Here is a 92,793-nt window from a genome sequence, read left to right as displayed (position 1 = left end):
CAAAAAAGGAGGACCCCATGAATAATCTACAGTGTAGAAGAGAAAGGATGAAAAGGATTAGTATCATATTAACAGTACCGCTTTTGTTGTTTTGCTACACTGCGGTTTTGGGTGAAACAAGAGGGGTAACAAAAGATACGATAACCGTTGGGTATTTAACAGCCAACACAGGCCCCATTGCAAAAGATTCACAAGCTGTTTCCAGTGGAGTCCGAAATTACATTCGCTACGTAAATGAACAGGGAGGTATCAACGGTCGAAAAATAAAGGTAATTTATGAAGATACTGGCTACTCTATACCGAGGGCATTGGCATCTTTCAAAAAGCTTCTCTATAGGGACCAGGTTCTGACGTTTTTTGGCCCCACCTCTACAGGCGAAACGACGGTTTTGTTCTCACAGATTGGAAAGGAAAAGATTGCCATATTGACGATCAGCCCATCTCAACAAATGTTTAAACCTTTCCACCGATATGTTTTTCATATTTTCTTGTCTTATGAAAATTGTGTTGAAATATTATTTGATTATATAATCAACGATATGAAAGCTAGGAATCCTAAGATAAGTATTGTCTATCCTAATATAGATGTTGGTAAAGGGCCAGCAAGAGTGGCAAATGAAAGGGCAAAGATGATGGGAGTTGAACTCCAGGATGTTATATTGGAGATGAATGAATTGGATGCAACCTCCCAGGTTCTCTCCATGAAGAGGTTCAACCCAGATATCGTGATAATTCAAGGCCTTGTCCAGCAGGCTTCTCTCCTTCTCAGGGATGCAAGAAAACTCGGTCTTAAGACGAACTTCTTAGGGACACTGTTATCTACGAACGAGGACATTATTTCTCTCGCCAAAGAAGCATACAGGGGGTTTATCGGGGTACATAGCGCCAGGTCAATTTATGAAGATGCACCAGGGGCTAAGAAGATGAAGGAGATAACACTAAGATTCTACCCTGGTGAAGAAAAATCCTATAGCAGCAAACTGTACACGTATGGGTGGGCATACGCAATCCTTTTTATGGAGGCTATGAAGAGGGCGGGAAAAGAACTGGACAATGAGAATTTGGTGAAGGCAATGGAGGGCATGAAGGGCTTTAGCCCGTGGGGCCTCGTTGGTCCGGTTAACTGGAGCCCCAATAATAGGGAAGGGTCGAGAAGTGGGATACTTTACAAACCTGATATCGAAAAAGGTATCCTCATACCGATTAGTGACTGGAGGGAGCCCATTTCCCGTTAGAGTTTTGTGACTAGGAAGATGTTGAATGTAAGGGAATGGTCGCCCACTCTCAGGATATATTTTTACTGTCCAAAAGAAAGGTTACAGGCCCATCATTTAATATATATACATCCATCTTGGCTTGAAACTCACCAGTGGCTACTATTGCGTTGTTTTTTATCTGTGAGACGAAGTATTGATATAATGTTTTGGCTTTTTCAGGTTCGGCTGCATTTGCAAATGATGGCCTTCTCCCTTTCCGACAGTCACCCAGAAGGGTGAACTGGGAAATAACCAGTATCTCTCCGTTTATATCTTTTAATGATAGATTCATTTTCCCATGAGAGTCCTCAAAAATCCGCAGGTTTATTATCTTGGATACAAGGTAATCCGCATCGTTTTGGGTATCTTCTTTTTCAATCCCCAGGAACACGAGCATGCCTTTCCCGATTTTACCTATCAGTTTATCACCAATTGATACCCTGGAATCTTTGACCCTCTGGATTACAACCTGCATTTATGTCCTAAAGCCTTCATTGTACTAGGCACTTCTCTTTGAGGCTTTTAATGGGTTTATCATCTTCTGGGTTACCGTGCTTTCTTTTTTAATATGTGTGGCAAAATTGCAGTCGCCAACTCTCCATTTGCTTGCAGGATCAGCACATGATATGCAGAATTTCCCCGAAGAGTAATCTTGAATCCTGTCACATCCCTCGCAGGAGTCGACAATTGGATAACATTTTCCTCCATTAAAAGAGCAGCCTTTCTTCTTCATGAATATGCAGTTTACACCTACCTTAACAGTTTGACAAACCAATTTTAATCCCTCCAATCTTATTTTATTAGATAACCTAGATTTTGACAAAAAAAAGCCGAATTACCTTTGACTCCTAAGCCGTAAATTTTTAGATCGGCAACTCGGCAGTCTCAATTATTAAAATTAATTTGTCTTTTTACCAAGCCTAATTTTTTTTGTCAAGTAAAATGTAAAAAAGGGGAGGAAAGTGTGTAGGCATCTATGAATCTATCAATAATGGACTGTATGATTGCCTCTGCCTCGTGCAATTCATCGACTGAATTAAACTCGGAACCCAGACTTACCAGAATCTTGTCAAAGGACGATCCTCTGATTCCAAGTTTTTTTTCATATTCTATCTTGGCTATGTGATATTCTGCATATGAGAAAAAGTATTTGCCAAAACGTTTCTCCTCACTTTTGAATTCCCATTCTTCCTTTAATCTAAAATAATCTGAGATAATTCCTTTTAACTCAGGTCGTTTTATCCTTTCAGGATCTATGGTTTCGCCAAGGGCATTATTTACAATTCTGAAATATTCCTTTACAAAGTCGATGTCGGTAATGACCAGACCATAGACGTACCAGTCATCTGATCCATAGATAACGGCTTTTTTTTCTGCTTCTGTGAGGTAGGTATAACTGGGGCATTCGTGAGAGGCACATAGTTCCCTGCCATAGAAGGAATTGTCCCTCAGGTCTTCCCCTCTGTTCACCATGGGATGGAGAAGACAACCTATTCTTTTCCGCTTTTCATCTACAAAACCCAGAAATTCACAATTATAGATGGTCTCAAAAAGCTTTGAGCAAAAAAACAGTTCCGAAATCTTTTCCCGGTATCTATCAAATGAGTTGGAACTGCGTACCAAAGACTGGAAAAAGTCGGTCTTTTTATGGAGTAAAGGCTCCAGTGTATCCCTTGAATGATCATTCCAGTTATATAGCCCACAGCAGGCACCGCATGACTTTACGGAATCAGGTTGGCAGAGGTAAGACGAATTCATAGACAAAAAATATAAGTCCTTCAGTCGTATGTCTCCATCGGATCCAGTCGTATATGGACACTAACCTCTTTGACACCTGGAATGGTCTTAGCAACACCCTCTATATCCTGAACCAATTTTTCTTCATGGGATAGTCGGGCACTGGTTGCTACGGATACCTTTCCGCTATCAGCAGAGACTTCGATATCGGGTTTTAAGTCTATCAGGGCGACCTTAACCTCAGAAGCAAGGAATATATCATCCATTGCCTTTTGGGATTCAGGGGTTGTCTTAAAATCCTTCAACCCCGCGGTATGGCATATGATGTCCACTGCATCATCTACAGTGATTTTTCTTATATGGAGAACCATATCATAGAGGCTTGGGTCCAATGTGTCAATCCCATAGAGTGATATGCTCCATTTTCTTCGTTGTTCGTCAATCTTTTTTAGAAACTGCAATGCCTTTTTTCTAGAAACCTTATCCCGCTCCATCACCAGTCTGATACGATCCTCCAGATCGGCAATGATCCTAACTTTGAGCACATGTGATACCCCTTTGACGAAGAAGTGACCAGCAAGACCATGATAGACTATGTTGTCTTTCTGCAAATGTCTTAACAATGCCGATTGTATATAGGCAACATACTTTTCCTTTCCATAAGTTAAACGATCCAGAAAGGAAGGAGCGTCCTGGATAGCATGAACGAGTTTTGTCTCAGGAACGTTAAATTCTTCCGATGCCTCTAGAAGGACGTCTCGGGCGATACACTCGTAGCCAAGTTTTTGAGCCACCTTCTCTGCCACTTCTTTCCCTCTACTGTATGATCCCCTTGAAACTGTAATAATAGACATAATTTCTCTCCTTACCCTTTAGGGGTTGACTGATAAAAGAGGTTCTTCTCCCCTTTAGTTCTTAAAAAAGGTAACAAAAGTATACTAGAGAAAGGCTTTGGAGTCAAGGAAGATTTGTAAATAGGCTATACTGTATCTTTAATAAAAGGGTTGAAATCCTTCTCCTGTTTCACCGTAGAGGTTGATGCATATCCATAGTTGTGGCCTGGCATTATTATGGTTTCATCTGGAAATGTCAAAAGTTTTGTTTTAATGGACATCAAAAGGACTGGCCACGAACCTCCAGGGACATCCGTTCTTCCCACACCTCCCACAAAAAGGGTGTCTCCTGTGAAGAGATAGCCGTTTAAATGGAGGGTAATCCCTCCTGGTGAGTGACCTGGTGTGAGTATTACATTGAGGCTGAGCTTACCAATATTAATGGTATCCCCTTCTTTAACAGTAATGTCTGCTGGCGGAGATGGTTTTGATGCAAACATAGAAAGAAGAAAATTCGGCTGCTTCGTAAGAAGGTGCTTTTCATTTTCATGTATTACTATCTTGGCACCTGTTTTTGCGACCATATCGGCATTGCCCATAGTGTGGTCTATGTGTGAATGGGTATTGACAATGTACTTTATATCGATCCCATTTTCGCTGCTGATAGAGAGTATTCTATCGGTCTCGGAGGCAGGATCAATTACTAACCCCTCTCCAGTTTCCTTGCATCCCACTATATATGCAAAGACAGCCAAATTACCAACCTCCAATTGTTTTACAAACATAATTACCCCCTTTTGATTTCAACAAAACCCTTCTTATATATCTCTTTAAGCCCTTCAACCAGGACAAATCTTCCCAACGGTACTACCTCGCAAGGAAGGGATTCAATAAAGAGCCTGTTTTCACATAATCCTCCACTGAGATACATCTTTTCTGGTTTACCTGTAAAGTGATAAACATTCATGGCAATCCCCTTGACAAACCTGGCCAAGGCATTCTCTTCTTCCCCTGTTTTTATTATTTCGTCGAATATTCTGGATATACCAATAAGCCCGCATGTTACAGGGTAGCCGTTCTCTGGCAGTTCAAGTTTGTTACAGTCGATTTTATAGTACATTTCTAGAAGTTCTATGGCAAAACCCTGGGATGCTCCGCATTCCTGATTCCATCCGGTCTCTACAAACCGTCCGTCTCTATAGAGTACATACTTGATATCTCTGCTCCCTACATCTACAAGAAGGAAATCCCTTTCATTTATAAATCTGAGACCACCTTCGGAGAGGGCTATCAGTTCATTTATATACCTCTTTGACCTCTTTTCAGCATTATGCCCACAGGCAAAGTCCGCTATTATCTCTTTGGGTACTTCCTTTGTCTTTACAATCTTCACGGAACTGTCTAAAATCTTCGACCAGGTACTGCCAAAATCGGCGAAGACCGTCATACCAAAGCCCCCCTGAGATATATAAATGCCTCTATCTGGGCCTTCACTGAAGCGGTAAGACTCCCACCACAATCCACATACAGTCCTCGGTAAACCCTGGCAAGGTTTTTTGCCAGAAGGTTCTTGGAACAGAATGTCTGGGCATAGAAAACCGTCGGGATACCCTTCTCTACATAGCATTCTATCTCCAAATCATCTGGAGTACCATTTTCAAAGCATCGTGTCCACCCAAATATCCTTGTTCCTTCTGGAAAAAGATCAAATATCTTCGTGTCCCAGCAAGGGACAGACCAGAATCCTACCCTGGGATTGGGTTCCCTCTCCAGTTCATAATCCTTGTTGTCAATAATATTATTAAGGATTAAGTCGAATTTTTCCCGTAAGGGCAGCATGGAATCACATATCACGGTCCCACGGCCTTTCCTGTTCTGGTTTCTGGTTTCTATGATATCCATACTGAAGTGCTCCCTCAATATCCAGCTTAGAAACCTTCCGGAGTCGCACTTTCCCTCCCCCACATCAAAGATGATCCTTCGAGGGCGAAAGGCTAATGCGTTATTGAAAACCCTTTTTATAACAGAACAGGAAATCTTTGGAAGGTAGAGGTCACTCTTTTCTTCTACCTGACCAAGATCATTATCAAGGTCTATCAATTCCTCAGATCTGTATTTCTCAATTACATCATTGGGAGGATGCCCTACAAAACCCACCTTCAAAATCTAAAACTCCTTTTATTATGGATTTTTCAAAACCTCATCATGCTTTCCGACAACACGCAATACTATCGCTTCACTGTCGTACTTCCAGGTCATCCGAATTGACATACTCACGCTGCATTCAAAAATATCGTTTGTTCCTTGAACCTTCTTAGTTCTTAGTGAGGAATGATGTGTGTTCCTACTCATCGAGCTGAGTTTTTTATGCAGTGCCTTTTGTTCATCTTTGGAGAGCTTTTTGTAGGATTTCTTAAACCTCTCGGTAAAAATAAACTCCATTGCTTATGAATCCAGCTTTTCTATCAATTCTTTCACGCTTCTGGCCTTCTGCACCCTGCCATGTTTAATATCCTCATCCGCTTCCTTCTCCATTGCCTGCCATTCCTTTGACCAGAACCAAGTCTGAGATCTATCAATTACAAGAACAGGTTTGATAATAATCTTGTCGTCGTCCACAATGACGTCCAGATTATCGCCTTTCTGTAATTTCATCTTTTTTACGATCTCCCTTGGTAAGGTTATCTGAGACCTGCTCCTTAATTGGGTAATCATACATTATCTCCTAATTTGATTTTCTTACATTCGCATTATATCACTTTTCTGATGTTTGGCAAATGTTTTTTACGCCTAGTATAGCATTTCGAAAATAACATCCCAATCCTGTCATTTCGAGTAAAACGAGAAATCTTATTTATAACGTGTAGTTAAAAAGATTTCTCCTTCGGTCGAGATGACATGTTAATAAAGAAACGCCCTACTGCTGTTATGTGGAGTGGGGTGTGCGATTATTTTTTAAGCAAAATTGACAACCTGAACTGAGCGATTAACTGCAAAACTTTTTTTGTGCAACTTAATGCGCTCAATTTCATGAAGTGTTTCTGCCTCAAGGTAACTTTCTCCGCAGTGTGGGCATGTAATAACAGGGACATTTTCTATAACCAATATGTCCTTGCCCTTACCGTAAGTCCTGGCAACCTTGCGGATGCGCGCACCTTGTTTCCCGCAATTATCACAAATCATTTCTCTTCCTGCTTTCATTGAATGTTATGGTACATATACTGTAATAATAACCAACTTGCCTGTTGGGCTCAATTTGGCTACAACTTCAAGTTCACCGCCGGAAAGAGATTGTCCATTTATTCGATATTTCTACTCGGCAGTAACTTTGTCTTTCTGTCTTTCCAAAATCTTTCCGGTAAGAATACAACCTTCGACATCAAAGATGGAAAGATTGTCATCGTTCATCTCTTCTTCAGAGTGGATTGACATTATGTATTTCCGCTTGCGTATTTTGTCTTGTATCTCCTTCAAAATGCGGTCAAACATCTATATCCTCATATTTATTGTCTTTCCTCACGCGCCCCATCATCAATGTACTACCCCATAACCGCTACCTGTAAGATGAAGATTATATAACCAAATTATTGCTTAACCTACTTGTATTGTCAAAGGATTTTTGCGAATTGGAGATGACTTCAATACTGTTTCTTCCCCTGATTTTCCTTGTTTTGATTATATCAAAGTTCTATCTTCATCAGGTCTTCGGCAACAATTATCTCTCCCTGGTAGGTCCGTTGCGCTTGACTTTGAATATCATATTTATCGCAGATAGGATAGAGATGGGTGAGCACGAGTCTTTTTGCCCCTGACTCTTTGGCGATCCGGCCTGCGAATGACGGCGTCAGATGACCATCTACCTTAAATTCATCGGGAAATGAACACTCAACAACCAGAAGATCGCTTTCTCTTGCAAGCTCTACTAAATTATCGCAGTAGTCTGTATCGCCAGAATATACAATACTCTTTCCCCGGAATTCCAGCCTATACCCGACACATTCCACACCCTGGTGACAAAGGGGCTTTGATTCAATCAGCACACCATTAATCTTAATCTGATCAATCTCGACCTCCTGGATATTCACAGAAAAAGGCGGGGCTTTAAGGGTAGGAAAAAGGACTTCAAGGTTTTCGTAAAATCTCCTTATACCTTTTGGTCCTGTTATATTGAGATCATTCTCCCTTCTGGGGTAATCATATTTATTGGCAAATATAATCTCTGATAGATCGTTGATGTGATCCGGGTGGGCTACATGGGTATAAAAAACATAATCTATTTGGTGATAGTCAATACCAGCCTTGGGAAGCTGGTAGGCAGTACCGCTGCCGCTGTCAAAAAGAATCGGCTTGTTATTCACCCTTACACATAAACCAGGGGCAGACCTTTTCGATGTGGGCACTCCAACCCCAGAACCTAGTATTACGAGTTCCATTAAACTATCTCACAATGTATAAAAAAGCGAACCAATACGAGATTAACTCATCGGAGATCGCCTTATTTAACCTCATTTTAGGCTACTATCTTAAGTTCCCTCTTTTCTTTTTTTTTCTTCTTTCCTTTCTCTGCCAACAGGTTTTGATTGAAAAGAGCGTTCTTTGTAATAATGGAATTTATAATAAAATAGACTATAACCGACTTTTCCCATTCTTTACTTGTATCGAAATTGCCTATTCTGGTTTGATATTTTGCCCTAAGGCTTCTAAGGGAGGCTTCATCGAAAGCAAGTATCTGCTCAGCTATTTTATTCAAGGCTTTTTCAATCATCTCTCCTTTCCTCCCTCAGCTATTATACCCGAAAATAATTCCCCCAGATCAGTCTGATTCCTCTTTGCTCTCAGTACCCTTGCTCTCAGCGGGTTTTCTCCTTTTAGTAGTCTTCTTCTTACTAACAGGTATCTCCTCTATCTGTTCATGGGGTTCTTTAGCTCTTAGTTTTTTCGCCTTTTTCCTTCGACGTCTTCTTCTTGCCAGTTCCCTATCTTTCTCCCGCATAAGAAAAACCTCCTCCTTCCTGCCTTCTTCAGTTATCTTCAAAACAACACTTTTAAATCTCTTCTGAATCTCCTTCATATTTTTCTTTATTCAACCGATTAATAGACCACCGTCGGGTTATTCTGTCTCCTTTATAAATCAGGATAGTATCGGCATTTCCTTCGCTTATATCTTTGTATATTTGATCCAGTTCGTCTTTATTAACTATATTGTTTCCAAGAACCTTTTCCCTGTACACCCTTACCAGATCCAGACCCTCAGATTCAGCATAGACCTTGATCTTTTCTTCCTGCACTTCCGGGCTTGGATTTTCCTCCTTAATCCTACCGGTATAGGCTTTGATGTAGCCGACAGCCTTTATCTTCCTATATTTCATATCACTGTCATCTCCTCTTTTACTTACCTGAGTGCCTGCAGCCAGACTGAGCCCTCTTTTTTTAAAGGCAACTCAACTATGATGAAGTCGTAAAAAGTCTATATTAATCTTTATTATAAGTCAAAGAATTTTGCCGATACCCATGTTTGTTATCCCCTTGGCATAAGGTTCTTGCCTCCCCCTAAGCCATTTTCTCCTTAACAAATTCTACAATCATATCTGTCTTGCTACCTGGAGGGAAAACCCCATGAACCCCCATTTCCTTGAGAATAGGGATATCCTCCTGAGGAATAGTTCCTCCTACCATTACAACAATATCTTCAACATTTTCCCCTTGAAGTGCATTAAGTACTCTTTGAATTATTCTCATATGTCCAGCCGCCAAAATGCTGAGACCAACTACATTCACATCTTCTTGAACAGCTATCTTGGCTATTGCCTCAGGACTCATATTCCCGGTAAAAATTACCTCCATCCCTGCATTTCGGAGGGCTGTAGTCACTATCTTGGCACCTCTCCAATGCCCATCAATTCCTGGTTTAGCCATCAATACCCTAATTCTTTTTTCCATTCTTCTTGCCTCCGTGCCTTAGTATTCAATAGGAGCCTTCCATTTGGGCCAAATACCACGCCAGACATCCTGGATTTCACCAAGAGTAGCATAGCTCTTTACAGTTTCCATTAATACAGGCATTACGTTTTCACCAGTTAAGCTGACCTGGCGCAAATTCTCCAGGCATTTTTTGACCTTCCGATTTTCTCTGTCCTGCCTCAGCTTCCTTATCTTTTCTGTTTCAATTTCCGTGGATTGAGGATTAGGACGGAAAACGGGAACCTGATAAGGCTCCTCGGGCATCTCAAAGCAATTGAGGCCGACTATTTTTGTTTCACCACTGTTTATTTCCCTTTGTCTTGCCTCCATTGCATCTGCTGCTTCTCTATGCATCCATCCTGATTGCCAAACTTCAAGCAATCCTCCTCTATCCTGTATTTCTTGAAAATACTCCCAGGCTTTCTTCTCCACCTCGTTAGTTAGCCATTCCACGTAATAAGACCCTGCCAAAGGATCAGCGACATTAGTAATGTTAGTTTCATATTGAGCAATTTGTTGGGTTCTTATAGAAAGCAATATACTCTGATCTGTTGGTAAGCAGAGAGGTTCGTCGTAGGAAGTAGCATGAATTGATTGAGCCCCCCCAAGAGCGGCAGCCATTACCTGATAAGCAATTCGCACAGAATTGTTCAGAATTTGCTGATAAACATTAGTAGAACCGGACGTCTGGACGTGAAAGCGAAAAGCCAAGCTGCGCGGATTTTTAGCCCCGTAATGCTCCTTCATCAGTTTACACCATATTCTACGTGCCGCTCTGAATTTGGCTATTTCTTCGAAAAAATCATTATGTGCCGCAAGATGAAAGCTTAAAACGGGAGCGAAATCATCAATCTTGAGCCTGTTCCTCTTTAGCTCCTCTTCGATATATCCTACTGCATTCGCAAATACCGTACCTAGTTCTTGATAGGCATTACACCCATTCTCCCTGTAATTGTAGGAAGCAAAGCTCACCGGGTGCCAGTGGGGAACATTTTCCGCACACCATTCAATCAAATCTACACTTAACCTTAATAAATAAGGCGGGGTAACGCAGTCAATAAGGTTGCAGCAGAGACTAAATACATATGGATCATTTTGACTGGTGCCATCTATCTCTTTCAGGCTGACACCTCGTTTCTCAGCCATAGCGAAATACATAGCTGCAAGGGCAGGGGATGTCCATTGGCTGGTAATCACTGCCGTACTTACTTTATCTATCGGCAAACCATCAAATAGGATCTCCATGTCTGCTAATGAGCTTATTGAGACACCACTTTGTCCTACCTCATCTACGGCACGAGGGTCATCAGGATCAAGACCATTTTCTGTCACTGAGTCAACAGAAATGCTGAAGCCTGTTTCTCCATGTTCATATTTGTATTTATATCTCTTGTTTGTTTCCTCCGGAGTAGCAAAACCGGAGAACTGCCTTATAGTCCATAACCTCCCCCGATACATACTCTCATATATGCCTCTGGTATAAGGCTCTCCTCCAGGCAGTCCCAGGTCTTTTCCTTCATTTAAATCTACTATGTCCTGCGAAGTATAGTATGTTTTTACAGGAATACCTGATCCAGTATGCGCCTCTCGTGTTTTTAATTGACTCATTTTAACCTCCTGGCTAACTTTTAACCACTTCAACCTCTTATACCCGGAAAGATGAAGATTGGTTATATTGTTGGTTACTGATGCTTTTTTCTCCTTTTTCGTTGAAATCAGTATCTTTTTATCAAAAGAAGTCCCAAAAAGTCAAGAAAAATGCCAATGCTTTTCAATAGTCAGAGATCAAAGAGGTAAGTCATAAGGTTTAATGGGGTCAGGTTATTACTGCCTTTTCACTTTAAATTCCATCTTTAAAATTGACATAGGGTATGTATAGAACTATAATTAACCACCTAATATAATCTTTTTGTTGCTTTCCGATGCTTATCCACTGGTTAATGCAGCAAAAGAGAGATAGCGGGCAATAAAATTTTGAAAGAAGGGATAGGAGGTTGGCATGGAGGAACGATTTTACCAGGAAGAGCATAATATTTTTCGTAAGGCATTCAGGGACTTTGTAAACAAAGAGATTAAACCTCACGCCGAAAAGTGGGAGGATGAAAAAAGGATTCCAAGAAGCCTGTGGTACAAAATGGGAGAACAGGGTTATCTATGTCCCTGGGTAGATGAAGAATATGGGGGATCAGGGGCTGGATTTGAATACTCTGTTATTCTTCATGAAGAGACAGCACGTTCTGAGGTGCCTGGCGCTGAGGGGATGGGTTTTCATAGCGATATCTTTGTCCCGTATATTCATCATCATGGGACACAAAAACAGAAAGAAAAGTATCTCCCTGGCTGTGTCAGTGGAAAAATTATAACCTCATTGCCTATGACAGAACCAGAAGCAGGTTCTGATCTTGCCAGCATCCAAACCAAGGCCATCAGGGATGGTAATGACTATGTTGTCAACGGTCAGAAAGTATTCATAAGTAATGGTATAGGCTGTGATTTAGCGATTGTGGCTGTAAAGACTGACCCAAAGGCAAAACCTCCCCATAAGGGGATCAGTATACTTCTCATTGAGGAAGGGACTCCAGGATTTTCGAAGGGACGCCTTCTCGAAAAGACCGGCGGACACAGCCAGGACACCGGAGAATTATTCTTCGAGGATTGCCGTGTTCCTCAGGAAAACCTGTTGGGTGAAGAGGGTGAAGGGTATAAATATTTGATGCATAACCTTCAACAGGAACGACTGATCGTAGCAGTCGATGCACAGGCAGTTGCTGAATATACATTGGAAAAAACCATTGAATATTGTAAAACCCGCAATGTATTTGGGCGTCCTGTAAGCCAATTCCAGCACAACACGTTTAAGATTGTTGAGATGGCCACTGAGGTTGAAATAGGGAGGGCATTCCTTAATTCTCTCATTGAAGACTTTATTCAGGGGGTTAACATCACTGTCAAGGTATCCATGGCTAAGTGGTGGATACCGGAGATGGTAAATCGGATTGCTTATCACTGTACCCAGTTGCATGGAGGATATGGATGCATGAAAGAATATTATGTTGCTCGTGTGCCTGGTAATGTTCGTTATATGACTATTGCCGGCGGAACTACTGAAATCATGAAACTGATCATAGGAAACAGTATGGGATTGTAGTTCTTGAGCATACGTTTTTATACCAGAGGGCCAGGTGCTTTAGTGGCTAAAAGACTGAGTGCATGACACAGCATCTTCCTTGTTTCCTCGGGGGCTATTATATCATCTAATAAGAATTCATGTGCCGGACCCCAGACAGAGGCATTGCGTTCAAGATCAGCAGCGGTTTTTTTCATGGCATCTTCTTTCTTTTCAGGCTCCACATGCTTGGTTAATATTCCTGCCCCCATCTCAGGGGCCATAAAACTTATTTCCGCATTGGGCCATGCCGCTACATATTGCGCACCGGAAGCAACACACCCCAAAAAATAATAAGCCGCCCCATAAGACTTTCTTATTATTAAAACAATCATGGGAACGTCTACCTTATCTAGTGCTTTTGTGTGATTTGCAATCTCATTCACCATTCCGTCCTTTTCATTATCAGAGCCTATTAAAAAACCCGGGATGTCTTGAACTACAATAAGCGGAATCCTTCTCCTGGTTGTAAATTCCAAAAATGCTGCCGATTTTTGGAGAGCCCTGGCGTCTACAGAGCCACCTGCAGATAACGGTTGACTGGCAATAATACCAACGACCTGCCCTCCCACCCGTGCTAGGCCTACCAATAGCCCCTTGCCGAATCGTGGTTTTAATTCTAACCATTCTCCATTATCACATAGTTCGTCTATGACTTTCCTCATATCATAGACATATCTATTACTATGAGGGATAATTGCCTCTAATGAGGGGACAAGTCTGTCGACAGGATCTTTCGGAATCTCAGGCGGCCGAAGAATGTGCAGTATGTTTTTTACTGCCTCAATGCAATCATCTTCTGTTTTTACAACAATATCAACAAGTCCTGTTTTAGTCTGATGAATCTCCGGCCCACCCAACTCTATATCAGTTATTTTTTCTGAAATAGCTACTTCTAACAACGGAGGTCCCGAAACTGCTACTGCCGAATCCTCAACCATTATTGTAATATCAGCCATACCTGACCTAAAAGCTGGATCGCCATAGCAATATCCAAAGACACAACATATGAAAAGTGGCCTATCTTCCCAGTTTGCTAAGCTATTCAGGGCTTCAAGACGATGGAAACCCAGAATACGGGAAAACCCAACCCCAATAATGTCCGGGACACGCCCCCCTCCTCCTTCACTGAAAGAGATTATGGGAAATTGATTTCTACAGGCTATGTCTATTATTCTATCTGATTTTCTTATAGTTACAAATGACTGGGTGGCGCCCATTGACGTAATATCGTCTCCAAGAATAGCAATCGTTCGTCCGTTAATCTTGCCTAAACCTGTCATTACTGCATCTCTTCGTGACCGTTCCTTATGAGCAGGCTCAAGTGAGCGAGCAAATTGGCCGTATTCCAGCCAGCTTCCCGGGTCTACGAGCTTCTCTATTCTTTCCGAGACATGGTATTTCCTTTTCTTTCGATGTCGTTCCAATTGCTTCTGGCTACTTTTTTCCTGAACCCATAAACGCTCTTGTTCAAGCTTTTTACGCCCCTCTTCATAATCCATAAAGCCACCTCTTCTTGTTCAGATTATCTGCCTTCCAAAAGGTTCTCCTTCTACCCTCTTAAAACGCTAATTATCTCGTCCCGAAAAAGAATAAAATTTCTTATTAGGCAAAAATTATCATGATTTCTTAGGTGTCTATCTTGATTAGATGGAAGAGAAAAATCGAACTAAGTATTGCACAACATTCTTAAAGAAAAGCTTGGGTTTTTTCCCTAACGGTGGAGAATTCTTAGGCTTTCTTCGGCTTTGTTCTATAGTTACCACCTTCTATAATTTCCGTTCCGATGAAGCTGCCTCACGGGACATCACTTTTGGAATGATATACAGAAAAATTAGACAACTAATTACGCTCAGTAATTAGGTAATTTTTTGGGTGCAGACTCTTTGTCTGAAACCGTGTTGGGAAACCAAGTAAGAATCTGTGGCAATCTTTAATATATTTAGTAGAGACTGTTCCGAAAAAAAGTATTATGAAAACTGTAACTATTTCCTTCAGATGCCCCTAACGGCAGGGCTAATAGGTGTGTAGCGATTTTTCCGCGCATCCAGTTCGGCCCGTGGTTATGGTCTGTTTTATATGCATACACCATGTTACTTAACTAATCAATCCAGCCAAAGCGTCTACTATCCCCTTATTATCCTGGTCTTGCATAAACTCTCTCTCTAATTCTCTTACTGCCATATCTCTATCCCAAGAATCACGATACGGTCTAACAGAGATAAGGGCATTAAAAGAATCTGCTATTCCCACAATCCTTGCTCCAGTGGAAATCTCATCACCCTTTTTCCCATTAGGGTAGCCATTTCCATCATAACGTTCATGATGATCTCTAATATAACTCAGCATTTTTTCATCCTTATAGCCCATAGTCTGCAGTGTTACCACACCCTCCAACGTATGCTTCCTGATTTCTTTAAGCTCCAAATCAGTCAGTGTACCTTCTCGATTTAGCAGATAGGCAGGAACCATCTCTTTGCCGATATCCCGAAAAAAAGCAGCAGTCATTATTCTTTCTTTTTCTGAATCCGGTAAATTCAATTTACTGGCAATGGCATAGGCAATAATGGCTCCTACCTTTGATGACCCTATATTGCCATCAATAACCTCTGTTGGTAAAATCACATCATAGGGAACCTTAATAATATCCAGAACATATTTGTACTGATTATAAAAAGATTCAGGGATTTTACTACGGTCCTGTAATGGGTCTTTCAATCCTAAAATTTTGTAAACGGCAACCCTTTCCTTCCTACCTTTAATCTCTATTTTCTCAAATGTATCTCTGTTCAACGTAGCATCAGCATATGCAATTTTCACCTCATTATTGTCTGGATCTAACTCTAAAGCCTTTTTAAAAAAACCTATGGCAGTACTAATATCGTAAGTTTCAAAATAGAGTTTTCCTATTCTATACAGAAGGCTTACATCTTTTGGGTTTCTTTCTAACTCCTGCAAACAGGATTCGATCTCATTTTTTACTCTAGAGTATTCTTCCTCATGTTCGTCCCTGATATCCATAACTCTTACCCTCTCAAAATTAACATATTGCTTAACACGGATTAAAGTCTCTTCATCCACAAATATACCACTTGGAGGACATATTTCTTCCAGTCTTTTAGCTAAGTTGACAACATCTCCAATCGCTGTGTAACTCTTTTTCTGCTGACCTATTAATCCAGTAATAGCATAGCCAGTAGATACTCCAATCCTCATTCGCAAGGGCAACTTAATGTCCCTCAAACGGTCTTGCATATTAATACCAGCTACCACAGCATGTAGAGCATGTAACCTATAATCAGCAACAGGGGCACCAAACTCACACATCATTCCGTCACCAAGGTATTTATCAATATGCCCTTTATATTTAACTACAATGCTCTCCATTTCCCCAAAGTATTTATTTAGCTCTTCGACAACTATTTCCGGACGCTTTTTGTCTGAAAATGTAGAAAATCCAACCAGGTCGCTGAAAAGGACACTTATGTTAGTCTTTTCATTACGTACTCGTCTCTCAATAATTAACTTGGCCAAAGTACTATCCATAGTAGAATATAAGGCATTTTCAATTCTCTCTTTAAGATGGAGTATAACCTCATTTTTTTCCCTCAATTCTGCCGCCTTTTTATCTAAATCCTCGGTATAACTTTTCAAACTCTCATTAGCCACTTCCAATTCTTTATTGGTTTCCTTTAAGGTTTCATTTAAAGCCAAAGTATTTCTATTTTCCTCTGCCAATTTTTCATGCAATAAGCCTGTAAGGTAAGCCGCCACCAAAAGGAAACTACCCCAGAGGATTATTTTGAACAGTGTATCAAACCTGCTCTCGCCAGTAATGAAAGATTCCGGGAAATAATAGAAAAAAATTGCAACTAAAAGTATAGAAAGGAAAGCTCCCAGGGTAGCGTACCGTCTCCCTGAAAAATAACCTGAAAGAAGAACAGGCAGGTAAAATACATTCAGAAAGGCAAGTTTATAAGGTACAAAGTAATAGATCACCAAAACGCTGATTAAGATAACCAATATAAATACACGCTCAAAGTTATTTATAACATAATCTTTTAACCCTCGCATCTATTGCTCCTTTTCATTTGATATAAGAAGTGAATGGAATTATAAAAATAATGAGAAAAATAGTATTTTATTTGTCCATAATATAAAGTAAAGTCGATTTCAAGTCAATATAAGAAAGGGCAGAAGTTCCATAAAAACCTTGCGGCTGAGAAAATCAGACACCCGCCATCCCTTTCTTGACAAAAGAACGTAAAACTAGTATCTTTCAATGAGGACTCATAAAAAGGAGTAGGGGCACGGTGCGCTGCGCCCCTACATATCCTACTTATCGAAAGGGAGATTAATATGGAAAGGGAGAGATTGGAAAGAGGGATGATCCAGGTTTATACTGGCAATGGGAAGGGGAAGACTACTGCTTCTTTGGGTCTGGCTCTCAGGGCAATAGGACATGGGTATAGGGTTTATATGATACAATTCATGAAAGGTAACATTGAATATGGTGAGTTGATATCAGCAAAAAAACTACTTGCCCCTTATTTGACTATTAAACAGATGGGAAGGGCTGACTTTGTCAATAGAGAAAACCCTGAGAAGGTCGATGTTGACTGGGCTAAAAAGGCATTCAAGCTAGCCCAGGAAGTAGTCTTGAGTGGAGAATATGATGTGGTCATACTGGACGAGGTCAATGTAGCTGTTGACTTTGGATTGGTTGTGCTGGAAGACCTGTTGGCGTTGATGCAAGATAAACCAGAAAATGTGGAACTGGTCTTAACCGGGAGGTATGCAAAACCTGAAGTGGTGCAAAAGGCTGACCTGGTCACGGAGATGCTGGATATAAAACACTATTATGCAGGGGGTATAGAGTCTAGAAAGGGTATAGAGAAATAGAGTTAGGGATTAAATCTAAAGTGGATTATGTCTCCATCCTGGACAAGATACTCCCTGCCTTCTAAATGGATAAGCCCTCTTTCTTTTGCTACAGTCATTGATCCTGCCTCCAAAAAATCGTTATATGGTATCACCTCTGCCTTAATGAACCCTTTTTCCATGTCTGAATGGATCTTTCCTGCAGCCTTTTGTGCCTTTGTCCCCTCTGGTACAGTCCATGCCCTCAGCTCTGATCCAACAGTAGTATAAAAGGTTATTAATTTCAAAAGGTTATACCCAATTTTTACCAGTTTATCCAATCCAGATTGCTCAAGTCCAAGCTCCTTCAGGAAAACATCTCTTTCATCCTCTTCCAGTTCTGCTATCTCTGCCTCTATATCACCACATATAACAATTACACTAGTACGCTCTTTTTCGGAAATCTCTTTAATGGATTGGGTATACTTGCCCTTTTTGAGTTCCTCTTCATCAACATTAGCCACATAAAAAATGGGCTTAAAGGTAAGGAGGTTTAACTCCTCAATAACCTCCTTTTCATCCTCCTCAAACTCCAGGTTTTTAGCAGGGTTCCCAATATTCAATCCCTCTCTGGTCTTTTTATATACCTTTAAAGCATTAGCCATCTTTTTATCACCTGTCTTCAAGAGTTTTTCTGTTTTAGCCAGCCTTCTATCAACGGTATCAATGTCGGCCAGTATCAATTCGGTATTTAAAATATCTATATCTCGTTTTGGATTTACGATACTATTGACATGAGGCACATCAGGGTTATCAAAGCAACGAACAACATGAGTAATCACGTCAACGTTACGTATATGCCCCAGAAACTGATTGCCCAACCCCTCACCCTGGCTTGCTCCCTTTACCAAACCAGCAATGTCCAGAAATTCAAGGGTGGTAGGAGTTACTTTTGGTGGGTTGATTATTTTAGAAATCTTATACAGACGCTCATCAGGCACCCTGACAATACCTAAATTTGGATTAATAGTGCAGAATGGATAGTTAGAGGCTTCGGCTTTACCAGAGGTTAAGGCATTGAATATGGTAGTCTTCCCCACATTGGGCAGACCAACTATTCCACAGGTAAAACCCAATTGGAGTACCTCCAAAGTTATCAATTACCCAAAAATCCCGAAATTAGCCAATTGGGTACTTATAGTCTTGCAGCGTTGCCGGTTAAACTTATTAATTGCTACCTGCGCACCCTGCGTGATAATAGAAACCAGCGCTTTTTCTCCTAAATGGACCAGTTCAGGAAGAAAATCCAACTGTCCTCCCTCGAAAGAACTGAGGACATAGTCTTTCGCTGTTTTATTGGTGGCTGGACGGCCAATCCCTAATTTTAACCTTAAAAAACAATTTGTTCCCAAGATACTGATGATTGACCTAACACCATTGTGACCACCATGCCCTCCTTTTTCTTTTATCTTAATTTTCCCAAATTCCATATCCAAATCATCATGTACAACAATAAAATCTTCTGGGTCTACCCTAAAATAGCTTAACAGCTTTTTTATTGCCTCACCACACAGATTCATATAAGTCAAAGGCTTAGCCAAAATTACCCTCTGATCAATTATATGCCCCTCCCCGATTACGGAATGGAACTTTTTTTGCGAAAATTCAATATTATTCTCTTGAGCCAATCTTTCAACTGTTAAAAAACCAATATTATGTCTGGTTAGCCTATAATACTCACCAGGGTTCCCAAGGCCAACTACCAATTTCACCGAGAATACCTTAATCTATTTTTTAGTAACTACCCAGCTTATCCTGCAAAAAAAATAGAAAATTCCCCTTTCCCTCTTTTACGCTATTAAGGATTTTTCAAGAAGTTTTAACTGATCCCTTATTTACTCTCCTTTTCTTCTTTATCCCCTTCCTCTCCTCTGTCTTCTTCAATACCTATTTCTCTTTCCTCTTCTTTCATAACAGTAGGTGTTAAAACAGCCGCCACAACAAGACTTAAATCTTCTAAAATCTCAACCCCTTCATCCAGGCTAATTTCACTCAGATGAACTGAACCACCGACTTCTAAATTGCTGACATCGATATCAAAGCGTTCTGGGATTTCGGAAGGCAGACATTTAACTTCAACTTCCCTTTTAATCTGCTGGAGGATTCCTCCAGTCTCCACACCTTTTGCCTTACCAATAAGGTGAATAGAAATAGGCACCACGATTTTTTCACTCATGTCAACTTCATAAAAATCCACATGGAGGTAATCCCTCTTTACAGGGCTGACTTGTATATCCTTTAACACAACAGTCTTTTTTTCTTCCTTTTCACCAGCCTTAATAGTAAGGTCAATTAAAGTGCTTTCTATGGCTTCATCAGTCATTATCCTATTTAAAAGAAGGGAACTTAAACTAAGAGGGATAGATTCTTTTTTATGCCCGTAAAGAATGGCGGGGATTAGTCCTTCTCTTCGTAGTTTTCTAACAGCACTTTTGCCACATTCGGTACGTAGCTCTGCATTTAAACTGACTTGTTTCACTTTTTCCTCCCAGAATCGCTCCTAATAATACTTCAGGGGCTCCTAGACAAATAACCTGCTTACAGAACCCTCTTCATGGATACTTTTTACAGCTTCACCCAGAAGCTCTGCAACTGACAGTACCTTTATTTTTTTGCAAAGCCTTCCTTCTTCCACCAAGGGAATAGTATCAGTCACAACCAGTTCCTCTATGGCGGAATCCTTAATCCTACTTATAGCTTGACCAGAAAGAACAGGGTGGGTACAACAGGCATAGACCTTTACTGCCCCTTTTTGGGACAAAGCATCAGCCGCTTGAGTAAGAGTACCTGCGGTATCAACCATATCATCTAAGATAACAACCTTTTTGCCATCAACTTCACCAATAATATTCATCACCTCTGCTACATTAAAATCTACCCTTCGTTTGTCAATAATGGCTAACGAAGAATTGAGTCTTTTTGCAAAGGCTCTGGCCCTTTCCACTCCACCAGCATCTGGAGAAACAACAGTAAGATCATTTTGGAATCTTTCCTTCATATACTTCAAAATTACAGGTGTGGCATATAGATGATCAACGGGGATATTGAAGAAACCTTGAATTTGACCTGCATGGAGATCTACAGTAAGAACCCTGTCTGCTCCAGCTGCTGCGATAAGGTCGGCCACTAACTTTGCTGTTATAGGTGCCCTTGGAGATACCTTCCTATCCTGTCTAGCATACCCATAGTATGGGAGGGCAGCGGTTATCCTTCGGGCAGAAGCTCTCTTAAGGGCATCTATCATTATCAGAAGTTCCATAAGGTTTGTATTGCCTGGTGTACATGTGGATTGGACTGCAAAAACATCCATTCCTCGTACACTTTCATCTATTTCTACTGCTGTTTCTCCATCACTGAAGCTTTTAACTCTAACTTTGCCCAGTGGAATTTCTAAGTATTGGCATATCTTTTCAGCCAAAGCGATATTTGAATTTCCAGAGAAAAGTCTTAACTTACTTAGCATAAAAAAATTCCCTTCTCTTTGTTTATTAATCAAATGACCAATACTGGGAACTCACAAAATTGAAAGAGAAATAATTCTATGGATTATTTTGTATCAAAAAAGACCAGCTGGGGCGGGAGGATTCGAACCTCCGAATACAGGAACCAAAATCCTGTGACTTACCGCTTGTCGACGCCCCAAACAACAGACTCAGTATTACACCGTTTCTCACGTAGGCAAGCTTTCATTCAACCTTATGTTCGGCTTTTAAGCTTGGGGGTGATTTTATTCAAACTGTGAAGGATGTATCTTTTTCGATTTCCTTTTTATACTCCTCCAAAACCTTGGACTCAATAATCTCTCTTGTCCTGTTATTCAATGGATGGGCAGTGTCTCTGAAAGTCCCATCTTTCCTTTTCTTGCTGGGCATTGCAACGAACAAGCCATCGTTTCCATTAATCACCTTTAGATCACGAACCACGAAGCAATCATCAAAGGTAATCGTCACATAGGCCTTTAATTTTTCTTCATTAACAGGGAATACCCTAACTTCAGTTACTTCCATTTACGCCTCCTTGGTTTTTATTGTCGAAGCTAGAAGATAAAAATAAAGTATAGTCATGGTTAGTAAATCTTAGTTGATCAAAGGCTTTCTCGGCTCGTTCTCTATTTGAAAAAATCCCAAATACAGAGGGTCCGCTCCCTGACATCAATGCTCCTTCTGCCCCTTTGCCAATCAGTTCTTCCTTTATCATTTGTATCTCAGGGTATCTTTTTACGGTCACATCTTCCAGATCATTATGTAAAAAATTTACAACATCGGAAAGCTGTGCAACAGGCGGCAGTATACTAATATTATTTTTTTTCTTTGTCAACCCTATATTTAAATTTAAATTTTTGTATGCCCAGGAAGTCGAAACCTGAATTTTTGGGTTAACCAGCACCATCCATATAGGGGAAGGCAGTTTAATCCTCTGTAACCTATCGCCAATCCCAGTAGCCAAGGCAGGCTTTTCAAAGATAAAAAAGGGGACATCTGCTCCTAGCAACGTCCCCATTTTAATGAGTTCTTTCCTTGTTAGCCCAAGTTTTAAGAGTCTATTCAATCCAATTAACGTCGTTGCGGCATTACTGCTTCCCCCACCTAACCCGGCTGCTATAGGAATTTTCTTCTTTATAAAGACCCTGACTCCAACATCAATCTTAAATCTATCCAGTATGCTCTTTGCTGCACGGTAGGCTATATTCTCAATATTCTGGGGCACATCTCTACTGTCAGATAGGATATCAATGTCTCTCCTCCTCAAAGAAATCTCCAGTTCATCGCAAATACCTATTCGCTGCATTACAGTTCTTATCTCATGGTATCCGTCATTTCTTTTGCTTAAAACATCAAGCCTGAGATTTACTTTTGCCGGGGACAGTAACTTTAAGGAGTTCAAGTGAGTCTATCCTGCTATCGTAAAAACCGGAAATCGAACATCTTATTTCTTCTTCATTTGTTCGACGTACCTCATCCTTAAATCATAAAGGATGTGGTCTATTAACATTTCTTCATCATTTGTCAGGTTACCTTTTGTCTTCTCTTTTAACATGCCAATAATATCTATGGTTTGTTTTGCCACAGGCAAATTTTTATTTCTCTCGTTGGTTGCAGGATCCGGTATCTCACCAAAATGGAACAGCGCAGATGAATTGAGAGAAAAGATAAAGGTAGAAAAGTTCATCTCCGGCAATGGGATTTGCTCTTGCTTTTTCTCTTTTTTACCCTCTTCTTTCTTTTTGCTCTCTTCTTTTATCTCCTCTTCTTTCCCTTCTGCCACAACTTTTTCGTCTTTTTTTTCTTTATCTTCGGGTTCTTTCGCAGCAAAATGCCTTTTGTCAGTAATCTTAAATCCTTTATCTTTGGGTTCTTTGTCCATTATAAACCCTCCTTTTAATTCCAACTGATCAATAGATCCCCATTCTCGACATCTACCGTGAAATATGATCCCTCTTTCCAATGAAGGGTAATAGGTATCTTAATCTTTTCATCGATGGTTCTCTTCAAAAAGCGGGCACCGTATTTAGGACTATAACCATCCTCTACCAGACAATTTAAAGCCTCATCGGTTATCTTTATCCCCTTATTTTGATCTTCTAAAGACGTTTCTATCTTCTTTATGTACATTGTTGCTATCTTCTTTACATCTCCCCTGGTAAGGGGAGAGAACACAACAATATCATCTATACGGTTAATAAATTCAGGGGAGAAGGTATTCTCTACCTCTTTCAATATTGCTTTTTTTATAGAATCATGCTTGTGTCCTTCGTCGAGGAAACCCATTGGTTTGGTAAAACGTTTGAATTCGTCTGAACCAAGGTTTGAAGTCATTATAACCACTGCATCACTAAAATACACCCTTTTGCCCCTTCCATCTGTTAGCCACCCTTCATCAAAAACCTGTAAGAAGAGGTTAATGACATAATGATTTGCTTTTTCTATCTCATCCAGCAGAACAACTGTATAAGGATTATCCCTAATCTGATTGGATAGAATCCCTCCTCTCTCTGAACCTACAATTCCACGGGGCATACCTATAAGTTTGTCAACCGCAGCTGTAGAGTCCTTGTATTCTGACATATCGAGACGAACCATCTTCTTATCATCTCCAAAGAGAAATTCAGTCAATGCCTTTGCTAATTCAGTTTTACCAACACCAGTGGGGCCAAGAAAAAGAAGGACTCCATCCGGTCTGTCAAAGTTTTCTTTTAAAGGCCCTTTATTCAGTCTTAGGTGCCGGGCTACCGATGAAACGGCCTCTTCTTGACCTACAACCCTTTTAGCTAAAGCAGTCTGTATATCTTTAAATCTCTCTATAGTATCCCTTGAGACCATGTCTAAAGGAATTCTGGCTTCTTGAGAAATCACATTAATAATATCCTCCGGCAAAACTTTCTTTTTCTTTCCAATCTCTGCTTTTACTGATGCAGTGTTGATCCAGGAAATAGGCTTATCTGGCATTCTGACAGACCGCATATACCTTTGGGACATTGTCAGAGAAGTTTCAACAGCTTCATCAGTTATTTGAACTCCGTAATTTCTCTCTACCCTTGGGCGGATTCCATTTAGAATCATTCTTGTTTCCTCCAGAGAGGGTTCTGTAAGATGAATAACACGAAAACGTCGGGCTAAAGCTTCATCTTCCTGTATATAGGTTTTATATTCCGCGCCTGTTGTTGCTCCTATAATCTGTATCTCCCCTCTGGCTAGGCTTGACTTGAATATATTAGCAGCATCAGCTGGTACCCCCATTGCCGAGCCAGCTCCAATTAAACTATGGGCTTCATCAACAAATAGTATCAAATTCTTCCGGTCCTTAAGCTCTCTGATAACTTTATCCATCCTATCTTCAAACATGCCCCTAAAGATTGTCCCAGCCACCAGTGAATTCATCTGTAAATTTACTATTTGATGGTTACTTAAACGTAATGCTACAGATTCAGGTTCGAATTCCAGCTTCATTGCCAGTCCTTCTACAATTGCTGTCTTGCCTACGCCCGGCTCTCCAATAATCATAACTGAGTTTGCCCTCTCTCGATGGCAAAGTATTTCTATCATTTGATTGATTTCATTATCTCTACCAATGATAAACGGCAACTTTCCTAACCGTGCTAATTTATTCAGGTTTACTCCAAAATATTTAAGATGGGGAGGAAGTTCAAATTTCCTCTTGAATTCTTCCCCCTTCTTCTCAAGGTTTCCTACTTTAATGACAATTAACTGCAAAACAATATCAGGCTCTATCCCGAAATTCTTAAATATTTTGACCGGAATTCCCTGGTCTTCTTGTAAAAGGGCTGCAAATATATCTACAGGTTCTATCATGTCTCTTCCAAAGCGATTAGCCTCTCCCCATGCAAGTTTCAAAACAGCCTTCGTAGCAGGAAGAACCTTTAACCCAACACCCAGATACTGTTTAGAAACACTTAAGTGTTCATTCAGAAAATGAGTTATATTTTGGGGATCAATGTTTAATTCAGACATGATATCACGGAAAAAGGCATCCTCTATCTTAATAAACGCTAAAAATATATGCTCAATACCTAAATAGCAATGCTTCCTTTTTCTTGACTCCTCAACTGCCAAAGTCAAAATCTGAAATGTTCTATCAGAGAGATGATCTCTATACTCAGTTAAGTCTAGCATTAAGAGATACCTTTCTTTTTATCTCAAGAATGATGATTTCTCACTTCGTTCGAAATAGGGTTTAAAAGTTTATTCACCCTCTCTTCGATGCGTGGGTACTTACAATGAACGACCTCGAAAAGTAGTCATTGCGAGGAGCGAAGCAACGTGGCAATCCCCATAGATTGCTTCACCCGCCTCTGGCGGGTTCGCAATGACAAATGGTGGATGTCAACTTATTTAAGTCGTTCACTATAATCAAAAAAATTTTACCATGGGGTTTGGTAATTTGCAATATTTTAAAAATCTTTTGCAAATGGAGCTAAGTTTTCGAAGGTAGCAAATTTGTCTATAAATGCTAATTTTGTGATACCAATAGGCCCGTTTCTCTGCTTGCCAATGATGATTTCTGCAGTCCCTTTATTCTCATTATCTTCTGATTTGTTGTATATCTCATCACGATAAATAAAGATGATTACATCTGCATCCTGTTCTATTGCCCCTGATTCCCGCAAATCAGCAAGCTGAGGTCTTCTGTCATGCCTGTCTTCAACCCTGCGGTTAAGTTGGGAAAGGGCAACTACTGGAAGGTTTAGCTCTTTAGCAAGTGCCTTTAAAGATCGGGAAATCTCAGATATTTCCTGTTCCCTTCTTTCAACATTAACTCTCCCCCGCATCAATTGAAGATAGTCAACTATAATCAATCCCAATTCTTTTTCGCTTTTTAATCTCCTTGCTTTTGCTCTCATTTCCAAAACAGACAAAGCCGGGGTGTCATCCACAAATATGGGGGCTTCGGAGAGACTCCCCGCTGCTCTGGTAAGTTTAGGCCAATCGCTTTCACTCAGGAATCCGCTTCGTAATTTCTGGGCATCAACTTTTGCCTCTGAACATAGCATTCGTAAAGAGAGCTGTTCTTTAGACATTTCTAGTGAAAATATTCCAACCGGTACATTGGCCTCAATAGCAGCATATTGGGCAATATTAAGGGCAAAACTGGTTTTCCCCATACTGGGACGACCAGCAATAATAATAAGATCAGAAAGTTGAAAACCAGAAGTAAACCTGTCTATCCCTTCAAAGCCGGTAGGCACTCCAGTTATAAGCTCTTTTTTCTCATAGAGTCTTTCAATAGCTTTGAAGCTGTGTTTGATCATTTCTTTTATCGGGTAAAATGAGGGTTTAATTTTATTTTCTGAGATTTCAAAAATCGCCCTTTCTGCCTGATCCAATACCTCATCCACATCACCAGTATTCTCATAACTCATGGAGGCAATCTCAGCAGTTTTACTGATTAATCTTCTAAGGGTCGATTTTTCTTTTACGATCTTTGCATAGTAGGATATATTAGCGGTGGTGGGAATGCTATCAACTAAGGATGTTAAATATGAGACCCCTCCGATTTCGTTTAGCTGGTTTTTATTCTTCAAAGTATTAGTTAGAGTTATAAGATCTACTGGCTCATTGTTTTCATAAAGTTCAATCATAGAGAGAAAGACTTTGCGATGAGCAGCATGGTAAAAATCGTCTTCATCCAAGACTTCTAATACGCGATGAAATGCTTCATTATCCAGTAATATGCCACCTAGTATGGACTGTTCAGCTTCTATATTCTGAGGTGGAAGTTTGAATTGTGGTAGCTCTTTATCGACCATTTTAAAATCCCAGTATCTAGTCAAATCACGCCTCTGGTGTGTCAGGCATTAACAACCCATACCTTCAGATTGGCAATGACTTCTGGATAGAGTTTTATGGAAATTGTATATACACCCAGTTTTTTAATCGGTTCATCCAGGAGGATCTTCTTCCTGTCAACCTCAATACCTTCCCCTTTTAAGCTTTCTTCAATATCCATGGATGTTACTGAACCAAAAAGTTTATTTCCTTCCCCGGTTTGTTTAGAAATCGTACAGGAGAGCCCTTCTATTTTTTCGGCAAGTTTTTCAGCCTCTTTTTTGGCCTTACCGATTTTATCTTTCAGCAAGTTTTTTTGATATTCCCATACTTTCATGTTCTTAGAAGTTGCTTCTATAGCCTTCTTTTGGGGAATTAAATAGTTTCTTCCATATCCATCAGCAACCTTAATCACATCCCCTGCCTTACCAAGGGATGGCATTTCTTCTAACAAGATAACATTCACAGTTAGCCTCCATTTATCCCGTTTAAAGATAAATCTCTGACGGGATTTATCATGATAGTTTTTGTTTTTTTAATCTTCTGAAATCTGCCCAAACATCGAACAACCCTAACCCGATTACAATGAGCAAAAAAACCTGTTGAAAAAATATCAACATATAGCCCAAACTCCTCAAAATAACAGGTACATTCTTCTTGTAAAAAAAGTGAGAGACAATGGCCATGCCTTGAAAAAAGAAAACGCAGAGAAACATTATCAACATATTCAAACCGATAGTTTTCAGTATTAACACCCTGGAAAGTAAAAGTAGCCCGCTAACAATTATACCCCATACTAAAACATCTGGAGCTTTCCAATTAGACAAGTCACCAAAGTCAGGAAATTCCAGTTTTAGAATTTTATAGACCTCTTTTGCCATCACAAGATTTATCCATATGATAAAAATCATTCCGACAACTGCAAAGGACGGAAAAGACCTGATCAAAAAGTTCGCCAGGTTTTGTGAAGAAGCCTTCAATAACTCAAAATTCTCAGCAGACATTCCTAATCCATTAGATAAGTTAACAGCTTGATTCACTTTTTCATTTATTTGCTGTACGATAAATGCCCAGGGGCTAACAAGATTAATAGCACTGTATAGAGAGAAAAGTATAGTCCCTGTCCCCAAAATGATAAAGACAGAATACAAGACTGTTTTTTCAATGGATAGGTTTTTCCGTAATATCTCAGAAAGGGTAAGACCTATAATCCCAAATTCCACGATAAAAAACACTCCCAGTTGAGTTTTAAAAAGCTTCAAAAGAGATATCGCTACTATTGATGCTACAAAAGAAATGAATATACCTGGTAATCTTCCCAACTTTTGGTAATAAAATAAAATTGGCAACGGTGTAATAAGACTTATAAAGATGCCCAGGAATGGAATAAATACATGTGCAAGAAGAAAGAGGGTTGTTAAAAAAATACCAGAGATAAGACTTCTATTAAAATCTCCTTTAACGTCTTTAAACAACAAAGATGATCCTCATAATAGAAATGTTATCTAAAACCCCATCTCGTACACTCCCAAAAACGTAGGTTTTAACGGGTACCGGTTGTGGTAAAAGGCAAAAGGGCAATATTCCTTGCAATCTTGATTGCCTTTGTAACCTTTCTTTGGTGCTTAGCACAAGCCCCAGAAATCCTGCGGGGGATTATTTTGCCTCTCTCTGTGGTAAAAATACGCAGAGTTTGATAGTCTTTATAATCTATTTTTAAATTTCTATCAGCGCAAAAACGGCAAATTTTTCGCCTGGTAAAAGTTCGTTTTCTTACGTTTTGCTGTCGTACCATCGACCCCTCCATATAATAGTTGGTTACTATTCACCTTTAATATCCTCGTTCTGAGTATCCGTATCTTCAGTTTTCTCTTCCTGTTCTGGCCCTTTTTCGTCCCCTGAATCGAGTTCAGCATCTTCATCAGCCTTAAGTGTTAAATACTTTAGAATCCTGTCATCCAGTTTAAGGACCCTTTCCAGTTCAGTGGTTAAATCGCGATTACCCAAAAAATTTAAGATAAAATAGCACCCTTTGCTCCTCTTTTTAATTCTATAGGCGAGTTTTTTCTTGCCCCACTTCTTTACCCTGATAATCTTCCCATTGAAGTTATCCACTATCCCCGTAAGCCTCTCTATAATCTTATCCAGGTCCTCTTCGGGGACATCAGGATCCGTTATAAAAACGGTTTCATAAGCCTTCATATATACCCTCCTTCCGGTCTTAATGGCCCTAAAACGAGTTTAGAGCAAGGAGTCTCCTCCTATAATGTAAAAACCAAAGACATTTTTTTACTACATTGATAAAGATAAATCAAGTTATTTTAGGTTATTTCTTTTCCTCCATTTCACCTCTTCAATTATCTTCTCTATCTCAACATCCTCTTGTTTTTGCCTTTCCATATCTCTGAAGATCACCCTGCCAGAGGCTAGTTCCTTATCGCCAATGATTATAACAAATTTAGTATTTAATTTATCAGCCCATCTCATCTGACTTTTTAAGCTTTTCCCTTCATACCCTATTTCGGTTCTAATCCCCATAATTCGGAATTTATTGGCTAACTGTAAAGCTCTATCTTTAGCTGCGTTCCCAATGGGAGCAATGAATAAATAACAGGGGGTAGAAAAACACTTCTCTTTGGGAATCAGGGAAATTAACCTCTCCAGTCCAATAGCAAACCCCAAACCAGGCATATCAGGACCACCAAGTTCTTGAATTAGACCATCATATCTACCTCCTGCGGCCACAGCATTTTGGGCTCCCAATTTATCCGTTATAACTTCAAATGTAGTTCTGGTGTAGTAGTCAAGTCCTCTCACCAATTGAGGGTTGATTCTATAAGATATTCCCAGTTGTTTTAAATTCCTTTTAACATCTTCAAAGTTCTCAGCACAATTGGAGCATATGTACTCCAGAACCTTTGGAGCTAGGGAAGTAATCTCCTGGCAGGCTTTGTTTTTACAATCAAAGGTTCTCAAGGGATTGGTCCAAATCCTTCGATGGCAATCAACACATAAATCTGCTGATTTATCTTTTAGAAATTCCCTTAATTTTTCTCTATAATGAGCCCTGCAGTCCCTGCAGCCCAGAGAGTTAATCTGAAGTTCAACCCCATTTATACCTGTCTCAACCAAAAAATGGTTCAACATAGCAATTATTTCAGCATCAATAATTGGATCAACTGTCCCTAAGACTTCTGCATTTATTTGGTGAAATTGTCTGTATCTACCCTTTTGAGGCCTTTCGTACCTAAACATAGGGCCAATACAATATAACTTTGCTACCCGGTTATTCTCATAAAGTCTGTGTTCAATATATGCTCTGCCAACAGAGGCAGTAGCTTCAGGACGAAGAGTAATCAATTCTCCCTTTCGATCAGAAAAGGTATACATCTCTTTTTCGACTATATCGGTAGCTTCTCCAATACTTCGGGTAAATAATTCTGTCTTTTCGGCAATAGGGATCTTTATTTCAGAAAATCCAAAATCTTCAAAGATTTTTCTGGCATTAGCTTCAGCAAATTGCCATTTTTCAACCTCCCCTGGCAATATATCATGGAATCCTTTAATGGCATTAAGCATTAATATAAGAACACCTCCAATAATTAATTCTTACAGACTATGATTTCTGTCTTCCCTGAGTGAATATTATTATACCGTAAAAGCATTAAAAGTCAATTCCCAAACACAGTCCTCTTGCTTTATCATTCATATCAACGTTAATATTTGGCTGACCGTTATTCAAAAATGGATTGACCTTAACAAGCCGCTCTGGTATCATATATTTATGGATACAGAAACAAAAATTATACAGAAAAAGGAAAATATGAGAGCTAAGGATATCAAGAGACAGGAGTCTTATTTAGAACTCCTCGTTAGCAGCTCTGTAGATGCCTTTATAGCCACTGACATGAAAGGAATAATAACTCTTTTCAGCAAGGGCTCTGAAAATATCTTCGGGTGCAAAGCGCAAGAAGTATTAGGGACCCCGATATCCAATTATTATGTAATGGGAAGAGACGAAGCAAAAAAGATAATGAAAATACTGTATGAAGAAGGAAGATTACAGAACTATGAAACTGAAATGATCATAAGGGATGGCAAAAAGGTCAATATGAATCTCTCTGTATCTTTACTGAAGAATAGTAATGGAGAGCCAATTGGAACACTGGGAATAGGTAAAGACTTTACAGAATATAAACGAATAGAACGGCAACTTCAACAATCCGAGAAATTGGCTACTGTTGGAGAATTGGCAGCAGGAATAGCCCATGAAGTAGGGACTCCGCTTAATGTGATATTGGGTACTGCAGAGTATCTAATGATGGAAATGGAAGAAGATGACCCCAAGATTGAGGAGTTAAAGGTCATAGTTTCTCAGGCAGAGCATATAACCAAATTAATACATCAATTGCTGAATTTTTCACGATACAATAAACCCGAATTCAAATCTGTAGACATAAACAGTCTTATTAGAGATGTATTGAAGTTAACGGACCTTCAGATAGTAAAAGAGAAGGTTAAAGTACTTACCGATCTTCAGTCGGATATACCATCAATAATAGGAGATGATAACCAACTTCAACAGGTCTTTATAAATATAATCGTAAATGCAGTACACGCTATGCCTCAAGGAGGGACACTAACCATAGCTAACAGGTTGAATATGTCTGCATCTTCGGTTCCCCATGACAGTGGATTCGTAGAGATCAGTATCTCTGATACGGGCTGTGGAATCCCTCCCAAAAACATTCCAAAAATATTCGATCCCTTTTTTACAACCAAGGACATAGACAAAGGGACTGGTTTAGGATTGACTGTAAGTCATCGAATAGTTGAAGATCATGGTGGTAATATTGATGTAGAGAGTAAGGTCAATGAAGGAACGCGCTTCAAAGTGAAATTACCTATTCAAATTCGTGAGGATACCAATGTCCAATAATGCAGATACCCAAATCCTTGTAGTCGATGATGAGGAGAGGATGCTAAACCTCTTGAAGAAGGTGTTGACGAAACAGGGGCTTTCTGTTCAAACATCACCTAATGGGATAGATGCCCTGAGAAAAGTTGAAGACACCCCCTTTGACATTATTATAGCAGACATACGCATGCCTGAGATAAATGGAATGGAAGTTTTGAAAGCCGTCAAAGAAACTAGGCCAGACATCTATGTAATCTTGATGACTGCCTTTGGTTCTATTGACTCTGCTGTTGAAGCTATGAAAAAAGGAGCCTACGACTATATAACCAAGCCTTTTAAGATGGACGAAATAATACTTGCTATTAAAAAAGCTTTAGAAGAAAAGAGGCTTCGTAAGGAAGTTGCATCCCTTCGTAATGAGGTTAGGGGTAAATACAGGTTTGACAATCTCGTTGGAAAAAGCAAAGTAATGCATGATGTCTTCGATTTGATAAGACGTGTTTCTAACAGCAAAAGTACCGTCTTAATATATGGTAAGAGTGGAACAGGAAAGGAACTTGTAGCCAAAGCAGTACACTACAATAGTCCAAGAAAAGACAACCCCTTTGTGGCTGTTAATTGTAGTGCTATACCAGAAACCCTTTTAGAGAGCGAACTGTTTGGTCATGTAAAGGGGGCGTTTACAGGGGCAATAGCAACAAGAAAGGGGTTGTTTGAGGAAGCCAATGGAGGGACTATATTTCTGGATGAGATTGGGAATGTCAGCCTTGCCATGCAGATAAAACTCTTAAGGGTTTTACAGGAAAGGGAAATAAGACGAGTAGGTGGAACAGAGAATATTAAGGTTGACATCAGGCTTATAGCAGCCAGCAATCAGAATCTGGAAGAGGCTGTTAAGAGAGGCGAATTTAGAGATGACCTTTATTACCGTTTAAATGTTATTACCATAAATTTGCCTGAGCTTAAAGAACGCCAAGATGATGTATCTCTGTTAGCAAATTATTTCCTGAAGAAATACACTAAGGAGGAGAATGAAAAGATCAAGTCTATCTCCAAAGAGGCAATGAATCTGCTTTTGAACTATAACTGGCCAGGAAATGTAAGAGAACTTGAGAACGTAATCGAGCGAGCCATAGCTCTTGGTCGTTACGAAGAGATATTACCAGAGGATCTCCCATTAAATATTAGAAATAGCCAAATGATATCTGTATTGAAAGAAACTTTGCCTGAAAATGCTACCATTGAGGAGCTTGAGAGGGATTACATTACCAAAATATTAAAAAAGACAAAAGGACACAAAATAAATACAGCCAGGATATTAGGGATCGATCGAAGAACACTCTATAGAAAATTAAAGAAGTACAGCATGGAGTATTAAAGACTGAATTTTGACTTCTTGCAAGTCCATCAAATGCGGACAAAATGCCCCAATTATACTAACCTGCCCCATATAAGTCTGTCCCTTTACCTGCAATGGCCAATCTAGTTATATATTACTAAAACCCCTAAAACACCAACTGAAAAGGTCATCCCATGATTTTATCATAAGTGGAAAATACTGGCACGGTAATTGCTTGTTCTTTTTTATAGGTGAATAATCAGGCGTCCCTCTCATAATATGCGAATTGGATTTGATTCCGTATGTTGTAGTTGATCATCCCCCTTGGAGCTGAGAGAGATAAAGTTATTAATCAAGCTTTCTGTTAGAGTAGTAACAAGTTAATTAAGATAGAGAGGGGCGCTTTACATTTATACGAGGTTCGTCACCACAAAAAAAGGCGGGGTGGTGACTCTTACAGAAGCTTTATTCTTTTCACTTCTGTAAGACTCCTTTCGATAGCGAGGGTGCCCGCCACCCCTCGCAGAAAAAATATCTCTTATATCTTGTTAACAAGTAGCAAATCAGCATTCTACTTTGTTCAGAAAAACTTCTCTACTCTTAATAGCACTCCATCTGTTACCACTGTAATTGCACCGTCTTTGTCCGTCCGATATGTTCTGCTGCCTAAATCTCTATATCTCTCAAGAATCCTCTTATGGGGAAAACCAAATCTGTTTTTATATCCAACGCTAAATACAGCATAAGTGGGATGAACCTTGCCTAAAAACTCCTCTGTACTGGATCTCAAGATATGTCAACAACTCCTCTAAAAGAAGCCTTTTTACCCGTTCTAAAGCATTGACTCTGCATGAAACCTTGTTTTCTATCTCTCTAGCATGGTAGGTGTAATCTCTTTCAAAGGTGTCACCTGTTTAGCTATTGATAAGTCGGTGGAAAGTAAGACCGTCAAGATGCTGATGGAATATAACAGAAACTTTTTAGTCTGTGGTTGCTATTGGAATTCATTCTAAATCCTCTTTATCTCTGCAATGTCAAGAATTGTTAGCTTTTGTCGTCTGCCTCATTTTTTACTACTCTTTCCTTTACAGCCTTTATTTCCTCAAGTACTTCTGCTTTAGTAATAAGCCCTTTTCTATCTAAGACGTTTATAAGTGCTTCGGTTGTTATGATTTCCGACATTAGAAGTTCCTCAGAATCAACCATTTCTCTAGTGTCTAATTTTTTGGCCATAGGTTACTCCTTTTTTGATTGTCTACCCCCCTCTAAAATGTAAAAATTCCTTGACAAAAAGTATCAATATTTGGCAGTATAGTTTAAACATAAATATAATGGGAGAAATGATAAAATTTCTGCGCATGCTTACGAGAAAACTAATGACATTGAAACACTTCTGGGTAGAAGTCCTGTTAAGCTGGCAAGGAGGGCTAAAATAAATTCATTGGAATAAAGTTTATTAAGAGATTTTGTAGATTCCTGCCTCAAAGAAACAAATCTTTATAGGGCAATTCAATGAAGAAATTATATGAAACCATTCTTGGTGTCATTTCAGTATTGCTTATCTTTTCTTCTTCTGCTGAGTCTAAGAAACTAACTAAAGTATCTAACGAATATCATATTCCCGATATTCTTAAAATTACCAGTTTAGACAAAATTGAGCTAATTAAAAAACCGCCTCCTCTTGTATTAAAACAAGCTGATTTCAATACTGATGGTATGTTTGCAGGACATCGCTCTCACTCTTCTCATCGTTCTCATGCTTCTCATCGTTCTCATGCTTCTCATTATTCTGGATCAACTTATAAACCGAGCACACATTCGGATGTCATACTTCCTCCTAAGCCTTCTGATTCACACATAAGGAAATGGAAAACAACTACTGAATGGATCAAAGTCCCATACAAACTATATCAACACGAAGTTTTAATTGTTTTAAAGAATGGCGATGGATTTAATGGTTTAGTAACCGAGTGTAGAGATGATGCTATTGAAGTTACTGAAAATATTAATAAAACAAAAGAATGGATTAAATTGGAAGACATTAAAACGTTGATGTGGAAATAGCCCTCTAATAGATCGGTTTTAGATATTTCCTATATATGTCAACCCCCGAATCAAATAACCCCGAACACTCCTCCTTTACTGAACATTCAAAACATTTTAAATCAAACGAATTCTTCCAACCCGTTATAGATTTCCTCGCATAAATCCAAAATTTTTCTGGTAATAAACACAATGGAATATTATAAATAGATACATTCATTCCTCTTTGGATCAAATAATGAATAGCTTCTTCTAAATGGGGAATCAATTCCTCTGGCTCAATCCAAAGGATTTTTAAGTTTTCCCTTGCACGCCAAATAGTTTCTAACCCCATAAACACAATGTGTTTTACAAATGTCATATTCCTATAGATAAAATCAGAGATTCTTAGCAACCTATTGTACGTAAATTTATGGGTCACTATCCGAATCTCAATTGGATTACTAAATGAAGCCAAATTAATTATGCCTCTAACAGTGTCATTAAAAGCGCCTTTTGAACCAACAATAAAATCATGTTCAATATCATTATCACCATAAAGAGCTATCCCAATAGTAATATCGGGATGACCAATACTGCTGAAAATGTGTGTATATTCAAAATTACTAAATTTTCTTCCGTTAGTTAACAAAAGTAAAGAAGTGTCGGGGAGTAGATTTTTACATGCAAGAATTAAACGAAATAAATCATTGCCTACTATAGTTGGCTCACCACCAGTCAAAGCTAACTCCTTTGTTGATGTGCTTATTGAAGAAATAAGTTTTAGATTTAATTCCGTTAAATCCCCTTCATCATAATCAATCGGCTGAGGACACATTATGCATTTACAATCACACTTCGACGTAACAAAGATTAAGTTATCATCTGAGTTTATTCGATATAGGACATTAATTAAACCATTAGGTAATATTTCAATAACATCCCCATCCGATAACAAATCTATATTTTTAACGTTGTAAACCAGAGGAAGATTATGTTGTCTTAATGCATCTTCAATTTCATTATTTCTCACCACTAATCCAATACAACCCTTTAATTCATGTTGAATTGACTCAGAAATTACATATATTGTTTGCCATATCTCTTCTTTTTCTACAGGCGAAAAAGAAAGTTTTCCGATTATCGGCTCTTTTATGTTTTTCGAAATACCCTGAAGAGTTAGCATTTAAACATTAAATCCTTATTTCAGAAAGGCTGCGATCAGTTATCCAAGACCAGAAAACATCCATTTGAGTTGAGTCATTTTTTAAAACAATTTCAAAAAGATATTTTATTATTTGTTTATGAATTAGGCATAAATCGCTTGTAGGTCTGTGGCCTATAATATCTTTCTGTGTCGCAAAATTACGTATAGGGTCGTTCCCGCAATACATTTGGAATGCACAATCAGAACAGCCAGGTAACGATTCAGCCATTGAATTGTTTATAATATCCAAAATAATATCATTGTAAAAGATGTCCTTATATGAATCTTCGTTAACATTACCTATGCAAAACTTTTCATCTCCCATATGTGCTAGCATTCTTGATTCATCCGAAAGATAGACATTTCCATTATAGCCATACATCACACCAGAAATACCTGTTCCGGCAGGAAATTGGAGATCGACAAAACCGGTGGAAAATGGGTTAATATTCTTGTAAGTAAAAGAGAGGTGAATGACTCTTCTAAGAAATATCCTTCCAGATTAATCTTGATAATATATTCGAGTATCCTCTTATAAAATGTAACAAATTTATTGGGATCATATCCAATTGCACTAATTTTCTGCAGAGCATACCCAAAAGGATTTAGCGGGCGGATGAAGATTGAATTAAATCCATTTCTAATGTATTCGTCCACAATCTCTTCTACGTAATTAAGACTATATTCTGTGGGAGTCATCAATGCTGATATTCTTGATGGGTCAATAAATTTTTTAGCTTTTTCCAAGTTTCTAATGACATCTTCATAAGTAGCTGCTCCATTACGATAGCGTCTATTGAAATTATGAACATGTTCTGGACCATCTAGAGAAGTGGAAATACAGATATTCTTGTCAGCAAAATATTCTAACATTTCATTAGTTACTAATGTTAAATTAGTGCATACCACAAATTCTATTTCTTTCTTTTTAAGTAACGCCAACTTGTTTGCGTATTCTATTATGTACTTGATGGTTTCATAATTTAGAAGAGGTTCACCACCTTGGAACTCTATTTTTATAGAATTTGAGGGACTCATAAAGATAACTTCGACTACCTTTTCGGAAGTATCTATGCTCATATCATATTTGGTTTTGTCTAAATCCTTTGAAGATGCATGACAATAGATACATTTTTGGTTACATCTTATGGTTAATTCAATCATATGCAAGGATGTAAAAAAAGAGAGAAATTCTTTTTTTGTTCTGTATTTAACCGAAAGAAGCTCAATTGCAGGGTCGGATATTGTCTCAGCAATAATATGCTTTCCTTTTAAGTATGGATAAAGTGCCGATGTTTCCCCAATACTGTAGGTAATTAATTTTTCAAAGTCACTTTCTGATAAGGATAAATATTCTCCTACTAAATTAACTAAAAGGATGTGATTTTTATTATGTCTTAAAAAATTAAAAGGCAGAATGATATAGTGGGTTGAATTATTTTGATTAATCATTTTGAAATGGGGAAAAGGCTTTTTTTATGATTAGTTCTTTTATTGAACTGTTTGAATTATTGAGATCGTATCGGATTTGCTGGTCAATAAGTTCATTACAAAACTCGTTTACCTCGGAAATTAAATCTATATCCGATTTCTTTACCTGAAAAAAAACACCATAATAATCGGGATCTATTGAGTCAATTTGGATATAGCAGTTGTCTGTAAATTTATATGCTGCAGAAAAAATGACTTCTTTTGATTTATAAAGGTTCTTATTAACTTTTAATAATAATTTGCCGCTCTCTAATTCTTTCATCATTTCCATTTACATTATCTCCTATTTATCTTCTTTCCATAGTCCTCTATTATTTTCTCTTGCCTCCCTCTCATATCTTCTAAACTCCTCCAAATACTTGAAAGGGAATCTCGTATATGCATGCCCGTAACCCTGTTTAACAATCTCAGCATTTATAAAAGTGCCGTCTGTCAGGAATACATAGGCTAAAAGCCTTCCATATTTATCCCTTTTTTGCCAGTCATATTCAAGACGGACTTGCTTACCTTCAACCATACTTTTTGTAAACTCAGATGCTTCTTTGCCATAGTATTCAACTGGCTTAAAGGGATGAACGGTTTCAGGGGTATCAACTCCAATAAGACGGACATTCTCATGTTTTCCTTCTATATTAACGACAATGGTATCACCATCAACGGCACGGGTGCATAAGTAAAGGTTTTGTGCGACAGCTACCCCAACAAGAAGTAAGGAGATTATTGACACCAAGAGGTAAGGCTTAATGCTCCATCGCAATATTTTACTCATACTTCTTTCTAGTCTTGAAATGATTTTAAAATTCCATTTTCCAAATACAGATATACGCTATTGCCATAAACCCATTGTTCATAAATACCCCAACTGCCTACATTCCTGTTTATACTCTTAGGATACCCCCAAGATGCGACGATTTGTTCCTTAGTCATTCCCAATTTGATTTTTTCATTTAGAATAATCTTTATCATTTCGTTTGACCAAGTTGGATTAGCTCTTATCGTTGCTATTCGTAATTTTAAATTGTCATCATGGGATTCACGTCCAATTTTGCCTATGCTACAATGGAGGTATTTTGTATAAACTATATCCTTCTGTTTAGTTTTATAAAGAACTGCTTGATAAGTATAGTTTCCAAATAATTTTTTTGTCTCAGGTAATATTTTCAATAAGAACCCTCTTTCTCTTACCCAGTCGAAATTAATTTTGGCAAAGAAAGTTAACTCCTTACCTTCCTGAAGATTTTCAGTCGATAAAGTCTCCCTATCAAGGTCATCGGAATACCAACCTTGTCTTTCACCTTCGGTATATTTAATTTTTGTTTCAATAGGTATCCACTCTGCATTATAGTCAGTAAAATCTTCGGGTAATTCCAGAAGTTCCAATGCATTTACTTTACCCACAATTTTATAGTTAATCCCCGGCCCTGATCTAATGTCCCCCTTTTTTATCGTTGCAAAAAACAAGTTTCCGCCAACAGCGTTACCAGTTAAGACCGCAATAAAAATGATGCATGTTATTATTGTTCGGCTTTTCATATTAACTCCTATACAGATTGGATATCATGTTAACAACCTTGCCAATTGTACGGAAATCAATAGGTTTGTTTTTTGTGCATAAATAAAAATCCTGTGCAACTAGAATCCATGTTAGAAGGAAAAGGAATGCAATAATTCCTAGCGGAGACGCAATTAGCCGTAATAACTTCTTTGTATGTTTGTGTCCCATAAAATATGTATCCAATAATGGGGTAGAAGTTTTTCAATCAATCTGTAGTCGGTGGTTTACAGACTTTACAAGGAACATACCCGGTCGCTAAAGCCTCTTTTGCTGATTTAAAGGTTACTAGATTCTCTGATTTGATTTTTTGCGCCCATCTACAATTAGGATAGTGATACTTATTAGACTTGGCAGAGCCTACATATTTATAGTCGGCTGCAATGGCTAAACAGATAACAGAGAAAACTACCAAAACAATTATAGACAATGAAATTCTAATTTTCTTCATAATAAGACCTCCTTCGTTATTAATCAATCTCATCAATTAATCATTGGAATCCTGGTCAATACTATAAAAGTTGTAAGGTCGTTGAGGCGTATATAAATTATTATTAAACGAATTATTCTTGTATGACCTGTCCCCAAAAGAGTTATTTAAGTTATATGGATCAACAGTGCCCTCTTTCCCCGTATAAGGATTGATATTCCCCTTTGTGCTGTAATTATCCCAAACGCTCTTGTTAGGGGCTGTGCGATAGTGAGGTTGTACGTAGGTGCCATCTTTTCGATAATACCCCTTAACATGGACATCTTTTGCTAAAACAACTCCAATGAATGAAAACAGTAAAATCAATGTTGTTAAACCTGCCATTACTTTTTTCATAAATCCTCCTCTTTTAATAGATTTTTTAGAAACTTATTACAGTTTAAGTATCATATCAACAACCTTACCATTTTATATGAAAATCTACAGGTTTGTTTTTTGAGCATAAATAATTTTAATTGAATTATAATAGATATGGAAGCAAGTGTCAACAAAATGCTCTCACTCTAGTTCCTGAAGGTTTTTAACCTTGTCATCAAAGTCCTATTATGCTACAAGGGAAGGGAAAACAAGCCATAATGTTGTTTTCTTAAGGTAGACACCAGGCAATTATATTTTATCTTCAATTAAATGGAGGGGTTATGATTCGATTTAGCGATGAGCAGATAATGGTTCGGGACATGGTGTCCAGGTTAGCAAGGGAGAAAATACAAGCCATTGCCATAGAAGCAGAAAGGAGGCATAGTTTTGATCCAAAGTTGTTGAAGATTCTGGGCGAAAATGGTCTATTAAGCCTTTTGCTCCCTGTGGAATTGGGTGGAGCCAATGCTGACTTAACCACATGTTGCCTGACTGTTGAAGAACTATCCAGGGTAGATGGATCAGTAGGCATAAGCTATGCAACCCATACTACCGGGGTTTTTTTTATAGTTGATTGGGCATCTCAAGAGCAGAAAGAGAGATATTATCGAAAGATTGCCCAGGAGGGGGCATATTTTGGCGTAGCCCTTACGGAACCCAACGCAGGTTCTGATGCTGCTTCGATTAAGACCAGAGCAGAACGTTCAGGTCAAAATTACATAATAAACGGAAACAAGATATTAATTACCAATGCCGGGGTTGCCCATGTCTTTTTGGTCTTTGCTGTTACTGGACCTGGGATGAGGGATAAGGGTATAAGTGCGTTTATTGTTGACAGAGATACCCCCGGTATTAAATTCGGCAAAGAAGAAGAAAAAATGTCTGTCGTGGGTTCTTCCACCAGAGAACTCATCTTTGATAATGCTCAAATCCAGGCGCAAAACCTCCTGAGCGATGAAGGTACAGGCTTCAAGATTGTTATGACCGAGTTCATGAAAAGTCGATTGCTTGTTGCAGCTATGGCGCTGGGTATTGCCAGAGGAGGGCTTGATGAAGCGGTGAGATATGCTAAAGAAAGGACACAATTCGGAAAAACCATCTCTGAGTTTCAAGGGATTCAGTTTATGATTGCCGATATGGTGATGAATATCGAAGTTGCAAAAAGAATGATCTATACAACAAGTGAATCTATAGGTCATGGAAAAGCAGGCAAGGAGTTGGCACCCTTTGCTGCCATCTCAAAGTGTTTTGCCTCTGACGTAGCAATGAAGGTTACCACAGATGCCGTACAGATCCTGGGTGGATACGGGATAATAAAGGAGTATCCGGTGGAAAGGATGATGAGAGACGCTAAAGTGACCCAGATAATCGAGGGAACAAACCAGATTCAACGTATTATAATTGCGAGAGATATATTAAAGTCGTAAGGGCAATTTTACCCCTTCCTTTAGAAAGGGCAAAGACTTACCAAAAAATATTTTATATAGCCTACAGTCCAAACTGTTAAGTAGAGACTCAATATTTATATTAAAACACATAAGGAGGGTTTTGGGTTTTGCTGTGGTTAAAAAAAGACACCACAAATAAGGACAAGGGAGGAAAGGGCGTCCTTAACAGGTTAAAAGAGCGATTATCAAAGACCAGAGAAGGCTTTGTAAGCAGGGTGGATCGGGTTGTACTTGGTAAAAAGAAGATAGATGATGACCTGTTAGAAGAGCTTGAAGAAATACTGATTACTTCTGATTTGGGGGTTCAGGTCAGCTACAGATTAATCGAAAACATGAAGGAAAAGATTAAAAGAAAGGAGCTTGATGACCCAAACCTTCTGAAAGAGTATATTCAGAGAGAAATTTTAGATATACTAAAGGCTGAGGAAAAACCTCTTGAGATTTCAAATTCCTGTCCATTTGTCATAATGGTTGTTGGAGTCAACGGGGTTGGGAAGACAACTACTATTGCAAAGATGGCAAACAGGCTTAAGGAGGAAGGAAAGAGCGTTCTTCTTGCTGCAGCAGATACATTCCGGGCTGCTGCTATAGAGCAGCTTGAGATATGGGGAGAAAGGGCAGGTTGCAAAGTTATTAAACATCAGAACGGGTCTGATCCTTCGGCAGTTGTTTTTGATTCCATAAAGGCGGCACAGGCAAGAGATATTGATGTCCTCATAATTGATACTGCGGGCAGACTGCATACCAAAGTAAATCTGATGGAAGAGCTAAAGAAGATTCAAAGGATTATTGGAAGGGAGCTGCCAGGCGCCCCCCATGAAGTTCTCCTGGTCCTGGATGCTACTACCGGTCAGAATGCTATTTCTCAGGCTAAACTATTCAAAGATGCCACAAATATTACAGGGATAGCTCTGACAAAACTCGACGGCACAGCTAAAGGTGGGATTATTGTAGGTATTTCCGATGAGCTAAAGATCCCTTTAAGATACGTGGGGATTGGCGAGGGGATGGATGATCTGAAAGTGTTTAATGCTAAAGAGTTTGTAGAGGCACTTTTTTAAGGTGAGGGGCGCTTTTGCTTTTTCTTTACTTTCCAGGCTAAGGGTAGTAGTATTAGTATTACTGATAAGCGTAGCGTTTCCTAATTAGCACAGGAAAGGGAGAAACAGGAAAGGGGGTGAAACAATTGACTGCATCATATAGTGAAAGAGAGGAGATAAGGGAACCTGCTGTAGCCGGTGCCTTTTATCCGAATGATCCAGTAATTTTGAAGAAACAGATAAAGGATTTTTTAAACAATGTCCCGGAGGAGAAAATTGAGGGAAAGATAATAGCTCTCATCTCTCCCCATGCTGGGTATATGTACTCAGGACAGGTAGCAGCCTTTGGGTATAAATTGCTTGAAGGATCAGATTTCAACAGGGTTATAGTAATTGCCCCCAGTCACAGAGCCCATTTTCATGGGGCTTCGGTGTATAATAAGACTGGCTATAAAACCCCCCTTGGAATAGTTCCTGTTGATCGCGATCTTTGCAATAGGATTATTGCCCAGAATGAGATGATAAGTTACTACCCCCAGGCTCATATCCAGGAGCATTCATTAGAGGTACAGGTTCCTTTTTTGCAGACAGTTTTAAAAGAATTTAAATTAGTCCCCATAGTAATGGGCAGTCAGGATTTCAATACATGTAGGATTTTGAGCGAAGCTATTGTGCAGGCGATAAAGGATAAAACGGCACTTATCGTTGCCAGTTCAGACCTTTCTCATTTCCATCGTTATGATAAGGCAGTAAGTCTTGACAAAATAGTTCTGCATCACATTGATAAATTTGATTCTAGTGGACTTGCACAGGACCTGAAAGACGGTAGGTGTGAGGCTTGTGGAGGAGGACCAATAGTCACTGCTATGTTGATTTCAGGGAAGTTAGGAGCTAATAAAGCCGGAGTATTGAACTATGCCAATTCAGGCGATGTAGCCGGTGATAAAAGTGGGGTTGTTGGATATGCATCTGCTGTTCTGTATGAAAACAAGGGAGAGACTGAATACAAACAGATGGAAAGAGCAGGTGTAAACCTCGGGCTTACCGTAGAGGAAAAGAGGACTATCCTCAGCATCGCCAAAACCGCTATCGAATGTAGGCTAAAAAATCAAAACTTACCCAAGTTTGATATAAGCTCAGATACTTTAAAAGAAAAGAGAGGCGCTTTTGTAACCCTTCATAAACATGGCAGCTTAAGGGGGTGTATTGGAAATATCCATGGTAACAAGCCTCTCTATATAACCATTGAAGAGATGGCAATAGCTTCTGCCTTCAATGACCCGAGATTTAAGCCTGTTACAGAGGGAGAGTTCAGGGATCTGGATATCGAGATTTCTGTACTGACACCTTTAAGAAAGATAGATGACGTTGAAGATATTCAAGTGGGGAAGCATGGAATATATATAGAAAAAGGTTACTATTCAGGGTTGCTCCTTCCTCAGGTGGCTACTGAGTATGGATGGGACAGAAACACCTTTCTGGAACAGACCTGTAATAAGGCAGGGTTGCCAAAGAGCGCATGGAAGGATAAAGACACACGCATATATATCTTCTCGGCAGATATCTTCTCTGAGGGAGAACTGTAAGACAGTAGCTTGCATTCTTTCTGTATATCACTACGGATGTGGGGATGTACAGAACTATAGAATAACTTGTGCAAAGGAGGATAAAATGCCAACACATGAAATCTATATGAATATGCCCACAAAAATTGTGCTCAACAAGGATACAGATTTTGAAATATATTCAGATGGCAATAAATTGGGTACATTAAAAATTAGCAAAGGAACGATTGAGTGGGCACCAGCAAACTATACTTATGGATTCCATTTGTCATGGAAAGAATTTGATGAAATTATGCAAAAACATGGTTATCAACGATAAGAGGCAGATATGAAGAATACAACAACTTGTAGGCATTGTGAGAAAGAGGTTGCAGTTTCTGCGGAAAAATGCCCTCATTGCGGAGGGGAAACGCCTGGTTTTACAAAACAACAAGCAGAAACAGCAAAATCTATAACAACTATACTAACAATAGCTCTCTTGGTGCTAATTATTATGTGGGCAAGAAGTTGCTGGAAAGCCGGCGATGAACTAGAGAATGCCGGCAGAGATATGATGAAGGCTGCTGAGGAAATGAAAAAAACAATTGGAAAAATAGGGGGGTATAGGGATCAGGTCTTGATTCTTGACATTGCAAACTATTCAACATTGATGATTTAAAGAATATTGAGGTAAAATAAGAGCAGGCAGGTTTCGGAGGTAGTCATGGCTACTAAGACAAGGATAGAAATACCCGGAGAAAGAGTTGCAGAATTTTGCAGAAAGCATCATATCCGCAGGCTTTCTTTCTTCGGATCGGTCATAAGCGATCATTTTACACAGGACAGCGATGTTGACGTGCTTGTTGAATTTGAGCAGGGCCAAGTTGTAGGTTTGTTGCGCCTTGCTTCCATTGAAATTGAACTTTCAGATATTTTAGGTCGTAAAGTAGATTTGAGAACGCCCGCTGATTTAAGCCGTTACTTCAGAGCTGAGGTGCTTTCAGTCGCAGAGGTTCAGTATGCGGAAGGATAATATTATACGATTAAGGCATATGCTTGAAGCTGCAAAAGAAGCTATATCCTTCTCTGAAAATAAGACAAAGAATGATCTTCATTCAGACCGTATGCTTGCTCTTTCTATAATAAAGTCTATTGAGATAATCGGTGAAGCAGCTTCTACCGTAACAAAAGATTTTCGTGACAGTCATAATGAAATCCCATGGGCAAGCATTGTAAGCATGCATCAAACATGATGATGGGAGAAGGAGAAGGTATGAGCATTAAAACAGCAGATATTCTTGAACTGAGCGTTGCTGAGCGGATTCAAATGGTTGAAGACATATGGGACAGCATTGCAGCCGTCCCGGAGGCAGTACTGCTCAGCGAAGATCAAAAACTGGAACTTGATCGCAGACTGGAAGCATATCATCTGAATCCTGACGTTGGGGCTCCTTGGATCGAGGTTAGAGAACGAATCCGCAACTGGTTCACATCATGAAAAAGCCCCTGATAGTCAGACCAGAAGCAGAAGTCGATCTGGCCCAGGCATACCAGTGGTATGAACAACAAGTTCATGGTTTGGGTGCGCAGTTTCTCTTGTGTGTGGATGCTGTGATGGCGTCAATCGAAAGGAATCCTCAGCTTTTTCCAGTTTTATTCACAAAGGTGTCATTCGGCGCGCTCTGATGCGGCGGTTTCCCTATGGAGTGTTTTTTATCGAAGGGGAGCAAAGTATCTCCGTTATTGGGGTGGTCCACGCGAAGCGTAACCCGCGAGTTTGGCAAGACCGGGGTTGACAGCAAGCAAACTTGGAAATCTGCCAACAAGCAGTTCAGCCGATAAGGAGGGCTGAACTGCGTTAAGTCTCTTTACAATGGAAGCTAATTATTTATTGCCTTAATCCAGCATGAACCACTTGACTACACTAAGTGACAAAGAGATTTGTGGGATAACCAAAGCGTTGAAAAAATAAGCAGTAAAGCAATGAAAGTCAGGAAAGCATTAGCCGAACAAAATGATGGAACAGATACCTAACACCATGGCACTATGGATAGATTTTGTTTTCACGGAAATTTTTGTTAATACCGCCCAGTCAAAATAAAGGGAGCCCAGTAATACGGCTCGTACTTTCTTTTAATCATATCCACCTGAGCCTGTTTCAGAGAATGGGCTATCCCTTTACCGCCTTCAATCTGCTTATAAAAATCATCCATGAAATCGGCTGTTACCTTATCATCGATACTCCACAGAGTAGAAACGACCGAGGGGCTGCCTGCGTATAAGAAAGACCTGTTCAGCCCTATTATCTCACTCCCGGTAGAGGACTTGCCCAAAGCAGTCTTACATGCACTTAAAACAACCGCCCTGCCTTTAAAATGGAGTTTGAATATCTCTAAAGCTGAAAGCCTGCCATCATCTCCATTACCAGGGGCTAACAAAAGACTGGAATTAACAGGGTCTTGTTCTGCAAAATGGCCATGGGTTGCAAAGTGGACAATATCATAGGAATTCAACAATTCCTTTGCCTTTGTCTCTGTGGCATCTGCTTTTAGAAAGACACTGGCTTTGTCTATCCGTTTTTGTATCCTTTCCACTTCTATTTCAGCATAAGGCAGGCTTAAACTCTCGTCTCCCAGAAAGGGATTTCCAAAGGCAAGGAGGGGCTTTAGCCCTTTTTCCCCTTTTTTCTCCATTGTGTACTTAAAAACCGTTGCGCTGGGGACATAGAATATGGAGTAGTCCTCTACAAGGTATTTTCCATTATTGCTCAGTGCTGCAATTGGCAGATAATACAGAAAGTCATGTGGTATAAATCCTATCCTTCCTTTAGACACAAAAGGTATAACGGGTTTTAAAATTATATCATATATCCTCTGGGAAAGGTTTTCTGTCTTTTCTCTGTTTTTTGAAGAGATGGAAGACAGGAAGGAAGATACGAGGTCTCTAAGTTCACCACCGGGGATCTTTACCCGTTCTAAATGAACCCTGCCTTTATCTATTGACCAGATGTAAAGCAGATCGTCTGTTACAAAATAATCGACAAGCGTAGTGTCTTCATCCAGCATATTCTGTATATCTGACGACCCCAAAGATTGAACAGATATCATAGAAAATAGTTCTTCGTTTTTGTTTTTTACCTTAATAACCAGATCCCTATAGCCACGTTCCGCATTTATGAGCTTTGATGAAATCTCCTTTATCTCTTCTTCGTCGTATGTCTTAACCAGTTGTTTCTTAATCTTAAGGATATCCTTGCTGTATTCTCCTTCCTTCTTCAAAAGTTCTTCCTCGTCTTTGTCTCTGCTAACATCCTTTCCGGCCAGAAGGTCTACCATAACCCTTGATTTGGCCCTTTCCGCCATCTCCATGGCTCCTTTGAAATCTCCTTCTCGGGATAGTACATAAATCAAAGACTCATAGATTACCTGTCGGTTGAACAGATAGGTCTCCTTTAATTTGTCAATAATTAAGGTTGACCGCTGTTGTTCGATGATTGCTGCTGCCTCTTTCAGCACATCAATTGCCTTCTGTGAATCGCCAAATCCCAGAAAATATCTGGAAAGGATGTACTTTGCCCATATCTGATAAAAGGGAAGGTGGTATTTATCCCCCATCTCGTTCAATTTCTCAGCGGCCTTTTTCCCATCATTGATGTTCTTCTCCAGAATATACACCTGATTAAAAAATAGCAGGGCATCCATTTCTCCAATGCGGAAGCTTGCCTTTCCTGCAAGTTCTGTTGCCTTTTCTAAATAACTATGAGAATCCTTCCAGTTTCCTTTTATACCATTTGCCAACCCCAGAAAGTTAAAAACATTCGTTTCCATCATCTGAAACACATTCTCAGGGGTATAACCTCCTATTTTAGTTTTTCTTATCTCTTTATTCATCACTAAGACTTGATTTAAATGAGATATTCCGTTGTCTATGTTTTTTGTTCTAACGGCATCATAGAACGCCTGATCGAATTCCATTAATCTGTATTTCTTAAGCATCTTGCTTACATAATCTGTCAGTATAAGCGATATACCATACTCGAGTTCTGAGTCTCTCCTTATAACCTGTAGATTAAACTCATCTTTGTAATCACTGTTCTCATCTATGGCCTGTTTAAAATAAGTTGCTGCCATAGCATAATCACCATTCATCAGGAAGTAATGTCCGTAGTTGTGATTTACAAAAACCTTCATCGGCAGGGTCTTCCACTCTTTCTCTTTTTCCTTGATAAGGTTAAAGGCGTCCTGTATCCTGCCAAATTCATATAACGTGAATATCTTTCTGGAGGTTGCCGTCCCTTCACCATAAAGATTATTTCTCTTTCGAAACTCTTCTATTGCCCTGTCAAAATAATGTATAGACCTCACTTCATCGCCAATTGACTCGTAGTGAAGCCCAACGCTCATAAATATATAAGGGATACCCCAGTCAGAGGTTAAGCTGGCTCCTCTTAACTGAGCTATATATTTTTGGGGCAGCTCGTTATCGTATGGACCGTTCAACTCTATTTTGGCAAGCCATTTTGGTGGTCCCGGCATATGAGTACATGCCGATAATACAACAATAACCAGGCAGAGAATGGCATATGAACATTTCTCAAGTAAACATTTTCCCATAATTCCCCCAGAATATGTGGGTTCTTCCGCGGTTTATTCTTCGGCTATTCACCTCGAACAACCAAAGAGTTTTTGACCCAGTTTCTTTCTGTCCTGGTCCCAGCGCTTTATCAAATAGTACTTTTCACCCTCAAATACACGAACAATACTCTCAAAATACTCTTCACATTCCTTTATTCCCATATGACCTGTTTTGTTAACAAATGATAAAATTCGGGAATGATAAAAAGGAACCATTGCTTCAAGAATCTGCTCCTGAGGAATCTCATTGTTTCGATAAGCAATAGCAAAGTTAAACAGGATCCTGGCCCAAAGATCACTGTGATAATAAAATACCTCCTGGGGCATTTTTTTAGTCTTACTAACCTCAATCAACTCTGGTTGTGGAATAATCTTTTCCCACTCCTTACCGTATTTTTCAAAACCGGAGATAAAACTGTCATATAGGGCATCTTTGTTGACATTTACTACAGGGGGCTTCTCGTCGCTCCCAAGACCAAATCCAAAGATACTGCTTGGCAAACTCGCTGAAGTATCCTTCCAGAGATATTCAAAATCAATCATCAAATCAAAAAAGGTCATAACCACCTGTTTAAACATGGGACCCAGATCCTTAGCAGGGTCCTTAGCCCTATGACTCTTAGGAGACCCCAAAAAGGTCTGACATACTTTAAAACGGCGGGCAATAGCAATGGTGGTCATCCAGATGTCGATCCCAAAATTGGCAACCTTTTCATTCCAGAGTTTCTCCGACAAAAATGCCCTGGCCATTCTTCCGCAAAACCCAAAATCTCCCCCGATAGGCTGCCTGACCCTCAGCCCGAAAAGAGTTCTCAGCAACGGATAGGCAATATGATTGGTAATAGAACCATCATACTTATGGCGAACGTAAATCGGGGTAACGTAATTAAAACCTGTAAAAAGGGGTTCGCCCAAGTATTGGATCCACTGGGGGGTAATACTTTTTAAATCAGCATCAACTACCACCACTGCCTTGGCCTGGAGTTCAACAGCTGCCTCAAATATATTCTTGAGATTATTCCCCTTCCCTTTTACCCCTTTTGGAGTAGAGATATAGATTTTAGGAACTTTTGTCGGGGTATTCATAAAGGCATCTATCGTCCCATCCGGTGAATTATTGTCCACATTGATAATTACTGACTTTTTATCGGGGAAGTACTCTATCAGTCCCCGACTGGCAACATCAGTGGGATATGCAATAGAATCAGCCTCATTGTAGGAAGGGATACCTACAATAATGTCCACGCTCTCAACATGATCCGGGTTCTCAACTATGATATCCATTTTTATCTCCCCCCCGCAACCCTATTTTGTCTTTTTACTGTCATGCCGGACCCCGTATCAAGTAAAGGGCAAGCTTGATCCGGCATCCAGTTCTTTTAAATAGTTGAGTTCTGTCTGGATTCCGGCTTCCGCCGGAATGACGATCTATTTTCGTAGTAAGTCTATCTATTTTAGGTTTCTTTTAATTGCTTCCAATATTCTATTAGACATAGCTTCATCCCCCAGAATACCCACTCGTATATTTACCTTCGTCGCCGACTCGGCAAGTGAATTGAGTTTTATCCATATCCTTGTGCCATCAGATATCTCCGAATCAATTATTACAACAAGGTTATCCTTCTTTTCCGACGCAACAGGTAACTTGAAATCTTTTAAGGCGTCCAGCGTAGCACTCCGTGTTTGATGTATTGATGCCTGTAATGTTGTTTCCAGTTCTCCCTTATACCATATCACTCCTCCTGCACCGAGACCGGCACCACCCGCTATAAGAAGGGGACCACAACTGGTAATTAAAGTAAATAACCCCAAAAATACCAACAAAGCCAATTGTCTTCTTACCATAAATCTCTCCTTTATTTTTTATTCATCCCAGAACATACTGTGGGCAGCTTTTTGACAGGTTAGAAATTGAAATCACCAGACTGTATGTCAAGGCTGAATTTTTACCGCTGCACTTGACTCTTTTTACCTAAAGGTAGTAATTGGTTATGTGTTATTTTGTTATTGTTTCTACTATGGATATGTCTTTTTTTATCCATTCATTTACTATTGTCGCAACTTCAACGCCTTTTTTCTTTGAGAATCTTCTCAGTACTTCCATCATTTCCGGCTCGATGTAAATAGGTAGGTACAATTCTGCATCTGGACGATAAAACTTACCTCTCTCACCTTTGGAAAAATCGTATTCTTTTTTCATTTATTTTCCTCCCGATACTGTTTTGCCTCTTTTCTGGTTGCCTTGCGGGCAGAAATAATTCTAATCCTGCAACAGTCGGCATCCAACTGCTGGAAAGTATGTACTACAACCAACAAAATACCGTTCCTGTCAATTCCAATTGTAGCCCATCGGTCTTCCTGTTCGCCATGCTCACTGTCGAAGACGGCTATCATTCTTGGATCAAGAAAAATAGTGGATGCCTGCTCAAAACCAATTCCATGTTTTTTTCGGTTTGCTTTTGCCTTATTGGGATGCCAATCAAAATAGTATCGCACTTGCCACTCCCATTTATATTATACACATAACGAGTCCGCAGAAAAAGCCATGAATCAGCAATTGGAGACTTTGTAACCCACTGTTTTTATTGAATATTATTTTTTAAAAAATCTTTAAAATGGTCTTTTTCTACAGACTCAACGACCAAAATCAGCCAACGCTGGAAGCGGTCGGCTGGATTATCTCTTTATGCCAGTTCCTTTATTATGTGCCTTGCAAGGTTTTCATCTATCTCCTCATGCCTTGGGACGGGTTGCTTTTTGCCAGTTTTTGGATTTCTGTAAAGATCATGACGGCCGCCATGCCTTACAAGCACACACCCAGTCGAAGTGATTTTCTTGATAAGTTCTTTTCTCTTCATACCGTCAAAGCAAGCTCTTTTACTTCATGCTCGTCAGGAACATCATCCATCGCCATAAGCATATACGCATCCCTCATGTTTTCCTCAAGTTCCTCCAAGGTTTCTCCCTGTGTCATGATTTCAGGATGTTCCAGTAGCTTACCTACCCAAAACCTTTCACCTTTCCAGTAAATCATTTTTAATTTTGCTTCCATTTTCTCACCTCTAACAAACCATGATCTTTTTCCATAATAATATCATAAAGACGAGGAGCTAAAAATGCCACATCGGGGTAGAAAGGGGATGCTGGTGCCTCTCTCAATGCCGCGGTAGCCGCAAGGGAACTAAGAGAATAGTGTTCATATCCTTTACACGCACCTCACCTGCACCGTATTCGGTGACTTTCCCGTCCTTCAGAATTATGTGGTAGTCAGCGCGGTCCCATGCCCATCCAGTTACAAGGCGGTGAGTATAGGTAAAAACTTCATAATCACCGACTTTCTTAAATCCGTCCGGGTTTCCCAAGGTATTGATTACCTCTGCCTTTGCCATGCCTGGCGACATCCGCGACATCTTCTAGCCGGTCGTGGCACATGAAAACAGTAGACAACAAAGAAAACATACGAGGACGTTTCTCATGTCATGCCTCTTTCTCGATTTAATGTATAATGCGGCAGTTAAGCCGTGCCCCGAAGGGGCATTGGTCTTGAACTCCTTGTTCTCCCTGAGCGGAGCGAAAGGGAACAGGAGTTCCGGCTTAACTGCCGCATTCTCCCCGAGCGGATCGAGGGGAGAATGTAGAAGTTACCTGACGGTGGGAAGCGCAGCGAAACACCGGTCAAGTGGACTTACAGGTTCGACGTTCCTCTTTTTGAGCCAATTCGCCTCTAAGAGAGTTTAAGGTTTCTTCTAGATTTTCATAAAAGGGCAGTAAATCCTTTTCCTCAATTTTCACTTCCTCTAGTGCTCGTGGAGGTATAGCATCGTCATAAAATCTGTGCCATAATTCGACATACGTGCAAAATGGTTTGTAAAATTCTTTTGTGCTATTTTCCGCAAGCCAGTATTTTTTAGCGAAGTTATCAACCATTTGATCATATAATGGCAAAAGGTACTTCGGGAATCTCTGGTTTTCATCTTCGATCTGTTTTTTAAAAGGTTCAAAATGTTTTTCATGTTCAAGAAATGGCGTAGGTTGCTCTTCACATATTTTTCCCCATGCAGTTCCGCAGGCACTTGACAACTCAACCCTCAGTTCACTGCTTGCTCTAATACGCATTCTGAACCCCACCATGGGGGAATAGAATTCCGTCACCTGTTGACTAATAAAATCGAGTCTTTTTTCAAGGTTAAAACGCTTTAATGAAAAACGATACCCTACACGAGCGCCTAAAAACACAGCCAACAGTGTAATGAGAGAAGGAACTGCAATTTTCCCAAATTCAATGAGATTATTTAATAATTCCAATTGTTCTTTATTCAATTGTGTAAGGTCCCCTTGCATGGCAATTTATATATTTCTGACGTCCAACAAGTTAGTATCTAGTTTTCTGCACTTTACCACATAAGTACAAAAAATTACAAGTGCAAGCTGACATTTTGCTTAGATCGGACATTAAGGGGACAGGACAGATTTATTTATCGAACTACGTGAAATGAAAAGAACAGAAGGTTGCCTAAGCATTCAATCAAACCGACCTCTGGCCAGCAGTATCAAACTGAATTGAATAGGTACAGATGACCTCTCACTTTTTACTTCAGAACATTTAATCTTAAAGACAATTCTGCAAGCTGCTTGCTGTCCACCTTTGAAGGGGCTTCTGTCATTAAACAGGTAGCCTTCTGGGTCTTTGGAAAGGCTATTACATCCCTGATAGACTCGGCTCCGGCAAGTATCATAATCAGGCGGTCAAAACCAATTGCCATACCGCCATGAGGGGGCGCTCCATACATTAATGCATCCAGCAAGAAGCCAAATTTTGCCCTTGCCTCTTCTTTGCCAATCTTCAGAATTTCAAACATCGCTGACTGTAATTCCCTTTGATAGATTCTGAGGCTTCCGCCCCCTATCTCAGAGCCATTTAAAACAAGGTCATACGCCTTGGCCCTCACTCTGTCCGGTTCTGTCCTTAGTTTCGGTATGTCCTCATCAACAGGTGCCGTAAAAGGGTGATGCACTGCCGTATACCTCATTTCATCCTGATCGTATTCCAGTAAGGGGAAGTCTACAATCCATGTAAAGTCAAAAGTGTTCTGCTTAATAATGCCTAATCTCTCAGCTATATTGAGCCTTAACCGTCCCAATGCCCCGTTCGCTATCTTCGTCTGATCTGCTACCAGAAGTAGCATATCACCTTCAGATAAATTCATCCTTTCACAAAGGGCAGTTTTATCTGAGTCGTTCAGGAACTTGGCGACAGGGGATTGCCAGGTTCCGGATTCGTATTTCAACCATGCCAATCCCTTAGCACCATAGACCCTGGCAAGGTCCACCAGGTTATCCAGGTCCTTTCTGGAAAAGCCGGAACAACCCTTCGCATTCACTGCCTTAACAACCCCACCCTGCTTAACCGCATCTGCAAAGACCTTAAACTCGGATTTTTCGAATATATCAGAGACGTCCTCCAACTCTAACCCGAATCTGGTGTCCGGATTGTCCACGCCATACCTTTCCAGAGCATCATCGTAGGTTAGCCTCTTAAAGGGGGCTTTTATATCTACATTCAAGACCTCTCTGAAAACCAAGGACATCATGCCTTCTACGATTCTAAATATATCTTCACGGGCAATAAAGGACAGCTCCATATCTATCTGTGTGAATTCAGGCTGTCTGTCTGCTCTCAGGTCTTCGTCCCTGAAACACTTCACGATCTGAAAATACCTGTCGTAACCTGCTATCATCAACAACTGCTTAAATAATTGAGGGGACTGGGGTAACGCGTAGAAGTTGCCAGGATTTACCCGGCTGGGAACCAGATAATCTCTGGCTCCCTCAGGTGTGCTTTTAGTTAAAAAAGGGGTTTCGATCTCCAGGAAGCCCTTATTATAAAGATAATCCCTTATGGTCTTTGCGGCTTTGTTTCTCAAGATCAGATTCCCCTGGAGCCTTCTCCTCCTCAGGTCCATGTATCTGTATTTTAGACGGGTATCTTCTCCCACATCTGTATCTTCTTCAATGGGAAAGGGAGGGGTTTTTGCCTCGTTTAACACTTTCAGTTCTTTGACCAGCACCTCTATCTCCCCTGTAGCCAGATTGGGGTTTTTGGTCCCTTCGGGCCTTTTAGAGATGCTGCCTTTAATCGCTATAACGTATTCACTACGAAGCAGAGCCGCCTTCTCGTGGGAATCCCTGTCCACATCCGGGTTAAAGACTACCTGGGTAATACCGTACCTGTCCCGCAGGTCGACAAATATAAGACCTCCGTGGTCCCTCCTTCGTTGTACCCATCCCATTAGAGTAACTTCACTGTTTATATCATCCACCCTTAACTGACCGCAGTGGTGGGTTCTATTGAAACCTTCCATCGAATCACCCAATTACGACCTCCCGTTTTCCAATTCCCGTATTCTCTTCTTAAGCTCTACCATCTTCATCTCCCTGTCAACCGTTAGTTTGTGCCACCTCTCCAGCTCTTCCAGCCTTATCTTAATCTCATCTTCTAACCTTTTTCTCTCTGTAATATCTCTAATAGAGACTTGAATTGCAGGTTTTCCCCTATAATTAATGACTGTAGAATTTTTATCACGTATGCAAAAATAAAGGTCGTCAAGAACCAGACAACCAGCAAAAAGAAAACTGCATTTGAAAGAGGGGCTTTTACCCCAAACTTCAGGACATTAACCAGAACCAAGAAGAATATTAGTGTAACCCTTCTTAATACGATACTATCCCTGACTCTGTGTATCAATTCGTTGAAATAGGGTTCTATTCCGGACATGACACATCTCCTTCTGACCCCTGACTCCTGATTTCTGACCTCTGAATTTAACTCACCACTTTCTTCTAATAACATAATCAGCCGTTGCTAAAAGGGCTTGTCTCTCTGTAGAGGCATCAAACTCTTGCAGAAATCCCTTTGCTATTTCAATATAGCCCCCTGCTCGTTTAAAGGCATGGTCCACTCCTTTATATCGCCTGATCAGATCAATTATTGTTGATAACCCCCTGTCCCCATGGTTACTGGATTCAATAATATTTACAATCTTTTCTCTATCGGAGTGGTTGCAGACACTTAAGGTATATATTAATGGCAGAGTAATCTTCCCTTCATATAGATCTTTTCCAATAGTCTTGCCAAATTCTTCCTCAGTGGAGATATAGTCAAGGATATCATCCACCAACTGAAAAGCAATGCCGAGATTTAGACCGAAACCTTTTAATGCCTTTTCTTTCTCACCAGGGGCATTGCCCAGGATAGCCCCAACCTGACATGCTGCTGAGATCAAAACCGCTGTCTTCTCAGTTACAATAGAGATATACTCCTCTTCAGTAGTATGGGGGTCTCCATGTTTTAGCAACTCCATGATTTCTCCTTCAGCCAAACGGGTCGTTGCATCAGACAATACCCTCAATATCTTTAAATCACCAATAGACGTTAATAAAGAAAAAGATTTAGAGAAAAGATAGTCTCCAATTAAAACACTGGCTTCATTTCCCCACACAGAGTTAACTGAAGAATTGCCCCTTCTTACTTCAGCATTGTCCACAACATCGTCATGAAGGAGTGAAGCTGTATGGATGAACTCAAATATGCTGGCAAGGGGGATATGGCAGCTGCCTGTGTAACCACAGAATTTTGCAGAAAGGATCAATACCAAAGGTCTGAAACGCTTTCCACCACTTAGCAGGACGTATTTCCCCACGTCCGGTATCAATGAAACATATGATAACACATTTTTTGAAAGCTCGATCTCAACCTTTTGAAGGTCATCCCTGACTAAATCAAAAACCTCTTCAAGTTCCATCTAAACCCCGTATCAACTCAAATTATATAGAACGGCATAAAAATGAACCTCCCGGCAGCAAGCTGCGGGGTATCCAAAAATATTATAAATTTTCGCTATTCTGTATTCTGTCATTCCGTGCTTGACACGGAATCCAGTCTTTTAGTTTTCTGGATTCCTGCTTTCGCAGGAATGACTATTGAAATCCTGTAGCAAGTACAGGGAATTATCAAGTTAAATGCGCATATACCGCATCAAAAATCCGAATCACATGTTATACTGCCCTGGCTAAGGTTAACACATCTACCCTGCCTGTCCCCGCCTTTGTTAACACCCTTGCACATTCATTAACGGTTGCGCCACTTGTATAAACATCATCAATTAATAAAATACTCTTGTCCTTAAATCTACTCTTATTATAAAGGAAAAAGACCCCTTTTACATTCTTTTCTCTTTCTTCTTTGCTGAGATTAATCTGGGGAGACTCCCATTTAATCCTTTTAAGGTTCATGTAATCAATGGGAATCCTGTGTTTCTTTCCTATATACTTAGCCAGGGAAAGAGCCTGGTTAAACCCCCTTTCTCTTAATCTTTTAAAATGAAGAGGGACGGGGATTAAAAAGTCATAGGATTTGAAATCAATAGAACCAGGACGAGAACCCATCATAAGAGCACCTAAAGGCTTAGCCAGGATGGTCCTCCTGTTGTACTTAAACTCATGGATAGCCTCTTGCAACACCCCTTCATAAAATCCAACTGCTCTGGCTTTAGCAAAGTATACCCTGAAGGTTAAACAAGTCCCGCAAAGATGGTCTCTTCCTATATCAGAGTTAAAAGGTATGCCACATTTAAGGCAAATCGGAGATGAAATGTACCTTATACTAGAAAGGCATGATTCACAAATTCCCTGGGACCGGGTATTGACAATGTCTTTCTCACAGATAAGGCATCTTGCAGGAAAGAAGAAATCCAGGAAAGCATTAAAAAACTGCACCATAATTATACTTAGTTACTTAGCCGTTAACCTCGATTCTCGGAACATCAACCCAGAGGCCCTCTAAATCATAGAACTCTCTAATAGGCTCATAAAATACATGCACGACAACATCATCGTAATCTAACAGTATCCATTTCGCCGCAGAAAATCCCTCAACACCCAAGGGGTAGATTCCTTTTTTTTTCAAACTCTCCTCTATCGAATAGGCAATTCCCCGAACCTGACGATCTGATTTTCCACTGCATATTATAAAGTAATCAGCTATTGAAGACATCTCTTTTATTTCTAATACGACTAAATTTAAAGCCTTCTTGTCTAAAGCGGCATTGGCACAAAGAAGGGATTTCTCCTTCGAGTCTAAAACCATTTACCCTCCTTATTCTTATAATTATATAAAACTCTTATTTTATCCTCCTTTGATAGTCCTATATAGATGTTTAAATCAGCCACCATCAGCTAAAGCCGATGGTTTGAGGGTTCGAGTCCGCCAGAGGCGGAAAGGGGTCAAGAGATCAAGGGGAAATCTTTTCTTTACTATTCTCGAATCCTGGAATCCTCGACCTCTAGAACCCTTACGGTGCAAAATATCAAACTGAAGTCTTTCCGCCTCAGGTGGAAGGATTTTTCTCCCATTCTCCGAAGAAGATAATAAAAATATCAATATCATAGATTAATGTCAATCGTTTCTTTAATTACTTTTATTCAAATATCCAGCCAATCTGGCTTTTGATATCTTGTATTGTTTATTAATGTATCGATTATTCGGATCAAGAGCTATAGCAGCTTCAAAGTGTTTCCTGGCCAGATCCATACAATTACGTTGTTCCAAAACCGACGTGGCCTGAGGCTGAGAACTCGAAATCCAGTTTTCAAGAATATTGGTGATAACCAGGGCATAATAGATATGATAGTAGCCATCAGTCGGCTTCATACGGAGTGCCCGTTCAAATTGCTGTCTCGCATTCATCAGTGCTTCAATTCGGGATTCTTTTGTGTTGACATCTTCACTATAATAAGCCCTGTAATAGTACAGCTTTCCTAATTCATATAATATATCTGCATTACCCGGATCAGAGCGCAGCGCCTCTTTAAGGTAAAACTCAGCCAATTTTGCCAGGTTGCTATTGTACATTTTATCAGAAATTACTATCTTCAGATACCCTTTACCCATTTGATAAACATAATGAGAGTTGCATCCTCTTACCAGATGAAAACAAAGTAGTAATACTATAACAAATACTGAAGTCAATGACAGATATTTCTTAAATCTAACCAGGGGGAATCGGCTACATTTCATATATATGAACCTCATAAGGCCCAAAGTAATCTGCAAGTTTTCTTTCTTTTATAGAGAGTACCCTATTTTCAAATACAACATTTACCTTATCCTTTAAAAAAGAGCCGTACATCTTGACCTTTGCCGGCTTATCACTAACATTTACGGCTATGATGTACATCCCTTTCTTAATGACAAAAGGATGCTTTTTAGAAGGCATATTATCCACAAATTTCACTGTATAGTGAATATCTGAAGGCTTATTTTGAAGCTTTACACCTTCCAGATTTTCTGATTCAATCTCTATATCTAGTTCCTGATTTGCAGAAGGGGCAAGGAGTAACGGATAGATTTGATTTAATTCCCAAACGATCCTTTTAATCCCCTTCCAGTGCTCAGGGTAATCCCTTATGTTGTATTTCCCTCCTTTATAGGTATAGTAGAATATCCCCTTTGCTCCATGAACTATAGCAAGATAGGTAAGGCATCTCTCTTCCTCATAAGTAGGATTCCTGCCCCACTCCCTTTTATATTCCCCTACAGGGAAAGCCGACCAATCAAATGCCTGGATTACAGCAAGGATCGGCTTCTCATCGAATGTGGCTACCCTTGCTTCATCTATGGATTCAGAAAGCCAGGTTATGGGCATCTTAGGGATGGGATATGGGTCAACCATGAGTATATCCACTCCATCCCCATAGTCATATGCCTTTTTTGATCTTACAAGCACCAGGCTGGTTGGATGGGTAGAATCCATTTTATGGACATAGTCGTTTAATCTCCATATATAGCTTGGAGGAATCCCTCTTCCCTCTGGTTCATCAGCCAGATACCAGGAAAGTATACCCGGAGAGTTCCTGACCCTAGAAAAGAATGGGGTTATATCCCGTTCCCACACCTCGTCTGGAACCCTTATCATTAACTTCAGATGATGCCTTTCAGCTTCCAGTATAAGAAAACTTAAAAGACCCACATTTGAAGAGTATGCCTGTACACTGTTAAAACCAGCTTCTTTAAGTTCAGACAAGTCCTTAACATCAGCTCCGTAAATACCTATGGGGAAAAAATTCGCCAGCATTTCATTTGCCAGCCCCTTATAACTATGCTTTAAATTGCAGGTTGATGGACTTATGTCTGTTGACTGTTGACTTTCAACAATGAAATATCGAACATCTGAGGAGGCTATCTCATTTCTATTCTTGTAGACCTTTGTTTTCCAGTACCATTTCCCGCTTTTCAAATTCTCTGCTATCTGATGGGAATTTCCCTGGGGACTAAACCTTTCAAGGATTATAACATTCCTGAAATTCTCATCCTGAGAGAGATGTAACTCATTAGAAAGAATCATATCATCTTCAGGAAGCAACCATTCAAACCTTGGCATATCTCCTTTAAAGGTCTCCCCCTGTATAGGAAGGACAGGTTGTATAGTGAATTCTGTCAGATAGAGGTCATCGAACCATACCCTGTGACTCATTCCAGGACTTTTCAGGGAAAGGGTGGTATACTTATAGTCTCCAGATTTAATAAGCCAGCTTAACTTAATCCATCCTCCCCATGAAAAGAGTTCATTCAGATACAATTCTTTATCAAATATCGCAATCTCAGGATATTCTCCGTCTCTCCATCCATCCCGTTTGATTCTGAGGGAAAAGAGATAGTACCTGTTTGGTTTAATATCCTTGATCCTGCATCGCCAAACCCCTTCCCCGTATATAAATACCGCCTTTCCACCTTTGAGCACATGATTACCTTCATGCAAAAAACCTTCCCCCCCAGCTGTCTTATACCAGCAGTCAGGAATCCCATTTCTGTCAAAGTCTTCCTCAAAGCCGGGGTTAGGGATAAGGTTGGGAAACATCTCCCATGAAGTAGATGGCAGTAACACAAATATCATGGTTATTACTATTAGCAATAAACTTTTCACATCTCCCACCATATTTTAAAATCCCCTCAGTGCCTGAGAGTCTCTCTATGATGACTCCTCATGTGAACGGCAGCATAACTCAGCGCAAGTATGATGAAAAACAGCATTGCATTTGCCGGAATATGCATATTGAAGTCCACTGTGCTGTGAAACAGGATGGATAGAATCCCTGTTGTCCCACCTAGTGCCATGCCTACCACAAAAGGGTTCCTTCTCTTTGCCCATCTCTTCATAATTACAATAAGGAAAAGCAGAACCCCTCCAACAAGAAAGAGTGTCCCTGAAATGCCTGTATCTGAAAGCAGCTCTAAATAATCATTATGAGTATGCTCGAAAAAGAGATTGGTTTTTACTGTTTTATACCGAGGATAGATATATTCAAAAGTACCCAAGCCTGTCCCAACTAATGGGAAATCACTAACTATATTGATAGTATCCTTATAGACTACCGGTCTCAGAGGGCTGACTTTATCAGGCTCCCTCAGACTAGCCAGCCTGTCTAATAGCGGGCTAATACCCACCCAAACCAAAAATAAGGCAGAAACAATAAAAATGGAAATGAGAAAAACTGCGGTGCTCCTCTTTCTTCGCCTGTGATAAAACAAAAGGAAATTTACCAAAAAGAGTATGGATAACAAAAAACATATAATTCCACCACGAGAAAGAGACAAGAATAAGGCAGCAATCATGAGAACTATAACAAATATAAAAAGAATGTTCTTCGAGATTCGGGATTCAAGGGAAGCAATCCTAGCCCTCCAACTACCACCCTGGAAACTGGAAACCGGAAGATAGGAAATCAGAAAGCCGATGGCTAAAGGGATTACCATCTCCATATATCCAGCGAAGTGATTTCTATTGACATATGTCCCAAAAAAACCAGGAGGTTTTCCTTTCCAATATACAGATTGCCAGAACCAATATATTTTGTCTGTCCCGCTTGCCATCTGAATGATTCCCAAAAAGGCTATAATGGATCCCATTATTATTATAGCAACAACAAGTCGTTTTATCTGTTCCTCTGTTACCAGATTATTGATTATCAAGAAAAAGACCCCAATGTATGCCAATATCTTAAATAGTTCTGCCTTAGTAGTGTGTTTATAGATAGAGATTGGCATCCAATTTTGAATCGCGACTTGCGACTTGCAACTTGCAACTTCACGGTTTGTTGAGTTATCTGAGTTTATAAAGTTTGAGTTAATTGAGGAATGCCAGCTGGGAAGGGTCTGTTCGTATAGCTTATAGGTGTTCGGCGACAGGTATTTAATTACTGACGGTGGTAAGGGAAGCATCTGAAACAGGATTAAAACAATAAAAAGAAAGAATGGCAAAAGCAATGAGTAGCGAATCTCGATTTTCCTCTCCGCTACTTTCTGATTTACAAGGAATAATTTCAGAACCCACAATACAATCAGGAAGATAACAGTAAGTTCCATTACAGTGTAAGTAGCGACATGCACTGCTCCAAAGGCAAGAGGGGTAAATACAATTATGAAAATCAAGCCGCCTTCTATAATCCTGTCAAATACCTTAAGATTTGGAGCCATTTATTTAACCTCTTTTGATTTAGACCTTTACACAACCTAGCAATAGCTTTGAAGAAGTCACCTGAGAGCGAATTCATAGATTTTTTGGGGAACCCTTCTTAGCGAGCGGAATGTAGAAAATTCACATGTTTGACTCGCCAGAGGCGGGGAGTTTGTGAATTTTCAAAGGAGTGAGCTTAGATGGGTCAAAAAATGTATGCTGAAGCGAAAGGGTACTTCTTTAAAGCTCTCTGATCAATTTCCGTATTTTTGGATCTGTACAATCGCCCATTCTACCCTCTTTCTTACCTCCCTTTCTTCCTCCCCTTTATTCAACATCAATTCTAATTTCTTTATAGCCTTTCTGTCCCTTAATCTGCCGAGAGATTCAGCGGTAAAGGCTCTAACCCAGACTCTTGGGTCATTCAAAGCTTTAATAAGTGGTTTTAATGCCTTCTTGCTACCCAGAAAACCCAGTGCCAGGGCGGCAAAAGCCTTCACATCTTCATCATCTTCCCTCTGTACTATTTTAATTAACGGTTTTAGAGCACTTTCGTCTCCTAAGAATCCCAGGGCAAACGCAGAGGCTTTACGAACATCCTTATCTCTATCTCTTAAACTGTCGATCAAGGGAATAACAGCCCTCTTATCCCCTAAATAAGCAAGGGCATTTGCAGAAAATCTTCTAATTTCTTCATTTTTATCTCTAAGGAAGCTTATCAAAGGCTCTACAACCCTGTTATCTCTAATCAGACTACAGGCGAGGACAGACAATTTTCTAACCTTAATATCTCTGTTATTCAATGAATGAATCAGGAATTCATTCAGGTTCTTTTCCCCTTTCAGGGTATTAGAAAAGGCTAACGCATCTTCAGCTAAAATCTTTTCTGTCTCACCCTTACTATCTTTTATATCATGTATTGCTTTGATTGCCTTCTTGTTTCCGGGGTATCGTATTGCTAAAGCAGCATAATCAATCACCCCTCCCTTATCCCTTTTAAATGCCTTCAACAAAGGCTTTATCGTACTCTCATCATTCACTGTCCCCAGCGAGTTCGCTGCAAACATCCTGACCCATTCATCTTCGTCTTCTAATGCCTTAATTAAAGGGCTTAAAATCCTTCCGTCTTTAAAATTACCCAACCCCTTTGCCGCAAAGATCCTGACCATTTCATCTTCGTCGCCCAATGCCTCCACCATTGGCTCAATCACTTTCCTGTCTTTTCGGGTGCTCAATAACTTTATAGCTCTAACCCTTTTGCTGGTACTTTTACTTTTGAGCTCGGATATCAGGGTATCTGTATCTGGTGGCTTCTGGCTACAACCTGAAAAGAACAACAATATACACGAGAGGAAAATAATCAATAAACTTTTCATTGTATCTTATAAAGGATTCAAGGGGTGAAGGATTCGAGGATTCAAGTAAGTAATTAGTTACCTAAAAGGCAACTGGTTTTTTTCAAAATGTGCACGTCCTAATAAAACAATGTTGTCGATGGCAGTAGCTATAAGCTCTGAGCCCGGAAAGTAGCTGGAAACCGGGGTAACCTTAAAGTCAGATAACCCTGTCGCATTGTAACTCACGATAACCAGGGCATCTTTAAGAATACGGGGCAGGGTATTATCCTTTCTTTTTAAGACATCTATATAAGAGTGGTGGCTAAATCTGGTATAAGGGGTAGAAAATCTGAGTTTAAAGTCTCCTTTACTATCAATCGGTATCCGCAAGTTATTTATCTGAAGGTAACTATCAGGCTTTATCCTTATTGCATTCAGCTTAAGGTTGAGATAATCCAATGCTACCAAAAGAGGCAGAGAAGGATATGCTTTTCCTCTGTACATCATCAGAAGTGGAAATTGCGTTACCATCCCCCTTTGGGGTATGCTTATCATCCCCTTGCCATGGACAGACTTCACCTCTTCATCAGGAAACACATTTACAAATCCCACTCCTTTTGCATGGACAGACAGTCCTTCAATGGGGAGAAGGGCACCTCTGATATATCGTATATCTTCTGATATTGTCTTTTGATAAGATATTTTGAATCTGTCAAGCAGATTCATCCTTTCAATGACTCGAGGTTTCCCTTCAGTTAGAGGATAAAAGACCGATGCAAAAAAGATATTCTGGCTTTTCTTCACTGCATCTATTAAAACCTGATCCTTTTCAGGATACCTGGAATCAGGCTCAGAAAATATGATGTCAAAGATTATAGCTTTCGTACCATACTGGTTCAAGACATCTATTAACCTGCCATGTATATCCCTTGTCCAGGGCCACATCCCCAGCTCTTCTATACTCTTATCATCCACATCTACGATAACTATCCTACCCCATCCTTTATTACACAGGATGAGAAATACAAGTGCAAAAACTATTAATGTTGCCTTTTTAATACAAGGACTCGACACCATTATCACTTCAATGCCTTAGCAAAATTTCGTTTCTGTCAACTTAACTTACTAAGACGATTAGGCGTATATGTGGGAATAATTTCCTTTAAGGTGGTGATTATGGAAGGTGTGTCCTGAAGTCGCGCAAAGTTTTCCAGCTCTTCGATTTTCCTGAATAAAAATTCCTGTGAAAAGGGTTCTTTAATTCTGGCCTTGAAGATCTTTGGATGTTCAGTAGGCTCAACCCCCTCCTCTGCGGTCAAAAGCTCCTCAAAAAGCTTCTCTCCGGGCCTAATCCCGCTAAAGACAATAGGGATATCCTTCTCAGGCTCCAGACCAGAAAGCCTTATCAGTTCACAGGCTATATCATATATCTTTACCGGTTCACCCATATCCAGCACAAAGACCTCCCCACCCTTTCCCATGGTACCGGCCTGTAAGACTAAAATAACCGCCTCAGCTATCGTCATAAAATAGCGCTTCATCTCGGGGTGGGTGATGGTCAATGGGCCACCCTGCCGAATCTGTTCCTGAAACAGAGGGATAACGCTACCCCGGCTTCCCAATACATTTCCAAACCTTACAGCCATAAAGTGAGTTGTCTGTTGCTGGTCAATGTATGTTATCATCATCTCGGCCACCCTCTTACTGGCACCCATAACGCTTGTCGGATTAACAACCTTATCCGTAGAGATGAATACGAATTTCTCTACCCCATATTGATAGGAGAGCTTAGCCAGAATCTCCGTGCCCAGGATGTTCACCCTGACAGCCTCTTCAGGAAAATCCTCTACAATAGGCACATGCTTATAAGCAGCGGCATGAAACACTATCTGAGGGGCAAAATTCCTGAAAACAACACCCATCTTTTCTTTATCCAGAATGTCTCCCAGCACAGGATAAACAGAAAGATGCTGATAATGTTCTTTTATCTCCCGGCTGATATGAAAAAGGGCCGTCTCGTTACAGTCTAAAATAACCAGCAGTTTGGGGTCAAACAGGGAAATCTGTCTCACAAGTTCCGAGCCAATGGAGCCTCCTGCCCCCGTTACTAAAATCCGCTTGCCCTTTAAATTCCTTTCAACTTCAGCGTATTCAATCTCTACAGGCTCCCGACCCAGTAAATCTTCCACCTCAATCTTTTTTATATCCAGAATGCTGATATCCCTGGATATAATTTCTTTAGTACCTGGTATAACACGAATCTCATTTATTCCTGCTTTATAAAGGTAAGATACAATATCCCTGATCTCCATAGGGGAGGCTGAAGGCATAGCAATTACAGCCAATTCTATGTCCAACTTTTTTGAAATTCGTGTAATATCCATCCTCATCCCCGCTACCTCTACGCCTTGTATAGAGACCCTTTTTTTTGACGGATCGTCATCTATAAAGGCCACCGGCAAATACGGAGAATCTTTTGCTGTCTTCATCTCCCTTACAATCTGTACCCCTGCATCTCCCGCCCCAATTATCAGGGTCCTGCTCCGCCCGGCTACAGAGCCTCTCCTGACATAAATATAAGCCCTCTTTGAGGCCCTCAAGACCTCAACCATGATCAGTGAAAAGGCATAATCTATTAAAAATATCGAGCGTGGGAAGCCCAGTAAAGGCTCTCCATAAGCAAAAAACAAGATGGAGGCTGAGATAAGTAATAAGCTCAGAGTTTGAGCCATAAACACCTTTATGAGTTCGTAGAGACCTATATATGACCACGTAAATCGGTAGATCTGAAAAAAGTAGAAGACCAGCATCTTGATGCTTATAAACAGGGGGAGGGAGATATAAAAATGAACCAGATAACGATCGGGTATAATACCCTCAAAGCGAAGGTAAAAGGAAAGATAAAGAGCCATACTAAAAAGAATGGCGTCTGAAATCAAAAAGAATAAAAACCTTTTCAGGACTGTCTTCTTGAAAAGGGTTTTAAATAAGGGAGTTAGATTATACATGAAATATATTATCCCTAGCTAGTGACGAGTTACTCGTCACTCGTTACTTGTGACTCGTTACCCTCATCACCTTATCTATCGCCTTGAGCACATCTTCCATATCCTCTTCCGCCAAAGTAGGATGCACCAGAAATATAAGGGATGTCTCCCCCAGCTCCTTCGCATTGGGCAACCTCTTTTGACTTTTGACTTTTAACTTTTGACTGTTATTAAATGCCTTTTCCAGATATACCTCGGAGCAGTTCCAGGAAAAAGACGGAATCCCCTCGGCATTGATAGCCGCTACGATTCGGTCCCTGTCCCAACCGGGATTTAACCTCTCAGGGCGGATATACGAAGAATATCTGTAATATGAATTATAAACGTCTTCAGATGGTATGGCAACCCTTAAGGCAAAATATTCTTTGACTCCCTCTTCTAATATTTCGGCATTCCTTCGTCGGAGCTTTACCCAGTGGGGCAATTTCTTCAAGACCACCCTTCCGATAGCCGATTGCATCTCGGTAAGCCTTAAGTTTGTCCCGATGCTTTCGTGAAGCCAGCAAGCTTTGGATGAATCCGCCAGAGGCGGATATACCGCATCAAAACTCTTTCCATGGTCCTTATAGCTCCATGCCTTCTTAAATACGGCTTCATCGTTGGTAAGGAGCATCCCGCCCTCACCACCTGTAGTCAGTATCTTGTCCTGGCAGAAGGAAAAACAAGCAATATGTCCAAAGCTTCCGACAGGTCTTCCTCTATATTTAGCACCGTGCGCCTGGGCACAATCCTCGATGACGAAAAGCCCCTTTTTTTTTGCCAGATCCATAATCGGGCCCATATCGCAGGGCCAGCCAGCTAGATGCACACAGATAATGGCTTTTGTCTTAGGTGTTAAAACTGCATTTATAGTCTCTGCATTTATATTTCCGCTATTCAAATCAACATCGGCAAAGACCGGCCTCGCCCCTCTGATTACAATACAGCTTGCCGAGGCGATAAAGGTTCTGGGGGTAACAACTACTTCATCTCCATGACCAATACCCAATGCCATAAGGGCAAGCTCCAGGGCTACCGATCCATTGGCAACTGTCACCCCATAGTTACAACCAACAGATTCAGCAAACTCCTTTTCAAAAAGATGTCCTTCCTCCCCGGTCCAGTAATTGACCTTCCCGGATTTAAGCACCCTGGTTACTGCCCCGATTTCATCTTCAGAAAAATAAGGCCAGGGGGGGAAGGGCTTGCTTCTTACAGGAACTCCCCCATCAATGGCAAGCTTACTCATAATAAAAGTTCCCTCTTTAAACTCCCTCCTTTGTTATAACACATCTATTCTTCTAAAAACCCCAGTCTGAAAGTTCCAATGGTGCATATTATCCCTACAGAGAGGAGAATAAACAGACCGATCCTTAGGGTTGAAATATAGGAAAAAATCCCCAAAAGACCAAATACAGAACTTATAATCCAGCATACTCCTACTGCCTTTCTGTGGGAAAGGTGGTATCCTGTCATCAACCGGTTATAAAAATGACCCAGATCAGGTACGGAAATTGACTTCTTGTTAAGATAACGGCGGAGGATGCTTAGGGCGGTATCATAGACAGGCAACCCCAGAATCAGGACAGCAGCCAGTAAGGAGGACAGTCTATTTTGAGAGCTATTTATGCACAAAATTGCAAGTATTGCAAGGATATAACCCAGAAACAGGCTCCCTGAATCTCCCATGTAGGTTTTAGCCTTATGGAAGTTGTATCTCAAAAATCCCATGTTACTCCCCATCACCATTAAAGATAAAAGCGCACCAAAAGGGTTACCCTGTATCAAAAAGAGGGTGAGAAAGGAGGTTGATACCAGGATAGTCACCCCAGAAGCTAACCCGTCCAAACCGTCTATCAGATTTAAAGCGTTACAAGCTCCCAGGACAAAAAACAGGGTCAGGGGGACAGATATCCATAGCGACACAGCAATTTCCATCCTTAAACCAAAAAGTATTGGTATCAAAGCCGCCAAAAGCTGACCAGAAAACTTGAGTAAGGGTTTAAGCTCAAATATATCATCGAGTAAGCCTACCAGAAAGATTGCCATAGCACCAAGCATGACACCCAATACTTGAAGACCAATCTCCCCCTCTTTCAGGATAAGATAAAACAAGAGCGAAAGAAAAACCCCTGAAAATATTGCAAGCCCGCCCAGGCGGGGTGTAGGCTCTTTTTGAATCTTGACCTGACCAGGATTATCCACTACCTGCCAGATGTTAGCCAACCTTATGGTCAAAGGGGTAAAAAGGAATGATATTAAGAGTGAAATAAAAAATAGATACAAATTGCGCATTTTGCAAACGTCTCATTTTGATTAAATGATAGAATTAAAGCCTATCATTCTTAACCTTTAAACAGCTTTCCCCACTCCGTCTTCATAAATTCCCTGATTCTCTTCTTCCCAATTAGGGGATACCAGAGATAATCATGGTAAAGATTAGAGGCAAACGGTGCCCAGAAAACTAAGGGTGAATTAAGCAAGGGTTTCTCCAAAAATCTCAAAAACCCTTTTCGAAGCAGCTGGTCTCCCCATATAACTAAACTTCTTTTTGTATTAAAACCAAAGCTTATATCAGAAATATCTTCTCCTGTTACCTCTATATCATCAGGGTTTCCAACCCCCAGTCCCATCTCATGACACATACGAATATAAGGGATCTCCATGGGATTAAATCCCATCATTCTGGCAGCGATGGAATCTATGGCTACTGAATCACTGCTGGCTAAGATGTAATTCTTAATCTCAGGGATCATTGTCCTTGGTCCTGCACCATCACCGCATACCGTTCCATCCATTACCGCAAAAATCCCGGGATGAAGCTCCCTCTGCATTATCATCAAATCGACTAAAACCTCATGAATATACTTGTGGGCATAGTGTCTTACTTCTTTAAGCAGCCCCCCGAAGGAGTTTTTAACCGCTCCGGTTGTTATAGAATGTCCATGTGTCTTTATCGTTGGAAGGTGAATAACATTCTTCCCGATAAACATCTCAGGTATCTCAATTCCCTCAGGGAATATCTTGTCCAGTTTTAAAAGTCTTTCTTTAAACTCATATCTAACCCATTTAACCTCGGGTAACGGTATGAAAGAGAGTCCATATTTCTCCAATATAGGGAGCCACTTATTGCTAACAGCGCCTTTTCTGGGATCGGTTACCACGGTCTTATTCTCGACAGGGAACAGCCTTTCTCTGGAAAAGCCGTCATCAATAAGGGTTTTTACTACCCCTTCCACCTGCCAGGGTTGGGAAGAACAGGAAGGAAAGTACTTTGTCCATGAAAGATTGAGTTTCAAAAGGGTGTCTTTATCTTTGGAAATAAACTTATCGTATTCTGCAAGATGCATTAAGTCCTTGTAATCATCCAGGATTGTCTCGGGGCTGGTTTTTAGTGCCGCCACTTTTGATATTGGCATTTATCTCCCGTATAATATTATTCCTACTGTTATCGCCCACAAAAGGATACTAACTATTAAAGGCTTATCTGTAACTAAAATACTCTCCGGGTTGCCTCCCTCTTCCTTTTTATGAATGAGATACAGGTACCGAAAAATCCCGTAGAGGACAAATGGTATGGTGAATATAAGGTTTCTGGTGCCAAACTTTTCTATCGTTTCTCTGGACATTGTGTAGAGGGCATAGGATACCACAGTTGAAGCAGTAACTACCGAGATCATCTGGTCCAACAGGTAAGGGCTGTAGTCTGTCAGAACTTTTCTATGCTTCTGAGCCCCCCCTTCCAGCACCACCAATTCATGTCTTCTCTTACTAAATCCCAGGAAGAGAGCAAGAAGGATTGTACAGATTAGAAGCCAGGAGGAAATCTCTACATCGATGACCATTGCACCAGCCACAACCCTGAGTGCAAAACCGCAGGCAATGGCAAAAACATCTAAAATAACTATGCGCTTCAGAGAAAAAGAGTAAGCTAATTGAAGTAAGAAATAAGCTAACGCAACAAGGAAAAAAGACAGGCTAAGGTAATAAGATATTCCCAGCAAGAAGGGTATGAGAAATATCAGTATTAATATGGCATGAGAGACCTTAAGCCTTCCGGAAGCAAGTGGTCTGCGAGATTTAACCGGATGGCGTCTGTCTTCTTCCAGGTCGGTAAGGTCATTGAGAATGTAAACGGAGCTGGAGAGAAGGCAAAAAATAAGAAAGGCAAATATTACTTTGAATAACAGGGGAAAATTGAAAATGTTTTGAGAAAATAAAAGCCCTGCGAAGACAACAAAGTTTTTTATCCAATGCCTTGGGCGTAGACTTTCCAGCATAGCATAGACGTTTTGCAATATGTTTTATTCCTTTCCTGAGACCTTTAAAAATGCCCAGTTTGTCATTGTGAACCCGCCAGAGGCGGATGAAGCAATCATTTAAGAAAAAATCTAAACAGAAACCTTTACCTGACCAAGAAATACAATTTTCTTGGCCCAATTGGGTAATATCACTAAGTTTGTCCATATAAAATAAATCAACAGTGTCCAATTTATGAATTCATCAATATTGAGGTTATAGTTTGGGCCAAGTCTGGAAAGGTAGAGCGTTAGAATCAATAAAATGAGTGCATATTTAGATGTTTTACTGAATTCTTTTTGTTCTTTAATCCATAATGTCATTTGGGGCAATACAATAAGCAAAAAAATAAGACGATAATCAAAATTGTTTCCATAGATAAATGTACCAATAAAAATGAAAGATCCAGTTCTATATGCGTCCAGATGTAAAGAGGGTTCATAATCCTTAGTAATACCTCCAAATTTAGCAGCAAGGACATAAGATAATAAAAAAATAAAGAAAATAAATATCCCATAAATGATTATTATTGTTGGACGGGGTATATTAAATTCTAAAACCCTTTTAATAATGGTGTTAATCCAATCAAAAGTTATAAGTCCTCCATAAGACATTCCCATAGAACGAGGGGTGTTTCGGCTAATGAGAAAAAAATCGTTGCTCAGATAAATATATAGAGAAAAAATTATTAATGCAAAAATAGAAGTGAATATACAAACACCTTTTTTCTCTCTTAAAACACTGGCAAATGCAAAAATGGGAAATAATTTAAGAATAGTCGAAATAATTAATAGGAAATACCCCCAGAAACTCGAATTTTTTTTTGAATTTAAAATTAACAATCCTAAGACTATCAACATAAAAATAACAAGATCAGTATTTCCTCGTTCAACCGATAACATAACTGTTGGGGAAATGATAGCTAATGCATAAAAAACTAACTCGCCAAGGTTAATTTTATTAAAAATTAATAACAACAAAATAAAAAAAAGAAAGGCAAATATGATTCCAACTAAATTTGTTAAGCTCTGGGTTATTCCTAAAACACTCAAGTTAAGCCATATTCTTGGATAATTAAACTTCCTTCCAAATGGATCATGGGGGTTGTCAAGATAAGGGTCATAACCCTCTCGATATGATTCAACTCCGGAAAGAAGACCTCTAAGATCAGCAAAACCAGGACTTAAAGCAGGAACTCCAAGATAATTTCGCCAGAAGAGATGATAGGACATAAAAAAAGATGATATATATATGATTAAGAAATATAAAATTATTATAGAAATTAGAAAGGGTCTAAGGTCATATTCATTTTTATAGGCTAAAAGCCTTAAAGTTTTTTGGTTAAAATATTTTGCAGTTTTTCCAATTATCCCCATTAGTAAATCAATATTTTCGATCTTATTGTTAAGTTCGTTCACATAATACACGAAAAAATGGATTTGGAATATTTTCATCTTCAGACAGCTCTATTTCAGAAGACTCATTTTCAGCATAAAGTCTCTGTCTAAGCTGCCCTTTGTGCCAGATAACTGGCATTCTGCCGAGGTAAGATGCCCACATGCTAAAGGTAGAGCCTGATGCTACCAAGATATTTGCACGGCTTAGGGCAAGCAAATCAGCAATACTTGAACCAAAAAATATCCGCTCTGCATTTGGCAAACTCACCAAGGGATAAAGCTCTTCGTCTGTACCATCTGAAAACACAAATACTTTGACTTGTTTTCCCAACTCATCACGAAGTTGGTTTATTTTACTTACATACCAAGAGATAGGTATACGGAGGTTCCATCCGCCTTCTTCAAGGGTTTTCCCTAAACGACTTACCATGGAAGACCTGAAATCACCAAGTCGAACATGAACAGAAATAGAACCTGAGAAGTCAAACAAAAGCCCTGACTTATGTTTTGACTTAGTAATCGAGACAAGTTCACTAAGTATCATATTGGAGTCTTTTAAAATATCCTGAAATAAATTTTTCATTCCTTCGAATATTACTATTGTATCTGAATAGTCTCTATTATGATTTTTAATAAATTCCTCTTCGGTTATTTTTGATAGCTTCGATAATAATAAAATTTTTTTTACTCCTTTAATATATCTCGAAGGAGTACAAAAAAAGTTAATGTAACTTCTTTTATCGCGATCTCCCCTAACGAATGTTCTTATTTTTATTTGTGGCCAAGTAGGGTTAATAGGTGTTAAATTATATTTTTTGGTTGCAACAATAAAGCGAGCCCAGGGGAAAAGTAAATTGCCGAGTCCTGAACCAAAAAGACGAATTATACCAAAATCATATTCACTCAGCTTTGGGTATGAAAATACCATTAATTATATATGTGTCCTAAAAGACCAAAGGGCAAATGAGGCAAATAGATAAAAACTTAGGAGCTTTGTTAATATTTCTCTTCGAAAACTTTTTATAAAACTAACGAACGAACCTACTCCGTAACTCAGATGTAGAATCGCAAACACAACAGGCAAACATGGCAGATATTTTATTTTATAATGAAAAGACAACTTAATTGAAAAAAAGATACTGCTTAAGATATATACGCTTACGACAGATATTAATAAAATTTTCGATATTCGCCAAAGACAAGATGTTGCTAATAGAATGATAATAGAAAATAAGAATACAAATGGTACTAGATGCCTTATCGATACCGCATTTCTGTTTTGTAAAAACGCTCGTACTATATCGTATCCATTCCCATAACTTTGTTTCATAAAACCAGTTAATTTTCTGCGACAATAATAAGTAGCTTTGATATCAGGATGAATATATATTTTCCCACCAGCATTTATTATCCTATGATTTAATTCTAGATCTTCGCATCTAGGAATATCCTCGTTAAACAAACCAATTTCTTTAAAAATACTTGCCCTGTATGCTCCAAACGGGACTGTATCAACGAACTGAGGAGAATGTTTAAATCTGAATTTTGACCCAGTTCCGAAAGCCGAAGAAAGAACAACTGCAATAATTTCGCCAAAATACCCATTTCCCATAGTGTTTAACACGCCCCCAACTACAACCGCTTCAGTTTTTTCTAACAAGTCTACACTTTTTGAAACATAATCAGGAAAAACTTCTGAATGTGCCCCTAAAATAATAACGATTTCCCCACGAGATTTTTTTATGCCAATATTAAGTCCGGCAGCCGAATTCAATTTTTGGTTCTCATAAATATAAATGTTCGGGTGAAGAGCAACAAAATTAGTTGCGATCTTAGCTGAGTTATCTTGAGACATTCCATCAACAAGAATAATCTCAATATTATTGTATGTCTGACTGGTTACAGAGTTTAGACACTTTTGTAAATACTTTTCCTCATCCTTAAAAGGTATAATTATTGAAACAAGTTTACTCACTGTTTAATCATCCTCAAGCTGGTAGATATCCACTATAGCATCAATTGCTAATAAAGAAATATCAAGTTTTTCATGGCAGTGCTCACAAATAAGGATCATATGATTATCAAGTCTCCGCATAATTTTCAGACGTTTTCCACAATGACAAACAAAACCACGGAGACGAGCTGGATTGCCCAGAACAAACCCATGGTCCGGAACATTTTTTGTGACAACTGATCCTGCTCCTATCATTGCATATTTCCCAATTGTAATACCACATACGATAGTCGCATTAGCCCCTATTGAAGCCCCCCGTTTGATAAGGATAGGATAAATTTTATAATCTGCAATAAATGACCTAGGATATAAATCATTTGTAAAAACACAATGTGGACCTAATAAAACATCATCTTCAATAATAATTCCATTGTAAAGCGAAATTCCGTTTTGGATTTTCGTATTATTTCCAATTTTTACGCCCTTATCAATATAAACATCCTTGCCTACGATACAGTTGTCTCCAATTTTTGCACCTTCCCTTATTTGAACATGATTCCAGATTTTTGTCCCCTTACCAATAGATGAATTTTTTGAAACTTCTGCTGATGGATGAATAAACACATTATTCATTTTCGCTCCTTTTACATCAGACAAATAATTATAGTCTTGACCAAAACAAATCGTATGATAGATAAAATATGTGTCAGGATGTGCAATAGATGATCCTCACGACTTCATACCACCCATTAAAGATTTTGTCGTTTCCAGCAGCTCTTTTCTTCGTTTTTCCAATGGAAAGTGTTCTATAATTCTTTGGCGTGCCAACTTTCCAACTTGAGGATTTACGAGAGCAGTTTTAATTGTATCAGCCAACTCTTGCGGGCTTAGATACTCTAAATAATAACCAGCATCACCAACAACTTCTGGCAAACCAGTTCGTTTAGATACCACAGGAACACACTCGCACAACATAGCTTCTGCAACGGAACAGCCAAAACTTTCCCATTCCGACGCTTGAACGTATACTGATGCTTTGCCTAAAGTCTCTATTAAATTTTGCCCATACTGGGGCCCAATAAAAGAAACATTTGAGCCAGCTCTATTTTTTAATAAATTCAATGTATTTAAATCCGAAGGCCCCACTATTATAAAATTGATATCCTTCATCAGATTTGCACAATCAACAAATAGTTTAAGTCCCTTTCTATGATAATTTTCCTCATTAATATGCGCAACTGTGATTACAATATTTCCCTGTTTTATGATTCCTGGTAATAATTTAAATGTCGAGTGATCAAAACCATGATAAATCAGCATTGTTCTTTTTGGATCGGCTTTTGCGTTAAAAATCGTCTCCTGTAAGCCAAATTCAGAGATGGCTATAGCAAGATCAGTGTGGCTAAAAATAAAATATGCAAAATATCTCTTTATGGGGTGAGCACAGAGCCCATAAGGTTTACCTGCAACTATGTAATTTGTGACATCATCATCTCCTGAAACAACAATCGATTTTTTATCAAGGAGCTTAGATAACAGAACTGCGAAAAAAGCGTGGAGTTTGCCAAACCACGAGAAGGTTAAATCGCACCATTGGACTTTTTTCACCATAGCTGGCAAATCTTGAAATCCCCTGAAATCGAATCGAACTACTTCATGTTCCTCTCGCAAAATGTCGAAATCTTTATCAATAAAAGTACTAAAAAAACCTGGTGCATACTGTCTTATAAAAAGAATCTTCATAAACTAATATTTATTATTGTAAAGATAACTTATTAATTTTAGCTTATATTCTTTTAAAAAGCTTCACAATAAGGAATACTTTTGTAGAATATTAAAAAACTGTTTACCTATGTTTCTTTTAAAATTTGCTTTATTTTTTATTAACTCTTTACCAGTTTTACCAAATTGCTGTCTTAATGATTCATCTTTATACTGGTTAAAAATAAACGTGGCCAGAGATTCATCATTCCCACTTTCAAACAAAAAACCATTAATTCCATGCTCGATAAGCTCTTTGGAAGCCCCTTTATCTGCACCTATTACTGGGAGGCCAAAATACATAGCCTCTGCCAGTGCCCTTCCATAACCCTCTCCCCTTGAGGGAGAAACAAAGAGGTCCGCTCTTTTGAACCAGGTAGATAGCTCAGCCTTTTCCAGCCTTCCATGAAAAATTACCTTATCTTCAAGTCCCAAATCTGCTATTAAATCTCTCAGCATATCCATATATTCTGGCTCGCCTTTATTTTCTCCTACTATATGTAAGCAAACAGGCAGATCTTTTAGCCTACCTATTGCTCTTATTAAGACATGCAGTTCCTTAAAGGGTTCACAGTAACCGACAAACAGGATATCAAAGATACCGTTCTCTTTTTCTTTACCTGGCAAGTCAACTTCCGGAGGCATATCGAGTCGGGGATAAATCACCTCAAACTTATCCGGTTTTACACCCAGATTTATTAATTCTTCTTTTGTAGCATTGCTGTTTGCAATTACAAGCACTGCCTGGTTGAGTAAAATTCTTGTAATAATCTTATCTAATCTGTTTAGAAACCCGCTTCTCAGGGAATAATGATAGATTGCATTAACAAAGATAACAAGCTGACATTTTTTTATGCTCCTAGCCCATAAGGCAAAAAATAGAAACCGATGCCTCAGGTAAGAATTCATGATAATGATTTCACTTTTCCCAATTTCCTTCAATTTTCTAATTGCCCAAAGGTTGGATAAAAATTGAGCCTTTATTGAACCAAGATTCAATATGTTAACCCTCTCTTTGAAAAACCTTTCTTCTTCAGGATTTAAAATAATCAATGAAAAATGACTATCCAGATAATCAAGAACTTCATTCATATACTTTGCGCCACCAGTGGTTTCATCATTTGGTCGTGAACCTATATAGAAGAGCCTGTTTCGATTTTTTAAATCTGGCACAGCGCTATCTCTCTGAATTTGCTTCCCCGGTCAATTCTTCGGTTTTCCACGCAGTCCACATCAATGCCGAGCCAAACCAGATCATTGGGTTGTCTGTTATGTCACCGGTTGTCATCGAGTTTAAGAAAGCGAGTAGAAACGTCAAAATTCCAAAAAACAGGGCAAGAGGTTTTTTCTTAAACTCCCGATATTTGAAAATACTCTTTAAAGCAATTACAAAATTGAAAAAGAGGAACACCACAATAACTGATAATCCAATGACACCAAACTCAGATGCCACCTCCAGAATCAAATTATGAGGATAAATTTTGTTATCACTGACTGCGGAGTAATTAGAGAACCCCCCTGTACCCAGCCCGATTAAGGGGTAAGAGAGAAATGCCTGCACACCAATATCATAAACATTTCTCCTGCTGCCGCTATACCTGTAATCAAGTTCAATATCTTCACCTTGATAAAGTGCAATGTATCGTTGTCTTGGATCTTCCGGAGTGTATAAAAAAACCCCATAACTGATTACAGCAAAAACTATCATGAAAACAATTTTTTGCAGGAGAGGTCTTTTTTCAATCAATGTTAAATATACAAGAAAAACAATAAAGATTGAGATAGCAGGCATACGGGAGCCGGTAGTATATATAAGAAATAAAAAAAGGGGAATCATCCCATAAAGCAATGCCTTCATTCGAAAAGAATCGGTTAGCCGGGCTATGAGAAGATACGAAATAGTAAAAAGTCCTGCTGACCTGGCAAGTGAAAGAGATGAAAAACCCATAAACCGGAATCGTTTGGCTACCCCTAATGGTTCCTGTATGAAAAAAGAGATTAAACTTGAAATTAAAACAATAATGCCCAATAATACTGAAACAAATACCATATTATTTAATCGTTCTTTATCGCCTCTAAATAAAGTCACCCCCAGGAAAATAAAAAGGTTATATAGGATATAAGCCTGTACTTTATGAAAACCATATATTGGAGAAGGACTCCATAGCAAACCTGCAATCAATAAAATCAGAATAGAGACGGGTAAGATATAAACCTTCTCGAAGGAGATTGCTTTTCGTTCTTTACCTATATATATAATGAGTGCAAAGAGAAGTATAATTGCAAATGGTAAAGCACGCATCCCCTCAGGGACATTTATTGCCTCAAGCGGAGGGTCTAAAAATCCCAAACATGAAACATAAAAAACAATCCCTGCTTCAGGGTACTTAATTAAAAAGACAAAAACAGTTATGATAATCAGAACAGCAAGTATTATTAACAGCATTGATTCCGTTTTAAATAAATTTGTAAACATAAGAATCAGGCGAGCACTAAAAAATGCTGTCATTATAAATATTGCATAGACTATAAAGCTGATGTCTCTATTTTTATAATTCAACATAAATTTCTTCTAGCCCTCTTAACTTTAACGATTATCCCTTTTTTCATATAGCCCTAATTCCCGTTTTATGTTTTTATCCCGTATCATATTGACTAAGCTTTCTCCTAAAGTAAATTTCATTAGAGGATTTACAAGGAACTTCTGTTTAATCAGCCCTGAATAATGGCTAAAATAAAGTTTGGGTGAGAAAGAAGCACCATATCTACGACGAATTTGAATAAACTCTCTCCATGCCCTCCCTTCATTTTTAGGAATTGATTTTGCACTAGGATGGGTTCTGAAATTTGCTAAATACTCTGGTATTCTTTTTACAACGCCGATTTTTCCAATCCTTATAAAAAAATCCCGATCCATCTTGAAATGGAGATTTTCATCCAGAAAACCTACCTTTTCAAGGATGCTACTTCTAAAGAAGACGCCTTGCTGGGGTATGTAATAATTATAGTCAGTTATATATTTTTCTAAATCAAATTCTTTTCTTGACCAGGGTTTTATAATTTTATCCTGTTGATCAATTATATGTATATCGCTATAAACCATATCTACTTCCGGATGTTCCTGAAAATATTTTGCCACATAGGAAACAGATCCTGATTTATAAGTATCATCAGAATTAAGATAAGCAATTATTTCACCGGTAGACATTTTCCACCCTTTGTTGATGGCATGGGATTGCCCGTTATCTTTCTCGCTTACCCAATAAGTTAACCATGGCTCGTATTTCCGAATTATTTCTACGCTATTGTCAGTACTTCCCCCATCTATAATAATGTATTCAAGGTCATGATACCCTTGAAGCAAAACAGAACGGATTGTTTCCTCAAGAAATTGCCCCTGATTATATGAAGGCGTAACTATACTGATTTTCGGCAATTCAAGGTTTTTTGACATTGCATCCTGCAATGGCGGGGTTTCTTCTGTCCATGGCCAACCGGTTTTTCCTGACAGAGGAGGGGGAAGATCTTTTAATGTTGGGCAAATCATTAAAGACCCCTATATACTTCAAGGGTTTGCTGTGCAGTTTTATCCCATGAATAATGCTTGATTTTTTCAAAACCTTTTTCAACCCGGGCAGAATTTCGCCCCTCAGTTAACGCTATTTCAAATGCATTTACCATACTGTCTGAATCCTGAGGATCAAAGTACACAGGGCATTTACCCGCAACCTCAATTGTTGATGGTATTTTTGAAGCAACAATGGGACATCCGCAAGCCATTGCCTCAAGTAATGGGATTCCAAATCCTTCGTAAAGCGATGGGTATACCAATGCCACTGCCCTGCGATAGAGCTTCGCCAGAGTGCGATCATCGATGTGTCCGAGAAGATGAACGTACCTATCCAACCCGAGCCTCTTCAACTCATCAATCTGATTCAATGTCCATGGCCTACCAACAACTACCAGATCAACTTCCTCATGCCCCCGCCATTGTCGATATGCCTCTATCAGTCGATCGACATTCTTATAATGTGACCGGATACCCACATAAAGCAGGTATGGCTTTCCGGGTATTATTGCAGCCCAGTGCTCATCAGCTCCTTTCTCCCTGAAAACGTCGCTGCACGCCGGCGGAACAACCCATATTTTATCGGCATTTATGGCATAGAATGAAATCAGATCGTTTTTCGTTGTCTGCGATATGGCGATGATTGCATCGGCATTAAGAATACATCGTTGCTTCAGCTTACGAAACTCTTTTATTTCTTTTCCAAAAAACTCCGGGTAACGTTCATGTGCCATATCAGGAACTGTTATTACGAGAGGGCCCTTCCATAAATCAGGAAGGGTATAATAACTTGAATGCCATATCTGTTTTTGTAACTCCTTAAGAAATAGGTTATATATCTGCTGTTGAATTTTTGGCACAAATGGTCTCCATAAAAAACCAGGGCGCAAGAATCTTTGTGCCTGAGGAAGAGATAGGTCATGGATATTATCATGGGCTGGTAAAGTTTGGCAGTTGCTCTTATAACTCAATAAGGTAATGTGGAGTGACCTGTCGATATTACATATACGTGGAAGAATTTCATTAAAGATACGGGCAATTCCTCCCCATGCCTGCATTTTATATATTATCCCATCGATAACAACGTTCATATGTTTAATCAACTCTTTGAACAAAGGTGAGTCAAAAGTTTAAATACTAACAAAAAAGCGTTCATAGCCTAGATGATCTTGGTTTCTTGAAAATATTCAGTCATAGTTCATTGATTTGAACTATTTAATTTTGATTTTATATAGTTAAAATCTTTTTTTATTAGAGATTGTCTTTTTTGTCTTCTGTGCTTACATAAAAATAATTTTTCTATAAGTTTCCTATAAACAACAATTCTTAGAGGGAATAAAATACGTTTAAACTTTTTATTATCAATTGGGAATCTTCTCTTTGTTAAAAAATGTATACTTGATCCATCTGTGAAAAAGAAACAATTTAATCTATTGGAAATTTCTCTTAATGTTTCAATACTATAGAAAGATATATGTTCCCCTTCCTCTGCCACAAAATACCACCAATCTTCGATATTATTTTCTGGCTGCAACTCAGTACTAAATAGTAAAGAATCTGATAATAGTAACATATTGTTAATCTCATCAATCGGGTTTTCAAAGTGTTCAAAGACCTCAAATGCAGTTAACAAATCAAATTTGGTAAAATCTTTCAAATCGTTAATATCAAAGTATTTCGCAAAAATATTTTCACTGTATTTATCCTGTCTATAAAAGTTGTATCCCTTATCTCTCATCATTCTCACAAACAACCCGGTACCACCTCCAAAATCAAGAAATTTTGATGCTGATGGGAATAGCGCGTTAATTATCCTTTCTGAAATTTCAACCATTAACACATTTCTATTAACAGCGCCAACGTCCAGTACTCCAAGTGTATTATTTTTGTAAGTCTCCTTCAGCCAATATGGAGATTGTGTTTGAATAAATTGACAATTTGAACATTGAAAGTAATCAACATCATACTTGTAAAGAACTTTTTTGGTAAAGATAAAGATAAGCTTTGAATTACATACATTACATTTCATATTTTATTTCTGATTCACATAATATTATTCTGCCATTCCGTGCTTGACACGGAATCCAGTCTTTTAGTTTTCTGGATTCCTGCGCCTGCCCCGTACTTGATAGGGGGTTCGCAATGACTATTGAAACCCTGTAGCAAGCTCCAGGGAATTATCAAGTTAAAAATCCCAATTTACTAAACGTGTATGATTTCCAGCCATCTGTGCTTGAACTAGATGAAAGAGTTTCTCATCTGATGGTTTGTGGTTTATTATCATATCTGTCGCTTCTTTCCATACACATTCTTCTTCGAAATCATTATGGGTACTCATCGCTGGAATCAGATTGCAATGTACCCAGAATAAGATAAAATATAGATACGCAAATAATTTTGCTTTCTCAATTTGGTGGTTATCTAACGGTCTAACTTTGTGAATGTTTTTTAGTAACTCAAAATAATCTTTTTGCGACTGCGGCTCAGTCGTAAACCCGAAACCAGAATATGAACTCTCACCAGATAAAATGCAAGGAATACCAAAACATGAAAACTCCAATCCCGCAGTTCCAGATACTGTCACTATAGCTTGAACGGTACTAAGTAAAGATTTTGAGTTCACATCATCAGGCAAAATTTTTACATGGGAACAATCTCCAGCTAAGATTTGGTATTCACTTTCAGTGGTTTCCCTGCAAAAATAATACTTCTCAGAAGGGTGGGCCTTAATTAACCAATTTACATGGTCTATCGAATGGATAGCCTTAAGTGTTAGCTGATACCATGTTAGAAAATCTCTAAAAAGCATCCAATTATTGCAATGGGGTGCATCCACAAAAACATGTGACATTATGCATACGATTGGGACATTGATAGACCATCCAAACATCTTACAGATTTCTAATTTTGATAATACTCTTTTTGTCTTAGAAAAAGCTAATACAGCATCCTTGTCTTCGTCCTCTCCTGAAAACCGTTGCTGTAAAAATTCTTCGGCAGCTTTAATAGCTTCATTTTTGTGATTTTTATAGAAATAATCATAAAGTTTTTTGGAAGGTCTTGCCTGATAAGTGTGAATAGATTTTGGATCATCATACTTTCTGACCGCGATTCCATATCTCCAATACCACGGAGAGTAAATAACGGCGCCATGTTTCAAGGCAACTCTACTCAGTAACCCTCCAACGACATAGTTTATCTCAGGCTGTACAACTATCGATATGTTTTTCTTCTTGAATAGTCTGTCGAAATGGTAGTAACAGCGCAACGCCCAAAATGTAACCCAGTAAAAATTAAATGTTATTGTCTTAATTGTTCCATTGCCCGTCTGTTTAAGATATTCGTCATAAAGCAGATAACCAATCGATATACCATCAATCTTTAATTTAAGTATATCATCTGTTCTTTTCAAAGTAGATGCCAATTTGACAAGTGTGAGGAAGCTTTTTAGAATACAGATAAGATTACTTTTGTTAGCGTTAAGATGAAAAAAATCTTTTACCCCGTAAGACATAAAAAAATTACTGATTTTTTTTTCTTTTCGACCGGTCAAAAAAGCTAAGGGGTATAGTTGGGTATTTTTACGGATGTAATTTGCGACAATTATATTTGTCATTAAATATCCTGGGTGATTGACACGCCCATCAATGAGAATATATCCCTTTTTTATATCCTTAATATCTTCAAGAAAATTTTCCCAAACTGAATAGTTTATTTTTAAAAAATTTTGGTATGTAGAATCCACAGATTGATCCACTTTTTTTAGATGAGTTTTGGGACTTGAAAAAATACCTTTCAGGTTTCTAACAATATAGAAAATGCTATGACGGATAATGCTCACTACCAACCTAACAATTTGATAATACTGTTTTAATTTTCCCATAATATTATTCGTGTGAAAACTAAATCCCTACTTATGCGCCCTTATAAAAAGAAATGATAATCGTGAGAAAGTAAAATTCTCGAATCACGACGTCCGAATACTTGCTATGATGAACCTTTTGAAATTCTTGGGTACAGCCTGTCCTAACGCGTTATTACGCCTGTGGTCTTATGGAATTCCGGAATGAACCTCAAGGGAGCCTTATTTTGAATACATTGAATCAAACATCTAGTGTTTATACTAGGCTTTCTATTGAGCCCATGCGTAAGCTATTCTAATAGTTCTTTTGTTAAATTAAAGTGTTTTATGAATGGTTCATAAAATTTTTCTACTTCAGAACTTTCTCTTGCTTTCATCAGAAAATATCTTGATTTTTTTTTATTACCCAGATTATTAAAGTAGTTTGATAAGGCATAATGAGCAAAAACGTGTGTTGGATAGTTATTTATTATATCGACAAAATCACGGTATGCTTGGGTGAAATTACCCCTACCATTCAGGTTTCTATTATTTAAAAAATTAATATCAATATTAGCGCAATAATTCTTAAAGACAACTTCACTTGCAGAAAAATTCTCAGTACTGATTGCATTTAACAAAGCAACAGGGCTTTTCACATTTTCTTCATTTTCTTGAATGTAACCTTTATCGATACAATATTGATATATTTCTGTCCCTGGATATGGTTGGTAACAATAAAAAGAAGACCAATCTAAATCCAAATATTTTGCAAAAGCATGCGTTTTATCAATATCTTCTAAGGTTTCAAATGGCAAGGCGGTAATCCAAGAACCAAAAATATATATATTATTATCTATTAAACGGGCTCTTTTTACAAAGTCTTCAGATTGTTTAATATTTAGTGGTTTTTTCAATTTTTTTAGAGTTTCATTAGCTCCTGATTCGAAAGACATCGGGAAATATAACAAACCTGATTCAATGCAAAGATTAATAGCTTCATCTGTCATAGCTGAAACTTGAAATCCGCCACTGAGCCATTTAATCTTCTCCTTTTTAAGTTGTTTTAAGAACTCAATAAAATGTTTTGAGTTGGTACAGATATTATCATCAGGGAAAAAGAATGTGTTAATATTGTATGTGTCTTTTAACCACTTAATTTCAGACATGACATCGCTTATTTTACGATATCTTATCTTTGGTCCCCACTGCAGTCTTGTTGAACAAAAGGCACATTTATAGGGACATCCCCGGGATGTTAATATGGAAGCTAGTCTGGGTATATAACTAATCTTCGAATGACGATTAGCTAACCTGACAGAATAACTCGCATATAAATCCATCAAAAAATTTGATCTATCGACCCGCGGAATTGTATCAATGTTGTTAACTAATACAGTGGAATTTGCTTTTATTCCTCCGTTACTACGATATATTAGGCTTCCAACGTCTTTAACATTCCTTTCGTTTAAAATATATTCAATGAACTGTCTGAATCCTTCCTCGCCTTCCCCCTTTATGATAAAATCCAAATTTTTATTCTTAAATGCTTTATTGAAACTGTGTGAAGCATAAGCGCCACCCATAATTGTAATAATGTTTTTTTCTGCTTTTTTTACTAAATGTATGAATTTCAAAGCTATATATCCATTAAATTCAAATAGCGCTGAAATTCCAATAATATCAGGCCGGTACGTTTTTATCTTGGTCTCAACTAATCCAAATAAATGTTTCATATTGACATCGTTTGATTTTATTATTTCACTAATTGCCATAGCATTTGCATCATACACTTCTATGTCTATATTTTTAAAATACTTCTTAATATAAGCCGAAAGGTACCCAAGTCCAAGTGGAGCTTCAACAAACTCCGTCTTATTTTTCACTTTTTCTAAATCGTATCGATCTTGTGAAAAGAAAAAGAAGAATGGATTTATCAATAATATTTTCAGTTGATTTTTCATATTTATCCCTTTTTTACTATTTCATGTTCTATATATGTCTTTATCCAATCTCTTACCCATAAGCATTCTAATCGCCTCCTTTTGAAACCCGTAATGACGAAAAATTCCACACAAAATAAAGGGTAAAGTTTGAAAATCCGTACCTGTAATGTTATATTATGCAGGTATGAAGCTAATTTGCCTTGAATGTTCAAGTACAAAAATATGGTTACTTAATGATGGTCGTAATAGATGTGCCCAATGCAGGAAAACATTCAGCGATCCAAGGTGCTCTGTAAAGATATCAAGGGCCAAATTACGACAGATCATAGAGGAATTTCTACTTGAGCATTCTACTAACATTATAATCAGCAGAGTCGATGTTTCTAAGTACATGTTACTGAAGATTCTTACTCTGCTGCGAGTTGCAATGACCAAAGATGTTCCCGATATATTTGAGGGAACAGTTGAGGTTGATGAAACCTATCTTGGTGGTCAATGGAAAAACAAACGCTTATCAGTTAAGCGAAGTAGCCAAAAACCCAAACGTGGCCGTGGCACTAGCAAACAGGCTGTCTTTGGGATACTGTGCCGCAACGGTAAAGTCTGGGCCGAACTGATAGACAGCGCAGACGCCATAGAGTTGCAGCCAAGAATCCTAAAACAGGTAAAAAGAGGCTCAGTTGTATTTTCCGATACCTGGAGCGGATATACCGGCATTGCTTCCAAAGGTTATGTCCATCGCCTTGTGAAACACAGCAAAGACAGCTTTGTAACTGATGGCAATCATATTAATGGACTAGAAGGTTTTTGGGGTTACCTCAAACGCAAGTTGACTGCTAAAGGCGGTATAAGGCATTCCCGTTTACATCTTTACCTTGGAGAATATGTCTGGCGTTATAACCACCGCTATCTGAATTTAAAAGAGCAAAAAACTAGGTGATTATAAAAGATTTGGGATAGAATTTGATTTTCATAAGCAAGAATTTCATGAATTCTATTTCCTCTTCAGTTAGTCTTTTAACATAAGTTCTGTCGGATACATTAAAGTATGTTACATTTGGATCCTGCTTTTTAGTCCACTTTTTCACTACTGTTATTGAACGAGAGTATTGTGGATTAATCTTGTAGAATTCTTCAAGCTTTTTGTTCATAATGGTGTATTTTTGGTCAACTGATACATCCTCATACTGTGTGCCAAGTTTCTCAGTAACATCTATGGCTGGAACACCAGCATATATATGATTCTCCTCCATATCTTTTGTTATTACAGAACCTAGCATAGCCATGCTTTTTCGTTTAGCGTGTATTGGCGAAACTAAACAGTGCCCTACAAACCATACATCATCTTCAATCAGCATTTCCTTATCATCATCCCATTTGCATCCCTGTAGCGTGTCGCCAAAACGTATATGAGTCCAAAGCTGACTATGGGCACCGATACCAACACCATTACCAATCCTCAAGTTGGCTGTAGAGTTTATTATACAATATTGACCAATCCAACAGCAGCTTCCAATCTCACACTTTTTATTGCCTAATATCTGTGTGTATTCGCGAATCATTGTATAATCACCTATCTCCACTATAGGGCAATCAACTTCAATATGATGTCCTAAATAAACTCCATCTCCGATTACTATTTTTTCCGCAGTCCCTCCACTACATGAAATATTAACACCTTCACCAATTCTAACACCCTTACCAATCCTCAATTCCTTGGCTTCGATAGAATACGTCATTTTATTAGCCCCCATTTCTATTCAAATGGTTGAATTAATCATGTCGCACAATGAAATAGATGGTTCATAGACGGTCTATTTGTGTCAGTAAGTCGTGTTCTTCAAGGATCCTAGCTTTCTCATAAAGTCTATTACATGGAATTTTTGTTTTTTCTGAAATATCCAAAAGGGAGTAATTTCCATCTGATAGGAACAACAACCAAGATATTGCTTGAATGTCTTGTTCTGAAAGATTCTTTCTTTTTTGTGGTTCGATTCCTTCATTAACACTCTGAAAAACTCCTCCACCAGTCTTTGGGTATAATCCCCGTTTGCTTAGCATCGGCTCACACTTAGGATTCTTGGATACAAATGTGAAATTCATTTCCAACTTTTGTATTGTTTTCATATATAGATCCAAAGACTTAATTAAATCTTCCGAACTTATGAAATCAAGATTGTCCAGAGATGTGTGGTAATATCTATATTCGTAATATTTATCTTTGCAGATAGTTCCGGTAGGTATCCTGAAAAACGGTGATGAGTATTGCCTCTCATCACTCTCGGCGGCATTAAATTCGTATTCTTTAAAGTTTATATTCTCTTCTTCAAGGGTTCTCTTTACAACTCTGTCAATGGTGTCATGTCCTTTAAATGATTTTTTATAACCAAAATCACCAGGCCCTGCTACAGTAGTAATAACATACGCTCCATCAATATTCGTCATTTCATCCTCATGTATTGCCATGTAGGCTATAGCACCGATTGTTTCAGGTACTAAAATAAACCTATAATTATGTTCCAGTTCAATTCCTCGCATTTCTCTAAGAAGAAGTGCCCACAATACCACACCGGAAAGATTGTCATTAGCTAGAGATGGGTGGCAGCAATAAGAAGATATTAGATACTCTTTATCAGATTTTCCTTTGATTATTTCTTCGCCGTATGTCAAATAACCTGGCTCAAGTGTCGAGTCAATTACGACATGATATTCATCACTTCTGTCAAGTTTTACATAGTCATCATGAGTCAAACAAAAACCCCAATTATGGTTGTAGTAACTTGTCCGATAAGGAATTGCGTTAGGTAGATTAGGCAGAGTATGAAGATGCTGATCGAGTTCTTCAAAGGATAGTCTCTTTTCAACTGGAATACTGTAACTGACCAAGTGAAGATTATTCTTCCGAAAATCGATTATTCGCTTTCCTCTAGAATCAGCAACATAAGCATCCCTCACATTCCATTCATCAGGTATAGTCCAATCATATACCTTCGTTGAAGAAGGAATCTCTTTTACGTCAAAGTCGCAAATATTCAATAAGATTTTTAAAGACTCCCTGACACCATTACCTGTAATACTACGGCAAATGGGAAATAACTTCTTGAGAAGATATTCTGCTTCAGTTACAAGTATTTTGAATCTGTTTTCTGATAACTCAGGCAACATATTTGAATTAATCCTATAATCATATCCACCAGCGATTATCGACCACAGCTGATGATCGCCGCTCACAGTCTCCGGTTAGCAGGCAGTTTGTGCTGCTCAAGGCTTCAACGTCCATAGACTTTTTCCGCTCAATCGTATTATAGGGTAGCCCTTTTGCAAAAGTCCAGTTAGGTCTTGTATATGCTTCGATCTTCGACCTCCCCGGTAGTCACTCTACTAACAAGCATCGAGAGAAACTGCCTCCAGAAGCCATAGTGCCGACTGAGACCACAGATGACGAAGAAAAGGACAAGCTGTGGTTTCCCTGCTTTCAAACTCTTTATGCTACGACCAATGACATAGTTGCGAATAGGATGGCTGAAGATGCTCCATCGCCTCTCGGAGTGTTTCCAGAAGAACTGAGCATCACCCTTCCCATACCATTGCCACTTTCGAATGAACTGGCTGAACGAACTGCGATGCTTGTGATAGACTATGGGAGTTCCTACTCCAAGTTTGTAACCGGCTTTCACTAGGCGATAGCAGAGATCAGTGTCATCACTTGCTGCTGTAAAGAACGGATCAAAGCGTACCTTCCGCAGTACTTCCGTACAATATAGGCAAGGAGTGCCGATCATGATCCGCGGACCGGGGATATTGTGAGTCAGCTTAACGTTTTGGTCCATCGCCCAATCCCAATAGTTCGTGTTCTGCACACTGAGAACTTGGGCTTCGATGCCGTCATATCCGTTGGCTTCAAGTTCTTCTGCCAATTTCTCAAGGCAACCTTCTGATAGTCGGTGATCTGAGTCAAAAATTCCTACATACTTGCCAGTGGCATGATCAACCGCATACTGGCGTTGAAAAGCCAATCCCTTGCGCCCCACGACATAGACTTTGTCAGTAAAGCGCTTAGCAACATGTACCGTTGCATCTTCCGATCCCCCATCAACCACGATAATCTCACGCGGGTTATTGCGAGCTATGGTCTCTAAACATTCGGCAATGTTATCCTCCTCGTTTAGTGTACAAACTGTTGCGGTGATATTATCAACATAGCCCATCAGCAAAATACCTCCTCAAAGAGCGAACGATTACACTTGACCCAGGCTATCAGATCCTTGATGCCTTCTCGTATACCAATGCGCGGTTGCCATCTAAGGTCGTTGATTGCCTTTTGACAGTTGCTAATATAAACCCGCTGATCACCTAGTCGCCAATCCGCGTAGTAAATCTCAATGGTTTGTCCCAGAAGTTCTTCGAGAAGTGGGCCAAACTCCAGCCAAATGGACAAGGAATTGTCATAACCCCCGCCAATGTTATACACCTGACCCGCTGATATCTCAATCTTGGCTCTAGCTACTTCAAAGGCATCAAGCAAGTCGTTGATATGTAGTAAATCTCGCACCTGCCTGCCGTCGCCGTAGATTGTAATCCGATTACCCAACACAGAAGAAATAATAAACCATGCCACCCAACCCTGGTCCTCTATACCAAACTGCCTAGGACCGTAGATGCAAGATTGGCGGAAAACAACCGTGCGCAATCCATAGATGCGCGCATAATCGCGAACGTATTGGTCTGCTGCTCCTTTGGAGCACCCGTAAGGTGAATGAAAATCGAGCATTTGCGTCTCATCTACGCCGTAGAGTCTATCCTTGTAAACGTAGCGTGTTGCTTGCTTCTCAGTTGTTATATTTTCCAGTTGGCCGTACACCTTGTTTGTAGAAGCAAAGATAACGATTGGATTTGAACCACAAGTTCGTGCAGCTTCAAGGACGTTCAGAGTTCCAAGGGCATTGATCTCAAAGTCGGTCCTCGGATCCTTGACGGATGTTGTCACAGCAGTCTGAGCCGCCAGGTGATAGATAATGTCTACTCCCTGACATGCACGAGCAACCAACTGGACGTCCCGAACGTCTCCCTCGATCAGATGTACTTGGTTTGGATGGCGTTCACGTAGCCAGGCTATATTCTGTGGTGTGCCCGGGCGTGAGAGATTGTCAAAGATGGTAACCGACTGTTTCTGGGTGAACAACCGGTCAGTCAAATTGCATCCGATAAACCCGGCTCCACCTGTTATGAGAGCTTTCATGGCATATTCATCCTTCTCCCGGTTAAATCTCCGTATGCATAACCGTTTAATCCAGCTTGCAGCAACAATTCCTCAAATGCCCCTCCTGACAAGTCCATGTTGTCAACCACCGCCATGCCTCCATTTCTCAGAAGGTAAGCTACTGTGCATAATTCAAACCGCCTGTGCGCATGTGACTTGCCCTACTACTAAGGCGCCTTTACATCCGCATGCTTTTTCAGTTCCATCTTCAACTGGTTGAGATCCTTTGCATCCCTTCTCATGTAAACAACCGTCCATTCCCATATTTCCCAAGCTCCGAACCAAGAAATGTATCGTCCTAAGAACTCATAATTCTTTATTCTAGGGTCTTCCACTATTTGTCTATCCAGTGGGTAGGTAATACGCTCAGGGTCTTTAGTAACTACAATAATTATCTCAGGACGTTGATCATAAATATAGTTAAGATTTAATCTCCCTCCATGTTGTGCTAAGTATTCTGTCTGATATTTATCATTGAGCCCACCTGTATCAATAGTTCTCCATCCCGAGTAAAAAGGTATTGCCCCTGCTTCAGTCACAGCCAGGGTATAGTCATTATTGTTGGAAAATCTCTTCAGTATATTCCCTATTTTAATGTGGGCATTTTCATAACCAATTCTACTTTGATCGGCAAGCACCTTAGAATAGCCAACCGTTCGCTCGGGGACAATTAGAGGGTAACCAATGAAAGCGATAATAACACAAAGGCTAAACAACGAGTGGATAAGTCTTACACGATCAAAGGTTACTTTGGCCAACAACTCACTTATTCTGGGGGCAGCAAATACTATTACCAAAGGATATATTGGGATGAAGAATCTGTCTAAATAGCCCATCCACAGATTCACTCTAATGTAAGGAATCAGAAATAAGGCTATTATAATTGGTATGAGTATATATTTCCTTGAAAGCTTGTTCGCTGCTATTAGATGCTCCACACCCAATATGAGAAACGGGCTGCAGGAAAAGAACAGAAATCTCTTTATTGAATCCACTGATGATTGTACAAGAAGCTGGCTGCTCGCTTTATAATAAAAGGAATTAGGGAAAAGATAAGGACCAAAATAACTATAACGCCAAATCATATACACTAGTCCGGGTAAAACAAAGAAAAGCAAAAGAACAATGGTAGAAGGGCGGTGCCCTGCCCAAAGGAACGACAAAACTACAATTGCTATAAGCACACCTTCAGGGCGTGCTAATCCGGTTAACAAGAATAAAACATATAGCAACGCCTCCTTTTTTATAGAAAAATCGTTAATAAGACTAAAGGCGAGTGCTATTTGAAGGGTGACAAAAAAAGTGAAGGCTATTGTATCCATGCCCGTTACACTATGAAAAGCCACAGATGGTGAAACTGCACATATGATGCTGGCTACCTGAGCTGCCTTTATAGAACCAGATAAATTGTAAGCTGCAAAATATACGGCGATAATTGTTGCTAGGCCAAAGGCTATTCCTATGATTTTAGATACGTGGAACAAATCTAGACCTAACTTACTAAAAATCGATAATATTGTAATCCACAGAAAACTCGTATATCCCTCTAAGGGGGTTTCCCCTATATTCCACACTAGTCCGTGGCCGTTCGCCAGATGTGAAGCATACCTGAAAGTTATGAAAGTATCTTCAACAGTAACATTATAAAAAAGATAGGCAAAAAAAAGAAAGGGAAGAAGGGGCAACAGAAATAA

Annotated in this window: 99 protein-coding genes and 1 tRNA gene (1 of these 100 cut by a window edge); 16 read left to right on the top strand and 84 right to left on the bottom strand. The window is 39.2% G+C overall.

The features are described 5' to 3' along the window. The first annotated feature begins 17 nt into the window (after window positions 1–17). Window positions 18–1,235, top strand: a complete 1,218-nt coding sequence (locus AB1401_05255; protein MEW6614854.1) for an ABC transporter substrate-binding protein — start codon at window positions 18–20, stop codon at window positions 1,233–1,235. Window positions 1,236–1,284: 49 nt separating this feature from the next. Here AB1401_05255 and dtd read toward each other — a convergent pair whose 3' ends face one another. The 16 genes from dtd to AB1401_05175 all read right to left on the bottom strand — a co-directional run bounded on the left by dtd (window position 1,285) and on the right by AB1401_05175 (window position 11,395). Beyond that, entirely contained in the window at window positions 1,285–1,731 is a 447-nt protein-coding gene (dtd, locus tag AB1401_05250) for a D-aminoacyl-tRNA deacylase (GenBank protein ID MEW6614853.1), read from the bottom strand. Window positions 1,732–1,755: 24 nt separating this feature from the next. Further along, window positions 1,756–2,031: a PxxKW family cysteine-rich protein gene (locus AB1401_05245; GenBank protein MEW6614852.1), complete on the bottom strand. Its 276-nt coding sequence runs from the start codon at window positions 2,029–2,031 to the stop codon at window positions 1,756–1,758. Between the two features lie 158 nt (window positions 2,032–2,189). Then, window positions 2,190–3,014, bottom strand: a complete 825-nt coding sequence (locus AB1401_05240) for a hypothetical protein (GenBank protein ID MEW6614851.1) — start codon at window positions 3,012–3,014, stop codon at window positions 2,190–2,192. A gap of 20 nt (window positions 3,015–3,034) precedes the next feature. Next, complete coding sequence (locus tag AB1401_05235; GenBank protein MEW6614850.1) at window positions 3,035–3,847, bottom strand: cytidylate kinase-like family protein; 813 nt, start codon at window positions 3,845–3,847, stop codon at window positions 3,035–3,037. Between the two features lie 125 nt (window positions 3,848–3,972). Further along, the gene (locus AB1401_05230; GenBank protein ID MEW6614849.1) at window positions 3,973–4,611 is read right to left on the bottom strand and encodes an MBL fold metallo-hydrolase; all 639 of its coding nucleotides are present in this window, start codon (window positions 4,609–4,611) and stop codon (window positions 3,973–3,975) included. Between the two features lie 2 nt (window positions 4,612–4,613). Next, complete coding sequence (locus AB1401_05225; GenBank protein MEW6614848.1) at window positions 4,614–5,273, bottom strand: ATPase; 660 nt, start codon at window positions 5,271–5,273, stop codon at window positions 4,614–4,616. Continuing rightward, a complete protein-coding gene (locus AB1401_05220; protein ID MEW6614847.1) occupies window positions 5,270–5,989 on the bottom strand; it encodes a hypothetical protein in 720 nt (239 codons plus the stop codon). The genes AB1401_05225 and AB1401_05220 overlap by 4 nt, the downstream gene beginning before the upstream one ends. Before the next feature lie 282 nt (window positions 5,990–6,271). Then, window positions 6,272–6,541, bottom strand: coding sequence for an AbrB/MazE/SpoVT family DNA-binding domain-containing protein (locus AB1401_05215; protein MEW6614846.1), 270 nt, complete (start codon window positions 6,539–6,541; stop codon window positions 6,272–6,274). Window positions 6,542–6,781: 240 nt separating this feature from the next. Next, window positions 6,782–7,009 (bottom strand): type II toxin-antitoxin system MqsA family antitoxin, encoded by a 228-nt coding sequence (locus tag AB1401_05210; protein MEW6614845.1) that lies wholly within the window; start codon window positions 7,007–7,009, stop codon window positions 6,782–6,784. A 129-nt stretch (window positions 7,010–7,138) separates the two neighbouring features. After that, entirely contained in the window at window positions 7,139–7,315 is a 177-nt protein-coding gene (locus AB1401_05205) for a DUF4258 domain-containing protein (protein ID MEW6614844.1), read from the bottom strand. 191 nt (window positions 7,316–7,506) lie between these two features. Further along, window positions 7,507–8,259 carry an MBL fold metallo-hydrolase gene (locus AB1401_05200; protein MEW6614843.1) on the bottom strand — a complete coding sequence of 251 codons (753 nt, stop codon included), beginning with the start codon at window positions 8,257–8,259 and terminating at the stop codon, window positions 7,507–7,509. A 77-nt stretch (window positions 8,260–8,336) separates the two neighbouring features. Continuing rightward, a complete protein-coding gene (locus AB1401_05195; protein MEW6614842.1) occupies window positions 8,337–8,591 on the bottom strand; it encodes a hypothetical protein in 255 nt (84 codons plus the stop codon). A 48-nt stretch (window positions 8,592–8,639) separates the two neighbouring features. Beyond that, window positions 8,640–8,819 (bottom strand): hypothetical protein, encoded by a 180-nt coding sequence (locus AB1401_05190; GenBank protein MEW6614841.1) that lies wholly within the window; start codon window positions 8,817–8,819, stop codon window positions 8,640–8,642. Between the two features lie 52 nt (window positions 8,820–8,871). Next, a complete protein-coding gene (locus AB1401_05185; GenBank protein MEW6614840.1) occupies window positions 8,872–9,195 on the bottom strand; it encodes a recombinase family protein in 324 nt (107 codons plus the stop codon). 181 nt (window positions 9,196–9,376) lie between these two features. After that, window positions 9,377–9,766, bottom strand: a complete 390-nt coding sequence (locus AB1401_05180) for a cobalamin-dependent protein (GenBank protein MEW6614839.1) — start codon at window positions 9,764–9,766, stop codon at window positions 9,377–9,379. 18 nt (window positions 9,767–9,784) lie between these two features. Continuing rightward, entirely contained in the window at window positions 9,785–11,395 is a 1,611-nt protein-coding gene (locus AB1401_05175) for a methylmalonyl-CoA mutase family protein (GenBank protein ID MEW6614838.1), read from the bottom strand. 391 nt (window positions 11,396–11,786) lie between these two features. Between AB1401_05175 and AB1401_05170 the strand changes: the two genes are divergently transcribed. Next, window positions 11,787–12,935: an acyl-CoA dehydrogenase family protein gene (locus AB1401_05170; protein ID MEW6614837.1), complete on the top strand. Its 1,149-nt coding sequence runs from the start codon at window positions 11,787–11,789 to the stop codon at window positions 12,933–12,935. A gap of 17 nt (window positions 12,936–12,952) precedes the next feature. Here AB1401_05170 and AB1401_05165 read toward each other — a convergent pair whose 3' ends face one another. Further along, window positions 12,953–14,455 (bottom strand): carboxyl transferase domain-containing protein, encoded by a 1,503-nt coding sequence (locus AB1401_05165; protein ID MEW6614836.1) that lies wholly within the window; start codon window positions 14,453–14,455, stop codon window positions 12,953–12,955. A gap of 595 nt (window positions 14,456–15,050) precedes the next feature. Then, window positions 15,051–17,027 carry an HD domain-containing phosphohydrolase gene (locus tag AB1401_05160; GenBank protein MEW6614835.1) on the bottom strand — a complete coding sequence of 659 codons (1,977 nt, stop codon included), beginning with the start codon at window positions 17,025–17,027 and terminating at the stop codon, window positions 15,051–15,053. Between the two features lie 285 nt (window positions 17,028–17,312). Here AB1401_05160 and cobO point away from each other — a divergent pair, with 285 nt between their 5' ends. Then, the gene (gene cobO / locus AB1401_05155; protein MEW6614834.1) at window positions 17,313–17,855 is read left to right on the top strand and encodes a cob(I)yrinic acid a,c-diamide adenosyltransferase; all 543 of its coding nucleotides are present in this window, start codon (window positions 17,313–17,315) and stop codon (window positions 17,853–17,855) included. 2 nt (window positions 17,856–17,857) lie between these two features. On the opposite strand, the gene ychF is transcribed toward cobO, so the two are convergent. The 15 genes from ychF to hisS all read right to left on the bottom strand — a co-directional run bounded on the left by ychF (window position 17,858) and on the right by hisS (window position 30,736). Then, entirely contained in the window at window positions 17,858–18,949 is a 1,092-nt protein-coding gene (gene ychF / locus AB1401_05150; GenBank protein MEW6614833.1) for a redox-regulated ATPase YchF, read from the bottom strand. Between the two features lie 24 nt (window positions 18,950–18,973). Beyond that, the gene (gene pth / locus AB1401_05145; GenBank protein MEW6614832.1) at window positions 18,974–19,585 is read right to left on the bottom strand and encodes an aminoacyl-tRNA hydrolase; all 612 of its coding nucleotides are present in this window, start codon (window positions 19,583–19,585) and stop codon (window positions 18,974–18,976) included. A 119-nt stretch (window positions 19,586–19,704) separates the two neighbouring features. Further along, the gene (locus AB1401_05140) at window positions 19,705–20,352 is read right to left on the bottom strand and encodes a 50S ribosomal protein L25/general stress protein Ctc (GenBank protein MEW6614831.1); all 648 of its coding nucleotides are present in this window, start codon (window positions 20,350–20,352) and stop codon (window positions 19,705–19,707) included. 42 nt (window positions 20,353–20,394) lie between these two features. Then, on the bottom strand, window positions 20,395–21,336 hold the full coding sequence (locus AB1401_05135) for a ribose-phosphate pyrophosphokinase (protein MEW6614830.1): 942 nt from the start codon (window positions 21,334–21,336) through the stop codon (window positions 20,395–20,397). Window positions 21,337–21,443: 107 nt separating this feature from the next. Then, a tRNA-Gln gene (locus AB1401_05130) sits at window positions 21,444–21,515 on the bottom strand. Window positions 21,516–21,604: 89 nt separating this feature from the next. After that, window positions 21,605–21,880 carry a septation regulator SpoVG gene (gene spoVG / locus AB1401_05125; GenBank protein MEW6614829.1) on the bottom strand — a complete coding sequence of 92 codons (276 nt, stop codon included), beginning with the start codon at window positions 21,878–21,880 and terminating at the stop codon, window positions 21,605–21,607. Continuing rightward, entirely contained in the window at window positions 21,867–22,757 is an 891-nt protein-coding gene (gene ispE, locus AB1401_05120) for a 4-(cytidine 5'-diphospho)-2-C-methyl-D-erythritol kinase (protein ID MEW6614828.1), read from the bottom strand. Before ispE ends, spoVG begins: the two co-directional genes overlap by 14 nt. A gap of 42 nt (window positions 22,758–22,799) precedes the next feature. Continuing rightward, complete coding sequence (locus AB1401_05115; GenBank protein MEW6614827.1) at window positions 22,800–23,237, bottom strand: DUF1844 domain-containing protein; 438 nt, start codon at window positions 23,235–23,237, stop codon at window positions 22,800–22,802. A 14-nt stretch (window positions 23,238–23,251) separates the two neighbouring features. Continuing rightward, a complete protein-coding gene (locus AB1401_05110; GenBank protein ID MEW6614826.1) occupies window positions 23,252–25,504 on the bottom strand; it encodes an ATP-dependent Clp protease ATP-binding subunit in 2,253 nt (750 codons plus the stop codon). Window positions 25,505–25,782: 278 nt separating this feature from the next. Continuing rightward, window positions 25,783–27,138: a replicative DNA helicase gene (gene dnaB, locus AB1401_05105; GenBank protein ID MEW6614825.1), complete on the bottom strand. Its 1,356-nt coding sequence runs from the start codon at window positions 27,136–27,138 to the stop codon at window positions 25,783–25,785. Window positions 27,139–27,179: 41 nt separating this feature from the next. Further along, the gene (rplI, locus tag AB1401_05100; GenBank protein MEW6614824.1) at window positions 27,180–27,623 is read right to left on the bottom strand and encodes a 50S ribosomal protein L9; all 444 of its coding nucleotides are present in this window, start codon (window positions 27,621–27,623) and stop codon (window positions 27,180–27,182) included. Between the two features lie 49 nt (window positions 27,624–27,672). Next, complete coding sequence (locus AB1401_05095; protein MEW6614823.1) at window positions 27,673–28,635, bottom strand: YybS family protein; 963 nt, start codon at window positions 28,633–28,635, stop codon at window positions 27,673–27,675. 65 nt (window positions 28,636–28,700) lie between these two features. After that, window positions 28,701–28,952: a 30S ribosomal protein S18 gene (gene rpsR / locus AB1401_05090; GenBank protein MEW6614822.1), complete on the bottom strand. Its 252-nt coding sequence runs from the start codon at window positions 28,950–28,952 to the stop codon at window positions 28,701–28,703. 26 nt (window positions 28,953–28,978) lie between these two features. After that, entirely contained in the window at window positions 28,979–29,359 is a 381-nt protein-coding gene (gene rpsF, locus AB1401_05085) for a 30S ribosomal protein S6 (GenBank protein MEW6614821.1), read from the bottom strand. A 114-nt stretch (window positions 29,360–29,473) separates the two neighbouring features. After that, entirely contained in the window at window positions 29,474–30,736 is a 1,263-nt protein-coding gene (gene hisS / locus AB1401_05080; GenBank protein ID MEW6614820.1) for a histidine--tRNA ligase, read from the bottom strand. A gap of 244 nt (window positions 30,737–30,980) precedes the next feature. Between hisS and AB1401_05075 the strand changes: the two genes are divergently transcribed. Continuing rightward, entirely contained in the window at window positions 30,981–32,096 is a 1,116-nt protein-coding gene (locus AB1401_05075; protein ID MEW6614819.1) for an ATP-binding protein, read from the top strand. After that, on the top strand, window positions 32,086–33,453 hold the full coding sequence (locus AB1401_05070) for a sigma-54 dependent transcriptional regulator (GenBank protein MEW6614818.1): 1,368 nt from the start codon (window positions 32,086–32,088) through the stop codon (window positions 33,451–33,453). Before AB1401_05075 ends, AB1401_05070 begins: the two co-directional genes overlap by 11 nt. 541 nt (window positions 33,454–33,994) lie before the next feature. Here AB1401_05070 and AB1401_05065 read toward each other — a convergent pair. Continuing rightward, the gene (locus tag AB1401_05065; GenBank protein ID MEW6614817.1) at window positions 33,995–34,204 is read right to left on the bottom strand and encodes a hypothetical protein; all 210 of its coding nucleotides are present in this window, start codon (window positions 34,202–34,204) and stop codon (window positions 33,995–33,997) included. Window positions 34,205–34,458: 254 nt separating this feature from the next. Beyond that, window positions 34,459–34,647 carry a hypothetical protein gene (locus AB1401_05060; GenBank protein ID MEW6614816.1) on the bottom strand — a complete coding sequence of 63 codons (189 nt, stop codon included), beginning with the start codon at window positions 34,645–34,647 and terminating at the stop codon, window positions 34,459–34,461. Window positions 34,648–34,926: 279 nt separating this feature from the next. On the opposite strand from AB1401_05060, the gene AB1401_05055 reads away from it, so the two are divergent. Further along, window positions 34,927–35,478, top strand: coding sequence for a hypothetical protein (locus AB1401_05055; protein MEW6614815.1), 552 nt, complete (start codon window positions 34,927–34,929; stop codon window positions 35,476–35,478). Between the two features lie 4 nt (window positions 35,479–35,482). Here AB1401_05055 and hxsC read toward each other — a convergent pair whose 3' ends face one another. The 8 genes from hxsC to AB1401_05015 form a co-directional block, all read right to left on the bottom strand. Further along, on the bottom strand, window positions 35,483–36,622 hold the full coding sequence (hxsC, locus tag AB1401_05050; protein ID MEW6614814.1) for a His-Xaa-Ser system radical SAM maturase HxsC: 1,140 nt from the start codon (window positions 36,620–36,622) through the stop codon (window positions 35,483–35,485). 7 nt (window positions 36,623–36,629) lie between these two features. After that, entirely contained in the window at window positions 36,630–36,968 is a 339-nt protein-coding gene (locus AB1401_05045) for a hypothetical protein (protein ID MEW6614813.1), read from the bottom strand. Window positions 36,969–37,024: 56 nt separating this feature from the next. Further along, window positions 37,025–38,095 (bottom strand): His-Xaa-Ser system radical SAM maturase HxsB, encoded by a 1,071-nt coding sequence (hxsB, locus tag AB1401_05040; GenBank protein ID MEW6614812.1) that lies wholly within the window; start codon window positions 38,093–38,095, stop codon window positions 37,025–37,027. Continuing rightward, a complete protein-coding gene (gene hxsD / locus AB1401_05035) occupies window positions 38,088–38,405 on the bottom strand; it encodes a His-Xaa-Ser system protein HxsD (protein ID MEW6614811.1) in 318 nt (105 codons plus the stop codon). The genes hxsB and hxsD overlap by 8 nt, the downstream gene beginning before the upstream one ends. Before the next feature lie 12 nt (window positions 38,406–38,417). Continuing rightward, the gene (locus AB1401_05030) at window positions 38,418–38,903 is read right to left on the bottom strand and encodes a thermonuclease family protein (GenBank protein ID MEW6614810.1); all 486 of its coding nucleotides are present in this window, start codon (window positions 38,901–38,903) and stop codon (window positions 38,418–38,420) included. 8 nt (window positions 38,904–38,911) lie between these two features. Beyond that, on the bottom strand, window positions 38,912–39,667 hold the full coding sequence (locus AB1401_05025) for a hypothetical protein (protein MEW6614809.1): 756 nt from the start codon (window positions 39,665–39,667) through the stop codon (window positions 38,912–38,914). A gap of 227 nt (window positions 39,668–39,894) precedes the next feature. Further along, the gene (locus AB1401_05020; protein ID MEW6614808.1) at window positions 39,895–40,137 is read right to left on the bottom strand and encodes an Ada metal-binding domain-containing protein; all 243 of its coding nucleotides are present in this window, start codon (window positions 40,135–40,137) and stop codon (window positions 39,895–39,897) included. A 36-nt stretch (window positions 40,138–40,173) separates the two neighbouring features. After that, window positions 40,174–40,512, bottom strand: coding sequence for a hypothetical protein (locus AB1401_05015; protein MEW6614807.1), 339 nt, complete (start codon window positions 40,510–40,512; stop codon window positions 40,174–40,176). Window positions 40,513–40,814: 302 nt separating this feature from the next. Between AB1401_05015 and AB1401_05010 the strand changes: the two genes are divergently transcribed. From AB1401_05010 to AB1401_04970, 9 genes are all read left to right on the top strand, one after another. After that, a complete protein-coding gene (locus tag AB1401_05010) occupies window positions 40,815–41,960 on the top strand; it encodes an acyl-CoA dehydrogenase family protein (GenBank protein MEW6614806.1) in 1,146 nt (381 codons plus the stop codon). Between the two features lie 128 nt (window positions 41,961–42,088). Next, window positions 42,089–43,042, top strand: coding sequence for a signal recognition particle-docking protein FtsY (ftsY, locus tag AB1401_05005; protein ID MEW6614805.1), 954 nt, complete (start codon window positions 42,089–42,091; stop codon window positions 43,040–43,042). 125 nt (window positions 43,043–43,167) lie between these two features. Continuing rightward, on the top strand, window positions 43,168–44,607 hold the full coding sequence (amrB, locus tag AB1401_05000; GenBank protein MEW6614804.1) for an AmmeMemoRadiSam system protein B: 1,440 nt from the start codon (window positions 43,168–43,170) through the stop codon (window positions 44,605–44,607). Window positions 44,608–44,692: 85 nt separating this feature from the next. After that, a complete protein-coding gene (locus tag AB1401_04995) occupies window positions 44,693–44,905 on the top strand; it encodes a hypothetical protein (GenBank protein ID MEW6614803.1) in 213 nt (70 codons plus the stop codon). A 9-nt stretch (window positions 44,906–44,914) separates the two neighbouring features. Continuing rightward, window positions 44,915–45,244 (top strand): hypothetical protein, encoded by a 330-nt coding sequence (locus AB1401_04990; GenBank protein MEW6614802.1) that lies wholly within the window; start codon window positions 44,915–44,917, stop codon window positions 45,242–45,244. A 45-nt stretch (window positions 45,245–45,289) separates the two neighbouring features. Further along, window positions 45,290–45,598: a nucleotidyltransferase family protein gene (locus AB1401_04985; protein MEW6614801.1), complete on the top strand. Its 309-nt coding sequence runs from the start codon at window positions 45,290–45,292 to the stop codon at window positions 45,596–45,598. Then, the gene (locus AB1401_04980) at window positions 45,585–45,818 is read left to right on the top strand and encodes a HepT-like ribonuclease domain-containing protein (protein ID MEW6614800.1); all 234 of its coding nucleotides are present in this window, start codon (window positions 45,585–45,587) and stop codon (window positions 45,816–45,818) included. Before AB1401_04985 ends, AB1401_04980 begins: the two co-directional genes overlap by 14 nt. A gap of 20 nt (window positions 45,819–45,838) precedes the next feature. Then, window positions 45,839–46,063: an addiction module protein gene (locus AB1401_04975; protein MEW6614799.1), complete on the top strand. Its 225-nt coding sequence runs from the start codon at window positions 45,839–45,841 to the stop codon at window positions 46,061–46,063. Beyond that, window positions 46,060–46,251, top strand: a complete 192-nt coding sequence (locus tag AB1401_04970) for a hypothetical protein (GenBank protein ID MEW6614798.1) — start codon at window positions 46,060–46,062, stop codon at window positions 46,249–46,251. The genes AB1401_04975 and AB1401_04970 overlap by 4 nt, the downstream gene beginning before the upstream one ends. 392 nt (window positions 46,252–46,643) lie before the next feature. Here AB1401_04970 and AB1401_04965 read toward each other — a convergent pair whose 3' ends face one another. The 36 genes from AB1401_04965 to AB1401_04790 form a co-directional block, all read right to left on the bottom strand. Continuing rightward, complete coding sequence (locus AB1401_04965; protein MEW6614797.1) at window positions 46,644–49,178, bottom strand: CHAT domain-containing protein; 2,535 nt, start codon at window positions 49,176–49,178, stop codon at window positions 46,644–46,646. 48 nt (window positions 49,179–49,226) lie between these two features. Continuing rightward, entirely contained in the window at window positions 49,227–50,483 is a 1,257-nt protein-coding gene (locus tag AB1401_04960; protein MEW6614796.1) for a glycosyltransferase, read from the bottom strand. A gap of 165 nt (window positions 50,484–50,648) precedes the next feature. Beyond that, window positions 50,649–51,044 (bottom strand): DUF3568 family protein, encoded by a 396-nt coding sequence (locus AB1401_04955; GenBank protein MEW6614795.1) that lies wholly within the window; start codon window positions 51,042–51,044, stop codon window positions 50,649–50,651. Window positions 51,045–51,195: 151 nt separating this feature from the next. Then, window positions 51,196–51,399 carry a hypothetical protein gene (locus tag AB1401_04950; protein MEW6614794.1) on the bottom strand — a complete coding sequence of 68 codons (204 nt, stop codon included), beginning with the start codon at window positions 51,397–51,399 and terminating at the stop codon, window positions 51,196–51,198. Then, on the bottom strand, window positions 51,396–51,695 hold the full coding sequence (locus AB1401_04945) for a BrnT family toxin (GenBank protein MEW6614793.1): 300 nt from the start codon (window positions 51,693–51,695) through the stop codon (window positions 51,396–51,398). The genes AB1401_04950 and AB1401_04945 overlap by 4 nt, the downstream gene beginning before the upstream one ends. A 188-nt stretch (window positions 51,696–51,883) precedes the next feature. After that, a complete protein-coding gene (locus AB1401_04940; protein ID MEW6614792.1) occupies window positions 51,884–52,057 on the bottom strand; it encodes a type II toxin-antitoxin system HicA family toxin in 174 nt (57 codons plus the stop codon). Continuing rightward, window positions 52,054–52,251, bottom strand: a complete 198-nt coding sequence (locus AB1401_04935) for a type II toxin-antitoxin system HicB family antitoxin (protein ID MEW6614791.1) — start codon at window positions 52,249–52,251, stop codon at window positions 52,054–52,056. Before AB1401_04935 ends, AB1401_04940 begins: the two co-directional genes overlap by 4 nt. 103 nt (window positions 52,252–52,354) lie before the next feature. Beyond that, window positions 52,355–52,600, bottom strand: a complete 246-nt coding sequence (locus AB1401_04930) for a hypothetical protein (protein ID MEW6614790.1) — start codon at window positions 52,598–52,600, stop codon at window positions 52,355–52,357. A gap of 274 nt (window positions 52,601–52,874) precedes the next feature. Then, window positions 52,875–53,519, bottom strand: coding sequence for a hypothetical protein (locus tag AB1401_04925; protein ID MEW6614789.1), 645 nt, complete (start codon window positions 53,517–53,519; stop codon window positions 52,875–52,877). Window positions 53,520–53,788: 269 nt separating this feature from the next. After that, window positions 53,789–55,561 carry an aspartate--tRNA ligase gene (gene aspS, locus AB1401_04920; protein ID MEW6614788.1) on the bottom strand — a complete coding sequence of 591 codons (1,773 nt, stop codon included), beginning with the start codon at window positions 55,559–55,561 and terminating at the stop codon, window positions 53,789–53,791. 134 nt (window positions 55,562–55,695) lie between these two features. Further along, window positions 55,696–55,974 carry a hypothetical protein gene (locus tag AB1401_04915; GenBank protein MEW6614787.1) on the bottom strand — a complete coding sequence of 93 codons (279 nt, stop codon included), beginning with the start codon at window positions 55,972–55,974 and terminating at the stop codon, window positions 55,696–55,698. 52 nt (window positions 55,975–56,026) lie between these two features. Continuing rightward, entirely contained in the window at window positions 56,027–57,001 is a 975-nt protein-coding gene (locus tag AB1401_04910; protein MEW6614786.1) for a polyprenyl synthetase family protein, read from the bottom strand. A gap of 253 nt (window positions 57,002–57,254) precedes the next feature. Beyond that, the gene (locus AB1401_04905; protein ID MEW6614785.1) at window positions 57,255–57,977 is read right to left on the bottom strand and encodes a ComF family protein; all 723 of its coding nucleotides are present in this window, start codon (window positions 57,975–57,977) and stop codon (window positions 57,255–57,257) included. 16 nt (window positions 57,978–57,993) lie between these two features. Next, window positions 57,994–58,344 (bottom strand): ribosome silencing factor, encoded by a 351-nt coding sequence (gene rsfS / locus AB1401_04900; protein MEW6614784.1) that lies wholly within the window; start codon window positions 58,342–58,344, stop codon window positions 57,994–57,996. A 321-nt stretch (window positions 58,345–58,665) separates the two neighbouring features. Continuing rightward, a complete protein-coding gene (locus AB1401_04895) occupies window positions 58,666–59,274 on the bottom strand; it encodes a hypothetical protein (GenBank protein ID MEW6614783.1) in 609 nt (202 codons plus the stop codon). Further along, window positions 59,264–61,180 (bottom strand): DUF4962 domain-containing protein, encoded by a 1,917-nt coding sequence (locus tag AB1401_04890; GenBank protein ID MEW6614782.1) that lies wholly within the window; start codon window positions 61,178–61,180, stop codon window positions 59,264–59,266. The genes AB1401_04895 and AB1401_04890 overlap by 11 nt, the downstream gene beginning before the upstream one ends. 26 nt (window positions 61,181–61,206) lie before the next feature. Then, window positions 61,207–62,730, bottom strand: a complete 1,524-nt coding sequence (locus AB1401_04885) for an O-antigen ligase family protein (GenBank protein ID MEW6614781.1) — start codon at window positions 62,728–62,730, stop codon at window positions 61,207–61,209. 234 nt (window positions 62,731–62,964) lie between these two features. Continuing rightward, on the bottom strand, window positions 62,965–64,086 hold the full coding sequence (locus AB1401_04880) for a HEAT repeat domain-containing protein (protein ID MEW6614780.1): 1,122 nt from the start codon (window positions 64,084–64,086) through the stop codon (window positions 62,965–62,967). A 57-nt stretch (window positions 64,087–64,143) separates the two neighbouring features. Continuing rightward, window positions 64,144–65,124, bottom strand: coding sequence for a CHASE2 domain-containing protein (locus AB1401_04875; protein ID MEW6614779.1), 981 nt, complete (start codon window positions 65,122–65,124; stop codon window positions 64,144–64,146). A gap of 35 nt (window positions 65,125–65,159) precedes the next feature. Next, on the bottom strand, window positions 65,160–67,055 hold the full coding sequence (locus AB1401_04870) for a nucleoside-diphosphate sugar epimerase/dehydratase (GenBank protein ID MEW6614778.1): 1,896 nt from the start codon (window positions 67,053–67,055) through the stop codon (window positions 65,160–65,162). A gap of 43 nt (window positions 67,056–67,098) precedes the next feature. Beyond that, entirely contained in the window at window positions 67,099–68,322 is a 1,224-nt protein-coding gene (locus AB1401_04865) for a DegT/DnrJ/EryC1/StrS aminotransferase family protein (GenBank protein MEW6614777.1), read from the bottom strand. Between the two features lie 44 nt (window positions 68,323–68,366). Beyond that, window positions 68,367–69,368 (bottom strand): MraY family glycosyltransferase, encoded by a 1,002-nt coding sequence (locus AB1401_04860; protein MEW6614776.1) that lies wholly within the window; start codon window positions 69,366–69,368, stop codon window positions 68,367–68,369. Window positions 69,369–69,418: 50 nt separating this feature from the next. Next, window positions 69,419–70,492, bottom strand: a complete 1,074-nt coding sequence (locus AB1401_04855) for a DUF362 domain-containing protein (GenBank protein ID MEW6614775.1) — start codon at window positions 70,490–70,492, stop codon at window positions 69,419–69,421. Beyond that, on the bottom strand, window positions 70,493–71,371 hold the full coding sequence (locus AB1401_04850) for a decaprenyl-phosphate phosphoribosyltransferase (GenBank protein MEW6614774.1): 879 nt from the start codon (window positions 71,369–71,371) through the stop codon (window positions 70,493–70,495). It lies immediately after the preceding gene. Window positions 71,372–71,464: 93 nt separating this feature from the next. Further along, window positions 71,465–72,748 carry a glycosyltransferase 87 family protein gene (locus AB1401_04845; GenBank protein MEW6614773.1) on the bottom strand — a complete coding sequence of 428 codons (1,284 nt, stop codon included), beginning with the start codon at window positions 72,746–72,748 and terminating at the stop codon, window positions 71,465–71,467. A 28-nt stretch (window positions 72,749–72,776) separates the two neighbouring features. Then, window positions 72,777–73,697: a hypothetical protein gene (locus tag AB1401_04840; protein MEW6614772.1), complete on the bottom strand. Its 921-nt coding sequence runs from the start codon at window positions 73,695–73,697 to the stop codon at window positions 72,777–72,779. Between the two features lie 3 nt (window positions 73,698–73,700). Further along, window positions 73,701–74,744 carry a glycosyltransferase family 2 protein gene (locus tag AB1401_04835; GenBank protein MEW6614771.1) on the bottom strand — a complete coding sequence of 348 codons (1,044 nt, stop codon included), beginning with the start codon at window positions 74,742–74,744 and terminating at the stop codon, window positions 73,701–73,703. Between the two features lie 3 nt (window positions 74,745–74,747). Next, window positions 74,748–75,356, bottom strand: a complete 609-nt coding sequence (locus AB1401_04830) for an acyltransferase (protein MEW6614770.1) — start codon at window positions 75,354–75,356, stop codon at window positions 74,748–74,750. A gap of 96 nt (window positions 75,357–75,452) precedes the next feature. Further along, window positions 75,453–76,466 carry a glycosyltransferase family 4 protein gene (locus tag AB1401_04825; protein ID MEW6614769.1) on the bottom strand — a complete coding sequence of 338 codons (1,014 nt, stop codon included), beginning with the start codon at window positions 76,464–76,466 and terminating at the stop codon, window positions 75,453–75,455. A 63-nt stretch (window positions 76,467–76,529) separates the two neighbouring features. Beyond that, entirely contained in the window at window positions 76,530–77,657 is a 1,128-nt protein-coding gene (locus AB1401_04820; protein ID MEW6614768.1) for a glycosyltransferase family 4 protein, read from the bottom strand. Window positions 77,658–77,661: 4 nt separating this feature from the next. Then, window positions 77,662–79,047 (bottom strand): O-antigen ligase family protein, encoded by a 1,386-nt coding sequence (locus tag AB1401_04815; protein ID MEW6614767.1) that lies wholly within the window; start codon window positions 79,045–79,047, stop codon window positions 77,662–77,664. 24 nt (window positions 79,048–79,071) lie between these two features. Continuing rightward, a complete protein-coding gene (locus tag AB1401_04810) occupies window positions 79,072–80,031 on the bottom strand; it encodes a glycosyltransferase family 2 protein (GenBank protein MEW6614766.1) in 960 nt (319 codons plus the stop codon). Then, the gene (locus tag AB1401_04805) at window positions 80,031–81,143 is read right to left on the bottom strand and encodes a glycosyltransferase family 1 protein (protein ID MEW6614765.1); all 1,113 of its coding nucleotides are present in this window, start codon (window positions 81,141–81,143) and stop codon (window positions 80,031–80,033) included. The genes AB1401_04810 and AB1401_04805 overlap by 1 nt, the downstream gene beginning before the upstream one ends. Before the next feature lie 107 nt (window positions 81,144–81,250). Next, entirely contained in the window at window positions 81,251–82,081 is an 831-nt protein-coding gene (locus AB1401_04800) for a class I SAM-dependent methyltransferase (protein ID MEW6614764.1), read from the bottom strand. A 156-nt stretch (window positions 82,082–82,237) separates the two neighbouring features. Beyond that, a complete protein-coding gene (locus AB1401_04795; GenBank protein ID MEW6614763.1) occupies window positions 82,238–83,935 on the bottom strand; it encodes a hypothetical protein in 1,698 nt (565 codons plus the stop codon). Window positions 83,936–84,204: 269 nt separating this feature from the next. Further along, window positions 84,205–85,857, bottom strand: coding sequence for a radical SAM protein (locus AB1401_04790; protein MEW6614762.1), 1,653 nt, complete (start codon window positions 85,855–85,857; stop codon window positions 84,205–84,207). Between the two features lie 148 nt (window positions 85,858–86,005). Here AB1401_04790 and AB1401_04785 point away from each other — a divergent pair, with 148 nt between their 5' ends. Continuing rightward, on the top strand, window positions 86,006–86,779 hold the full coding sequence (locus AB1401_04785) for an IS1595 family transposase (GenBank protein MEW6614761.1): 774 nt from the start codon (window positions 86,006–86,008) through the stop codon (window positions 86,777–86,779). Here AB1401_04785 and AB1401_04780 read toward each other — a convergent pair. From AB1401_04780 to AB1401_04760, 5 genes are all read right to left on the bottom strand, one after another. Then, window positions 86,772–87,578: a hypothetical protein gene (locus tag AB1401_04780; protein ID MEW6614760.1), complete on the bottom strand. Its 807-nt coding sequence runs from the start codon at window positions 87,576–87,578 to the stop codon at window positions 86,772–86,774. The two genes, AB1401_04785 and AB1401_04780, sit on opposite strands and share 8 nt — an antisense overlap. Before the next feature lie 64 nt (window positions 87,579–87,642). Then, window positions 87,643–89,004: a DUF4910 domain-containing protein gene (locus AB1401_04775; GenBank protein ID MEW6614759.1), complete on the bottom strand. Its 1,362-nt coding sequence runs from the start codon at window positions 89,002–89,004 to the stop codon at window positions 87,643–87,645. A gap of 167 nt (window positions 89,005–89,171) precedes the next feature. Beyond that, window positions 89,172–90,047 (bottom strand): glycosyltransferase family 2 protein, encoded by an 876-nt coding sequence (locus tag AB1401_04770; protein ID MEW6614758.1) that lies wholly within the window; start codon window positions 90,045–90,047, stop codon window positions 89,172–89,174. Beyond that, window positions 90,047–91,078, bottom strand: coding sequence for an NAD-dependent epimerase/dehydratase family protein (locus tag AB1401_04765; GenBank protein ID MEW6614757.1), 1,032 nt, complete (start codon window positions 91,076–91,078; stop codon window positions 90,047–90,049). The genes AB1401_04770 and AB1401_04765 overlap by 1 nt, the downstream gene beginning before the upstream one ends. Before the next feature lie 188 nt (window positions 91,079–91,266). After that, a protein-coding gene (locus AB1401_04760; protein ID MEW6614756.1) for a hypothetical protein crosses the window boundary here: on the bottom strand, window positions 91,267–92,793 show its 3' portion. Its footprint extends 213 nt past the window's final position; only the last 1,527 of its 1,740 coding nucleotides appear in the window; its start codon lies off the right edge, out of view — the gene reads right to left on this strand; it ends in the stop codon at window positions 91,267–91,269.

This window comes from Thermodesulfobacteriota bacterium, assembly GCA_040757775.1.
Taxonomy (GTDB): Bacteria; Desulfobacterota; UBA8473; order UBA8473; family UBA8473; genus UBA8473.
This window is presented reverse-complemented; position numbering and strand designations above follow the sequence as displayed.

What these genes read in the sequence shown, in the direction of transcription:
- hisS (MEW6614820.1), bottom strand. Translation starts at nt 30,736, where the DNA reads ATGCTTAATGCCATTAAAGGATTCCATGATATATTGCCAGGGGAGGTT.
- AB1401_05070 (MEW6614818.1), top strand. Translation starts at nt 32,086, where the DNA reads ATGTCCAATAATGCAGATACCCAAATCCTTGTAGTCGATGATGAGGAG.
- AB1401_04915 (MEW6614787.1), bottom strand. Translation starts at nt 55,974, where the DNA reads ATGTCCGGAATAGAACCCTATTTCAACGAATTGATACACAGAGTCAGG.
- AB1401_05010 (MEW6614806.1), top strand. Translation starts at nt 40,815, where the DNA reads ATGATTCGATTTAGCGATGAGCAGATAATGGTTCGGGACATGGTGTCC.
- AB1401_05225 (MEW6614848.1), bottom strand. Translation starts at nt 5,273, where the DNA reads ATGACGGTCTTCGCCGATTTTGGCAGTACCTGGTCGAAGATTTTAGAC.
- AB1401_04995 (MEW6614803.1), top strand. Translation starts at nt 44,693, where the DNA reads ATGCCAACACATGAAATCTATATGAATATGCCCACAAAAATTGTGCTC.
- AB1401_04860 (MEW6614776.1), bottom strand. Translation starts at nt 69,368, where the DNA reads ATGCGCAATTTGTATCTATTTTTTATTTCACTCTTAATATCATTCCTT.
- AB1401_04765 (MEW6614757.1), bottom strand. Translation starts at nt 91,078, where the DNA reads ATGAAAGCTCTCATAACAGGTGGAGCCGGGTTTATCGGATGCAATTTG.
- AB1401_05175 (MEW6614838.1), bottom strand. Translation starts at nt 11,395, where the DNA reads ATGAGTCAATTAAAAACACGAGAGGCGCATACTGGATCAGGTATTCCT.
- AB1401_05045 (MEW6614813.1), bottom strand. Translation starts at nt 36,968, where the DNA reads ATGGGAGATGAAAAGTTTTGCATAGGTAATGTTAACGAAGATTCATAT.
- AB1401_04795 (MEW6614763.1), bottom strand. Translation starts at nt 83,935, where the DNA reads ATGGGAAAATTAAAACAGTATTATCAAATTGTTAGGTTGGTAGTGAGC.
- AB1401_04775 (MEW6614759.1), bottom strand. Translation starts at nt 89,004, where the DNA reads ATGTTGCCTGAGTTATCAGAAAACAGATTCAAAATACTTGTAACTGAA.
- AB1401_05075 (MEW6614819.1), top strand. Translation starts at nt 30,981, where the DNA reads ATGAGAGCTAAGGATATCAAGAGACAGGAGTCTTATTTAGAACTCCTC.
- AB1401_04830 (MEW6614770.1), bottom strand. Translation starts at nt 75,356, where the DNA reads ATGAATAATGTGTTTATTCATCCATCAGCAGAAGTTTCAAAAAATTCA.
- AB1401_05135 (MEW6614830.1), bottom strand. Translation starts at nt 21,336, where the DNA reads ATGCTAAGTAAGTTAAGACTTTTCTCTGGAAATTCAAATATCGCTTTG.
- AB1401_05180 (MEW6614839.1), bottom strand. Translation starts at nt 9,766, where the DNA reads ATGGAAAAAAGAATTAGGGTATTGATGGCTAAACCAGGAATTGATGGG.
- AB1401_05060 (MEW6614816.1), bottom strand. Translation starts at nt 34,647, where the DNA reads ATGGCCAAAAAATTAGACACTAGAGAAATGGTTGATTCTGAGGAACTT.
- AB1401_05020 (MEW6614808.1), bottom strand. Translation starts at nt 40,137, where the DNA reads ATGAAGAAAATTAGAATTTCATTGTCTATAATTGTTTTGGTAGTTTTC.
- AB1401_04810 (MEW6614766.1), bottom strand. Translation starts at nt 80,031, where the DNA reads ATGATTTGCCCAACATTAAAAGATCTTCCCCCTCCTCTGTCAGGAAAA.
- AB1401_04960 (MEW6614796.1), bottom strand. Translation starts at nt 50,483, where the DNA reads ATGGATATCATAGTTGAGAACCCGGATCATGTTGAGAGCGTGGACATT.
- AB1401_04885 (MEW6614781.1), bottom strand. Translation starts at nt 62,730, where the DNA reads ATGGCTCCAAATCTTAAGGTATTTGACAGGATTATAGAAGGCGGCTTG.
- hxsD (MEW6614811.1), bottom strand. Translation starts at nt 38,405, where the DNA reads ATGGAAATGATGAAAGAATTAGAGAGCGGCAAATTATTATTAAAAGTT.
- AB1401_04930 (MEW6614790.1), bottom strand. Translation starts at nt 52,600, where the DNA reads ATGTCGCCAGGCATGGCAAAGGCAGAGGTAATCAATACCTTGGGAAAC.
- AB1401_04770 (MEW6614758.1), bottom strand. Translation starts at nt 90,047, where the DNA reads ATGGGCTATGTTGATAATATCACCGCAACAGTTTGTACACTAAACGAG.
- rpsR (MEW6614822.1), bottom strand. Translation starts at nt 28,952, where the DNA reads ATGGTACGACAGCAAAACGTAAGAAAACGAACTTTTACCAGGCGAAAA.
- AB1401_05170 (MEW6614837.1), top strand. Translation starts at nt 11,787, where the DNA reads ATGGAGGAACGATTTTACCAGGAAGAGCATAATATTTTTCGTAAGGCA.
- AB1401_05025 (MEW6614809.1), bottom strand. Translation starts at nt 39,667, where the DNA reads ATGAAAAGCCGAACAATAATAACATGCATCATTTTTATTGCGGTCTTA.
- AB1401_04785 (MEW6614761.1), top strand. Translation starts at nt 86,006, where the DNA reads ATGTTATATTATGCAGGTATGAAGCTAATTTGCCTTGAATGTTCAAGT.
- AB1401_05210 (MEW6614845.1), bottom strand. Translation starts at nt 7,009, where the DNA reads ATGATTTGTGATAATTGCGGGAAACAAGGTGCGCGCATCCGCAAGGTT.
- AB1401_04895 (MEW6614783.1), bottom strand. Translation starts at nt 59,274, where the DNA reads ATGAAATGTAGCCGATTCCCCCTGGTTAGATTTAAGAAATATCTGTCA.
- AB1401_04910 (MEW6614786.1), bottom strand. Translation starts at nt 57,001, where the DNA reads ATGGAACTTGAAGAGGTTTTTGATTTAGTCAGGGATGACCTTCAAAAG.
- AB1401_04800 (MEW6614764.1), bottom strand. Translation starts at nt 82,081, where the DNA reads ATGAAATGTAATGTATGTAATTCAAAGCTTATCTTTATCTTTACCAAA.
- AB1401_04980 (MEW6614800.1), top strand. Translation starts at nt 45,585, where the DNA reads ATGCGGAAGGATAATATTATACGATTAAGGCATATGCTTGAAGCTGCA.
- AB1401_05030 (MEW6614810.1), bottom strand. Translation starts at nt 38,903, where the DNA reads ATGAGTAAAATATTGCGATGGAGCATTAAGCCTTACCTCTTGGTGTCA.
- AB1401_05200 (MEW6614843.1), bottom strand. Translation starts at nt 8,259, where the DNA reads ATGGAACTCGTAATACTAGGTTCTGGGGTTGGAGTGCCCACATCGAAA.
- AB1401_05190 (MEW6614841.1), bottom strand. Translation starts at nt 8,819, where the DNA reads ATGCGGGAGAAAGATAGGGAACTGGCAAGAAGAAGACGTCGAAGGAAA.
- AB1401_04815 (MEW6614767.1), bottom strand. Translation starts at nt 79,047, where the DNA reads ATGTTGAATTATAAAAATAGAGACATCAGCTTTATAGTCTATGCAATA.
- rpsF (MEW6614821.1), bottom strand. Translation starts at nt 29,359, where the DNA reads ATGAAGGCTTATGAAACCGTTTTTATAACGGATCCTGATGTCCCCGAA.
- AB1401_04905 (MEW6614785.1), bottom strand. Translation starts at nt 57,977, where the DNA reads ATGGTGCAGTTTTTTAATGCTTTCCTGGATTTCTTCTTTCCTGCAAGA.
- AB1401_04940 (MEW6614792.1), bottom strand. Translation starts at nt 52,057, where the DNA reads ATGAAGAGAAAAGAACTTATCAAGAAAATCACTTCGACTGGGTGTGTG.
- AB1401_05205 (MEW6614844.1), bottom strand. Translation starts at nt 7,315, where the DNA reads ATGTTTGACCGCATTTTGAAGGAGATACAAGACAAAATACGCAAGCGG.
- AB1401_05115 (MEW6614827.1), bottom strand. Translation starts at nt 23,237, where the DNA reads ATGGACAAAGAACCCAAAGATAAAGGATTTAAGATTACTGACAAAAGG.
- hxsC (MEW6614814.1), bottom strand. Translation starts at nt 36,622, where the DNA reads ATGCTAACTCTTCAGGGTATTTCGAAAAACATAAAAGAGCCGATAATC.
- AB1401_04985 (MEW6614801.1), top strand. Translation starts at nt 45,290, where the DNA reads ATGGCTACTAAGACAAGGATAGAAATACCCGGAGAAAGAGTTGCAGAA.
- AB1401_04865 (MEW6614777.1), bottom strand. Translation starts at nt 68,322, where the DNA reads ATGAGTAAGCTTGCCATTGATGGGGGAGTTCCTGTAAGAAGCAAGCCC.
- AB1401_04840 (MEW6614772.1), bottom strand. Translation starts at nt 73,697, where the DNA reads ATGGTATTTTCATACCCAAAGCTGAGTGAATATGATTTTGGTATAATT.
- AB1401_05240 (MEW6614851.1), bottom strand. Translation starts at nt 3,014, where the DNA reads ATGAATTCGTCTTACCTCTGCCAACCTGATTCCGTAAAGTCATGCGGT.
- AB1401_05055 (MEW6614815.1), top strand. Translation starts at nt 34,927, where the DNA reads ATGAAGAAATTATATGAAACCATTCTTGGTGTCATTTCAGTATTGCTT.
- AB1401_04955 (MEW6614795.1), bottom strand. Translation starts at nt 51,044, where the DNA reads ATGGTAAGAAGACAATTGGCTTTGTTGGTATTTTTGGGGTTATTTACT.
- AB1401_05185 (MEW6614840.1), bottom strand. Translation starts at nt 9,195, where the DNA reads ATGAAATATAGGAAGATAAAGGCTGTCGGCTACATCAAAGCCTATACC.
- AB1401_04845 (MEW6614773.1), bottom strand. Translation starts at nt 72,748, where the DNA reads ATGGGGATAATTGGAAAAACTGCAAAATATTTTAACCAAAAAACTTTA.
- AB1401_05165 (MEW6614836.1), bottom strand. Translation starts at nt 14,455, where the DNA reads ATGGATTATGAAGAGGGGCGTAAAAAGCTTGAACAAGAGCGTTTATGG.
- AB1401_04990 (MEW6614802.1), top strand. Translation starts at nt 44,915, where the DNA reads ATGAAGAATACAACAACTTGTAGGCATTGTGAGAAAGAGGTTGCAGTT.
- dtd (MEW6614853.1), bottom strand. Translation starts at nt 1,731, where the DNA reads ATGCAGGTTGTAATCCAGAGGGTCAAAGATTCCAGGGTATCAATTGGT.
- AB1401_05255 (MEW6614854.1), top strand. Translation starts at nt 18, where the DNA reads ATGAATAATCTACAGTGTAGAAGAGAAAGGATGAAAAGGATTAGTATC.
- AB1401_04935 (MEW6614791.1), bottom strand. Translation starts at nt 52,251, where the DNA reads ATGGAAGCAAAATTAAAAATGATTTACTGGAAAGGTGAAAGGTTTTGG.
- AB1401_04790 (MEW6614762.1), bottom strand. Translation starts at nt 85,857, where the DNA reads ATGAAAAATCAACTGAAAATATTATTGATAAATCCATTCTTCTTTTTC.
- AB1401_05015 (MEW6614807.1), bottom strand. Translation starts at nt 40,512, where the DNA reads ATGAAAAAAGTAATGGCAGGTTTAACAACATTGATTTTACTGTTTTCA.
- aspS (MEW6614788.1), bottom strand. Translation starts at nt 55,561, where the DNA reads ATGGAAGGTTTCAATAGAACCCACCACTGCGGTCAGTTAAGGGTGGAT.
- spoVG (MEW6614829.1), bottom strand. Translation starts at nt 21,880, where the DNA reads ATGGAAGTAACTGAAGTTAGGGTATTCCCTGTTAATGAAGAAAAATTA.
- AB1401_04870 (MEW6614778.1), bottom strand. Translation starts at nt 67,055, where the DNA reads ATGTATAATCTAACTCCCTTATTTAAAACCCTTTTCAAGAAGACAGTC.
- AB1401_05195 (MEW6614842.1), bottom strand. Translation starts at nt 8,591, where the DNA reads ATGATTGAAAAAGCCTTGAATAAAATAGCTGAGCAGATACTTGCTTTC.
- AB1401_04825 (MEW6614769.1), bottom strand. Translation starts at nt 76,466, where the DNA reads ATGAAGATTCTTTTTATAAGACAGTATGCACCAGGTTTTTTTAGTACT.
- AB1401_04880 (MEW6614780.1), bottom strand. Translation starts at nt 64,086, where the DNA reads ATGAAAAGTTTATTGATTATTTTCCTCTCGTGTATATTGTTGTTCTTT.
- AB1401_05215 (MEW6614846.1), bottom strand. Translation starts at nt 6,541, where the DNA reads ATGATTACCCAATTAAGGAGCAGGTCTCAGATAACCTTACCAAGGGAG.
- AB1401_04780 (MEW6614760.1), bottom strand. Translation starts at nt 87,578, where the DNA reads ATGACGTATTCTATCGAAGCCAAGGAATTGAGGATTGGTAAGGGTGTT.
- AB1401_04975 (MEW6614799.1), top strand. Translation starts at nt 45,839, where the DNA reads ATGAGCATTAAAACAGCAGATATTCTTGAACTGAGCGTTGCTGAGCGG.
- AB1401_05160 (MEW6614835.1), bottom strand. Translation starts at nt 17,027, where the DNA reads ATGCGAGGGTTAAAAGATTATGTTATAAATAACTTTGAGCGTGTATTT.
- AB1401_04965 (MEW6614797.1), bottom strand. Translation starts at nt 49,178, where the DNA reads ATGGGAAAATGTTTACTTGAGAAATGTTCATATGCCATTCTCTGCCTG.
- AB1401_04805 (MEW6614765.1), bottom strand. Translation starts at nt 81,143, where the DNA reads ATGAACGTTGTTATCGATGGGATAATATATAAAATGCAGGCATGGGGA.
- AB1401_05230 (MEW6614849.1), bottom strand. Translation starts at nt 4,611, where the DNA reads ATGTTTGTAAAACAATTGGAGGTTGGTAATTTGGCTGTCTTTGCATAT.
- AB1401_04855 (MEW6614775.1), bottom strand. Translation starts at nt 70,492, where the DNA reads ATGCCAATATCAAAAGTGGCGGCACTAAAAACCAGCCCCGAGACAATC.
- AB1401_05110 (MEW6614826.1), bottom strand. Translation starts at nt 25,504, where the DNA reads ATGCTAGACTTAACTGAGTATAGAGATCATCTCTCTGATAGAACATTT.
- rsfS (MEW6614784.1), bottom strand. Translation starts at nt 58,344, where the DNA reads ATGGTTTTAGACTCGAAGGAGAAATCCCTTCTTTGTGCCAATGCCGCT.
- AB1401_04875 (MEW6614779.1), bottom strand. Translation starts at nt 65,124, where the DNA reads ATGGTGTCGAGTCCTTGTATTAAAAAGGCAACATTAATAGTTTTTGCA.
- AB1401_04950 (MEW6614794.1), bottom strand. Translation starts at nt 51,399, where the DNA reads ATGAAAAAAGAATACGATTTTTCCAAAGGTGAGAGAGGTAAGTTTTAT.
- dnaB (MEW6614825.1), bottom strand. Translation starts at nt 27,138, where the DNA reads ATGGTCGATAAAGAGCTACCACAATTCAAACTTCCACCTCAGAATATA.
- AB1401_04970 (MEW6614798.1), top strand. Translation starts at nt 46,060, where the DNA reads ATGAAAAAGCCCCTGATAGTCAGACCAGAAGCAGAAGTCGATCTGGCC.
- AB1401_05235 (MEW6614850.1), bottom strand. Translation starts at nt 3,847, where the DNA reads ATGTCTATTATTACAGTTTCAAGGGGATCATACAGTAGAGGGAAAGAA.
- hxsB (MEW6614812.1), bottom strand. Translation starts at nt 38,095, where the DNA reads ATGATTAATCAAAATAATTCAACCCACTATATCATTCTGCCTTTTAAT.
- cobO (MEW6614834.1), top strand. Translation starts at nt 17,313, where the DNA reads ATGGAAAGGGAGAGATTGGAAAGAGGGATGATCCAGGTTTATACTGGC.